Raw genomic sequence first — 113,450 nt, forward strand, 5'->3', positions numbered from 1 at the left:
ACCGGTCGAAGAACTGTAGCCGGCCGCGTTGATGTTGGCCTGGACGGCGTTGTCGGTGGCGTCCGAGGGATATCCGGCGACGATGGCGCCCTCGTAGAAGGTCCCCAGGGACTGGTTCGTGTTGCCGTTGCAGCAGTCGCCGCCGCTGCCGAGTACGATCGCGCCCTGCTTCTTCATCGGGCTGTAGCCGGAAGGCAGGGCGCCGTCCCACAAGGTGGTCAGGCCTCCGGACTGCGCGTCGGCGCCCTTGATCGCGAATCTGGAGGTGCCGTTGTTCTTGAGCATCGCGGTGACGAACTTGCTGGTGAAGGCCCGCTGACTGGTGTTCCAGGACTGGCTGCCGCCCGAGTACAGTCCGTATTCGAGGTCGGCCTGCACCCAGGGGCCACTGCCCGAGCAGCCGCCGAACCAGCAGCTGGTACCGAAGTAGATGGCGTCCATCGCCCCGGCCCCGTCGGCCTTGCGGTCGGTCTCGCTGTTTCCGTAGTCGAAGCAGCAGCCGTTGTTGACGTGGGTACCACTCGTCACCATGTAGGCGCCCTCCGGAGCACTGCCGGTGGGGACGCCGGTGAGATGGCCGTCACGCCAGTAGCTGTTGCCCGGGTTGATGTACAGCGAGTAAGCCTTGCCCCCGCCGACCGTCAGTGACTCGGAGGTGGCGTTCGCCGGGGTGTCCGAGCCGCCCGCCCCGCCCGGGCCCTGGTACTTCAGGTCGTTGCCGTGGCCCGACTGGTCGTAGACGGTCGTGATCACGCATGAGGTGTTCGCGCAGAAGGAGTCCTGGGCGGAGGCGTCGGCGCGTCCTCCGGCGGCGACCACGCCGATGTCCTTGGTCGCGCTGTCCGACGAGCGCCGGACCTGGTAGAGACTGCCGGTATAGGCGGCGTAGAGCGCGCGGACCGTGCTGTGGGCCGCCACGCAGGGCGTGCCTCCGGCCGCGTAGATGTCGCATGACTGTTGTGCCGCGGCGTGCGACGTACCCGCGGCGCCCGTCAGAGCACCGGCGGCCAGCGCTAACGTCGCCCCGGCGCCCAGCAGACCGCGCCGGCAACGGCGCAGCCATGATCGGATCATGACGTTCCTCTCTCGTTCGTGAGGCCGCCGCGGTGGCGACCGTGGCGGGCCGGACCAGCCGGGGTGTTAGCGCTAACACTTTCCACCTCGGAGAATTGCCGCTTTCCGAAGAGGGGCGGCCCCTCGTTGAGGCCGTCGGAGAGCCCTGGCGTGTCCGACACGGGACGGCAGGTCCGACCTGTCGGTGGGGGCCACTTTCCCCCCGGGGTGCGGCATGAGCGGCGATGACGGGCCGCTTCCACGGTCGAACGTCCCATGCACTCCTAGGGATCCCACGAGTCCGGCGGCGTTGTCAAGAAGTGCGGCGCGGTGTGGGTAACGGAAGACGACGGGTGCCGCAGAGGTGGCGAGGAGGTTCCGAAATTTTTCGTACTGATTGCCGCCCTCGCGGCGGCTCGTGCTGAGTCTGCCTGCTCGTCCGGACGCGCCGGGAGTCACCAGTTGTTTGTGTGAGACGTATTGACGCAGTCCGGCGGTCGACCTAGGGTGCCCGAAACGATCGCAACGAGCGCGAAAAAGTTTCGCTCCAGGTGTGTGGGCCAGGGTGTTGAAACCGGACAACTCCGGGTTCACGCACGCGATCTGTCGAGGTGTGAGGGACGGTGCCGTCGCCCTCTCGATTTCCCGGACGCGGGGGAGGGCCCATCGGTGTTACCGCTCACCTGCCCGAGGGGCGTACCGGCCCCCGATGCCAGGGCCCGTGCCCCACGCAGATGCCTCGGCACGACTGCCCAGGCGACCGGGACTGCTGTCCGGTAGCCGCCAGTCCATCGATGCCAGCTCAGGGAGTCTCCAGGATGAGAAGGAACGTACGCGGCGCCACAGCCCTCGCGGTCGGTGTGGGCCTCGCGCTCGCCGTCACCGGATGCGCCGGCGGCAGCGACGACGGCGGCAGCGGCGGCAGCAGCGGTTCGTCGGGTGGCAAGGTGACGGTCACGTTCTGGGAGAACGCATCGCCCGGGCCCGGCGCGGAGTACTGGAAGGTCGCGGCCAAGGCGTTCCAGGCACTCCACCCGAACGTCACGATCAAGATCCAGTACGTCCAGAACGAGGACTTCGACGGCAAGCTGCAGACCGCGCTCAACTCCGGCTCCGCACCGGATGTCTTCCTGCAGCGAGGCGGCGGCAAGATGCAGGCCATGGTCGACGCCGGTCAGCTCCAGGCGCTCGACCTCACCGCCGCCGACAAGGCGAACACCGGCGCGGCGGCGCTCGCAGCCGGGACGGTCGACGGCAAGGTGTACGGGATGCCGATCGACACGGCACCCGAGGGCATCTACTACAGCAAGGACCTCTTCCAGCAGGCCGGCATCACCTCACCCCCGGCGACGATGGACGAACTCCAGGCCGACGTGGCGAAGCTGAAGGCGACCGGTGTCGCGCCGATCGCGGTCGGCGCCAAGGACGCCTGGCCGGCCGCGCACTGGTACTACAACTTCGCACTGCGCGAGTGCAGCCAGGACACGATGACGAAGGCTGCGAAGTCGCTGAAGTTCGACGACCCGTGTTGGACCAAGGCGGGCGAGGACCTGGCCTCGTTCATGAAGGTCGACCCCTTCCAGAAGGGATTCCTGACGGCCTCGGCGCAGCAGGGCGCGGGATCCTCGGCCGGCATGCTGGCGAACCACAAGGCGGCCATGGAGTTGATGGGCAACTGGGACCCCGGGGTGATCGCCGGGCTGACCCCGGACCAGAAGCCGCTTGCCGACCTCGGCTGGTTCCCCTTCCCCGCCGTGTCCGGCGGCCAGGGCGATCCGAGCGCGATCATGGGCAGCGCCGGCGTGTACTCGCTGTCCAAGAAGGCGCCCAAGGAGGCGTTCGAGTTCTTGGAGTTCCTTGTGACGAAGGAACAGCAGGAGGCGTACGCCAAGGCGTTCGTCGCAATCCCGGTGAACAAGCAGGCCCAGGGGGTCGTTACCGACTCCTACAGCATTTCGGCGCTGGAGGCATTCAACAAGGCCGCCTACACGATGCAGTTCCTCGACACCGAGTACGGCCAGAACGTCGGCAACGCCATGAACACCGCCGTGGTGAACATGCTCGCTGGCAAGGGGTCGCCCACCGACATCGTCAAGGACACCAACACCGCCGCCGAGAGGGGCTGAGCGACCAGTCCATGAGCGACACCCTGGGTACCGACGCGGCCGTCGGCCGCCAGTCGCGGGTAACGGCCGGGGCCAGGGGCGCTGCCAAGCTCCCGGCCCCGCCGCGAGCGACTGCGCGCCGCCGCGCCCGCGTCCGCTTGCGACTCGAGATCGCGCTGCTGTCCGCACCGGCGATCCTCATGTTCCTCGCGTTCGTGATCTTCCCGGTCGCGCTCGCCGCGTACTACGGGTTCTACCGGTGGCACGGCTACGGTGCGCCCACCGACTGGGTCGGACTGGGCAACTACCGGCTGATCCTCACCGATCCCGCGTTCCAGCAGGTCCTCAAGCACAGCTTCATGATCATGGGGCTCTCGCTGGTCATCCAGGGCCCGCTGGCGATCGGCCTCGCGCTCCTGCTCAACCAGAAGATCCGCGGCCGGTCCGCCATCCGGGTCCTGATCTTCGTGCCCTACATCATCTCCGAGGTCATCGTCGGCACCGGCTGGAGTCTCATGGCCCAGAGCGACGGAGCGATCAACGACCTGCTGCGGCACATCGGACTGGGCGCGCTGCAGGCGGACTGGCTGTCGGACCCGAAGCTGGCCATCTGGACACTGATGGCCATCATCTCCTGGAAGTACATCGGATTCGCGGTGATCTTGATGCTCGCCGGGCTGCAGTCGATCCCCCAGGAGCTCTTCGAGGCCGCCGCGATCGACGGGGCCTCGTACTGGCAGATCCAGCGCCGGATCACCCTGCCGCTGCTCGGGCCGACGATCCGCATCTGGGCGTTCCTGTCTATCATCGGCTCGCTGCAGTTGTTCGACCTGGTCTACATCATCTGGGGCCAGTACGTCTCCGGGACGGCAGGTACCTCGACCATGGCGATCTACATGGTCGCCCAGGGCCGCAACGCCGGCAACTACGGCTACGGCAGCGCCATCGCCGTCGTGATGTTCCTGATCTCGCTCGTTGTCGCGCTGGTCTACCAGCGCTTCGTCCTGCGCCGCGACCTGCGCGGCGCCGTGGCGGAAGGAGCCGTCCGATGAGCGCGACGACCGCCAGGTCCTGGTTCCCCGCGGGCCCGGGGGCGCCCGCCGGACGGGGCGCGGTCGGTGACAGACCACAGAAGTGGGGCCACCCTGTCACCTACTTCGTCGCCCTGCTCTTCATCGGCGTCTGCATCGCGCCGGTCCTCTACATCGTGCTCGGCGGCTTCCGCACCAACTCGCAGATCACCACGAGCCCGGCGGGCCTGCCGCATCCCTGGGTCATCGGCAACTACGTGGACGTCCTGAAGTCGAACAGGTTCTGGGGCGAGTTCGCAAACTCGCTGATGGTCGCGCTCGCAAGCACGCTCGGCATCGTCGTCCTCGGGCTGATGGTGAGCTACGCCATCGCGCGCTACGACTTCCGGCTCAAGGGCGCGATGTACTCCCTGTTCGCCGCGGGTCTGATGTTCCCGATGGTCATCGCGATCACCCCGCTGTACATCGTCGTCAAGGACCTCGGCCTCGTCGACAACCTGCTGGGTGTGATCGTCCCGCAGATCGCCTTCGGCCTGCCGACGACCGTCATCATCCTGGTGCCGTTCCTGCGGGCCATTCCCGACGAGATCGAGGAGGCCGCCGCGATCGACGGGGCGAGCCGGCTCGGGTTCTTCGTCCGCATGGCGGTTCCGCTGTCGCTGCCCGGCGTGGTGACGGTCGGCATCCTGGCGTTCATCGGCAGCTGGAACAACTACGTCCTGCCCCTCTACATCCTCAACTCGCAGGCCAACTTCACCTTGCCGCTCGGCGTCCAGGCGTTCTCCTCGCAGTACTCCACGGACACCGCGAAGGTCCTGGCGTTCACCTCCCTGGCGATGCTGCCGGCGCTGGTCTTCTTCTCGGTATTCGAAAAGCGGATCGTCGGCGGTCTCACCGGCGCCGTCAAGGGATGAAGCCACCCGGGGGGGCTGTCCGCACGGACCGGGCGGCGCGTCCCCGCCTGCGACGACTACTGCTTCCACCAGGTCTACGACTGCACCGGCCACGCCCCTCATGAGTGGGCCCGCGTCCCTGACCCGTCCGGGCCGGCGCGGTGTACCAGCGGCCTCGGCCGGTGTTGCCAAAGTGCCCGGCGACATGGTCCCGTACTCCTCCGGGTGCCCGGCCGTGTCCGCCCGTCATGTCACGGGCGGACACGGCCACCGCCGGGATCGAGCCGCTCGGCCAGGTGGCGGACGGCGGGCAGCCCGGCGTGCACGCCGGCGCGCTCCCGCGTCGCCGATGCCGGCTCAACCGGCGTAGGTCTCGTACTCCGCGACCTCGGGTGTGCCGTTCGAGCCGGTGATCTCGAAGGTGATCTTGCGGAGCGAGGTGGCGGCGAAGGTGATGGCTCCGGCCCCGGTCCCTGAGGCGAGTACGGCTCCGGTGTCGTGGTCGACGACCCGCCAGGAGCCGATGCGGCCCTCGGTGCCCGATGCCTCGCGGATGCGGATCGCGGACACGGTGACGGGGGAGGGCCACTTGACGGAGAGGGAACCGGTCGACCCGTTCGGCGACCAGTAGGTGCTCATGTCGCTGTCGATAGCGTTGCCGTAGCTCGTGCCGCCGCCCTTGCTCGAGCCGTCCGCGCCGGCGCCGATGCTGAGGTTGGTCCCGCTCGGCTGGGTCGGCGGGGCGGTGGGTCCCGTGGTGGTGGGGGTCGCCGTCGGCGTGGGCGTGGTCGGCTGCGAGGTGGGGACCGAGCAGTTGCCGTCCGAGACCTTCAGACCCTTGCCCGCGCCGGCGGTCCGGCCCACGATGTCCGGCACGCAGCTTGCGGCGTCCAGCGCGTAGGGGTACGGGATGGTGACCGTGGTGTTGGACTGCGGGTCGGGTCCCGCGGGGTGGTTCTCACTACCGGGCGCCGTCCAGGTCACGTTGTCGTAGATGTTGCCGCTGACCTGCCAGTAGCCGAGTTCGTCGGTGTAGAAGGTGCCCAGGACGTCGCGGGAGTCCTTGAAGTAGTTGTTGTCGACTCTGGCGTGGCCGCCCATCCGGGAGTTGATGCCGGACTTCGTCAGGCCCACGTAGTAGTTGTCGTAGCTGTGGGTGGTGCCGCCGCGCAGCAGGGGAGTGCGGGAGTCGATGTCCTGGTAGAGGTTGTGGTGGAAGGTGATGAAGCTGCTGCTGAGGTCGCTGTCGCTGTGCCCGATGAGGCCGCCGCGGCCGGAGTCGCGCAGGATGCTGTACGACAGGGTGACGTACTGGACGTTGTCCTTGAGGTCGAACAGACCGTCGTATCCGTCGTCCTCCCCGCCCGACGCCTCCAGGGTGGCGTGATCGACCCAGACGTTGTGGACGTCGGATTCCATGCCGATGGCGTCCCCGCCGTTGGACGTCGGTGTGCCGGACTTCTTGACGTTCCTGACCGTGACGTTCTGGATGATGATGTTGCTGGACTCGCGGACGTGGATGCCCAGCTGGTCGAACACGGCGCCGCCGCCGACTCCGACGATCGTGACGTTGCTGATCTTCTTCAGGTCGATCTCGTCGTCGGCGGTGTCGCAGCTGCTGCCCGAGACCGAGCTGGTGTTGCCGTGGTTGACGGTTCCCTCGACCTCGATGGTGATCGGGGTGCTGCTGCTGGCCCGGTTGCACAGGGCGGCGTTGATCTCGGTCCCGGTGGTGGCGCGTACCGTCTGGCCGCCCGCGCCGCCGGTGGTGCCGCCGTTCATGGTCGCGTAGCCGGTGGCGCCGGTGGCGGCGGCCGATGCCTGGGGCATCAGCAGGACCACGCCGGTGACGGCCGCCAGGGCTGTCGTGGTCGCCGCCGCACAGAGCCGTATCGCGGTGGGTCGTTTCATGCTCGTCCTCTCGGTCCTCTCGTTCGCCGCGCAAGCGCCGGTCGGTGGGCGCTGCGGGCCGTGGGGGGTGGAGCGGGCGGCCGGGCCAGGCCGGCCGGGGTGCCGGCCGGCCCGGCCGCGGGGGGTTACGGCGTCACCGTCCTGCCGCCCAGGGTGACGACGAGCTTGCCGTCCGAGGCGAAGGACCAGCCGAGGGCTCCGCTGTATGCCGAGCACTGCGAGCCGTTGGTGCCGGACCAGAACTGGTCGGAGCTGTCGGTGTCTCCGACGACCTTGTCGTTGGAGCCGCCCGACGCGAACCGGCACGAGGTGTCGTTGCGGAAGACGGAGGCACCGGTCTCCCAGTGGAAGTTGCGCTCGGAGTTGTCGATGCTGACGTTGTTCGTGACGGTCATGTCACCGGGGTTGCTGTTGTAGGTGAACCCGTCGTGGCCGTTGCCGTAGGCGATGTCGTGGCGGACCGCGTGGTCGACCGCGATCTTGTCGCCGCCGAGCTTGAAGCCGTTGCGGTCACCGGCGTCGTTCTGCTGCCCGTTGCTGAGGGTGCCGTTGCGGTAGGAGAGGGAGTACTCGATGGTGACGGCGCCGATGGGGCCCGTCTCGGTCTTGGTGAACAGGTCCCAGCCGTCGTCGATGTTGTTGTGGGAGACGTCGTAGCGGAAGACGTTTCCGGCACCGGAGGTGAGCTTGGCCGCGAAGCCGTCGGCGTCCTCGCCGTCGGAGTCGGAGTTGTCGTGCGACTCGCAGCTGAGGACGAGGTTGTCCGCCGGCCACTGGCTCTGGGGGGTGGTGGAGGCGATCCGGGAGATCTGCAGCCCGGTGTCGTGGTTGTAGGCCGTGACCGTCCGCTCCACGATGTTGTGGCTGCCGCCGATGAAGATGCCGTTGTCACCGGCGTGCTGGACGACGATGCCGTACACGTGCCAGTAGTCGCCGTCCAGTTCGAGGCCGCGGTTCGCCGAGTCCTCGCTCTGGGCGGAGAAGTCCAGTACGGGCGTCTCGCCGGGGTAGGCGGACAGCAGGGTGCGGGCGGCGGCCGTCCCGTTGTTGCCCTGTGCGACCACGACGGTCTGCGCGTACGCGTACGTGCCGCCGCGCAGGTAGATCGTCCCGCCGGGGCCGACCCGGCTGACCGCCGAGGCGAGCGTGGTGGGGTCCGACTGCGTCCCGGCAGCCGCGGAGGTGCCGCCGGGTGCCACGTAGATCGCGCCGGTGGTGGGCGGAGCCGTGGTGGGCGGAGCGGTGGTCGGTGGGGCAGTGGTCGGGGCGGTGGTCGGCGGTGAGGTGGGACCGGTACCGCCGGTCGCGGTGAGCGTCCAACGCTTCGTGGCGACGCTGTCGCAGGAGTTGGTCTGCACGAGTGCGCCCGCCGAGGTGGAGTTGTCCTTGATGTTCATGCACTTGCCGCCGTTGGCATTGGCGACCCGGTAGCTGCCGCCGTCGGCGGTCAGCGTCCAGGTCTGGCTCGCCGCACCGGTGCAGGTCTCCTGCCGGATCGGTGCGCCCGCGTTGGTCCTGGCGTCCTGGACGCCCACGCACAACCCGCTGGAAACCGAGCTGAGCGTGTACCCGCCGCTGACGGCGGTCAGCGTCCAGCGCTGGTTGCTGCCGTTGGCGCAGGTCTGCTGCTGCAACTGGACGTTCACGGCACCGCTGGAGCCGGGCACGTCCAGGCACAGCGAGCTGCCGGTGTTGGTCAGCGTGTACGTTCCGGCGCCCACGGCTGACGCCGCTCCGGCTGCGTGGGCGGGCACGAAGGCCAGGCAGACGGCGGCGGCTGTCGCGGCCGTCGTGCCACCCGCGATGCCGGCGGCCTTGCGCCGGCGCGACCCGAGGCGCCGGGGGGCGTGCCTGGACGGGGGGTGGTCTGCTGAGTTCATGGAGTGACTCCGTTTCACCGATACGGAAGCGTTCCCCCATGGGGCAGGTGCGACGTCCACCGCCAAGGCGGTGGGGCGTCGCGGAGCCGCGGACGGCAGGGTTCGGTCTGCTCCGCCGGCGCGAGCGCCGGACAGCCGGCGGCAGTGCGGACACGGCTCAGGTCCCCGGCGCGGTGGGGGGACGCGCCGGGTGTGCTCATGGCCGAGACCGGTAGGCGTGGACCACGGAAAAGTGGCGTCACATACATGACATGCTGTATACGACGCACTGGAGCACGGCCGAAGCTACGAGCCCGCTGACGGCATGTCAAGGCACCGGACCGACCTTCCCGCCCGGGCGTAAAGATCGCAGGTCCGCGCCAGGACCGCAAACCTACGCATCGACACACGTTCGACCAGGAGCTCCGCACGAAGTCGTGCGCATGGCATTGACGGCTTCCCGGGGCGCCCCTACGGTGACACCCCATGCAGCCCCTGTCGTACGTGATATATGATCCGTCGCCGATCATGCCGCCGGCAGCGCTTCCCGGAGGCACCACGCGTATGAGAGAGCGGCCCGGCCCACGGAGGAGAGCCCTATGAGCAGCACTCAGGCGCGCCCGTACCCGGCCGAGGCACGATCCGGCAGCGAGCACACGGTCCCCGCAGCGCAGGCGGCTCGTATGCGCAGACGGCGGCGGCGCCGGGAGACGCTCACCGCCTACCTCTTCCTCGCACCCTGGTTCGGCGGGCTGCTGTTCATCACCGTGGGCCCGCTCCTGGCCTCCTTGTACCTGTCGTTCACCGACTACAGCCTCATCGGCGGCTCGCGCTGGGTCGGCCTGGACAACTACACCCGGATGTTCACCGACGACCCGCGGTTTCTGAAGGCGCTGCAGAACACCACCGTCTACGTCTTCGTCTCGGTGCCCCTGCAACTGACCTTCGCCCTGCTGCTGGCCCTGCTGCTGGACCGGGGCGTGCGGGGCCTGGCGATCTACCGCTCGATCTACTACCTGCCCTCGCTGTTCGGCAGCAGCGTGGCCATAGCCGTGCTGTGGCGGAAGGTCTTCGGTGACGACGGCCTCGTCAACCACTTCCTCGGCCTGTTCGGGATCAGCGGCCACAGTTGGATCGGCGACCCCTCCACGGCGCTGTGGACGATCGTCGTCCTGAACGTGTGGACGTTCGGCTCACCGATGGTGATCTTCCTGGCCGGACTCCGGCAGATCCCGGTCAGCTACTACGAGGCCGCCGGCATCGACGGGGCCGGTAAAATGCGCCAGTTCTTCCACATCACACTGCCCCTGCTCACACCCGTCATCTTCTTCAACCTGATCCTGCAACTCATCCACGCCTTCCAGTCCTTCACCCAGGCATTCGTGGTCAGCGGGGGAAACGGAAGCCCGTCGGACTCCACGCTCTTCTACACGATGTACGTCTACATCAAGGGCTTCAACTCCTTCGAAATGGGCTATGCCTCGGCGATGGCCTGGTTCCTGGTGCTGATCGTCGCCTGCCTGACGGCACTGAACTTCCTGATGTCGAAGTACTGGGTGTTCTACGGTGACAACTGAGGAGGCAGTCATAAAAGCCGCACGAGCCGGCCTGAACGACACACTGATGGCGAGAATCCTGCTCTCGCTCCGCGGGAAGAAACTCCTGGTCCATCTCGGCCTCGGCCTCTTCGGGCTGGTAATGCTCTATCCGCTGCTGTGGATGGTCTCCAGTTCCTTCAAACCCGACGGGCTGATCTTCCGCGAGCAGGGACTGATCCCCACCAGCGTCACCGGGCGGAACTACGCCGAGGGCTGGAACGCGCTGAGCAGCCCGTTCAGCCACTACGTGGTCAACTCGCTGATCGTCACGGGCGGCGCGGTCCTGGGGAACCTGACGGCCTGCTCGCTGGCCGCGTACGCGTTCGCCCGCATGGAGTTCCCGCTCAAGCGCCTGTGGTTCGCAGTGATGCTGGGCTCGATCATGCTGCCCGTGCAGGTGGTGATCGTGCCGCAGTACATCCTCTTCAAGCAACTGCACTGGATCAACACGTTCTACCCGCTGATCGTGCCGAAGTTCCTGGCCACGGACGCCTTCTTCGTCTTCCTCATGGTGCAGTTCATCCGGACCCTCCCGCGTGATCTGGACGAGGCCGCACGGATCGACGGGGCCGGCCACTGGCGTGTCTTCAGCCGTATCATCCTGCCGCTGTCGCTCCCGGCGCTGGCCACCACAGCCATCTTCACCTTCATATGGACCTGGAACGACTTCCTCGGCCAGTTGATCTTCCTGACCGAACCCGAGAAGCAGACCGTGCCGGTCGCTCTCCGCACTTTTCTCGACTCCACGGGCCAGTCGTCCTGGGGGCCGATGTTCGCGATGTCGGTGCTCTCTCTCGGCCCCATCTTCGGATTCTTCCTCGCGGGTCAGAAATACCTGGTCCGCGGTGTTGCCGTCACCGGCCTGAAATAGCCGCCGGCCGCCTGGCACCCGCCATCGCCGCCGGACCCGTTCCGGGCGGAACTCATCGAAGGAGAGATGTCCGTGCTTCACCAGCAGAAGAGAACGACAAGACTGTGCGTGGCGCTGGCGGTCGCCGGCGGAATGCTCGCCATCGCCGCCTGCGGAGGCGGCTCGGGGTCCGGCGGCGACGGCAAGGTCACGCTCCGCGTCAGCTGGTGGGGGGACGCCAGCCGCGACAAGATCACCGAGCAGGCCGTCGCCCTGTTCGAGAAGCAGAATCCGAACATCGAGATCAAGTCGTCGTACTCCGACTGGGGTTCGTACTACGACCAGCTCACCACGAAGGTCGCCGCCGGGGACACGCCGGACGTCTTCGCCATCGAGATCCGCAAGCTCGGCGAATTCGCCCGCCGGGACACGCTCGCCGACCTCAAGGGGCTGGTGAACACCGCGGACCTCGACCAGAAGCTGCTCACCAGCGGTGTCGTGGACGGCACCCAGTACGGCATCCCCACCGGTGCCAACGCCTTCGCCGTGATGGCCAACACCTCGGTGTTCAAGAAGGCCGGCGTCCCCATCCCGGACGACTCGTCCTGGACCTGGGAGGACTACCAGAAGGTGAGCGCCGAGCTCGGCGCGGCCGGCGGCAGCGGCATCTACGGTACCCAGCTCAACTTCAACGACGCCTTCCTGAAGGTCTTCGCCGCACAACACGGCGAACCCCTCTACAAGGACGGCAAGTTCGGCGTCTCGGCCGGCACCCTCGCCGACTGGTTCCAGCTCAGCGTGGACATGATCAAGGCCAAGGGCTCCCCGGACGCGAACCTCAGCAACGAGCTCGGCTCCGACAGCATCGAGCAGTCCCTCATCGGCACCAACAAGGGGGGCATGGGCATGTACTGGACGAACCAGCTCAGCGCCGCCAGCACCGCCTCGGGCGGCCAGATCGACCTGCTGCGGATGCCGCGGGACGCCGGGGCGACAACCGGCGGCATGTTCCTCCAGCCCACGATGTTCTGGGCGGTCGGCGCGCACAGCAAGCAGCAGAAAGCGGCCGGCAAGCTCGTCGACTTCCTTGTCAACGACCCGCAGGCGGCGAAGATCCTCGGCAGCGACCGCGGCCTGCCGATGAACAGCAAGGTCCTGGCGGAGATCCGCGACAGCCTTCCCGCGGCCGACCAGGCGTCGCTGGCCTACGTCGACAAGGTCCGCACCACGCTTGCCGACTCACCGACCGCCTATCCGAACGGCGCCGCCGACATCCCGGACATGCTCCAGCGCTACGGGCAGGACGTCATATCGGGCCACAAGACCCCCGAGGCCGCCGCCAAGGCGTTCCTGAAGGAAGCCGACAGCACGCTCAGCTGAGCTGCCGCCCGTCGACGCCCGGCGCGGCGCAGCTGCGCCCGGGCGTCGGCCGTTCGCCGCACCGGCCCGGCCGGCACGTCCGCCCCCGGGGCACCGCCGTCGAGAACCACTGTCGACGACCGCTGTTGAAGACCGCCGTTGAAGACCGCCGTCGAGGAGTTGTCTGTGAAGCCGTACGGGAAACGCCGCTACGCCGTCGTCGGGCTCGGCAACCGGGCGCGCATGTACGTCGACGCCCTGCTGGGCGACTGGAGCGACACCGGGGAGATCGTCGCGCTCTGCGACACCAACCGCACCAGGATGGACTACTACAACCGGCGCATCACGGCGTCGGGCCGCCCGCCGGTGCCGTGCTTTGCCCCATCCGACTTCGCCACGATGCTCGCGGGGGCCGACGCGGTGGTGGTGACCTCGGTGGACGCCACCCACACCCAGTACGTGTGTGCAGCGCTGGAGGCGGGGGTGGACGTCGTCGTGGAAAAGCCGCTCACGACCGACGCGGAGGGGTGCGCGGCCATCGAGACGGCCGCCGAACGCAGCGACGCCCGGGTCATCGTCACCTTCAACTACCGCTACTCGCCGCGCAATTCCGCGCTGCGCAGGCTCCTGGCCGACGGGGCCGTCGGCGAGGTGACCTCCGTGCACTTCGAATGGCTGCTGGACACCATCCACGGCGCCGACTACTTCCGCCGCTGGCACCGGGACAGGACACGCTCGGGCGGGCTGCTCGTGCACAAGTCCACCCATCACTTCGACCTGGTGAACTGGTGGCTGGCGGCGAACCCCGAACTGGTCTTCGCCCAGGCGGACCTGCTCTTCTACGGCGCCGAGAACGCCGCGAGGCGCGGACTGGGCCCGCGGCCGAAGCGGGGGGCCGGCGCGCCGGCGATCGGAAGCGACCCGTTCCTGCTGGACATGTCGCGCGACGAACGCCTCGCGCGGCTCTACCTCGACGCCGAGCACGAGGACGGCTACCACCGGGATCAGGACGTGTTCGGCGACGGGGTGACGATCGACGACACCATGGCCGTCCTGGTCCGCTACGACAACCGCGCGATCCTGACGTACTCGCTGCACGCCCACGCCCCCTTCGAGGGATACCGCGTGGCGGTGAACGGCACCGAGGGCCGGGCGGAACTGGAGGTCTGCGAACGCGCCTGGACGCCCCCGCACGCCGCCATCGACCCGTCGGCGAGGGCGAAGGAGCACGCCGAGGGAGCCTGGGAGCGGCTGTCCCTGCAACGGCACTGGGCCCGGCGGGAGGAGATCCCGCTGGACGGCACGGTGAGCCGCGGCAGGTCGGCGGGCGGGCACGGCGGCGGTGATCGGCTGCTGCTCGACGATGTGTTCCGCGGCCCCGGCGACGACCCGCTGGGCCGGCAGGCGGGATACCGCGACGGCATCCGCAGCGTGCTCGTGGGCGTTGCGGCAAGCGCCTCGGCTCGAACGCATGAGCCGGTAGGACTGGTGGAGAAGGGCACCTGCCTGCGATGACCCCGGCCGGTGTCAGAGCCGGTGAATCGATGCCGCCCTCGTGCTCCCAGCTGTGGCAACACCGCCGTCATATATGATGTGCCAGGATTCATGTCCATCGGAGAAGGAGCGCACGCACTCATCTCCCCCCTCGCACCGTAGGAGTCCCGACAGTGGCCGACATGGTTGTGCCTTTCGGCAGCGCACGTCCGGGGGTGCTACCACCCTCCCGTACCGAGGCAGTCCTGGAAACGATCAAGCACGCGATCCTGATCGGCGAGCTCAAGCCGGGCCAGGCGCTGGTCGAGGCCGAATTGGCGGAGCGGCTGGGCATCTCCAAGACCCCGGTACGCGAGGCGCTCAAGACGCTGGCCGGCTCGGGACTGGTGGAGATGCTCCCCTACCGGGGGGTCACCGTCCGGCGGGTGGACACAGCCCTGGCACGTGCCGTGTACGACATGCGGCTGCTGCTGGAGCCGGTGGCCGCCGCCCGGGCCACGGCGTCCGGGCGCGTGACGGACGAGGCCGCCTCGGCGCTGGACCTCGCCGACGGGGCGGAGGACGCCGCCGACCGGTCACTGGCCAACCGGGCCTTCCACCGTGCCCTGTACGCGGGTTGCGGCAACCCACTGATGGTGAAAGCCCTCGACGACCTGCGGGACCAGACGGCCCTGGTGTCCAGTGCGGCATGGTCCCGGCAGCCGTCCTGGGAGCAGGAGGCCCGTGAACACCGCGAGATCCTGGCTGCCGCCCGGGCCGGGGACTCCGATCTTGTCCGGGCCCTGATGCGCGGCCACATCAGCGCGTTCGTGGCGCGCAACTTCCCTGAGAGCGAAGTGGAGTAGGCCCACATATGACCGTGAAAGCGTATGAAAGCCCGGCACTCCTGGACGGCCTGCGCGCCAGGCTGGCGACAGTGGTGGCCGTCCCGGTGACGCCGTTTCGTCCCGACGGCGGTGTGGACTGGGACACTCATGCCGCGCTGATCCGGCACCTGATGGACAACGGCGTCGAGGTGGTCACTCCCAACGGCAACACCGGTGAGTTCTACACCCTCGACGCCGCCGAGACCCGCCGTGCCGTGGAGTCGACGGTGGCTGCGGCAGCCGGCCGCGCCGACGTGATGGCGGGCGTCGGACTGGACCTGGCCGGTGCCGTCGCCGCGGCCCGGCACGCCCGTGACGCCGGTGTCAGCTCGGTGATGGTGCACCAGCCGGTACACCCCTACCGCTCCGCCGAGGGATGGGTCGCCTACCACCGTGCCATCGCCGACGCCGTGCCCGAACTGGGCGTCGTGCCGTACATCCGCGATCCGCGCGTCGGCGGGGCGCAGGTGCGCATGCTGGCCGACCAGAGCCCGAACGTGATCGCCGTCAAGTACGCGGTCCCCGACCCGGTGCGCTTCGCCTCCGTGGCCCGGGACGCCGGGCTGCACCGCTTCACCTGGATCGCCGGCCTGGCGGAGCTGTCGGCACCCGGTTACTGGGCGGTGGGCGCCACCGGCTTCACGTCCGGCCTGGTCAACGTGGCGCCGCGCCTTTCCGGGGCACTCCTGCGAGCCCTGCGCGAGGGTGACTTCGACCAGGCGATGGCGGTGTGGGAAGCCGTGCGGGTGTTCGAGGAGCTGCGGGCGGCGGATGCCTCCGCGGACAACGTCAGCGTCGTGAAGGAGACGCTGGCCCAGCTGGGCATGTGCGGGCCCGAGGTCCGGCCGCCGTCCCGGGCGCTGCCCGAGGCGGTCCGGCGGCGGATCGCCGAGGTCATAGCCGCATGGCGCGCGGGCGGCTGGCTGTGAGCGGCGGCGGGCCGGTGGTGCTGCGCAGCGCGGCATGGTTCGGCGAGGGCGCCACGGGCGGCGACCTGCGTGCCTTCAGCCACCGCTCGCGGATGCGCCAACTCGGCTACCTGCCCGAGGAGCACCTCGGCAAGCCCGTCATCGCGATCCTCAATCCGTGGTCGGACATCAACCCCTGCCACATGCATCTGCGGGAGCGGGCCGAGCAGGTCAGACGCGGTGTGTGGCAGGCGGGCGGCTTCCCGCTGGAGTTCCCCGTCTCCACCATGTCGGAGACGTTCCAGAAGCCCACGCCGATGCTCTACCGCAACCTCCTCGCCATGGAGGCCGAGGAGCTGCTGCGCTCCTACCCCGTCGACGGCGCCGTGCTGATGGGGGCCTGCGACAAGACGGTCCCCGCGCTGCTGATGGGGGCCACGAGCGCCGGGCTCCCGTCGATCGTCCTGCCGTCCGGGCCGATGCTGCGCGGCCACTACCGCGGCCGTACCCTCGGCAGCGGTACCGACCTGTTCGCGTACTGGGACGAGCACCGCGCCGGCCGGATCGGCGAGTGCGAACTGGCCGAGGTCGAGTGCGGACTGGCACGCTCAGCCGGCCACTGCATGACGATGGGTACCGCGTCCACCATGACGGCGGCGGCCGAGGCGCTGGGGATGGCGCTGCCCGGCTCCTCCTCCGTCCCGGCGGTGGACAGCGCCCATCACCGGATGGCCGCCGCCTGCGGTGCCCGCGCCGTGGCGCTGGTGCGGGAGGGGCTGACCCCGGCGAAGGTGCTCACCCGGGCGGCCTTCGAGGACGCCGCGGCCACCGTACTGGCGTTGGGCGGCTCCACGAACGCGCTGATCCACCTGATCGCGATGGCCGGCCGGGCCGGGGTGGAGCTGTCCCTGGAGGACTTCGACACGATAGGCGCCCGGGTGCCGGTGCTGGCGGACGTACGGCCGGTCGGAGACCACCTGATGGAGGACTTCTACTACGCAGGCGGCCTCCCGGCGCTGCTGGCGCAGCTGGCGCGGGATCCCGGTGTGCTGCATCCCGAGCGGGAGACCGTCTCCGGAAGGCCGTTCGCCTCCTACTACGCCGATGCCGAGATCCGCTTGCCGAAGGTGATCCGCACCCGCGAGGACCCGGTCGCCCCCGAGGGCGGAGTGGCCGTGCTGCGCGGCAACCTGGCCCCCGGCCGGGCGGTCGTCAAGCACCTGGCGGCCGATCCGAAGCTGCTCACCCACACCGGTCCCGCCGTGGTCTTCGACTCCTACCGCGAGCTCAAGGACCGGATCGACGATCCGGCGCTCGGCATCACCGAGGACACCGTCCTGGTGCTCCGCGGCGCGGGACCGCTCGGTGGGCCGGGCATGCCCGAGTACGGGATGCTGCCGATCCCCGCCTACCTGCTCGAACGCGGCGTCAAGGACCTCGTGCGCATCTCCGACGCCCGGATGAGCGGCACCAGTTACGGCACCTGCGTCCTGCACGTCGCCCCCGAGTCGCATGTCGGGGGACCGCTCGCCCTGGTCCGCACCGGTGACCTGATCACCCTGGACGTGCCGAACCGGCTGCTGACCCTTGAGGTGCAGGACGAGGAACTGCGACGCCGCCGCGCCGCCTGGCAGCCGCCCGCCCCGCACTACGAGCGCGGCTACGGAGCGCTGTACGCCGAGCATGTCACGCAGGCCGACACCGGTTGCGACTTCGACTTCCTGTCCCGGCCGGGACGCAACCCGGAACCCGATCCGCGCTGAGCCCGCCGGCGCCGGGCCGCTCCCCGTGCGTCCCCGTCCCGGGGCCCGCGCCCGCGGGTGCCGCGCTCGGCCGACCGTACCGCGTACCCGACGAAGGGCACCCCGACCATGCCTCCAGCAGACGCACACCCCGCCCGGCAGCCGGCGGCCCGCGGACTCGACCGGGACCCGTCGACGGCGGCGTCCACCGGTACAGTCCTGCTGACCGGGGCGGCCGGCGCTGTGGGCACCTTCCTCCGGCGCGGCCTGCCGGCGCTCGGCTGGCACCTGCGCTGTCTCGACCTGGTGCGGCCCGCGCGGGACGACGGCCTGGAGTGGGTGACGGCCGACATCACACGTCCGGCGGAGCTGGCCGCTGCCATGGCGGAAGCCAGCGCGGTGGTGCACCTGGCGGGCATCCCCGGTGAGACCGGTTTCGACCGGCTGCTGCACACCAACATCGACGGCACCTACCGCGTCTTCGAGGCGGCCGTGCGGGCGGGCGTCCGCCGGTTCGTCTACGCCAGCAGCAACCACGCCGTCGGCCGCCACCGGGCCGGTGCGCCGCTGGACGGCGCCGCTCCGGTGCGTCCCGATTCGCTGTACGGGGTGAGCAAGGCGTTCGGGGAGGCGCTGGGAGCCTACGTCGCCGACCGGTTCGGCATGGCCGTGGCCGGCATACGTATCGGCAGCTGCTGCGAGCGCCCGACACGGCTGCGCCACCTGGCCACCTGGCTGAGTCCTGGTGACACCGTCCGGCTCGTCCACGCGATGCTCACCGCGCCGGGCCTGACCTACGCGACGGTGAACGGCGTCTCCGCCAACACCCGCGGCTGGTGGGAACTGGACAGCGCCAGGGCGATGGGCTACCAGCCGCAGGACGACGCCGAGGAGTACGCGCAGGAGCTGCTGGCCGGGTTCGGCGGTCCGCTCGCGGCAGACGACCCGGACGCGATGTACGCCGGCGGTCGCATGGCCGTCCCCGATCCGGCCGTGCCGGGAGGCGAACCGTCCGGCGGGTGTGCGGCGCCGCAGGCGTGACCCGGGCCGCGTCCGCGGCCACTTCGCCCGGCCGGTGCCGGCTCGCGGCTCAGGGCCGCGGGTGCGGCGGCGCGGGTGGGGTCGCGCTCGCGCGGAACAGCTCCCCCGCCTCGGCGGGGCCGAGTTTGCCGTCGGCGATCACCGTCACGACGCGCCGTGTGACGGGCTCGGCGGCGGACACCGTCAGCGGCTGCGCCCACGCCAGGCCGGAGCCGACGCCCGGATACTGCCCGGCTCGGACGAACCACGGGTCGGCCCCGCCGAGGAGCAGGGTCCAACCGTCACCGGCCATGCCCATCCATGCCGCATGGCGTCCGTGCACGGCCCGCTCGCCCTCCGCGCCGTCCGAGGCGTAGACCCGCGGCGGCCGGACGTGCTTGGGCGCACGCCAGAAGAAGCCGCCGTACCCCGCCCCGGGGCGGCCGTTCGCGGCCGGGCTCGCGAGACGCAGCGGCCGGCCCGTGGCGTTCGTGAGCGTGAAGGCCAGCTCCAGCCGCCAGGCGGTCGGGGACACCTCGCGCAGGCCCACCGTGCGCCGCTCCACGAGGAGCAGTTGCCCCTGCGCGGTCCAGGCGAGCTCTTCGTCGAACCCGGTGGCCGACAGCCCGACCCAGCGGGTGTGGCGCTGGACGCCGTGGTTGTCCAGCTCCGTCGGCCCCTGCCCGTGCACGAAGGTCCGCCCGCCCCAGAAGTTGTACCCCCCGAGGTCGGGAACGGCCACGCTCGCCCCCAGGTGGTGCAGGTGGTCGGCCGGCATCAGCTCCGTGACCTGTGTGCCGCCGAGCGTGGTCAGCGGATGGAGGTACGGACGCGGCGACAGCCTCGCGGGCAGATCCGGCTCGTGGACGTACGTCCCCACCGCGCGCGTACCGCAGCGAAGTTCCACGGGGCTCACCGGGAACGCACCCGGCCGGCCGCCGCCACGGCCCAGGGGACGTCGAGTTCGGTGAACAGCTGGAGGGACCCGGCCGCGGCCTCCACCGCGCTGTCGACGCCGTCGATCACCCGGCGAGGTGAGTGCCGGCCGGGGACGCTCTGCCACCACCGGTCGGGGACCGCCGACGGTTCGGGTGCGGTGCGCACCGCCTCGACGACTTTCGTGAACGCCCCGGTGGCGGACAGCGGCGCGATCAGTTCCGCGCGGTCCGCGACATGGTCGAGCAGGTTCTCCAGGAGATCGGTACGGCCGAAGAGCTGTTCGTCCGGACCGTGTCCTGCCCGCTGCACCAGCACCCGGTCCTGCTTGTACCAGAAGGTGATCCGGCCCCGCGTGCCGTGGACGACCACGTAGGGCTCGGCGGCCTGGCGCGCGCACAAGGTCGCGGCAACGGTGATCACCGTGCCGCGGGCGGTGCGGATCCGGACGCAGGAGGTGTCGTCGGCCTCGATGTCGTGCGCACGCAAGAGCTGCGTCTCGATCGCCACGACGTCCTGGGACCGGTCGCTCCTGTCGATCCGCAGCGCGGTGGCGACGGCATGGGCCAGCGGATTGGTGAGGACGCCGTCGACGACGTCGGCGCCTCCCAGCCGCCGACGCCCGGACCAGGCCGACCGGGTGAAGTAGTGCTCCTCACGGACCCAGTTGCCCGCCGCCCCGATGCCGCGCACCTCTCCGATCGCCCCGTCCTCGACGAGGGTGCGCACGGCCGCCACGGCATGCGAGCCGAACGACTGGAAGCCGACCTGGCACGCTCGCCCGGCGGCGTCCATGCCGTCGGCGAGCTCTTCGAACCGCGCCCAGGACGGCGCGGGCGGCTTCTCCAGCAGGACGTGCGCACCGTGCCGCGCGGCGGCCAGCGCCAGGGGGGTGTGGGTGTGTATCGGAGTGCAGACGATCGCCACGCGAGCCGCGGTCCTGTCGATCAGCGCCCCCAGGTCGCGGTCGAAGTCGGGGGCCCCGAGGCCGGCGGTGACCTCGTCCCCAGGAGGTTCGACGTCGCAGACGCCCACGAGCCGTACCGCCCCGCGGGGCACCAGCCTGCGCAAATTCTCCAGGTGCCACCGTCCGTGGCCATTCGCCCCCGCCAGGACCACGGAGATCTCTTCCATGCCGCTTCACTCCTCCACTTGGCTCGTACCGAGGCCGTGACCCGGCCGTATCCGGTCGGGGGCAGGGCGATCGCCACACGCGTTTCGGAGAGCCCGCACGGGCCGGAGGCCGGCCGCGGCTCCGGCAGCGTCCGCTCGGCAGCGGGCGAGCCAAGGACGGTTGCCGGGCGGCATCCGGACGGTGTGGCGGGCAGACCGCGGCCACGCGTGGCAACCGTGAGCGAGAACCCTCCCATGAGCCCAGATCATATATGACGTATGACGCGCCGAAAACAGGAGTGGTCCAACGGCGTGTCAACGGCGCGTTCTTGCGTCGCGTCCGAGCCGCTTCCGAAGGTGGGCGAAGCCGTGACCGACGCGGATGCGTCCGGAGGAAGTGGGCCCAACGTGATGTGCCGGTACCAGCCGACGTAGCGGCGGACCTCGTACTGGTCAGGGCCGCACTCGTTCTTCGCAGCCTGGAAGCAGTCCTCGATGGCCCGACACGCCCACTCGCCTGCGTGGCCGCACGGCATGTGGCGTGAGCCGCCGCCCAGTTGCGAAGCGACCACGGAGTTGGCGCATTCCGGCAGGTACGCCCGCCGGCCCGACTCACAGCGCGGCAAGGAGCATGACCGCCATGCCCAGGGCCATCGCACCGTGGCATCCGGCGTCCGCCGCCCGCAGGAGCACGGCGGTCTCCTGCGGGCGGCGGACCGGCGCGGAGGGCCCGGCGGCAGACGGCAGCTCCTGTAGCGCCGGGGTGAGCCGGGCCGAGCCCAGGGGCAGGGACAGCCACCACAGCCCCATGGCGACGAAGACCGCGAGGAGCACCACGGCCACGCCGAAGGAGGGCCCGTGGAGGCGTACGGACATACCACCGCCGGGGCCGGACATGGCCATCCCGGGCATGCCGTGCATCGATCCGGACCCTTCGGCGCCCGAAGGCGCGCTGCCCATCCCGTCGGACATCGCGAGCAGCATCCACGCCATCCCGCCCATCATCACGGAGTGGAGCACGGCGTGCGTGCCGGGGTGGCCGGCATCCGCCGGACGCCCGCGCCGGCTCCCGCGGGCGCGCCGCACGGCCACTGCCGCGAACCAGCTCGCGGCGAGGGCGAAGAAGACCGCCTGCGGCGTCGCCGGGACGTCCATCCCGGCGGGCCAGGCCATGACCGCCATCGCGACGCCCATCACGGCGTGAAGGGCGTGCGCCGCCCGCTCCGTCGCCGGCAGCCCGTCCGGGCGCAGTGCCCGCATCAGGCTCACGACGGTGACGACGGCGAGCATCGTGGTCAGGACCCAGCGCAGCCCGTGCGCGGCGATCACCGGGTGCCCTCCGCCGCCACGGGGCACGTCGCCGTCGCGCCCGCGGCCGGGCCGGCGCTCCCGAGCCGTCTGCCCCTGAGGAGGGCGGTGTCGCTCGCTGCCATACGGTCTCCTGTCCCTGCTCCTGCTCTGCCGAGCGATGCCGTGCAAGCGGCGAACCGTTCGCCCGCCCTCTTCATTCGTCGTGCCGACCGGGCAGGGAGTTCCGCGGGCGCGGAGCCGTCGCGCCCGTCCCGCTGCGGGTACGCCTTCGGTGGCGTCGGCGGCCCTCGTCACCGCCGGAACCGGCCGGGCACGCCGGCGTACGAGCAGATCGCCGGTGCGGTGCGGGCGGACCCGTCCGGCGGGCGGAACGGACGCGGTGTCATGATGGCCGGACCATGAGGCATTCGGGGCGGGCAGCCGCCGACGTACGACTACTGCGGGCCTCGGTGTTCGCGGTGGTGTGCGTCCTGCTGTCCGCGGCGGGGCACGCGGCGGCCGGCGGCGGCTTCCCGCGGCTGCCCGTCCAAGTGGCCGGATGGCTCGCGGTCATGGCGTTTGCCGCACCGCTGGCCGGGCGGCCACGGCCTGGGCGCGGCATCGCGCTCGGCCTGGGCGCCGGGCAGTTCGGGCTGCACACGCTGTTCTGCCTCGCCGGCGCCATGCCGCCGGCCGCCGCGGCGCCCGCGGCCGGTGGACGGGCCGGAGTTCTCGCGCTGGCCGACCGGCTTCGCTGCGGCGGCCCGACGCATCCCCTGACCTCTGCCCAGGCCGCCGCGCTGATCCGCGACGCGGGACTCGACCCCGCGCAGGCGGCCTCGTATTCCCCGGCTGCGGCCCACCACATGCCGGGCATGCCGATGACCTCCGCACCCGGGAATCTGCTGCACCTGCTGCCGTCGCCGGAGATGGCCGCAGCCCACCTCCTTGCCGCGGCGGTGCTGGGGCTCGTGCTCTGGCGGGGGGACGCGGCCTTGTGGGCGCTGCTGTCCGGGCCGCTCCAGACCCTCGCCCCGGCGCTCTTCGTCCTCGTACCGGCCGCGGTCGTCGCGCACGCCGCGCACGCCGCGACGCGGCTGCTGGCGGCCGTCCGCCGCAGCCTGCGCCGTCACCGGGACGGTGTGCACGCCCGGCCGCCGACCCGCTGGGCGGTGCTCGCAACGGTGGTCCGCCGCGGTCCGCCGACCGCCTTCGCCGCAGCCTGAGCCGGAGCCGTCCCTGGAAGGGCGCGCTGTCGGCTGCTCCTGCGGCCGGACACATCCCCCTTCCCTTCACGTGAGAGCGGCCCAAGCCGCCCGCGTGCGTGCCGGCGTGGCCGCGGACGAGTGCCGCGGGGCAGCTGCCGTGCGCCGCCGGGGCGCCCTGCGCCCTCTCACGGACGTCCTCCTCCGAGGTTTCTCGATGCATCCCCGACCTGCCCTTGCCCTTGCCTGCGCCGGCCTTGCCGCCGCGGGCGCGCTCACCCTCTCCGCGTGCTCCTCCCGCTCCGGCGACTCCGCCGGCCAACCGCTCGCCGTCGTGTCCGCGCCGACCGACCCGTCCGCGCCTCCCGGGGCGATCTCCCTGGACACGCCGCTCGCCAAGCCCGACCTGGTGCTCACCGACCAGACCGGAAAGCCCTACGACCTCCGCAAGCGGACGGCCGGGCGGGCGCTGCTGCTCTACTTCGGCTACACCCACTGCCCGGACGTCTGCCCGACCACCATGGCCGACCTGGCGCTCGCCCTGCGCCGCCTGCCCTCCGGCACGGCGCGGCCCGACGTCGTCTTCGTCAGCACCGACCCGCAACGCGACACCCCCGGCCGCCTCAAGAGCTGGCTCGGCTTGATCGACACCCGCTTCACCGGCCTGACCGGCGACTTCGCCACCATCCAGCACGCCGCGCAGCGGCTCGGCATCAGCGTCCAGGCGCCGCAACGGCAGGACGACGGCAGCGTGACCGTCAGCCACGGCGCGGAGGTGCTGGCCTTCTCGCCCGCCGACGACCGGGCCCATGTGCTCTTCCCCTCGGGCACGCCGGAGGCCACCTACGCCGCCGACCTGCCGAAGGTCGCCGCCGGGCGGAACCGGTGACCGGCCGGAAGCCGGCAGAAGGGGGACGCGCATGCTGACGAAGGCGGTCGCGGCGGTGCTCGACGGGCAGTCCACGCCGGGGATGCCGGGGATGCCGGGGATGCCGGGCATGCCCGGGACGGGGGGACACGGCATGTCCGGGCCCATGTGGATGCCCACCGCCCCGCCGACTCCCGCGCGGCTGCTGGCCTGGCATCCGCAGCCGCTGCCGGTCGAGCCGGCGGTGTGCGCGCTCGCGCTGCTGCTCTACGCGGTCGCGGTCGTCCGGCTGCACCGGCGCGGTGACCCCTGGCCCGCCGGGCGCACCCTCGCCTGGACGGCGGGCGTGCTCAGCGTCGCCGCCGTGACCTGCACCGGCATCGGGGGTTACGCAATGGCCCTGTTCAGCGTGCACATGGTGCAGCACATGGTGCTGTCGATGCTGTCGCCGATCCTGCTGCTGCTCGGGGCGCCGACGACGCTGGCGCTGCGCGCCCTGCCGGCCGCCGCCCGCGGGCGGACCGGCCCGCGCGAGCTGCTGGTGCGGCTGCTGCACAGCAGGTTCACCCGGATCGTGTCGTCGCCGCTGTTCACGCTGCCGCTGTTCGTCGCGAGCCTGTACGGGCTGTACTTCACGCCGCTGTTCGACCGGGCGATGGGGTCGTGGCCGGGCCATGAGTGGATGCTCGCGCACTTCCTCGCCACCGGGCTGCTGTTCTTCTGGCCGATCATGGGCATCGACCCGGCGCCGCGGCGGCCCGCACACCTCATGCGGATGCTGGAGCTGTTCATCGGCATGCCCTTCCACGCCTTCTTCGGCATCGCGCTGATGATGGCGAGCAGCCCGCTCGTCGGCTTCTTCGCCCACCCCCCGGCCGGCTGGCACATCTCGGCGCTGGGCGACCAGGGCACCGGCGGCGGCATCGCCTGGGCGTTCAGCGAAGTGCCCACGCTGCTGGTGCTGTTGGCCCTGCTGGTGCAGTGGGCGCGCTCCGACAGCCGGGCCGCGGCCCGCGGCGACCGGCAGGCCGAACGCGACGACGACGCCGAACTCGCCGCCTACAACGCCTACCTGGCCCGGCTGGCCGGCGGTACGCCCGGATCGCCGTGAGGAGCCGGCGGCACGACCGCGGCACGAGGTCAGGCCGAGGCTTCCGGCTCGCCCGCGCGGCGGTCTTCGCCGCGCTGTGCGTCACGGTCAGCGGCCTCGGGCACTGCCTGATGTCCGGCTCCGGCGTGCCGGGCTGGGCGCTGGGCTACGCCTTCGCCTCCGTCACCGCCGCCGCCTGGTGGCTGACCGGCCGTCAGCGCGGCGGGGTCGCGGTGACGGGCGCGAGCGTGGCCACCCAGGGGCTTGTGCACCTGCTGTTCACGGTCGCCCAGGCGCTCGGGCCCGGCGGCCTGCCGCGCGGCGCGTCGACGGCCGCCGCCCACGGCCCGGGGGCGGCCGGCATGCGGGGCATGCACGAGTGGTCGCCGGGGATGCTGGCCGCGCACGCCGGCGCCGCCGTGCTCTGCGGCCTGTGGCTGTGGCGCGGCGAAGTGGCCGCGTGGCGGCTCGCGCGGCTGGTGGCGGCGCCCGTGGTGGCGCCGCTGCGGCGGGCCTGTTCCGCGTACGCGCTCGGCGCCGCCGTACGCGAACCCCGCAGGGTGGTGCCGGCCGCGCGGCCCCCGGTACGGGCGGGGGCGGGCGCCGTCCTGCGGCACGCGCTGGTACGGCGGGGTCCGCCGGCTGTCGCCGTGACGAGCTCACCGGCGCCCGGACCCCCGGGCAGGCCATTGCGCGGCCGGGCCCCTCGCGGGCCCGGCCGGGTCTGACGGGGCGTGCCGGGCGCGGCGCCGGGCCCCGCCGCGAGCGGGCGCACCCGGACCCTTGTCCCGGCCCCGCGCCGTGGCGCATCCGCGTGCCCGTTACGGGAGTCCCCGTGCCGGCCGCGCCGTCCGCCGCGTGGGCCGCCCCGTCCGCGCGACCGCCGTTCCGGTGGTCGCGCCAGTGGAGGACCCACCATGACCGCATTTCCTGCTCACACCGCCCGCCCGCCGTCGGCGCGCAACGACTCCCAGGTGACCGCCTGGGCCCTCGCCGCCGGTGGCGGCGACGCCGAGGCGGCCCGCCGCTTCATCGAGGCGACGCACGGCGACGTCCGCCGGTTCGTCACCCACCTCACCGCCGACCTGCCCGGCGCCGACGACCTCACCCAGGAGACGTATCTGCGCGCCCTGACCAGCCTGCCGCGTTTCGCCGGGCGGTCGAGTGCGCGCACCTGGCTGCTGTCGATCGCCCGCCGGGTGGTCGTGGACCGCTACCGCCACGACGCCGCCCGGCCGAAACCGTCCGGCCACACCGATTGGCAGGAACTCGCCGAGCGGCGGCAGCCGGCCGGCCTGCCGGGATTCGACGAGGGCGTCGTGCTGCTCGACCTGCTGCGTGCCCTGGAACGCCGGCGGCGCGAGGCCTTCGTGCTCACCCAGCTCCTGGGCCTGCCGTACGCCGACGCCGCCCTGCGGGCCGGCTGCCCCGTCGGGACGGTACGGTCCCGGGTCGCGCGGGCCCGCGAGGACCTCGCGCGGCTGGCCCTGGCCGACGAGGACGACCGGACGCGGAAACTGACGACCGCCGCCTGACGGCCGTTCAGCCCCCGGGGGACGGTCCGCACGACCGCCCCCCGGGGGATCCGCCGCCGGGAGGCCGTGCGCGGCACCTCCTCGGAGGAGTCGTACGGGCGGCCTCCCGGGTTCCCCGACTCGCCCCACCGGCGGAAGCACGCGGGGCACAGGGGCGCGACGGCCGCGGCGACCGTGCTTCCGCGCGGCTGCGGCACGCGGTGGCGGCGCCGCGGGCCCGGGGTATGCCCCAGCCGGGGGACCGCGTGCCGCCCGCACCCGGACCCGACCCGTACGCAGAAAGCAGGCCCGTCATGACCGACCTCAGCAGCCTCGAACCCCTCGCGACCTTCTGCGGGAAGTGCGACTGCGGCTGCCCGCAGCTCTTCCTCGACCCCGACGCGTCCGCGGAGCAGCGCGTCGTCATCACCGACGACTTCGGACACCAGGTGCGCATGAGCGCCGACCAGTTCGGCTCCCTGGTGGAGGACGCCAAGGCCGGACGGTTCGACGCGCTCGGCTGACGGCCGGCGCGCAATCCGCCCGGAGAGGCGGAGAGGCGGGAGCGGCCGGGGGGGGCCGGCCCCCTCGGTCGCCGCCCCGGTTGCCGCCCCGGTTGCCGCCCCGGTCGCCGGCTCGTGCGGCCGGCGGCCCGGGCGGTACGGCGCGGCAGCGTACGGGAACTTCTCCTCCCGCGCGGCCGACTGCTGAGAGGTGACGCACGACAACCGCGCGGCCGAACCCGTCGCGCCGAAGAACCCCCAGCGCCGTCCCGCCGGTCCGTGGCGCGGCGCCCTCGCGCCGCTCGCCGTGGTGGCCGTGGCGCTGTTCTCCCTCACGCTGTACGCCTCGTCCGGCGCCGCCGGTGCCCTGCCGGCCCGGATCAGGGTCACCGCCGGGCAGGTCCTCGCGCCCACCGGCTCCGAGACGACCTCGGCGTACTTCGACCTGGCCAACACCGGGCAGTCCGCCGACACCCTGCTGTCGGTCAGCTCCCCCCGGTTCGGCCGGGTCATGATGGCCCACACGGTGCAGGAGCACGGCGCCGGGCGCATGGAGCCCGTCCGGGCGCTCGCTCTCCCACCGGGCAGCCGCTTGGCGATGTCGCCCTTCGGCACCGACCTCATGCTGCCCGCCGACCCCTCGCAGACGCCGGGCAGCACCGTCGACTTCGACCTGCACTTCGCGGGCAGCGGCACGATCCGCGCCCGCGCGGTGGTCGTGCCGCTCGGCGGCTGACGCCGTACCGGCGTGCGAACGACACCACCCCCGTGCCGCCCGGCCGGCGGCGCCATGCTCTGGAGAGACATGCCCCCCTTGCTTGCCGCCCCGCGCCCCGGTCCCATGACCGGGAGGCCCGCCGGTGCCGCACCCGCCCCGGCCGTCCTCGTCGTGGCTTTCGTCCTCTTCCTCGCCGTCGTCTTCGGCGCCTCCTACGCCGCAGGTGCCGCGGCCGGCCCCGTCAACCCCCGTATGCACCCCGCGCCGACGGGCGCGCCGGCCGACGGGCACGGCGGGACGGGGGACATGGGCGGGATGGGGGGCATGGGATGAGCGCCGCACCCGCGGGAGCGCAGACGGCCGCGGCCCCGGAGAGCGCCGTGACCGACCCGACCGCGACCGACCTGACCGTGACCGACCTGACCGTCACGGGAATGACCTGCGCCGCCTGCGTGGCCAGGGTCGAAAAGCGGCTGGCGCGGCTGGACGGCGTCACCGCCACCGTCAACCTCGCGACCTCGACCGCGCATATCGCCCACCCCGCCTCGCTGACGGCCGCCGATCTCGTCGCCGCGGTCGAGGCCGCCGGGTACGGCGCGCAGCCGCGGCTGCCGGACGCCCCGGCCGACGAGCCCCGCGCCGACCGGGGCGAACTGCTGCGGCTGCTCGCGGTCGCCGTGCTGGCGCTGCCCGTGCTGGCCCTGTCGATGGTGCCGTCGTGGCAGTTCACCTCCTGGCAGTGGGTGTGCTTCGCGCTGGCCCTGCCGGTGGCGACCTGGGGCTCCTGGCCCTTCCACGCCCGTGCCGTAAAAGGGCTGCGGCACGCCACCGCGACCATGGACAGCCTGGTCTCGCTCGGCGTGGCGGCCTCGCTCGGCTGGTCCACGTACGCGCTGCTGCTCGGCGGTGCGGGCGCGGCCGGTTACCGGATGCCGTTCACGCTGCTGCCCTCGACGCACCACGGCGTGCACGTCTACCTCGAAGGCGCGGTGAGCGTCCCGCTCGCGGTGCTCGCCGGGCGGCTGCTGGAGGGCAGGGCCCGCCGCGGCACGGGCGAGGCGCTGCGCGCGCTGGCGGAACTCACCGTCCCCGAGGTGGCCCTGCGCGCCGCGGACGGCACCGAGCGACTGGTGGCACCGGCGCAGCTGCGGGTCGGCGACCACTTCACCGTACGGCCCGGCGAGCGCGTCGCGACGGACGGCACCGTCGCCGAGGGGAATTCGGCGCTGGACCTGTCGCTGGTGACCGGTGAGAGCGAGCCGGCCGAAGTGCGGCCCGGCAGCCCGGTCGTGGGCGGCGCGGTCAACGCCGGCGGGCTGCTGGTGGTGCGTGCCACCGCGCTGGGGGCCGACACCCGGCTCGCCCGTATCACCCGGGCAGTCGCCGACGCGCAGACGCAGAAGGCGCGGGCGCAGCGGCTCGCCGACACCGTCGCCGGGATGTTCGTCCCGTCCGTGCTGGCCCTCGCCGTGGCAGTGCTGGGCTTCTGGCTCGGGGCGGGCGCGGCGGCCGAGGCGGCGGTGACGGCGGCGGTCGCGGTGCTGGTCGTGGCCTGCCCGTGCGCGCTCGGCCTGGCGACCCCGACCGCGCTGCTCGCCGCGACCGGCAGGGGCGCCCGCCTGGGCGTCCTGGTCTCCGGGGCCCGCGCCCTGGAGTCGCTGCGCGACATCGACACCGTGGTGATGGACAAGACCGGCACGCTGACCGCCGGCCAGATGACCGTGACCGCGGTGGCGTGCCGGCCCGGGGGTCTCGGTGAGGAGGCGGTGCTGCGCCTCGCGGGCGCGGTCGAACGCGGCTCGGAGCACCCGCTGGGCCGGGCGTTGGCCGCCTACGCCGCCCGGCGCCGCCCTGCCGGCGGGGCGCTGCCCCCGGTCGAGGACTTCACCGCGATCCCGGGGCGGGGGGTCACCGGCACGGTGGAGGGGCACCGTACGGCGGTCTGCGCCCCGGACGAGGCACTGACCGGCCCCTTGGCCGCCGCCGTCGCCGAGGCCGCGGCGCAGGCCCGTACCTGCGTGCAGGTCACCGTCGACGGGGTCCCCGAGGCCGTGATCACCCTCGGCGACAGCCTGCGCGCCGACGCCTACCGGGCCGTGGACCACCTGCGCAGGCTCGGAGTCCACCCCGTGCTGGCCACCGGCGACAGCGAAGGTCCCGCCTTCGCTGTCGCCGAAGCGCTCGGCATCACCCGCGTCCATGCCCGCCTCACCCCCGAGGACAAGGCCGCGCTGGTACGCGACCTGCGCTCCGAGGGGCGCCGGGTCGCCGTGCTCGGCGACGGCGTCAACGACTCCGCCGCCCTGGCCACGGCCGACCTCGGCATCGCCATGGGCACCGGCACGGACGCCGCCCGCGCGGCCTCGGACGTCACGCTGGTCCGCGGCGACATCCGCGCGGTCGGCGACGCGGTACGGCTCGCCCGCCGGACGATGACCACCATCCGCGCCAACCTCGCCTGGGCGTTCGCCTACAACCTGGTGACCGTCCCGCTGGCCGCGACCGGCTGGCTCGACCCGATGCTCGCCGCGGTCGCGATGTCCCTCAGCTCGCTGCTCGTCGTCGCCAACAGCCTCCGCCTGCGCACCTGGGAGCCCACCTCGCACCGCCGGGCCGGGCGTACGCCACGGGGGTGACATCGGAGGAGGCCGCGCTTTGTCGGAGCGGCAGTGAGACCACCTCGCGACGGCGTACGGGCGGCACCGCCAGCTACTCCCGGCCGTCGGCAGCGGAGCCCAACCACCTGGCCTCGTAGCCGGCGTCTTTGTCCTGCACCGCGACGGGCATCGCCGAACGGGCCGTCATTGCCCTGCGCTCAAGTGCATCCGTTTCCCTGCTGAACGCGTCCTTCACACCGTCGCCCCCGTCGCCATGGTCCTGGGCGAGGGCGTTCAGGCGTCCGCGGAAGGGCTGTGCGGGGGCGGTTAGGGAGACCGGCGCGCTCATGGGCGCGTGCCGAGGACGCGGACGATCGGGGGCGTGCGAGGGTGATGCGGGCGAAGATGATCGCGGGGGCCGTGGTGCTCGCCGCAGTGGCGGTCGCGGGGTGCGGCGGCAGCGGCGGTGTCCACCGGGGCGCCGACGCGGATGACACCCTGCGCGCCGAGCTGGGCCGGATAACGGACACGGCCGAGCACCGCGCCTGGGTCGACTTCGGCGACCTCGAAGCCCAGCGCAAGGCCGGCCTGACGGGCACGGGACGGGCGGCCTCGCAGTTGAGCGCGCACGGGTGGGGCGAGATCGCATCCGCCGCCCAGCTCACCCAGCAGAGCTTCGGCTTCGACGGCCGCACGGCGAACGTCGCCGTCGAGGCCGGCAACCCGCCCGACACCGGCGGCCGGCTCGACGGCGGCATCGACCCGTCCGCGGTGACGCCGAAGCTCCAGGCGCTCGGCGGCACACCGGAGAAGGACGGGCCGACGGGCAAGACCTGGCGCCTCCAGCAGGACCACAAGATCTCCTTGACCGGCAAGCTCGCGGACACGTTCACCGGCGCCGCGGTCGGGCAGTTCAACCTCGTACGGACCGGCGGCTCGTCGCTCGTCCACGCCTCCTCGCTGGCCGCGCTCGACGGCGTCGACGCGGACGGCGGCCACACCCTCGGCAGCGACGCCGCCTTCAGCGCGGTCGCCGAATGCCTCGACCACCCGCTGGCCGCCGAGCTGACGGACCGCGGCACCGGCGACGTCAAAGCGGCGGTGAACGGCACGGTGCTCGGCGTGGGCACGCGCGGCACCTCGGCCGCGGACCTGACGAACGAGCTGTGCCGGACGAACCCTTCCGCGTCCGCCGCGAACGCACTCGCGGCCCGGCTGCGCACCCAGCTTGCCTCGGGCAGCTCGCGCTCGGCCAACGAGCCGTGGTCGCAGCTGCTGACGGACGCGAAGGTCACGGTCGACGGCGGCGCGCAACACGTCGTGCGGCTGACGGCCCACCCCGCGGACGGCCGCGGCGACGTACTGATGCAGGCGCTCCTCACGGGCGACCTCGCACCCCTCCTCGGCACCTGACCCCCACCGGCCCGCGTAACACCGAGTCGCCGGCCCGCCCCCGAGACACTCCGCCCGGCGCCGACGACCCGGGCGGCCACGCCGACTTCGGCTTCCAGATGTCCGACCGGGCGGTGTGGCCGGCCGTCAAGGCCCAGGGCTACCGGACGGGACACCCCCAGGCCGGCGCCTACGCCGACGGCGTGGTAACGAGAAGTGTTCCGGCGGGGCTGCGTATCACCTCCGGCACCTGTGTGGACACCCTCCCCACCGCCACCACGGTTGACAGTGCCACGCAGGTGATACATCCTGCCGCCGTCGGCTCCCGAGATCCCCACCTCTCGCGGCAGACAGCTGAGAAGACGATTGTGAGCGCTAACGTTCCGCGTACGCCGAGAGCCTTGCCCGGTCCCCCACACCGCAAGGAGTATCCGATGCACGTCCGAACGCCGCCCCCGCAGGGGCGTGAGCCGATGAACCCCCCGCGTCGTGCCCCGCTCGTGTGGGCCGCGACCGCCGTTCTCACCCTGCTGGGCGCGAGCCTGGCCGTGAGCCCCGACGCGTCCGCCGCCACGACGGCGGCGGTGACCGTGAACGCCGGGCAGGTGCTGGCGACCGTGCCTGCCACCGGTGTCGGGACCAACGTGGCCGTCTACGACGGCAACATGAACGACGCGGCCGTTCCCGGGCTGCTCAGTGCGGCTGGGATCAAGGCCGTGCGCTATCCCGGCGGCTCGTACTCGGACATCTACCACTGGCAGACCCACACCACCGACGGCGGCTACGTCGCCCCTGGCACGGACTTCGACACGTACATGAGCACGGTGAAGGCCGCGGGCGCCCAGCCGATCGTCACCGCGGACTACGGTTCGGGGACGGCACAGGAAGCGGCCGACTGGGTACGGTACGCCAACGTGACGAAGGGCTACGGTGTCAGGTACTGGGAGATCGGCAACGAGGTCTACGGCAACGGGGAGTACGGCTCCAGTTGGGAGACCGACAAGCACTCCAGCCACAGTGCCACCACCTATGCGACCAACCTGGTGCAGTACGCCTCCGCCATGAAGGCCGTCGACCCGAGCATCAAGATCGGCGCGGTCCTGACCACGCCGGGCAACTGGCCGGACGGCCTCACGGGGCCGGGTGACACCGCCGACTGGAATCACACGGTCATGTCGATCGCCGGACCGAAGATCGACTTCGTGATCGTCCATCATTACCCGACCAGCTCCAGCGAGGCCGACCTGCTGGGCAAGCCGCACGCGGAGATCCCGGGCATGGCGAGCACCCTGCGCTCCCTCATCGACCAGTACGCCGGGAGCAACGCCCCCGACGTCGGGATCGCGGTCACCGAGGCCAACGGCAACATGTACAAGGATGCCGCCTCGAACGGGCTCTTCGCCCCGGACGAATACCTGACCTGGATGGAGAACGGTGCCTTCAACGTCGACTGGTGGGGCCTGCACAACGGGACCGACTGCAGCAAGGTGACCAGCGTCGACGGCGGCACCGACTACGACGACTACGGCGTCCTCTCCAGCGGCGCGTCCTGCGAGCCGCCGCTGGACACCCCCTTCGCGCCGTACTACGGCACGCAGATGATCACGAAGCTCGCCGCGCCGGGCGACTGGCTGGTCCGCGGTTCGAGCTCCAGCTCCCTGCTGGCCGTGCACGCCGCCAAACGGGCCGACGGTGACGTCGATGTGATGCTGATCAACAAGGACCCGTCCAACGCGGTCGCCGTCTCGCTGGACTTCGACGGCTTCAGCCCGTCCGCCACCACCCCGACTGTCTATACATACGCCAAGAACGGCACCTCGATCACCTCCGCGGTCTCCGGCAGTGCCGCCCAGCAGAGCGTGCCGGCCTACTCGATCGTGGTCGTGCAGCTGCACCCGGGGAGCGGTGGCACCGCGACGGGCGGTACGACATCGGGCGGTGCGACGACGTCCGGCGGTACGAGTGGCGGCACCGGCTCGGGCGCGTGCGCGGTCACGTACACCAAGAGCGAGTGGCAGGGCGGTCTGACGGCGGACATCAAGGTCGCCAACACCGGGAGCACGCCCGTCAGCGGCTGGACGCTCGCCTTCAGCTTTCCCGGAGACACGAAGGTGACCAGCGTGTGGAACGCCGCGGTCACCCAGAGCGGCTCTGCGGTGAGCGCGAAGAGCCTCTCCTACAACGGCACCATCGCGCCGGGCGCCGACGTCTCCTTCGGTTTCCAGGGAGCATGGTCGCAGAACGACGCGAGCCCCGCGGTCTTCGCTCTCAACGGCGCCGCCTGCACGGTCGGCTGACTGCACCGGGCGGCCGGGAACCCGAGGGGGGCGTCCCGGCCGCCCGGCCCCCGGCGCGCGTGGCGCCGGGACCGGGCCCCGGTTTCGTACGGAAGCCCGGCGTGCTGCATTCCGGCCACCCGCCCCTCCGGCCGCTCCCTTCCTGGGCCAGCGCCGGCAGCCGGCCGACGCCGCTCACCCGCTCACCCGCTCAGGAGCCTCGGAGGCTGGTCAAAGCCCTTTCGGGGACGGCGGACAAGGCATGGGCGGTCGCCGGGATGCCGAGTCACGCCGTTTCGCGGGCAGGGCCAACAGCGGCGCCAGCTGGGCCGACGACACCCGGCATGGCGACCTGGTGCGCGACAACCACGGGCCGACGGCCGGCGTGGAGGCGCGATGACGCTCTGCGGATCTTGCGATTTCTGCGCCGCCAGGGACGGGCAGGCCATCGGATGCGCGACTTATGTGTGGGGCCCACTCGTGAAGGGCATCGCCGGCTGCCGCGGGGGGTGTGAGGTTTCGGTGTGGGGGAGTGGCTACAGATGTCGACCTGCCCGAACGGGCCGCCGCGTTGGGTCGATATCTCTGTATGACTCATTGACACACCCTGGGTTTGCTTGGATGCTGCTGCCCACGCAGCTGGTGAACATCAGTTCACTCTACGAACAGATGGGGCTCGTATGTTGAATGAGAAGGCGCGCAGAGTCGGGCGCCGAACACCCACCGGCGTCAGCGGCCGGTGGAGAAAGCTGGCCGTCAAGGCCTCGGTCATCGCACTCCTGGCTGGTATGGCGGGGATGTCGCCCGCCTTCGCCGACGACGGTGACGTTCTTGCGTCACAGAACTTCACGAACATCGCGTACAAGGACCCGATCCCTGCCACGACGAAGGGCAACCTGCTCGACATCTACCTGCCCGAACGGGCCAAGGGGGAGAAGCTTCCGCTGGTCATCTTCTCCAACGGCTCGGCCTGGACCGCGGACAGCGGCAAGGGCGGCGCGAACACGTGGGCGGCTGCTCTCGGCTCGGCCGGGTACGCGGTCGCCGGTGTGAGCATCCGGTCGAGTTCGCAGGTGCAGGCGCCCGGTCAGATCCAGGACGTTCACGACGCCATCCGCTACCTGCGTGCTCACGCTGACGAGTACGGGTTCGACCCGAACCGGTTCGCGTTCGCGGGCTTTTCCTCGGGTGCTTGGGCCGCGGCCATCGCCGGCACGACCGGTGGCAGTGACAATCCGCTCTTCTGGGGTACCAACCCCGCCACCGAGGGCGTATCGGACAAAGTCCAGGCTGTCGTCACCTACGCACTTCCGGCGAACTTCCGCACCATGGACTCCCAGTGGGGTGGGGATGCAACGTGGGGCGTGGACGAGAACGGGCTCGCGGTTCCTCCGAGCGGAGTCGGCATCACCGGACTGCAGCACAATCCCACGAACTCCCCGGAGTCGTCGCTCGTGGGATGCAAGGGCGGCAGCATGCCGGCCGGCCTCCAGGACCCGGACTGCGTCTGGGCCGACCCGGCCAGCCCCGTCCAGAACGTGTCGGCGGACGACCCGCCCTTCCTGCTCATGCACGGCGGGAGTGACAACCTTCTCCCCTTCCTCCAGAGCCAGCAGATGTTCGACGCCCTCGCGGCGGCATGCGTGGACGCGACGTTCCAGTGGGTCGCGGGCCAGGGCCACACGGGCAGCTACCCCGCCAGCGTCCAGAACGTGACTCGGAGGGTCCAGCAGGTCGACCCGAGCACGTGCAAGAAGCAACCGGTGCGCCAGTACTTCGGTACCGCGGACGCTCCCATCACTGACGAGTTGCCGAACTTCGGCTACGTACAGGCGTTCCTCGACCGGGTACTCGCCCCGACCCCGCCGACCGCCCCGTCCACCCAGGAACTCCTGGTGAACGTGCCGGACGCACCTCCCGGTGAGTTCGGCTGGACGATCGACGGCGACAACGGCCTGGTGGACCTCGGCACCGCCGAGGACCACGACGGCGACTACTTCGACGCGACCGGGAAGATCAACCCCATCGCCGTGTCGGACAGCCGTCGCTCGCTCGCCCCGTGGTCGATCTCGGCCAGCGTGAGCGACTTCAAGGACGGCGACAAGCAGTTCTCCGGCGCCTACCTCGGCTGGACGCCGCAGGTACTGGAGGCCGGTGCGGGAGCCAAGGCCAGCGGCTCGGTGAGTCCCGGCTACGACGACCACGGCGCCGGCTTGTCCGTCTCTCGCGGCCTCGGCTGGGCCGACCAGAACCACCCCAAGGGCACGGCCAAGCTGGGCGCCGACCTGGAACTGAAGATCCCGGGCAGCGTCGACAAGGGCGCCTACCGCGCCACCCTCACGATCACCGCTCTGAGCAGCTGATCCGACCCGTTCCAACCGGTGGGGTGGGGCACCAGGAGGTGCCCCACCCCGTCTTTCTTTCCAGGAGACCCCTGAGATGCACGTGCCCGTAGGTCGCCGGAAGACCACCGTCGCCGTTCTCCGCCGTATCGTCGCGGCGGCCCTGCTCGCCGCCTTCGCGTTTGCCGCCCTACCCGCCGGCCCCGCCGCCGCGGCGGACGGCGATGTGACCTGGACGGTCAAGACGGCGGCCAACAGCTACGGCGACGACCGGCCCAGTTTCAGCTACGCAGTCAGCCCGGGCGGACAGGTCAAGGACGCCATGGTTGTCGCCAACCGCGGCAAGGTGCCGCTCGACCTCGCCGTCTACGCCGCCGATGGCTTCACGACCGACGCGGGGCAACTTGACCTGCTCGCCAGGGACAAGAAGTCCGTCGGAGTCGGCGCCTGGGTCCACGCCGGCCGCGACAGCGTCGAGATCGAGCCCGGCAAGTCCGTCGAGGTCCCCTTCACCGCCACGGTTCCGGACAACGCCACCCCCGGCGATTACGTGGGCGGCATCCTCACTTCGCTCACACAGCGCGACGATGCCGAGGGCATCAACGTGGACCGGCGCCTCGGTATCCGCGTCAAACTGCGGGTCAGCGGCGAGCTCAAGCCCGGTCTCGCGGTCGAGCACCTCAAGGTGAGCTACGCGGGCTCGCTCAACCCGTTCACCGGGGGCGACGCCACTGTCAGCTACACGATCCACAACACCGGCAACACCACGCTGTCGGCCCGCCAGGCGGTATCGCTGCACGGCCCGTTCGGGTGGCTGCGGGCCGAATCGGACGACATTCCCCCGGCGCCGGACCTGCTGCCCGCGGAGAGCTGGAAGGTGACGGTGCCCGTGCATGACGTGGTACCAGGATTCAGCCTGACCGCGACCGCAGCCGTCACACCGCAGTTCGCCGACCCGTCGGGTTCCACCACCTCGCTCAAGACGGTGCGGGCCTCGACGCACGGCTGGGCGGTCCCATGGACACTGCTGCTGCTGATCGTCCTACTGATCGTGATCTCTGTCGGGGTGCTGCTTCAAGCGCGCCGCCGCCGTACGCGGCGCAAGCTGCGTGAGGACGCCCTCGTACAGGCCGCCGTCGAGCAGGCGCTCAGCGACCGGACGACCCGGTAGCTGTCGTTGTTCCGACCTGGCGACGAGGTTCCGCCAGGTCGGGCAACAGCATCGCGTCGGTGCCACCCCGCGGTGGGGCCGTCACCAGGGGCCGGTGAGTGCGGTCCGCGCCTTGCCACGGCCGCGGCACCGACGCCGTCGGCCCCGTTCGGTCGAGCCGAGCGGGGCCGGGCCGGCCGGGTCAGGCCTTTGCCACCTTGGCGGCCTGGATCTGCTCGTATATCCGGGTCCGGAAGGCTGTGAAGCGGGGGTCGGCGCGGGTGGTCAGCTGATCGCGCTCGTCGGGCAGGTCGATCGTGAGTTGTTCCTGCACCACAGTGGGGGAGTTGGACAGGACCAGTACCCGCTGGCCGAGGTAGACGGCCTCGTCGATGTCGTGGGTGACGAACAGGACGGTCACCCCAAGGTCCTGCCACACGCGCCGGACCAGGTCCTCCAGGTCGGCTCGGGTCTGGGCGTCCACGGCGGCGAAAGGCTCGTCCATGAGGAGCACTTCGGGCTCGTAGGCGATCGCCCGTGCGATGGCGACGCGCTGCTGCATGCCGCCGGAGAGCTGCCAGGGGTAGGCGTCGTGGGCATGCGTGAGCCCGACCTCGGCGAGGGAGCGTTCGACCAGTTCGCGGCGGCGCTGCCGGCTCATCTCCTTCTTCTGCCTCAGCGGTAGTTCCACGTTGTCGCGTACGCGCAGCCAGGGGTACAGGCTGCGGCCGTACTCCTGGAAGACCAGTGCCATGCCCGGCGGCGGTGCGGTGACCTTGTGCCCGCCCAGCAGCACGTCGCCCGCGCTGGGCGCGAGCAGGCCGGCAAGGCACTTCAGCAGCGTGGTCTTGCCGCATCCCGAGGGGCCGACCAGGCAGGCGAGCTCTCCCGGTTCGAGTGTGAACGTGAGGTCGCGGACGGCCTCCACCCGGCGTCCGGCGCCCTCGTACACCTTCTGCAGGCCGCGTACTTCGAGCATGGGTTGTCCGCTTCCGTTCTTGTGAGTCATGAGGCCCGCCGGGACGCCCGCAGACCGTGGTACCAGGCCAGGGCTCGGCGCTCGACCAGTTGGAACAGCATGGAGAGTACGAAGCCGAGCAGGCCGAGGAGGAGGATGCCGCTCCACATCTCGGGGATGGCGAAGCTGCGCTGGAAGTCGACAATGGCGAAGCCGAGGCCGTTGCTGGCCGCGAACATCTCGCTGATGACCATCAGGATGATGCCGATCGACAGCGCCTGGCGCAGGCCCGCGAAGATCTGCGGGCTCGCGGCGGGCAGTACGAGGTGGCGCAGCCGGGCGGGAGCCGGCAGCCGGTAGCTGCGGGCGGTCTCGATCATCACCTGGTCGACGGCACGCACTCCCTCGACCGTGTTGAGCAGAACCGGCCACAGGCAGCCGCTGGCGATGACGATGAGCTTCATGGTGTCGCCGATGCCGGCGAACAGCATGATGATCGGCACCAGAACCGGCGGCGGCAGGGCCCGAAGGAATTCCAGGACGGGTTCGAGCGTGGCCCGCAGCTGCGCGTGCAGACCCACGAGCAGCCCAAGACCGATGCCGGCCACGGCTGCCAGCAGGTAGCCGGCGGTCAGGCGCAGCAGGCTCGGCACCACGTCGTGGGTGAGCCTGTCGCCGTCCCAGGTCGGACCGAACGTGCGCAGAATTGTGCGCAGCGGCGGGGAGTAGATGCTGGTGCTGTCGTCGCTCACCAGCCACCACGCGGCGATCAGCAGTGCCGGCAGTGTCAGGGCCCACATCACGTTGACCAGGATGCGTCTCATTACACGACCCATTAGACGACTGCCTCTCCGCGGACGGACTGGTGCCAGGAGAGCAGCCGGCGCTCCGCGGCCCGTGCGCCCAGGTTGATGCCCAGGCCGAGCAGTCCGGTGACCGCGATGAGCGCGTACATCTGCGGGACGGCCTGCGAGGACTGGGCGACGGCGATCCTGACGCCGAGGCCGGGCGCCCCGATGACCAGTTCGGCGGTGATGGCGAGGATCAACGCGACCGCGGCGGCAAGCCGGATGCCGGTCATCAGATAGGGCAGGCCGGTGGGCCACAGCAGGTAGCGGATCCGGGCCCAGGTCCCGAGCCGGTAGCTGCGAGCAGTTTCCTCCGCTACCGGGTCGATGTCCCCGACGCCGTAGAGCACCTGCACCAGTACTTGCCAGAAGGCCGCGTAGACCACCAGGAGCAGTGTGGAGCCGATCTGCGTGCCGTACAGCAGGACGGCCAGCGGGATCAGCGCCACCGAGGGTATAGGGCGCAGGAACTCGACGGTGGAGGCGGTGAACCGGCGAAGCCAGGGCACGAGGGCAAGCAGCACGCCGGCGACGACACCGCCAGCGACGGCGATCAGCAGCCCCAGACCCCAGGCGATGAGAGTGTCGCCAAGGGCCGACCAGAAGGAGCCCTGGAGCACCTGGTCCCACAGAGCCACCGCGATCCGGCTGGTCGGCGGGAAGTAGGCGGACGGCACCAGGCCGGTCCGTGGGAGCAGTTCGATGAGCACGAGGAATCCGAACAGCCCGCACAGACCCAGCCCGGCACGGCGGGCGGCGCTCACGGAAGCAGCTTGCTCAGGTCGGGAGCCGAGGAGATCAGACCGTCCTGCTGCCCGAGCTTCCCGAGGGTCTCCAGCGATGCCTTGTCAGGCTCCGCCGGCCAACTCGGCAGGATGACCTGGGAGAGCAGGGACGCCGGGATCTGCGTGTAGGTGCTGACCACCTTCCGCACCTCGTCCGGGTGGGCGGTGGCGTAGGCGAGGGACTCGCTCAGAGCGGTCTGGAACTTCTTGACCTCGGCGGGATGCTGCGCGGCGTAGCTCGTCGAGGTGAAGTACAGGGCCACGGTCAGGTCGGGGGAGACGTCCACGAAGTTGGACGCGACCACCCGTCCGCCGCTGGCCTTCACCGAGGCCAGGGCCGGCTCGACCACCCAGGCGGCGTCCACCTGGTGCTTGGTCAGCGCGGCGGGCATCTGGGCGAAGTCCATCTCGACGAACTTGACCTTGCTCGGATCGCCACCGGCCTTGCGCACCGACTCGCGCACGGTGGTGTCTCCGATGTTCTTCAGGGTGTTGACCGCGACGGTCTTGCCCTCAAGATCCTTCGCCGACGTGATCGGACTGTCCTTGGATACCGCGATGCCGCCGAAGTCCGCGCCGTCCTTGCCGGTCGAGTTGTTGCCCTCGGCCACGCCCTTGACGGGAACGTTCTTGTCCTGCGCGACCATCAGCGAGGTCACGTTGGAGAAGCCGAACTGAAACTGGCCACTGACGACGCCGGGGACGATGGCGGCTCCGCCCTGGGCGGTGGAAAGATTGAGCTTGATGCCCTGTTTGTCGAAGAAGCCCTTCTCCTTGCCCAGGTAGATGGGTGCGACATCGACGATGGGCACCAGTCCCACGTTGAGGGTGACCGTGCCTCCGGCCTTGTCGGCGGCGGTGTTGTCGGAACCGGAACCGGAACCGGATCCGCAGGCCGCGGCCGTGAGAAGGACGGCGGTGACACTGAGGCCGGCGAGTATGCGGCGCATGAAGACCCCTGGTGATCGAAGCAGTGGAAGACACAGCAGGGCAGAGCAAATGTGCGCGTGGCGCACAAAGATTCTCATCGAGAACATAGGGCCGCTCGCGGGTGAGGTCAACACTCCCGCTTGAGGCAGATCCGTAACGATGAGTCGGGACAAAACGACCGCTTCCGTCGCCGTCGGCTCGCGCTTTGGACGCTCCCGAACGTTCCCCCTGCGTGGGAACGTTCGCATAGCGCACGGTCCGGAACCGGTCTCAGCTTGTCCGCGGCTGCGCTTTCTATGTGGTGGGCGGTGCGGTGAAGCGGCCGGCGATGCGCAGGTCCGACTCCACCGCCGCCGCGGACTCGCGAAGAGCGGGGAGGACGTCGCTCAGGCACTCGGCGAGCGACAGGCGAGCGCTGTGCATCGAGACGTTGATCGCGCCGACAACCCGGCCGGCGCTGTCGCGGACCGGGACTGCAAGGGAGCGCAGGCCGACTTCCAGTTCGTCGGTGACCACGGCGTATCCCGCGTCGGCGACCTGTTCGAGCACCCCGTCCAGCCGGGTGCGGTCTGTGATGGTGAACCGGGTGAGGGGACGGAGCTCCTCCGTCGCCAGAAGCCTGCGGCGCTCGTCGTGCGGCAGGGCTGAGAGCAGGACGCGGCCCAGGCTCGTGGCGTAAGCGGGGAAACGGGTGCCGACGCTGATGTGGACGCTCATGATGCGGCTCGTCGCGACCCGGGCGGTGTAGCGGATGTCGGTCCCGTCAAGGACGGCCAGTGATGCCGATTCGTGGACCCTGGCGACCAGGCTGGCCAGATGGGGCTCGGCCAGACCCGGCAGGGCCACTCGGGACAGCGGGGCGTAGCCCAGCTCCAGCAGGGCTGGAGTCAGTCGGAAGGAGTACCCCTCCGTAGTCACGTAGCCGAGATGCTGCAGGGTGATCAGTGCGCGCCGGGCCGTCGCACGGGCCAGGCAGACGCCTTCCGCGACCGCGGACAGGCGCAGTTCCGCGCGTCCCGCGTCGAAGGCTGTCGGCACGAGCAGCCCTCGGGCGAGGGATTCGATGAAATCCGCGCCCAGTTCGTCCTTCGAGGCGGAGATCCACTCCGCGGTGCGGGCGGGTACCTGCTCGGCGGGCGCGGGTGGCTCCCGTAGCACCTGTTCCATCGCGTCACGGGCGCGCGTCAGCGCGGGAAGCAGGGCCGTGCGGAGGTCGCGCGCACTGTGGCGGCTGGTGTGGCTGACCACGCTCAGCGCGCAGACCAGGGCGCCCTCGGGGTCGTGCACAGGAACGGCCATGGCCACCAGGCCGGGTTCGATCAGCTGGTCGTCCAGGGCCGAGCCGTCCACCTTCGCCCGTGCGGCGCGCTGCCGGAAGTCGGGGAGACCGCGCCTGCCGGGTGGCGCTGCGGGGAACGCGAGCTGGTCGGGATCGGCGGCGCGTCGGGTCTGCCAGTCCGCCCACTGCGCCGGACTCCACAGCGCGGCGAACAGTGCTCCGGGAGCCGTGCGTTCGGCCGGGAGCAGGTCGCCGATACGGAAGCTGAGCGAGAGGCTGCGGCGGCGGGTTGCCTGGTGGACAAAGCGGATGCCGTCGCGATCGGGGACGGCGAGAGAGACGGACTCGTCGAGCGTGTCGGCGAGGCGGTCGGCGATCGGGCCGAGCAGCTCCGGCAGGCGGGTGGCGGCGAGGTAGGCGTTGCCGAGTTCCATCAGCGGTGGCGCCAGCGACGCGCTTCGGCCGTCCAGGCGCACGTAGCCGGTGCGGGCGAGGGTCGCCGTGATCCGGTCGACGGTGGAACGGGCCAGGCCGGTGGTGCGGACCAGTTCGCCGAGCGTCAGCCGGTGCTCGGGAGCTGTGGCGAGGGTGCGCAGTATGGCGACGCCGCGCAGTAGCGGCCCGACGGCCTCCGCAGGGACGTCCGGCGAGGCCGATGTATCCGTGTGGATCGACTCGCGCATCAGGCGGTTCTCCTGCCGGGAGGGTGTTGACAGCCGTGGCCGCAGTACGCAGACTGCACACCATGAGGGAACTGAACAATAGTTCGTCTAGTGAACGTTGGGCAAGTGGCCGGGGTGGGGCCGCCTAATGGACAAGGTCCACCCCAGTGCCGCCGCTGCGGTGCGGGACATACCCGACGGCGCGTCACTCGCCGTCGGCGGCTTTGGTCTCAGCGGTGTGCCGAACACGTTGATCAAGGCCCTGTACGAGCATGCCGCCAAAGACCTGCAGGTAGTGTCCAACAACTGCGGTGTGGACGGGGGCGGCCTCGGCATCCTGCTCGCGGCGGGCCGGATCGCCCGGGTCACCGGCTCCTACATCGGTGACAACAGGGAGTTCGCCCGCCGTTATCTGGGCGGCGAACTGGAGGTGGAGCTCGTCCCGCAGGGGACGCTCGCGGAGCGGCTGCGAGCCGGTGGCTGCGGTATACCCGCCTTCTACACTCCGGCCGGAGTCGGCACCCAGGTCGCCGACGGCGGCCTGCCCTGGCGCTACGACACCCAGGGCGGTGTTGCGCTGGCCTCTCCGCCGAAAGAGGTCCGCAGCTGGGACGGCCGTGCCTACGTGCTTGAGCGTGGCATCATCACCGACTACGCGCTGGTGCGTGCCGCCAAGGGCGACCGGCACGGGAACCTGGTCTTCAACAAGGCGTCCCGCAACTTCAACCCGCTGGCGGGGATGGCCGGGCGGATCACCGTCGCCGAGGTCGAGCAACTGGTCGAGCCCGGTGGTCTGGACCCCGACGAGATCCACCTCCCCGGCGTGTTCGTGCAGCGTGTGGTCGAGCTGACTCCCGCCCAGGCCGGGGACAAGGGCATAGAACGGCGCACGACCTCCGGGCCTCCTGGACGAGGGACGGTGCGCGCCTGATGGCATGGACCCGCAACGAAATGGCGGCCCGAGCGGCCTTGGAGCTCAAGGACGGCTCCTATGTCAACCTCGGCATCGGGCTGCCCACGCTGGTGCCGAGCTTCCTGCCCGCCGGCGTGGACGTCGTGCTGCACTCCGAGAACGGCCTGCTCGGCGTCGGCTCCTACCCGACCGAGGACGCGGTCGACCCCGACCTGATCAACGCGGGCAAGGAGACGGTCACCGTCGTGCCGGGGGCGTCGTTCTTCGACTCCTCGCTCTCCTTCGGCATGATCCGCGGTGGGCACATCGACGCCGCGGTCCTGGGCGCGATGCAGGTCTCGGCCTGCGGTGACCTGGCCAACTGGATGGTCCCAGGGAAAATGATCAAGGGCATGGGCGGTGCCATGGACCTGGTCCACGGCGCCCGCCGGGTCATCGTCGTCATGGAGCACACCGCCAAGGACGGCAGCCCGAAGATCGTGGACACCTGTACGCTCCCGCTGACCGGCCGCGGCTGCGTGCACCGCGTCATCACCGACCTCGGCGTGCTCGACGTGACCGAGGACGGGCTCGTTCTGGTCGAGACCGCGCCCGGCGTCACCGCCGAGGAGATCCAGGCGGCCACGGCCGCGCCGGTGCGCGCCGCTGCCGGCCCGGCCGAGAGCTGACCCCCGTACCCGCAGACCCGATCCGGCTTCGCCCGACGCAGCGCCGGGTCCGCCGGCGCCCCACCCGCACGCAGGAGTTGCACCCGTGACCGACCGTCCCCGTGACGTCTATGTCGTCGATGCCGTCCGCACCCCGGTCGGCAAGTACGGCGGCGCGCTCGCCCCCGTACGACCGGACGACCTCGCCGCCCACGTGCTCCAGGCACTGCTGGACCGCACGCCGCAACTCGACCCCACCCTCATCGGTGACGTGTATCTCGGCAACGCCAACGGAGCCGGCGAGGAGAACCGCGATGTCGCCCGGATGGCCGTACTGCTGGCGGGCCTGCCGGTCAGCGTGCCCGGGGTCACCGTCAACCGTCTGTGCGCCTCCGGGCTTGAGGCGGTCATCCAGGGCGCGCGGGCCATCGCGCTCGGTGACGCTTCCCTCGTCCTGGCCGGCGGGGTCGAGTCGATGACCCGCGCACCCTATGTGCTGCCGAAGAGCGATCGCCCCTTCCCCGCGAGCCACACCGAATTGCACTCCACCACCTTGGGCTGGCGCATGGTGAACCCGCGCATGGCGCCCCAGTGGACCGTCCCGCTCGGCGAGTCGGCGGAGCTGATCGCGGACAAGCACGGGATCACCCGCGAGCAGCAGGACGCCTACGCCCTCGCCAGCCACCGCAAGGCCGCCGCGGCATGGCGGAACGGAGACTTCGACGCCGAGATCGTCCCCGTCGCCGTTCCGCAGCGCAGGGGCGAACCGGTGATCGTCGACCGCGACGAATGCGTCCGCCCGGACGCCTCCCTGGAAGCAATGGCCAAGCTCAAGCCCTCCTTCCGCACGGACCACGGTACCGTCACGGCCGGCAACGCCTCCCCGCTCAACGACGGCGCGGCAGCAATCCTGCTGGCAGACGAGGAGGGCCTCAAGGCCACCGGCCGTGAGCCCCTCGCCCGCGTCTCGGCCTCGGCCGTCACCGCCATCGAGCCGCACTACTTCGGCCTCGCACCCGTGGAAGCCGTCCGCCGGGCCCTCTCCAAAGCCGGCCGGACCTTCGCCGACCTGGCAACGCTCGAACTGAACGAGGCCTTCGCGGCCCAGGTGCTCGGTTGCGTGGCCGAATGGGAGGACCTCGACCCGCAGGTCCTCAACCCGCTCGGCGGAGCCATCGCCCTCGGCCACCCGCTCGGCGCCTCCGGCGCCCGGCTGGTCGCCACCGTCGCCCACCAGCTCAAAGCCCGGGGCGGCGGAACCGGCGTCGCGAGCCTGTGCATCGGCGTCGGCCAAGGCCTCGCCCTCGTCCTCGAAAGGTGAACCCCGTGCCTCCGACCCAGAGCCGACCTCTCACCCAGCAGGAGATCTCGCGCGAGATCGCCGAACAGGCCAGGGCCCACGCGGACAGCGGTGTCGTCAGCTCACACCCCGACCGTGACTACGCCCCCTACCGCAGCAGCCTGCTCCGCCACCCGAAACAGCCGCTGGTCGTCCTGGACGACCCGGAGGCGGCGGAGCTGAGCGGCCCGGTCTTCGGCGTCACCGACGTCACCGACCTCGACCACGACCTGACACGGCAGCACCTCGCCGAGCCGCTCGGCGAGCGGATCACCGTCACCGGCCGTGTCCTGGACCGGGCCGGACGGCCCGTGGCCGGCCAGCTCGTCGAGATCTGGCAGGCCAACGCCTCAGGCCGTTACGCCCACCAGCGCGACCAGCACCCCGCCCCGCTCGATCCCAACTTCAGCGGTGTCGGCCGCTGCCTGACCGGTGGAGACGGAGAATACTCCTTCACCACGATCAAGCCGGGCGCTTACCCGTGGCGCAACCACGAGAACGCGTGGCGGCCCGCGCACATCCACTTCTCGCTCTTCGGCACCGCGTTCAGCCAGCGGCTCGTCACCCAGATGTACTTCCCCGGCGACCCGCTCTTCGCCTACGACCCCATACTGCAGTCCGTCACCGACAACGCGGCACGCGAGCGCCTGGTCGCGGCATACGACCACGAACTCTCCCGGTCGGAGTGGTCACTCGGCTACCGCTGGGACATCGTCCTGGACGGCCCGGGCGCGACACTGACGGAAGACCGGCTCGGCACGGAGGCCGCACGATGACACGATCAGTACCGGTGGAGCCCACTCCGTCGCAGACGGTCGGGCCGTTCTACGGCTACGCACTCCCCTTCGCCGGCGGCGGTCAGGTCGCCCCGGCGGACTGCCCGGACGCGATCACACTTCACGGGATCGTCCGCGACGGTGCCGGACAACCCGTCCCCGACGCGCTGATCGAGACCTGGCAGCCGGCGCCGGCCGGGGCGTCCGCGCCGTCCGGCTCCATGCGCCGCGATCCGGTGACCGGCCGCCACCTGGGCCGCAACGGCGTGGACTTCACAGGCTTCGGCCGTGTCGCCACGGACGCGGACGGCCGCTTCTGCGTGCGCACGCTGCCGCCGCCGGCGGCGAAGCCGTACGTGTCGCTGTGCGTTTTCGCCCGCGGCCTGCTGCACCATCTCTTCACCCGCGCCTACCTTGCGGCGCCGGAGGGCGAGCCACTGCTGGCCGCACTGGAGCCCGAGCGGAGCGCGACGTTGCTCGCGCGCCAGGAGCGCGCGGGGGTGTTCCGCTTCGACATCACACTCCAGGGGGAGAAGGAGACGGTCTTCCTTGACTTCCAGTCCTGAGGGCCCGTCGAGCCAGGACCTGGACGTCGGCCTGCTGGCGCCCGTCTCGGTCGGCAGCGCGGCGGAGGCGCAGACCTCCGACCGGGCCTTTGTGCAGGCGATGCTTGACGCGGAGGCCGCGCTCACCCGTGCCCAGGCGCGGCTGGGCCTCGTGCCGCGCGCCGCCGCGAAGGCGGTGACCGGCGCCGCAAGGGCGGACGCCTTCGACCTGCGCGCGCTCGCGGTGGCCGCGAGGGCGGGCGGCAACCCCGTCATCCCGCTGGTCCCGGCGCTGACCGCGGCGGTCCCCGCGTCGGCGGCACCGTACGTGCACCAGGGGGCCACCAGCCAGGACATCATCGATACCGCCACCATGCTGGTTGCGGCCCGTACCCTCGACCCGCTGCTCGCCGACCTCCGCCGCGCGGCTCTTTTCCTCGCGGCGCTGGCGGCGCGCCACCGCGACACCCCGATGCCTGGCCGCACCCTGACCCAGCACGCGGTCCCCACGACCTTCGGCCTCAAAGCCGCCGGCTGGCGCGCCCTCCTCCTCGACGCCCACGACCGCCTCGCCGCCGTCCGCGCCGCGCTCCCCGCCCAACTGGGCGGCGCGGCGGGCACGCTCGCGGCCTTCACCGCGGCGGCCGGAACCACGGGGGCGGAACCCGTTGCGACTCCCGCGACGGCTTCGGCCTCCGGGCCCACAACCGCAGGTGGCGACCTCGGCCTGCGGCTCGTCGCCGCGTACAGCGCCGAGCTCGGGCTCGCGGAGCCGGCTCTGCCATGGCACGTACTGCGGACGCCCGTCGCGGATCTCGGGGCCGCACTCGGCTTCACGACCGCCGCCCTCGGGAAGCTCGCCGCTGACGTCCTCACGCTCTCGCGGACCGAGATCGGGGAGTTGTCCGAAGGCCACGGCGGCGGTTCCTCGGCCATGCCGCACAAGAGGAACCCCGTCCGGGCCACGCTCATCGCCGCTGCGGCCCGCCAGGTACCCGCGCTCGCGACCGTCCTGATCGGGGCTCTCGCAGCAGGCGACGAGCGGGCGGCGGGAACGTGGCATGCCGAGTGGCAGCCGCTGCGCGAGGCGCTGCGGCTGACCGGCGGGGCCGCGCGCGACGCCGTGGAACTGGCCGAGGGCCTCGCCGTCCACACCGACCGGATGCGCGCCGGCCTCGACCTGACACAGGGGCTCATCGTCTCCGAGCGGCTGGGCATCACGCTCGCCGCCGTCCTCGGCCGCGACGCCGCCAGAACCGCCCTGACGGAGGCTTCCCGCCGCAGTGCGCAGGAGGGGACCCCGCTGGCCGACACCCTCCGCGACGTGCTCGGCGACCGGTTCCCCCCGCGGACACCGGCCGTCTGCACCGACCCCACGACCTACCTCGGCTCCGCGCCTGCCCTCACCGACCGAGCCCTGCTGAGGCAGCCCGATGCCGGACATCACCCGGCTCCGACCGACGACTCGCGGAGAGCCGACAGATGACCACCCCTCGCCGCCTCCTCCACCACCGCATCGAAGGTCCGGCCGAAGCGCCCGTCGTCGTGCTCGGCCCGTCCCTCGGCACCTCGCTGCACGTCTGGGACGGCATCGTCCCCGCGATTGCCCGTGCATACCGGCTGGTCCGCTTCGATCTGCCAGGACACGGCGCCTCCGCACCCGAACTGGTCAAGGCCGGCGCGAGCGTCGACGATCTCGCCGCGCTCGTACTCGAACTCGCCGACCACCTCGGTATCGGGACCTTCGCCTACGCGGGTGTCTCCCTCGGCGGCGCGATCGGAGGCCACCTCGCCGTGCACCATCCACAGCGGCTCTCCGCTCTGGCACTGATCTGCTCCAGCGCCCGCTTCGGCGAGCCCGAGGCATGGCAGGCCCGCGCGGCACTCGTCCGCGGGGAGGGTACGAAGCAGCTCGCCGACAGCGCGCACGCGCGCTGGTTCACCCCCGGCTTCGACGGACCCGAGGCAGCCGAGCTGACCGCGGACCAGCGCAATACCGACCCCGCCGCTTACGCTGCCTGCTGCGACGCCCTCGCCACATTCGACCTGCGCGACCAACTGCCCCGTATCACCGCGCCCACCCTCGTCGTCGCCGGGCGCGAGGACAAGGCCACCCCGCCGCCCCACGCCCGTGCCCTCGCGGACGGCATCCGGAGCGCGACGCTCCTCGAACTGCCGGGCGCCGCCCACCTCGCGCCCGTCGAGCAGCCGGACGCCGTCGCCGAGGCCGTCCTGCGGCTTCTCCCGCCCACCCTCTCACCGGGGATGCGGGCCCGCCGGGCCGTCCTCGGAGACGCCCACGTCGACCGCGCCATCGCCAGGACCACCGACTTCACCGTAACCTTCCAGGACTTCATCACCCGCTACGCCTGGGGTGAGATCTGGACCCGCCAAAGCCTGGACCGGGCGACCCGCAGCTGCATCACGCTCACCGCACTCGTCGCGGGCGGACACCACGACGAGCTCGCCATGCACGTACGCGCCGCGCTGCGCAACGGGCTCACCGCCCAGCAGATCGGCGAGGTCCTGCTCCAGACCGCTGTCTACTGCGGCGTCCCCGCCGCGAACAGCGCCTTCGCCATCGCTCAACAAGTCCTGGACCAGGACGACTCTCAAGGAGTTGACACGTGAACCCCACCACCGCCCGTACCACTGTGGGCATCATCGGCGGCGGGCCGGCCGGGCTGCTGCTCGCCCGTCTGCTGCACCGCGCGGGTGTGGACAGTGTCGTGCTGGAGAGATGCGACCGTGCTTACGTGGAGCAGCGTCAACGCGCCGGGATACTGGAGCAGGCCACCGTCGACGTACTGCGCGAAGTCGGTGCCGGTGAGCGGATGGACCATGAGGGCCTGGTTCACCACGGCATCGAGCTCCGCTTCGACGGCCGCGCGCACCGTATCGACTTCCCTGGCCTGGCCTGCGGACGGTCCGTCATGGTCTACGCGCAGACGGAGGTGGTCAAGGACCTGATAGCCCTCCAGCTCGCCCAGGGGGGGCCGCTGCTGTTCGAGGCGGAGGTCAGCCGGGTGACGGGCACGGACACCGACAGCCCGGTCATCCACTACCGCCACGAGGGCCAGGACCGCACACTCGCCTGTGACGCCGTCGTCGGCTGCGACGGCTTTCACGGGGTCGCCCGCAACGTCTTCGACGGCCCCCGCGTCTTCGAGCGCACCTACCCGTACTCCTGGCTCGGCATCCTCGCCGACGCGCCGCCCTCCTACGACGAGCTGATCTACGCCCACTCCGAGCGCGGTTTCGCGCTCGCCAGTATGCGCACCCCAACCGTCAGCCGCCTCTACCTCCAGGTGCCCAACGGCACCGACCCCGCCTCGTGGTCGGACGGGCAGATCTGGGACGAGCTTGACTTCCGGGTGGCCACGAAGATGAACCGCGGGGCGATCATGCAGAAGTCGGTGCTGCCGATGCGCAGCTTCGTCAGCGAACCGATGCGCTCCGGCAGCCTCTACCTCGCGGGCGACGCCGCCCATATCGTCCCGCCGACCGGCGCCAAGGGACTCAACCTGGCCATCACCGACGTCGTCGTGCTCGCCCGCGCGCTCGCGCACCGGCAGGCGACCGGCGAGACAGCGCTTCTCGATTCCTACTCGGCTGACTCGCTGCGGCGGGTCTGGCGGGCAGAGCACTTCTCGTACTTCATGACCAGCACCCTGCACACCGCCCCGGACCAGTCCCCCTTCGAGACCCGCCTCCAGCTCGCACAGCTGGACCGGATCGCCAGCTCACCGCATGCGGCGGCCGAGCTCGCGGAGAACTACACCGGACTGCCGTTGCGGCCGTAGCGGAGGCCGTGGCCCGCACGCGCGGCCACCTCGCCGTCCACAACGCCGAACTCGGCCGTGCGTACCGGGACGGCTGAGGGCGGCGGGAGTGGTCTGCCGTTCCTGCAGCAAGGAGATCTTGCGGTGCGGTGCGCTTACGCGTGCGAGGAAGTCCGTCTTCGTCAGCCCGGCTTCGGCGAGCGCATCTTCACTGCGCCGGCGAACAGGCCCCCGCTTCCGCGCGAGGTCGCTGGTCACGTGGTCTGGGCCCGGGCGGGCAGGTGGGGCAGGTCGGGCGTGACGTCGGGGCCACCCGGCGTTCTCCCAGGAGCGGCGAGGTCGGGGAAGCCGCGATGCGGCGCCGGGGGGTGTCGCTTGCGCGTGGATACTGAGGGTCATGCGCATTGACTTCGATCCTGAGCAGCTTGACCGCAATGCCTTCTACCGGCTTTTGACGGCGACGGTCGTGCCGCGGCCCATCGCGTGGGTGTCGACGACATCCGCCGCGGGGACGGACAACCTGGCGCCGCACAGCTTCTTTTCGGTGGCCTGCGTCAGCCCGCCCGTCGTGCAGTTCACGTCGGTGGGGCGGAAGGACTCGGTGCGGAACGTCGAGGAGACGGGGCAGTTCGTGGTGAACCTCGCGCCGGAGCATCTGTTCGAGGAGGTCAACGCGACCGCCACGGCGTTCCCGCACGGGGTGAGCGAGTTCGACGAGGTCGGCATCGCGCGGGAGCCGAGTGCGCGGGTCAAGCCGCCGCGGGTGGCGGCGTCGCCGGTGGCGCTGGAGTGCGAGCTGCACAGCACCGTCAGGCTGGGGGACTCCACCGTGGTCTTCGGGCGGGTCGTGCACGCGGCGGTGTCGGAGGCCGTGCTGGTCGACGGGCACCCCGATATCCACAAGCTGCGTCCGCTGACCCGTATGGGCAAGGACGAGTGGGGGACGCTCGGGGATGTGCTGGAGATCCAGCGCATCCCGCTGCAGGAGTGGGAGGAGGGCCGGCGACGCTGATCCGTCGCCCCCCGGCTCGGCGCGGTCCGGTGCGGCGGTCGGCCGCCGGGGCTAGCGGTCGGCGGGCGTCACGCCGCCGGCCGCGACTCCGCCCGCGGGTTCGGCGTCCCCGGCCGCGACCCCGCCCGCCGCTTCGGCGTCCCCGGTCGCCCGGCCGCGGCGGGTGCGGCGGGTGCGGGTGACGGCCAGTGCGCCGAGGGCCGTCACCGCGAGGAAGCCCAGTGCCAGCAGGAACACCGGCGAGGTGGGGGAGGCCGCACGGCTGCCGGCTGCCACGTAGGCGGCGGTGTTCGCCGTGCAGCCGGCTGCCGTCGCCGTGAGGAAGGGCAGCAGCCTCGCCCGCGACACGGCTGCGGCGTAGTTCGCGGCGGCGAAGGGCACGCCGGGGAAGAGCCGCATCGCCAGCGTGCTGCGGAAGTCGTGCGTGGACAGCTGCCGTTCGAGGGAGAGGGCGACCCGCCCCCGCAGCAGCGGGCGCAGTGCGTCGCGGCCCAGGAACCGTCCGAGGACGAAGGCCAGGCCCGCGCCCAGCACCGTGCCGCCGACCGCCGCCGGCAGGCCCGCGTGGATGCCGTAGAGCGCCCCGGCCGCCGCGTTGAGCAGCGGGCGCGGCACGAAAGCGACGGTGCACAGCCCGTACGCGAGGGCGAACAGCAGCACCGCCGCGAGCCCCGACGCGTGGGGCTGCCAGCCGTGCGCGGTCATCAGCCGCTGCGGTCGCCACGCCACCACCACCGCACCGGCGGCTGCGAGTACGGCGACGAGCACGGCGAACCGCCCCCACGGCGAGACCAGCACGCGGGAGACCCGAAGCACACCTGACGGCACCTCGGGAGCGTAACCCCTCCGCGGGGCCGCGCCCACGCGGTGGAGCCGGAAAACCCTTCGACGGCACGCCCGTCCACCCGGCATGATCGACCGTATGTTCCGGCTCGCCTTCCTCGCAGACGCCACCGCAGCAGCGGTCGCGGCGTCGAAGGCAGCCCTGCCCTCCGACGCGGCGAGCGGCGCGAAGCCCGCGCCCGCCGGCCGGAGCGCGCTCTTCGGCGGCGCCCGACGCTGACCCTCCCCGGACCGACGTCCGGTGGGACCCCGCACGGGGAGGGTCGGCCCGACCCAGGGGTCCTCGACTCACCCGGCGTCCCAGGAGGAGACACCGTCATGTCCAAGCAGGCGTACGTGCGCACCAAGCCGCACCTGAACATCGGCACCATGGGCCATGTCGACCACGGCAAGACCACGCTGACCGCCGCCATCACCAAGGTCCTGGCCGACCGCGGCACCGGCACCTTCGTGCCGTTCGACCGCATCGACCGGGCCCCGGAGGAGGCGGCCCGCGGCATCACCATCAGCATCGCGCACGTCGAGTACGAGACCGCGACCAGGCACTACGCCCACGTCGACATGCCCGGCCACGCCGACTACGTCAAGAACATGATCACCGGCGCGGCCCAGCTGGACGGCGCGATCCTGGTCGTCTCCGCGCTCGACGGCGTCATGCCGCAGACCGCGGAGCACGTACTGCTGGCCCGGCAGATCGGGGTCTCGCACATCGTCGTCGCGCTCAACAAGGCCGACGCCGGCGACCCGGAGCTGACCGACCTGGTCGAGCTGGAGGTGCGCGAGCTGCTGTCCGCACACGGCTACCCCGGCGAGGAGCTGCCGGTGGTACGGGTGTCGGGGCTGCGGGCGCTGGAGGGCGAGCCGCGCTGGACGGCCGCGATCGGCGAGCTGCTGGACGCGGTCGACGGGTACGTGCCCGTCCCCGTGCGGTACACGCAGGCGCCGTTCCTGCTGTCGGTGGAGAACGTGCTGACCATCACCGGCCGCGGGACGGTCGTGACCGGCGCGGTCGAGCGCGGCGGTATCGCGCCCGGCGACCGGGTCGAGCTGCACACGGCCGCGGGGGAGGCGCTGGCCAGCGTCGTCACCGGCCTGGAGACCTTCGGCAAGCCGATGGAGCACGCCGAGGCCGGCGACAACGTCGCGCTGCTGCTGCGCGGGGTGCAGCGCGGCCAGGTGCGGCGCGGCGACATCGTCGCGGCGCAGGGCAGCGTCACCCCGCACCGCCGCTTCACCGCGCGCGTCTACATCGTGCCCGCGGCAGAGGGCGGCCGGCACACGCCGGTCACCACCGGCTACCGGCCGCAGTTCTACATCCGCACCGCGGACGTGGTCGGCGACGTCGACCTCGGCCCCGCCGCCATGGCCCTGCCCGGCGACACCGCCGACGTCACCGTCGACCTCGGCCGCGCCCTGCCGCTGGAGCCGGGCCTCGGCTTCGCCATCCGCGAGGGCGGCCGTACGGTCGGCGCGGGCACGGTGACCGCGCTGCTCTGAGGCTGCTCCGGGGCTGCTCCGGGGCTGGTCCGAGGCCGCCCGGGCGCTGCTCGGGGGTCGCTCGGGGCGGGCGCGCGGCCCCGCCGGCCCGGTGGTCCGGCCCCCGCCGCTGCCCGGTACGGTGACACGTACCGGGCAGCGGCGGGCCGTCCGCACCGGCACGGGACAATGACCCCGTGCCCGACAGCGACGACCCCCGCAACGCCCCCGCCCCCGCCCCCGCCTCCGGCGACAGCCGCGCCGCCCGCAACCCTCATGGCGACAGCCACGCCGACGGGCACGCCCGCGGCGTCAGTGCCGCGCGCAGCCTCTATGGCTCACGCGACGCCGACTGGAAGGCCCCCGGCGACCGCGACGGCCGCAACACCCACGATGACGCCGCCGGCCGGGACCGCGGGGCCGGACCCCGCGACGCCGCCGCCGGCCCGGACCGCAGGGGCCGCGACCGCGACGACGACGCCGAGCCGGACGCCCGCGAGCCCGTCCCCGTCCTCCGTGAGGTCGACTTCGGCACCGCCCGGCTGCTCCCCGACATCGACCGCGACCGCGCATGGCTGCTCACCGTCGACGGGGCGCCGCAGTCGTACGTCGACCTCGACGACCCCGGCCACCTGGAGTTCGAGTACGTACGCCGGATCGCCTACGCCGTCGAGGCCGCCTTCCCCGGCGGCGAGCCGCTGGACGCCGTCCACCTCGGCGGCGGCGCGATGACGCTGCCGCGCTGGCTGGCGCACGTACGCCCCGGGTCGCGGCAGCAGGTCGTCGAGGCCGACCGGCGGCTCGCCGCGCTGGTCGCCGAGGCGCTGCCGCTGCCCGAAGCCCAAGCAGCGCCCGCGGCGCCGGAAGCCCCGGAAGCGCCCGCGGCGCCGCATGCGCCGGAAGCCCAGAAAGCAGCGCTCAGCGTCCACACCCAGGACGCCCGCGCCTGGCTGCGGCACGCCCCGCCCGGCTCCGCCGACCTCCTCGTCGCCGACGTCTTCGGCGGCTCCCGCGTGCCCGCCGCCCTCACCTCCGTGGAGTTCGTCCGCGCCGCCGCCCGCGTACTGCGCCCCGAGGGGCTCTACGTCGCCAACCTCGCCGACTCCGCCCCCTTCGCCTTCCTGCGCTCCCAACTCGCCACGGTACGCGCCGCGTTCGCAGCCGAAGGCGGCGCCGACCTGTGCGTATTGGCCGAACCCGCGGTGCTGCGCGGACGCCGCTACGGCAACGCCGTGCTCGCCGCGAGCCGCCGTCCGCTGCCGCTGGCCGCCCTCACCCGGCTGTGCGCCGCCGACGCCTTCCCGGCCCGCGCCGTCCACGGCCCCGACCTCGACCGCCTCACCGGCGCCGCCCGCCCGGTCACCGACGCCTCCGCGACCGCCTCGCCCGAGCCGCCGGCGGGCGCCTTCAGCGTCGGCTGACCCCGCCTCACGCCGCCGCCCCCTGCTCCAGCCCCGCCGCCCCCTCCGCGTCCCGCCCGGCAGCGGCCCGGCCGCCCGCCGAGGCAGGCGCCAGCTCAAGCCGCCGGACGTCGCGCAGCACCAGCACCGCCGCCGTCAGCAGCACCACCAGCGCCGACGAACCCCACAGCGCCGCCCGCAACCCGAAAGCCGCCGCCACAGGCCCGGCCAGCGCCACCGCGAGCGGCGTCATCGCGACCGAGCCCAGCCAGTCGTACGCGGCCACCCGCGACATCAGGTCCGCCGGGATCTCCTGGTGCATCGCCAGCATCCAGCCCACCGCGAAGACCTCCACCGCGAGCCCGCCGGCGAACATCACCAGCGCCAGCGACCACGCCGGCAGCAGCAGGGCCAGCGCCGCACCCGGCAGGGCCAGCGGGAAGACGCACAGCGTCCCGACCAGCAGCGCCCTGCGCGGCTTCCAGCGCACCATCAGCACCGCGCCGCACGCCGTGCCGAGCCCGCCCGCCGCCAGCGCCAGGCCCCAGGGGCCCGCGCCGCCGAGGTGGTCGCGCGAGACGAGCGGCCCGTACACCGACTCGACGGCGGTGACCATGCCGTTCACGACGGAGAACTGCACCACGATGCCCCACAGCCACGGCCGCGACACCACCTCCCGCCAGCCCTCGCGCAAATCGCCCAGCACCCCGCCCGCCGGCGCCGCCCGCGCGGCGCCCGCGGTGTCGATACGGGCCCGCATCACCGCCGACACCGCGAAGCCCGCGGCGTCCGCCGCCAGCACCCATCCGGCGCCGACCGCCGCGACCAGGGCGCCGCCGAGAGCCGCGCCGCCCACCACGGCGGCGTTGGTGGCCAGCCGGTAGACGGAGATGGCCGGGCCCGCGTGCCCGGCCTCGACGGTGGCCAGCACCAGGCCCTGGGCCGCCGGCGCGAAGAACGCGTGCGCGCCGCCGCCGACCGCGGTCAGCACCGCCATCTGCCACAGCGCGGCGTGCCCGGTGAGCACCAGGGCGGCGAAGAGCGCCTGCGAGCAGGCGTTGACGACATTGGCGAGGGCCATCACCCGCTGCCGCGGCAGCCGGTCGGCGACCGCGCCGCCGACGAGCAGCAGCACCACCATCGCCGCGGTGCGCGCCGCCGCGACCACGCCCACGTCGGTGGCGTCGCCGCCGGACTCGATGACGGCGAAGGCCGCGGCGATCGTGGCGCCCGAGTTGCCCGCGCCGGTGACGAACGACGCGCCCACCAGGAGCCGGTAGTTCCGTCCCGCCCAGGGCGGGATGCCGAAGCGCTGCGCGTCTGCCGTCATCCGGGGACTATCGCGGACCGCCCGCCGCGCTGCCAAACGATTAAGCGGCCGTCCGGGGGCCGGGCGCCGGCGCCCGCCGGGAACGGGGAAGCGCACGTCCGGGGCCTGGCGCCGCCCGGCGAAGGCGCAAAAAGGCGGCGGCCGGACCCCCGGCCGCCGCCCCGCTCACCCGTCACCCGCGCGCTTCACCCTTCACCCGCGCGGGTGCGCGCTCACTGCTTGATCGGCCGGATCGTGCTCTCGATCCGGTCGACGACCGACTGCGCGAGCTGGTCCGGCACGCCCTGCCGGGCCCACAGCACCCACACCACCGGCGTCGGCGTCTTCTGCGCCGGGTCCAGCCACGCGACGGCGTACGCGATGCCGTTCGACGAGCACTTGTTGGCCTTCGGCACGGCCGTCGTCGTGGCCTGCGCCTGCCAGCCGGTGATGCCGTAGGCGTTGTGGAAGGCCTTGCTGTTCTGCGCGGCCGAGACGGTGCCCTTGCCGTTCTCCTGGAAGGCGTACTTCGCCCACGCCCGGGCCTCGTTCTCGGCGGCCTCCTTCATGCTGGACGCGCCCGCGGCGCCCTTCGTGCCGGCGGTGGCGTTGGCGACGGTGTTCTTGCCGTTCTTGCAGGCGTCCTCCATGTAGTAGGCGGGCGCGCCCACCACGACCTGCGGCTTGCCGGCGTCGTCCTCGTAGCCGATGCTCAGGCTCTCGCTGCCGACCGTCCAGTTCGGCGGCACGTCGAAGGCCGAGTTGCGCTCCTCGCGCTTGACCGCGTGCCAGCCGGGGACGACCGGGTCGACCTGGCCGGTGCCCGCCGGGCCGCGCGCGCCGTCGTCGTCACCGCCGTCGTCGGCCGGCGGCTCCGTGGTGCCGGTGCCGGACGGCGTGGGCGCGGCGGTGGAGGTGGCGGCCGTCACCGAGGGCGAGGCCGAGTCGTGCGCGTCCGTCTTCTTGTCGTCGCCGGTGACGAAGACCACCGTCACCACGACCGCCGCGATCACCGCGAGCGCGGCCCCGATGGCGACCGCGACCGTGGTCTTGTTACGGCCGCCGGGCCCGCCGCCGCCCGGAACGCCGGGCACGGGCGGGCCGAAAGCCTGCGGCGTCGGGTAGCCGCCGGGCCCGCCGGGCTTCTGGTAGCCGGGCTGCGCGTACGGGGAGGCCGTGCCGTACGGCTGCGTCGGCTGCTGGTACGGCGGCGGCTGGACCGGGGGTCCGGGCGGGCTTGGCGGCTGCGCCGGGGGCTGCTGGCCCTGCTGCGGGTACGCCGGCTGCTGCGGCGGATAGCCGGGCTGCCCGTACGGGCTCGGCGGCTGCCCGTACGGTCCCTGGGGCTGCTGCGGCGGGGTATTGCCGGATGGGTACTGCTGTCCGCCGGATTGTCCCCCGGCCTGCTGGTCTCCTGGCCACATGGCTGGAAACACTAGGGGAGCGGCGCCGCCGGTTCCACGCCGGATCGGCCTACTGGCTGGTAACATCCAGGCATGCCCGAGACCTTGCCCGAAGAGCCCGCCGCACCCGCCTCTTCTGCGCCTTCCGCACCCGACGCCCCGGCCGCCCCCGCCGCACCCGCCGCGCAGTCCGCCCCGCCCTCCATAGGCGACCTGCTCACCGCGACCGTGCCGATGGTCCGCACCCTGAAGCTGCGGTACCTGGAGACCACCGCCGAGCGCGCGGTGCTCGCGCTGCCCGACGACCCCGAGTACCACAACCACGTCGCGGGCCCGCACGCCGGCGCGATGTTCACCCTCGCCGAGTCCGCGAGCGGCGCCGTCGTGCTCGGCGCGTTCGGCGACCAGCTCGGGCGGGCCGTGCCGCTGCCGGTGCGCGCCGAGATCGGCTGGACGAAGCTGGCCCGCGGCCCGCTCACCGCGACCGCCGTGCTCGGCCGCCCCGCCGCCGAGGTCCTGGCAGAACTGGACGCGGGCACCCGGCCGGAATTCCCCGTCGAGGTGTCGGTCCGCCGCGAGGACGGCGCCGAGACCTCGCACATGACGATCGTCTGGACGCTGCGCCCCAACGGCTGACCGGCCGGAACGCCCCGGCGGCCGGCCGCCGCCCGCCGCGGTTCGGTTAGGCTTCCTGTGAGTGCGCAGGGAGCGCGTTCGACCGTCGTCGCGGGGAGGGACACGCCTGTGCACGTCCAGGACTGGCTCGACGGCATCCCGCCGGTCGCCGTCTACCTGATGGTGGGTCTGGTGGTCGGCCTGGAGAGCCTGGGCATCCCGCTGCCCGGCGAGATCGTGCTCATGACGGCGGCCCTGATGTCGTCGCAGGGCCACGCCAACCCCTGGCTGGTCGCGACGGCGGCGATCATCGGCGCGGTCGGCGGCGACTCGGTCGGCTACGCCATAGGCCACCGCGGCGGGAAACCGCTGCTGGACCGGCTCGGCAGACGCTTCCCCTCCCACTTCTCGCCGGGCCACGTGGCCACCGCGGAGCGCTCCTTCCAGCGCTGGGGCATGTGGGCGGTCTTCTTCGGCCGCTTCGTCGCCCTGCTGCGGATCTTCGCCGGCCCGCTCGCCGGCGTCCTGAAGATGCCCTACGGCCGCTTCCTGACCGCCAACGCGCTCGGCGGCATCGTCTGGGCCGGCGGCATCACCGCGGTGATCTATTACGTGGGCCAGGTCGCCGAGCCCTGGCTCAAGCGGTTCGGCTACGTCGGGCTCGGCGTCGCGGTGCTCTTCGGCATCGGCTCGCTGGTGCTCGTCAAGCGGCGGGCGGCCAAGGTCCAGGCCGAGATGACCGCCCCCGCGGAAGAGGTCGAGGTCGCGGCGGCCCAGCCCGGCGACTAGCCCGGCCCGCCGTCCCGCTCCTCAGTCCCGCCGACCGCCGGGCGGCCCTCAGCCCCGACCGCCCCCCGGAGCCGCCGCCCGCGGAGCCCTCAGCTCCGCCCGTCCCCGACCGCGTCCCGGTGCACCGCCGCCAGCGCCACGTAATGCTCCGCGTTGAGCCGCACCACCTCGCGCTCCTCCCGCGTCAGCTCCCGCCGCACCTTCGCCGGCACACCGGCCACCAGTGAGCCGGGCGGCACCTGCATGCCCTGCGGCACCAGCGCCTGCGCGGCCACCAGCGAACCCGCGCCGATCCGCGCGCCGTTCAGTACCGTCGCGCCCATCCCGACCAGCACGCCGTCCTCGACGACGCAGCCGTGCAGCACCGCGTTGTGGCCGACCGAGACGTTCCCGCCGACGACCACCGGGAAGCCGAGGTCGGCGTGGACGGAGCAGTTGTCCTGCACATTGGAGCCGGCGCCGATCGTGATCGACTCGCAGTCGCCGCGCAGCACCGCGTGGTACCAGACGCTCGCCCCGGGCCCGAGGGACACCCGCCCCAGCACCACCGAGGTCGGCGCGGTGTACGCGGCCGGGTCGATCTCGGGCCGCACGCCGAGGATCGCCGCGACCAGCGCCCCGGCCACCCCGCCGGCCACCCGCCCCGCCGCCCCGCCCGCCGGCTCCCCGGCGCCCTCCGCCGGTGCCGCTTCCCCCGCCCGCGCCTGCTCCGCCATCCGTCCGCGTCCTCCGTGCCGGTCCGCCGCTTCCCCCGGCACCGTATACGGTGGCTGCGTGCGCAGGAACGAGAACGTGTTCTTCTCCGCGACCGGCAAGGCGCCCGCGGCCACGCCCGCCGGCCGGCCCGCCGGCGCCGTCGCCGCGGTCGCCGGATGGCGCCGGCGTGCCGCCTCGCGGCTGGTGCACCGCGTCTGGCGCTGGGCGCACGAGGCCGGCGCGATCACCGCCGAGCGCCCGGGGCCGCTGCGCTTCCGCCGGATCGGGCCCGGCACCCGGCTCGCGCACCCGCAGGGCACCGTCTTCGGCGAGCACTGGATCCACCTCGGCGACCACTGCGTCATCGGCGAGCAGGTCACCCTCACCGTCGGCCTGCTCCCGCCCGAGGCCGCGCCCCCCGGCACCCCCGCCCCCGACTTCGGCCCGGAACCGGTGCTGCGGCTCGGCGACGGCGTGGTCCTGGGCCGCGACAGCCATGTCGTGGCGCTCGCCCCGATCACGATCGGCGACAACGTCTTCTGCGGCCCCAACGTCTACCTGACGAGCATCAACCACTCCTACGACGACATCACCCGGCCGATCGGCGAGCAGTGGCCGCGCACCGCGCCGGTCGAGGTCGGCGCCGGCAGCTGGCTCGGCGCCAACTGCGTCATCCTGCCCGGCGCCCGCCTCGGGCGGAACGTGGTGGTCGCCGCGGGCTCCGTCGTACGCGGCGAGGTGCCGGACTACGCGGTCGTCGCGGGCGCGCCGGCCCGGATCGTACGGCGCTGGGACGCCGGCGCGCAGGGCTGGGAGCCGCCGCTGCGCACCCCGGCGCCGGCCGTCCCCGTGGCGCCGGCCGAGGAGGCCACCGGGGCGGACCTGGGCGGCAAGGATGCCCCGGGTGGGGAACTGCTCCCGGCAGCAGGGGAGTTGGAGCAGCAGCCCTGAGCCTGCGGGGAGCCCGCGGTTTGTTAGATTCGCCGCATGCGCGCCCCCATCGGAGACTTCGACGACGCCCAGCCCGCCACCGAACGCCGCGACCTGCTGCCGCCCCCGGTGGCCGCGGCCGTCACCGCCGAGATGGTCCACGTCGACAGCGACCCGGAGAAGGCGGACACCGCCGTCTTCGCCGCCACCTACGGCGAGTCGCTGCTGCGCCAGTCGGCGAACTGCGTGGTCGTCGCCGGCAAGCGCGGCCAGGACGTCACCCTCGCGGCCTGCGTGGTGCTCTCCCACACACGTGTCGACGTCAACGGCGCGGTGCGCCGCCGGCTCGGCGCGCGCAAGGCGTCCTTCGCGCCGATGGAGACCGCGGTCGGCGCGACCGGCATGGAGTACGGCGGCATCACCCCGGTGGGCCTGCCCGCCGGCTGGCCGCTGCTGATCGACCCGGCCGTGGTGGAGACCCCGTGGGTGCTGCTCGGCAGCGGCTTGCGCCGCGGCAAGCTCATCGTGCCCGGCAAGCTGCTCGCCGACCTGCCGAACGCCGAGGTCGTCGACGGCCTCGGCATCTGACCGCCCCGCCGGACCACCCCCGGCCCGCCGGCCGACGAGCTCAACGGCGCAGGCGGTCCCCCACCCAGCGGCTCGGGGCCGCGAGGGCGATCGCCAGCGGGTTGAAGAAGAACGTACGCACGTCCAGCGGGCGACGAGGGCCGCTGTGCACGGTCACGAATCCGCCGCCGGGGTGAGGAGTCGCCTTCGCCCGCGCACGGCGTTCCACGGCCGTCGCCAGCGGGTCGCCGACGAGCAGGAGAACCGGAGAGGCCGCGATGACGGCGGCATAGGTGAGGACGCTCACGCGCTTGGAGGGCATGACCGTCCAACGTCCCGCGCCCGCAGCACGGTTCCCGCGACGCGGACCGCTCCGACCCCCGGGGCGTAGAAGGACAAGCTCAGCCCAGCCGGGGGATCTCGATCGCGGGGCAGCGGTCCATCACCATCTCCAGGCCCGCCGCCCTCGTCCGCTCGTACGCGGCCTCGTCGATCACCCCGAGCTGGAACCACACCGCCTTCGCGCCGGCCGCGACCGCCTCGTCGGCGACCGCGCCGGCCAGGTCGGAGTTGACGAAGACGTCCACCACGTCCACCGGGAAGGGCACGTCGGCGAGCGAGGCGTACCCCTGCTCGCCGTGCACCGTCTCCGCCTTGGGGTGGACGGGCACGACGCGCTTGCCGAAGCGCTGGAGCACCGAGGCGACGCCGTACGCCGCCCGGGACCGGTTGTTCGACAGGCCCACCACGGCCCAGGTGTCGCCGGACTCCCGCAGGATCCGCCGCACCGCCGCCGCGTCGCCGTACCCGCCGCCTTGCGTGGCCATCGCCGCCCACCGCCCTTTCCGCCTCGTCGTGCACGATCCTGCCCGGTCCCGCACGATCCTGCCTGCTCCTGCCCGGTCAACCGGGACCCGGCCGCCGCCATTCCCCGGACGGCCACGCTCTAGGGTGGGGGAATGGCGGACTCGTACCTGACCGTGGCGCGCCGGGGCGTCCACGAGAGCGAGATCAAGCGCTCCCGCTTCCTGTGCACGCTCGCCCCCGCCGCCGACGAGGGCGCCGCGCAGGCCGTGATCCGCGAGGTCCGCACGGCGCACCCGGCCGCGACGCACAACTGCTTCGCGTACGTCATCGGCCCCGACGGACGGCTGCACCGGGCCAGTGACGACGGCGAGCCGGGCGGCACCGCCGGTACGCCGATGCTCCAGGTGCTGCTCGGCCGCCAGGTGCGCGACACCGTCGCCGTCGTCACCCGCTACTACGGCGGTGTCCAGCTCGGTGCCGGCGGGCTCGCCCGCGCCTACGGCGGCGCGGTGTCGGCCGCGCTGGACGAGATCGGCACGGTCGAGCGGCGCCGGCTGGTGCTGCTCACGGTCGTCGTGGACCACGCGCGGGCCGGCCGGCTGGAGAACGACCTGCGCGCCGCCGGCCGCGCCCTGCGGGACGTCGCGTACGGCGCCGCGGTGACCTTCACCGTCGGGGTGCCGGAGGCGGACGTGCCCGCCTTCACGTCCTGGCTCGCCGACGTGACCGCGGGCGCCGCCGCCTGCACGGCGGGCGGCAGCGCCTACGTCGACGGGTGAGGAGCCCTCACCAGCGCGGCGACCTGCCCTCGTACGACGGGTCGATGGAGCGCATGTAGCCGGTGTCGTCCCGGTTGCGCAGCCCGCAGCGCACATACGCCTCGTGCAGTCGCGCCAGCGCGTCCCGGTCCAGCTCCACCCCCAGCCCCGGTGTGCGCGGCACCCGTACCGAACCGCCGGCGAACTCCAGCGCGCCGGGGACGACGACCTCCTCGGTCTTCCACGGCCAGTGGGTGTCGCAGGCGTACGTGAGGTTGGGCGTCGCGGCGGCCAGATGCGTCATCGCGGCCAGGCTGATGCCCAGGTGCGAGTTGGAGTGCATGGACAGGCCCAGGCTGAAGGTGCGGCAGATGCCGGCCAGCAGCAGGGAGCGCTGCATGCCGCCCCAGTAGTGGTGGTCGGACAGCACGACCTGCACCGCGTCGCGCGCGACCGCCGAGGACAGCTCGTCGAAGGCGACCACGCACATGTTGGTGGCCAGCGGCATCGGCGCCTGCCGGGCGACCTCCGCCATGCCCTGCTGGCCGGGCGTCGGGTCCTCCAGGTACTCCAGGACGCCGTCCAGCTCCCGCGCGACCCGTACGGACGTCTCCACCGTCCAGGCCGCGTTGGGGTCCAGCCGCAGCGGCACCCCGGGGAAGGCCTTGTGCAGCGCCCGGACCGCCTCGATCTCCTCCCCGGGCGGCATCACGCCGCCCTTGAGCTTGATCGCGCCGAAGCCGTACTCCTCGGTCATCCGCCGCGCCTGCGCGACGATGCCGTCCGGGTCGAGCGCCTCGCCCCAGCCGTCGGGCTCGGCGCCGGGGTGGCCGGCCCACTTGTAGAACAGGTACGCGCTGAAGGGCACCTCCTCGCGCACCGCGCCGCCCAGCAGGTCGCTGACCGGCAGCCCGGCAGCCTTGCCCTGGATGTCCAGGCACGCGACCTCGAACGGCGCGAAGACCCGGTCGGCGGTGCTGCTGCTGGTGATCATGCCGGTCAGGCCGTGGCCGTCGGAGCCGGCGTCGCCGGCCAGCGCCTCGGAGATCCGGCGGTGCATGCCGCCGAGGGTGTGCACGTCCATGCCGGTGATGACGTCGACGGCGGTGCGCAGCCGCCGCAGATGGCCCTCGTCGGCGTACGTCTCGCCGAGCCCGGTGATGCCCTGGTCGGTGTGCACCTCGACGATCGCCCGCAGCGCGTACGGCTCGTGCACGCCGACCGCGTTCAGCAGCGCCGGGTCGCGGAAGGCGACCGGGGTGATGTCGACGCCGGTGATCCTGATGCCGCCGCTCACCGGGACGCCTCCGGCGCGACCAGGGCCCGGCCGGCCGCGACGATCCGGGCGAGCTCGGCGAGATCGGCCGGCGACGGCTCGGTCAGCGGTGGCCGCACCCCGCCGACGTCCAGGCCGCCGAGCCGCACCGCGGCCTTGACCAGGGACACCGCGTAGCCGGGAGTACGTTCGCGCAGCGCGATCAGCGGATGGAAGAAGCCGGCCAGCAGCGCCTGCACGGTCTTGTCGTCGCCGGAGGTGACCGCGCGGTGGAAGGCCAGCGAGATCTCCGGGGCGAAGCAGAAGACGGCCGAGGAGTAGAGGTCCACGCCGATGCCGCGGTAGGCGGGCACGGTGCCCTCGGCGGTCGGCATGCCGTTGAAGAACCGGAAGTCCTTGGTGCCCGCGACGGCGTCGGCGCGGACCGCGGTGACGATCCGGGAGAGCAGGTCGAGGTCGCCCAGGCCGTCCTTGAAGCCGGCCACCCGCGGCATCCTGACCACCGCCACGGCCGAGGCGACGTCGAAGCGGGCGTTGCCGCGCTGGTAGACGACGACCGGCAGCTCGGTGGCCGCGGTCACCTCGCGCACATAGGCCACCAGGCCGGCCGGCGGGGCCTGCACCAGATACGGCGGCATCAGCAGCAGCCCGTCGGCGCCCGCCTGCGCCGCGGCCCGGGCGAAGGCCCGCGCGAGCGGCAGCGAACCGCCGGCCCCGGCGAACACCGGGACCCGGCCGCCGGTCGCCTGCACGGCGGTGCGGACCACGTCGGCGTACTCGCCCGGTTCGAGGGCGTGGAACTCACCGGTGCCGCACGCGACGAACACACCGCCGGCGCCGGACTCGACCCCCCGCCGTACATGCTCCGAAAGTATCGGAAGATCGACCGAATCTTCTGAGGTGAACGGTGTCACCGGGAAGAACAGCACGCCGTCGAGCATCGATGCCTCTCATTGTCCACACATATGAACGCTCATCATGAATGCGAATCCTTAAGGACTGTAGGCGCCCCCTTCCGACCGGTCAATGGCCAGCGGAAATCGTGACCCGCGGCCACCGCGGGGGCGGGTGCCGGGCGTGCGGGCCCACCGGCCGTGCCGGGTGCGGGACATCGGACCGGGGCGGGCCGCCGGCCCTGCCGGGCGGGCGGATTGGCCGGGTATGCGGACCGGGTCGTCGAAGATTCGACACGGAAGTTTTCGAATCGTCGGACGAAAGCTTCGAAAGCCGGGGCCGGTCGCGCAAGCGGCGAGCGCGGCACCCACGGGCCGCCCGCGCGCCCTAGAATCCTGTGATCACCCCGGGCACCCGGCGGAGGGCGAGGAACGGCGAGCGTGGGCGGGCACATCGAGGCGGCCGAGTGAGGCTGCTGCACACATCGGACTGGCACCTGGGCCGGTCCTTCCACCGGGTGAGCCTGCTGGAGGCGCAACGGGCCTTCCTCGACCACCTCGTGGACGTCGTCCGCGCCGAGGACGTCGACGCCGTCCTCGTCGCCGGCGACATCTACGACCGGGCCGTGCCGCCCCTGTCCGCCGTCGAGCTGTACGACCGGGCGCTGCACGCGCTCGCCGCGGCCGGCGTGCCCACCGTGATGATCTCCGGCAACCACGACTCCGCGCGCCGGCTCGGCGTCGGCGCGGGACTGCTCGGCCGGGCCGGCGTCCACCTGCGCACCGTCCCGGCCGGCTGCGACCGCCCCGTCCTGCTGCGCGACGAGCACGGCGACGTCGCCGTCTACGGCATCCCCTACCTCGAACCCGCCCTGGTCCGCGACACCTTGGGCACCGACCGGGCCGACCACCCCGCCGTGCTCGGCGCCGCCATCGACCTGATCCGCGCGGATCTCGCCACCCGCCCTGCCGGCACCCGCAGCGTCGTGCTCGCCCACGCCTTCGTCACCGGCGCCGCGCCCAGCGACAGCGAACGCGACATCACCACCGGCGGCGTCGACTCCGTGCCCGCCGCGCTCTTCGACGGCTTCCACTACACCGCGCTCGGCCACCTGCACGGCTGCCAGACCGTCGGCGAGCGCCTCCGCTACAGCGGCTCGCCGCTGGCCTACTCCTTCTCCGAGGAGCACCACCGCAAGAGCATGTGGCTGGTCGACCTCGGACCCGGCGGCGCGATCGACGCCCGCCGGCTCGACACGCCCGTGCCGCGCCGGCTGGCCCGGCTGCGCGGCACGCTCGCCGAACTGCTCGCCGACCCCGCGCACGAGGCGCACACCGACTCCTGGGTCGAGGCCGTCCTCACCGACGCCGACCGCCCCTACGAGCCGATGGCCGCGCTCGCCAAGCGCTTCCCGCACATCCTCAGCCTCGGCTTTGACCCCGGGAACCGGCCCGAGGACCCCGACGCCTCCTACGCCCGCCGCCTGGCCGGCCGCAGCGACCAGCAGATCGCCGAGGACTTCGTCGCGCACGTGCGCGGCAGCGCGCCCGACGACCACGAACGCGCGGTGCTGCGCGACGCGTTCGACGCGGTGCGGGCCGCCGCGGCGGGAACGGAGCGCGACTGATGCGCCTGCACCGGCTGCGGCTCACCGCCTTCGGCCCCTTCGCGGGCGAGCAGAGCGTCGACTTCGACGAGCTGTCCACCGCGGGCCTGTTCCTGCTGCACGGCCCCACCGGCGGCGGCAAGACCTCCGTCCTCGACGCGGTGTGCTTCGCGCTGTACGGCCAGGTCCCCGGCGACCGGCCGGCCACCCGGCTGCGCAGCGACCACGCCGCGCCCGGCACCGCCACCGAGGTCGTGCTCGAACTCACCCTCGCCGGGCGCCGGCTGGAGATCACCCGGCGCCCCGAGCAGCCGCGCGCCAAGAAACGCGGCACCGGCGTGACGATGGAACGCGCGGTCACGCATCTGCGCGAGCGGACGGCCGGCCGGTGGCACGGCCTGACCCGCTCCCACCAGGAGGCCGGCGAGGAGATCCGGCAACTGGTCGGCATGAGCTGCGAGCAGTTCTGCCAGGTGGTGCTGCTGCCCCAGGGCGAGTTCGCGACCTTCCTGCGCGCGAGCGCCACGGAGCGGGCCGCGCTGCTCGGCAAGCTCTTCGACACCAGGCGCTTCCGCTCGGTGGAGCAGCGGCTGCGCGACCGCAAGCAGGAAGCTGCGCAGCTCCTGGCGGCGGGCGACCGCCGCACCGCCGAACTGGCCGCCCGCATGCGGCAGGCAGCGGGCGAGGAACCCGCCCCCATCCCCGGCCAGACCACCGGCGAGCCCGCCCACCTCGCCGCGGCTGCCGCGAAGACCCGCGGGGGCGTCGCCGGCCCCGCTCCGGCCGCGCCCGGCGCGGGGTCCCGTGCGGGGGGAGCCCCGGGGGTGGCGTCGGAGGGGGGCCGTGGCGTGGGCACTTCCGCGGAGCAGCTCGGGCTCGACCCCGCCGAGCCCGCGGGGCTGCTCGCGTATGCCGCCGTGTTGCGCAGCAACGCCCGGGAGCGGCACGACATCGCCCGGATCGCGCTCGCTCACGCCGAAGCCGAGCACGCCGCAGCCGCCCTCGCCGCCGAGCAGGCGCGGGACGCCCATGCCGCCCGGCGGCGCGTCGAGGACGCCTGGCGCCGGGTCGCCGAACTCGGGGAGCTGCGCCCGCAGCGCACCGCTGCCCGGGAGACGCTGGCCCGCGCCCAGCGGGCCACCACGGTGGACCCGGCCCTCACGCACCGGGACAAGGTCGCCGCCCAGCACGAAGAAGCCCTCGGCCTCGAACGCGCCGCCGCGAGCGCACTCGCGCAGGAAGCACTCCTCGACCTCCCGGCGCCGGCTCGCACGCAGGGCGTGGACGGCGCGGACGGGGCGGTGGCCGCGCGTGCCCTTGACCCGGGCGGGCCGGGCGTCGGCGGGGACGGCGAGCCGGCGTCCCCGCGTGGCGCGGGTCGCGGTGGCGTCCCCGCGCTGGACCCCGGTGCGCTCGTGCGCCGCGCCGGCGACGTGCGGGAAGCGCTCGGCGGGCTCGCCGCCGCCGTGGACGTCGAGGCGCGGGTGCGGGAGATCGCCGGGCGGCGGGCGCAGGCGGAGCGGGAGGAGCGCGAGGACGAGGAGGCCGTACGGGACGCCGGGGGGTGGCTCGGCGGGTGGCCCGAGGAGCGGGCCCGGTTGCAGGCCCGGCTCGACGCCGCGCTGGAGGCCGCCGCGCGGGCCGGCGACCTCGCGGGGCAGCGCGACGCCGCCCGGCGGCGCAAGGACGCCGCCGCGCAGCGCGACGCCCTCGCCGCCGACCTCGGCCGCGCCGAGCAGACCGCCCGGGAGGCGCGCGACCGGGCCGCGGACGCCCGGGAGACCTGGCAGGACCTGCGGGAGAGCCGTATCGACGGCATCGCCGCCGAACTCGCCGCCCAGCTCGCCGCCGGCGAGCCCTGCCGGGTGTGCGGCTCCGCCGACCACCCCGCGCCTGCCCGGCCCACCGCCCGGCACGTCACCCGCGCCGACGAGGACGCCGCCTACGCCCGCTTCCAGCAGCGCGCCGCGGACCACGACGCGGCCCGCGAGACCGCCACCCGGCTGCGTACCGCCCTGGAGGCCGCCACCGCCACCGCGGGCGACGCCCCCCAGGCCGAACTCGCCGCCGCCCACGCCGATCTGGTCGCCCGGCATGACGCCGCCACCCGCGCCGCGGCCACCGTCCCCGAGGCCAGGGCGGCCCTCGCCCGCGCCGAGGAGGAGCGCGACCGGCGCACCGCCCAGCAGCAGGACGCCCTCCACCGCGCCGCCGCCCGCACCTCCCGCCGCGAGGAACTGGACGAGCAGTACGAGCGGTTGAGCGGCGAGCTGGCCAAGGCCCGGGCCGGCCACCCGACCGTCGCCGCCCGCCGCGACCACCTGACCCGTACCCTCGCCCTGCTGGAACGCGCCGCCCACGCCGCCCGCGAGCGCGCCGACAGCCGGCAGCGCCTCGCCGAAGCCGAGTCGGCCCTCGCCGACGCCGCCGCCCGAGCCGGCTTCGCCACCCCCGCCGAAGCCGCCGCCGCGCTGCTGCCCCCGCCCCGCCTGTGGGCCGCCGAACGCGAGGCGGAGACCTGGTCGAAGGAGGAGGCCGCGGCAGAAGCCGAACTCACCACCGCCCTCTCCACCCTCCCCCCAGACCTCTCCGCCCCCGAGGCGGCGGGCTCGGCCCCTGACAACGCCCCCGCCACCGCAGCCGACTCCGCCGCCGGCCCGGACGCGGCCCCCGACCTCGGGGCGCTCGCCCGGCTCACCCACCTCGCCGGTGAGGTCGCCGCCCGGGCGCAGGGGGCGCTCGACGGCGCCAACCTGCGGCTGCGGTGGGCCTCCGCCGCCGAGGCCGGCGCGGCGGCGCGGTGTGCGGACCTCGACCGGCTCGGCGCCGAGGCCGATGCCGTCGTGCGGGAGCTCGCGCCGGCGCGGGCGGCGCACGACCGGATCGCCCGGCTGTCGGACCTCGCGTCGGCCACCTCCGCGGAGAACCGCTACCGCATGGAGCTGGAGACCTATGTGCTGGCCGCGCGGCTCGAACAGGTCGCCGCCGCGGCCGGGTTGCGGCTGCGGCGGATGTCCGGGGGCCGGTACACCCTCGCCCACAGCGACGCCCGCGGCGGCGGCCGTACGAAGTCCGGCCTCGGACTGGTCGTCGTCGACGCCTGGACCGGCACCGAGCGCGACACCGCGACGCTCTCCGGCGGCGAGACCTTCTACGCCTCGCTCGCCCTCGCCCTGGGCCTGGCCGACGTCGTCACCGACGAGGCGGGCGGCATGCGCCTGGACACCCTCTTCATCGACGAGGGCTTCGGCAGCCTCGACGAGCAGGCCCTCGACGAGGTCCTGGACGTCCTCGACGGGCTGCGCGAACGCGACCGCGCGGTCGGCATCGTCAGCCACGTCGCCGACCTGCGCGACCGCATCCCCGCCCAACTGCGGGTCGGCAAGGGCCGCGACGGCTCCACCCTCCACCAGAGCGCCCGCTGAGCGCGAGCGTCACAGCACCAGCGGGCGCCGCTCCAGCGGCGAGGAGTAGACGACGCTCGTCGTCACCGCGCCGAGCCCGGAGATCCGCCCCGCGGTCTCCTCCAGGTGCCGCATCGAGCGCGCCGCGACCTTCAGCACGAAGCAGTCCTCACCGGTGACGTGGTGCGCCTCCAGGATCTCCGGGGTGGCCGCGACCAGGTCGTGGAAGGGCTTGTAGTTGCCGTGCGGATAGCGCAACCGCACCATCGCCAGGATGGGCAGCCCGATCCGCTCATGGTCGATCACCGCCGAATACCCGGTGATCACCCCGGCCTCCTCAAGGCGCCGCACCCGCTCGGTCACCGCGCTCGGCGACATCGACACGGCCCGGGCCAGCTCGGCGTAACTGGCCCGGCCGTCGCGTTGCAGGGCCTCCAGCAGCCGCCAGTCGGTGGCGTCCAGGGAATGAGCGGTCATTCCGCAGGAATACCAGCACAATCCCCGGCCGATCAAGCCGTACGCCGGGGAACGATCCTTCCGGCAGCCCGCCCCGCGACCGTAGATTTCCGGTCATGACGACCGACACCAGCATCACCGCCCCCGCCGTGACCAGCACGAACGCCGTCCTGCGGGTGCCGCCCGCCGCGCCCGCGGAAGCCGCCGCGCACTTCGCGGCGAGCCTTGCTTTCCACACCGACGTCTCCGACGTCGCCGCCGCCCTGACCGCCGCCGCCGAGTCCGGGACCGGCCCCGGCTTTGTCCTGGTGGACAGCCGCAGCACCCGGGCATGGGAGCAGGGGCACATCCCCGGCGCCGTCCACCTGCCCACCGACCGGGTTGCGCAGCTCGCCGACACCTTCCTCGACCGCGCCGTCCCGGTCGTCGTCCACTGCTGGGGCCCCGGCTGCAACGGCGCCACCCGCGCCGCCCACGCGCTCGCCTCACGCGGCTTCCAGGTCAAGGAGATGCTCGGCGGCATCGAGTACTGGATCCGCGAGGGCTTCGGCTACGAGAGCGCCGACGGCCCCGCGCACCGCGCCGCCGACCCCCTCACCGCCCCCGCCGGCGCCGACGACTGCGGCTGCTGAGCCGTCACCGCGGCAGCGCGCGCAGCTCGTACGACCACAGCTCGCCGCGGTCGGCCACCCGCGCGAAGCCGACCCGGCGCAGCACCGCCTGCGAGGCGGCGTTGCCCGGCTCGGTCGTGGCCAGCACCCGGTCCACCTCGGGCTGGCCGAGCGCCCACTGGCACAGCGCCCGCGCCGCGTCGGTCGCCCAGCCCTCGCCGCGGCCGGACGCCGACAGGTCGTAGCCGATCTCCACCGCCCCGCCGTCCGGCGGCCCGTGGAAGCCCGCGCCGCCCAGCGCCGTGCCGTCGGCGGTGCGCTGGATCGCGAAGACGCCCCAGCCGGGACGGTAGGCCCCGGCCGCGGCGGCGGCCACCGTCATCGAGGCCGCGCCTATCGTGCCCTCGCCCGGCCCGCCGTCGATCCACGTCAGGCCGGCCGGCTTGCCGTCGGCGAGCTGCGCGGCGTCCTTCGGGAGCTGCTCGCGCAGCGTCAGACGGCCTTGGGTCAGCACCAGCCGGCCGCCGTCGAGGGAAGCATGCAGGGTCATCGGGCGGTACCGCCTTGTCCTGGGTCGCCGGGCGACAGGGGAGGGGACGTGCGAGGCGAGGCGAGGGGGCCGTGGTGGCGCCGGCCCGGTGCCACCACGGCCCGCAACGCTACAGCGCCGAGATCTCGGCGAGCAGGTCGTCGAGCCCGAGCGAGCCCTGCGACAGCGCCGCCATGTGCCACGCCTTGGGGTCGAAGGCGTCGCCGTGCGCGGCACGCGCCGCCTCGCGGCCCTGGAGCCAGGCCCGCTCGCCCAGCTTGTAGCCGATCGCCTGGGCCGGCATGCCCAGGTAGCGCACGATCTCGCTGTCGACGAACTCCGGCTGCCGCCCGCTGTGCCGGCCGAAGAACTCCCGGGCCAGCTCCGGCGTCCAGCGCTCACCGGGGTGGAAGGGCGAGTCCGCCGGGATGTCCAGGCCGGTGTGCATGCCGATGTCGATGATGACCCGGACCGCCCGCATCATCTGCGCGTCCAGGTAGCCCAGCCGGCGCTCCGGGTCGCCGAGGAAGCCCAGCTCGTCCATCAGCCGCTCCGCGTAGAGGGCCCAGCCCTCGGCGTTCGCGCTGACCAGGCCCGCCGACGCCTGGTAGCGCGACAGGTCGCCCGCCACATGCGCCCACTGCGCCAGTTGCAGATGGTGGCCGGGCACACCCTCGTGGTACCAGGTGGAGACCAGGTCGTAGACGGGGAAGCGGGTGCGCCCCATCGTGGGCAGCCAGGTCCGGCCGGGACGGGAGAAGTCCTCCGACGGCGCGGTGTAGTACGGCGCCGCCGCGCCACCGGGCGGCGCGATGCGCGCCTCGACGACCTTGACCCGGTCGGCCAGGTCGAAGTGCGTGCCGTCCAGCGCCGCGACGGCCTCGTCCATCAGCGCCTGGAGCCAGTCGCGGACCTCGTCGACGCCCTCGACGGCCTGGCCGTGCTCGGCCAGGTACCCCAGCACCTCCCACGGGTCCTTGCCCGGCAGGATCTTCTCGGCCTCGCCGGCCATCTCGGCGCGCAGCCGGTGGTATTCCGACCAGCCGTACGCGTACGCCTCCTCCACGTCCAGGTCGGTGCCGTTCCACATCCGCGCCCACGTCAGGTAGCGCTCGCGGCCCACCGCGTCCGGCGTGCCCGCGACGGCGGGGCCGTAGGTGTCGCGCAGCCAGTCGCGCAGGGCCGCGTAGGCGGCGGTGGCCTCGGCGGCGGCGGCGTCCAGCTCCGCGCGCATGTCCTGCGGGCCGTCCGCGACGAGCGCGGCGAACCAGCTGCCGGCCGGGTCGTCGCCGCCGGTCCACTCGCCGAACTGGGCGACCATCGTCTCGACCTGCCGCGGCCCGCCCGGCAGGCCCTTGGCCAGCCCCTCGGCCAGCGAGGCCCGGTAGCCGTCCAGCGCCGCCGGCACCGCCCGCATCCGGGCGGCCAGGTCCGCGTAGTGCTCGGGCGTCTCGGCCGGCATCAGCGTGAAGCCCTCGCGCATCTGGTGCGCGGGGGAGTTGAGGTTGCTGACCGCCCGCAGGTGCTCGCCGGCCTCGTGCACCGCCAGGCCCGCCGTCAGCCGCTCGCGCAGCAGCCGCGCGCACCGCCGCTCCACGTCGCTGTCCGCCCCGGGCACCGCCTCGGCGGCGGCCAGCCGGTCGAGCGTCCGGCGGGCGAGCGCCGCGTGCTCGTCGGCGCCGGCGGGCGAGAAGTCCGGCAGCAGCCGGGCGGAGGAGGGCACACCGAGGTAGGTGCCGAGCAGCGGGTCGAGGGCGATGAGGTCGTCGACATAGGCGTCGGCGACCTCCCGGGGAAGCGAGGTGCTGGTCAGATTGGACATGCGGCCATCCTCGTACGAAACACCCCGCGAAAGCCACCGGGATCGCCCCCCGGGGGGGAGCACTCCAGGCCGCAAGGTCGGGCCCCAAGACGGCGCCGCGCCGAAGATGTTACGGCCCCGGGGCCCGCCCGCCCCCGCGTGTTACGCCCGGCGCGCGGCCACCCACGGCAGGCTCGCGGCCGACGCGGGGGCCGCCGGCAGGGTCGCGGTGAGGACCAGCGTGCCGTCCTCGACGTGGTAGTCCAGCGGGAGGCCGAGGCCCCGCATCAGCGCGGCCACGCCGCTGTTGGACGCGCGGGTCACCGCGTACACGCTGGAGCGGCCCGCCTCCGCGGCGAGTTCGACGAGCCGGCGCAGCAGCACCGCGCCGATGCCGCGGTGCTGCCAGGCGTCCTCGACGAGCAGCGCGACCTCGTTCTCCTCGCCGTCCCACAGCAGGTGGCCGAGCGCGACCAGGCGGCCGGCCGCGGTCTCGACGGCCAGCGAATGGCCGAAGCGCGGGCTCAGCAGGTGGTCGAGGTAGCGGTCGGCGTCCTCGGCGGGGCCGTGGTAGCGGCGGGCCAGCGTCGCCGGCGAGCAGCGGTCGTGCATCGCCAGTGCCGCCTCGCGGTCCTGCGGGCCGACCCGGCGCACCGTCAGCTCCTCACCCGCGGGCAGCCGTACCGCCTGCCGGGCCGCCGGCACCCGCACGCCGAGCCGGGCGTCCAGCTCCACCAGGGCGCGGGCCCGGGCGAACTCGGTGGGCGTGAAGGGCAGATGGTCGCGCCGTACGGTGATCGTGCCGCCCGAGGGGTCGCGCAGCCGCATCACGGTGGGCTCCCACACCTCGCTCGCCGGCTTGCCGGCCGGGTCCGAGGTGACCGTGCAGCGGCCGAACAACTGCCGCAGCGCCAGGGGCAGTTCCGCCGGGTCCAGGGCGGTGCGGGTGGCCAGGGCCAGCATCCGGGTCGGGGTGTCGACCAGGTCGTGCGCGTCGGCCCGCTCCAGCCACACGTCCGCGCCGCCCGCGCCCGCGACGGCCCGCGTGACCTCGGCGGCGGTGAGCGCGGGCGGGGTGCGCAGCAGGAACTCGTCGACGGTGCCCTCGGCCAGCGGGTGCGTCTGCAACGTCACGATGTCCACGCCGTGCAGCGCCAGCGCCGCGCACACCGCGGCGAGGCTGCCGGGGGTGTCCCGCACAGTGGTGCGCAGCCGCCACAACGCGGGCTCGGCGGCGCCGGCGGGATGTCCCCCCGCGGGGGCGGCCACGGCCGCTCCTGAGGCCCGCGCCGGGCCGGACGTACGGGACAACCACCGCAGACGGAACCGGGTCACGGCCCCGCCCGGAGGCTCGGGAGTCGTATGAGGCATACGCCTACAATGGCGAACCGGTGTTGCGTGATCACGAACATGCCGTGACCGGACGGTAAAGGACGGATCTTCTCGGTTAACTGACCTTTTCCCCGCCTTTGGCGGCCGTTGCCGGTACGAAACCGACCGCCCCGGCCGCCGGTGGCCGGTCAGCCCGCCGCGCCGTCCCCGCCGCCGAAGACATGCGGGTGCCCGGCGGTCGGGAGCCGCGGCGGACACGGGTCCGGTGCGGCGTGCGGCACGCCGACCCCCTGCCCGCGGCGCGACGCCGCGCCCGGCCCGCGCGCCCCGCGCGCCCCCGCGGAAGACGCCGCGGGGGAAATGTCCCGCGCCGGGAACTCCGGTCCGATGGCGGGAGTTGTCTCGGTACGGGCCGGTGCGCGGCACCGGCTCGGCCAGCCGCCCCGACCGGGCGCCCCCGTCCCGGTCGGGGCGCCGCGGTCGCCCCGCGCCTGCCTGTCCCCTCCTCGGGCAGGCGCGGCGGCGACCGGCACCCCGCCGGTGCGCCGCCGGCGCCTGACGGCCCGTGGGATACGCTGGCGCGATGCGGGACACGCGACTGCGCGGTCGCCCCGGCGGCGGCCCCGGCGCGGCGCCCGCCGAGGTGTTCGAGCAGCACCGGGCGGTGCTCACCGGCGTCGCCTACCGCATGCTCGGCCGCTTCGCCGACGCCGAGGACGTCGTCCAGGAGGCGTGGCTGCGCTGGGCAGGCGCCGACCACGGCGCGGTGCGCGAGCCGCGCGCGTACCTGGTGCGTACCACCACCCGGCTCGCCCTCGACCGGCTGCGGCAGGTCCAGTCCCGCCGCGAGACCTACGTCGGCGAATGGCTGCCGGAACCGCGCGCCACCGACACCCCGCCGCCGCCGGACGCCGAAGCGCACGTCCTGCGCGCCGAGTCGGTCTCCCTCGCGCTGCTGGTCGTCCTGGAGACCCTCTCCCCGCTGGAGCGCGCGGTCTTCGTCCTGCGCGAGGCGTTCGGCTACCCGTACGCCGACATCGCCGCGATCCTGGGCCGCGCAGAACCCGCCGTACGGCAGCTCGCCGGCCGGGCCCGCCGGCACGTCGAGGCCCGCGAGCAGCGCTTCGACGCCGACCCCGCGCTCGGCGCCGACATCGCGCAGCGCTTCCTGGCCGCATGCGCCACCGGCGACCTCGCCGGGCTGCTGGCGCTGCTCGCCCCCGACGTCCGGCTCATCGGCGACGGCGGGGGAGTGCAGAAGGCGCCGCGCCGCGTGCTGCGCACCGCCGACCACGTCGGCCGCTTCCTGCACGCGGTCTCCACCGACACCCCGCCCGCCATGGGCGTCGCCATACGCGAGGTCAACGGCGCGCCCGCGATCGTCATCACCTCGCACGGCGCCCCGCACACCGTGATCGTGCTGGAGACCACCGGGGGCCTGGTCTCCTGCGTCTTCCTGCTCACCAACCCCGGCAAGCTCACCGGCGTGGCCTGACGCCGCCCGCGCCCGGGCTCACAGCCCGCCGGAGATCCGCAGCACCGCGCCCGTGGTGTACGACGCGTCCGGCGACAGCAGCCACGCCACCGCGCCCGCGATCTCCTCCGGCTGCCCCGGCCGCCGCATCGGCACCCGCTCGGGGTTGCGCCACGGCCGCTGCGGGTCGCCCATCGCCGCGTGGATGTCGGTGACGATCATGCCGGGCTGCACCGAGTTGACCCGCACCCCGTCCGGCCCCAGCTCCTTCGACAGGCCCACCGTCAGCGCGTCCACCGCCGACTTGCTCGCCGCGTAGTGCACGTACTCCCCAGGGCTGCCGAGCGTCGCGCCGCCCGAGGAGATGTTGACGATCGCCCCGCCGTTGCCGCCGTACCGGGTGGACATCTCCAGCGCCGCCCGCCGCGCGCACAGCAGCGCGCCCATCAGGTTGACGTCCACCACCCGGCGCATGACCTCCACCGGCGTCTCGGTGAAGCGGCCGAGCGGACCGGTGATGCCCGCGTTGTTGACCAGGCCGGTCACCGCGCCCAGCTGCTCCTTGACCACGTCGAAGAAGCCGTCCACCTGCTCGGCGTCACTGGTGTCCACCTGGTGCAGCACGCACGTGCCGCCCTGCTCGCGGATCCGCCGCGCCACATCCTCGGCCGCGTCCTTGGAGCGCTCGTAGCCGATGCCGACCCGGTGCCCCGCGGCGGCCAGCCGCACCGCCACCGCCGCCCCGATGCCGCGGCTGCCCCCGGTGACCAGCGTGACCTCGTCCATCGGCCCTCCGCTCCTTCGTGCCGCCGTACGGCCCAGACGCCGCTCGATGATCACGAACACTATCGCAGCGCACCGTCAACATCGCATGAACACTGGACATATCGCCTTCCGGCGGCGGGGGTGCCGGTTCGAGGATTGGTCTTGACCAAGCCTGACGGGCGGCTCTATCGTCCTTAGTAGTGCAAGAACCTTTAATAAACACTGGTTAGGAAACAAGGCTGAACAAGCCTTGGGCGGATTGCGAGGACAGGGTGGGGACCACGCAGCTCGAATCGGTGCCGGAGCCGAAGTACTGGCACCTCAAGACGGTGCTGAACGACGCCCTCGACTCGGAGTTCGAGGTCGGTGAGATCCTGCCGAACGAGCGCGACCTCGCCGCCCGCTTCGGCGTCGCCCGGGCCACGCTCCGCCAGGCGCTGGAACAGCTGGAGCTCGAAGGCCGGCTGCAGCGCCGCCGCGGTGTCGGCACCACCGTCGCCCCGCCGCGCATGGGCGTGTCCGTCGGCCCGGCCGCGCACGCCTGGCCGGGCGCCGGGCGGGACGCGTGGGAGACCGCCGGCTGCGTCGAGGCCGTACCCGCCGCCGCGATCGCCGCGCTGCTGGGCACCGGCGCCGACGAGGCGGTGCACACCATCCGCCGGGCCCGCGTGATGCGCGGCCAGCCGGTCGCCGCCGAGCTGCTGTACGTACCGCGCTCCTCGGTCCCGGGCCTGTCCGCGGACCTCACGCCCGCCGCGCACGCGCCCGCCGTGCTGCGCGAGCTGCACGCACTGCCGCTGGAGGGCGAGGACCGCGCGGTGGAGCTCGGCTCGGCCCGCGCCGAGGACGCCAAGCAGCTCGACCGGCTGCCCGGCGCCCCGGTGCTCGTGGTCACCTCGCGCTACTACTCCGCCGGCCGGGTCGCCGCGGTCTCGGTCGCCACCTACCGCGCCGACACCTGCAAGCTCACCTTCGGCGACGCGGGGGCCTTTGAAGTCACCCACCACCAGGAGGACCGCGCGCAGGCCTCCTGACCCGCCGCCGGTTCGATCCGTACGGCCGAGGGCCCGCTCCCGCCGAGGGCGCGGGCCTTCCGCACGCCGGGGGTCAGCGCAGCGCCATCGACGTCTGCTGCACGGTGAACAGCTGCTCCTCGACGTGGTCCAGCGCCAGCCGCAGCGCGCCGGTGGCGATCGCCTCCTGGCCCAGCGCCGACAGCGTCACCCGCGGGGTGCGCAGGCAGTAGCGTTCGAGCTCGGCCCGCAGCGGCTCCAGGATGCCGTCCAGGCCCGCCGCCCAGCCGCCGATCACGACCAGCTCGGGGTCGATCGCCAGCACCAGCGCCGCCACGTCGTGCACCAGCCGCTGCAGGAAGCGCCGCACCGCGTCGTTGGCCTGCGCGTCGCCCTGCCGGGCCAGCGTGAACACCCGCTCCACCGCCGGCTCGTCCAGCGGGTGCAGCGGCTCCCCGGTGGTCGACAGCAGATGCTCCGGCGTCACGTCCCGCCCCAGCAGATGCAGGGCGCCGATCTCGCCCGCGGCGCCGCCGGAACCGCGGTGCAGCCGCCCGCCGATGAGCGAGCCCGCCCCGGGGCTGAGCCCCGCGAGCACGAAGACCACGTCGTCCGTGCCGATCGCCGAGCCCTTCCAGTGCTCGGCCACCGCGGCGACGTTCGCGTCGTTCTCCACCAGGACCGGACATCGGAACGACCGGCGCAGCCGCTCGCCCAGCGGCAGCCCGGTCCAGCCCGGCAGCGCGGTGCTCAGCCGCACCTCGCCGTCCGCGCCCACGATGCCGGGGCTGCCCACCCCGACCGCCCACAGCGTGCTGCGCGCCACCCCGGCCTTGCGCAGCAGCTCCGCGACCGTGCCGCGGACCCGCTCCAGCCGGTCGTCGGCCGAGGCCGCCTCGTCGACGTCCCGCCAGTGCGAGCCCAGCAGCTCCCCGCCCAGGTCCGACAGCACGACCCGCACCTGGTGCGCGCCGATCTCGATGCCCAGCAGATGCCCGGCCTCGGCGTGGAAGCGGAACCGCCGGGCCGGCCGGCCCTGCTTGCGGGCGTCGCCGGCCTCCGGGCCGACCTCCACCACCAGGTCGGACTCGGTCAGCCCCTCGATGACGCCCTCGACGGTCGGGCGGGACAGCCCCGTGCTCTGGACCAGCTCGGTGAGGGTGGGGGTCTGCGCCCCGCGCAGGGCGTGCAGGACGACCGCGGAGTTGATCCGCCTGAGCAGGGACGGGTCCCCGCCGGTGAGTCGCCCCACGTATGTCCTCCCAGCCTGTGCCTGTGTGTGGCGGATCGTACCGGGCCGCAGGGCGCGCGGCGAGTGCGGTCCCGTTACGTTTGTGCGGCAGCGCCGCGACGGTACGTCACCGCCGCCGCGCGGCCCCGCTGACGTACCGTCAGGACGTGCGCACCGGTGGGCCGGGCGCCGCCTCGCGCAGCCGGCCGAACTCCGCGGCGAGCGCGGCGGGCGTCCAGTGCGCGTTCAGGCCGCTCGGGCTCGGCAGCGCCCAGATCCTGGTGGCGCCGATCGTCCGCTGCTGCGGGCCGACCTGCGCGTGCCGCTCGCCGAAGGCCACCCGGTAGGCGGTCACGCCGAGCACCGCCAGCCACGCCGGCTGGTGCTCGATGACCTTCGCGGTCAGTATCCGCCCGCCCTCGACCAGCTCCCGCGTGCTCAGCTCGTCGGCCCGCGCGCTCGCCCGCGCCGCCACGTTGGTGACGCCGAGCCCCAGGTCCAGCAGCCCGGCCTGCTCGGCGGGCGCGAAACGCCGCGGGGTGAAGCCCGAGGCGTGCAGCGCCGGCCAGAAGCGGTTGCCGGGCCGCGCGAAGTGGTGGCCCACGTACGCCGACATCAGGCCCGGGTTGATGCCGCAGAACAGCACCCGCAGGCCCGGCGCGAGCAGGTCGTCGAGAGTACGGTCGCGGGCCGCGGCCAGCTGCTCCGGCGTCATGCCGGCCGCCCCGGCGCCCGCCGTGCCCGGCTCAGAGGATCGCCCCCGGGCGGTACGCGGCGGCCTGCGGGCGGGCCTTGACGACCTCCTCCACCCGGCGGACGACCTCGGCGACCTGCCCGGCCGCGGCGCCGGTGAACGACAGCCGGTCGGCCATCAGCGCGTCCAGCTGCGTGCGGTCCAGCGGGATCCGCTCGTCGGCCGCGAGCCGGTCCAGCAGCTCGTTGCGCTCGGTGCCCTGCTCGCGCATCGCCAGCGCCGAGGCCACCGCGTTCTCCTTGATCGCCTCGTGCGCGAGCTCCCGCCCGACGCCCGCCCGCACCGCGCCCATCAGCACCTTGGTGGTGGCCAGGAACGGCAGGTAGCGGTCCAGCTCGCGGGCGACCACCGCGGGGAAGGCACCGAACTCGTCCAGCACCGTCAGGAAGGTCTCCAGCAGCCCGTCGAAGGCGAAGAAGGCGTCCGGCAGCGCGACCCGGCGCACCACCGAGCACGACACGTCGCCCTCGTTCCACTGGTCGCCCGACAGCTCGCCGGTCATCGAGGCGTAGCCGCGCAGGATCACCATCAGGCCGTTGACCCGCTCGCACGAGCGGGTGTTCATCTTGTGCGGCATGGCCGACGAGCCGACCTGCCCCGGCTTGAAGCCCTCGGTGACCAGCTCAAGGCCCGCCATCAGCCGGATCGTCTTGGCCAGCGACGAGGGCGCCGCGGCCAGCTGCACCAGCGCGCTCACCACGTCGTAGTCCAGCGAGCGCGGGTAGACCTGCCCGACGGAGGTGAACGCGCGGCCGAAGCCCAGGTGCCCGGCGACGCGCTGCTCCAGCTCGGCGAGCTTGCCCTGGTCGCCGCCCAGCAGGTCCAGCATGTCCTGCGCGGTGCCGACCGGGCCCTTGATGCCGCGCAGCGGGTAGCGGGCGATCAGGTCCTCAACCCGCTCGTAGGCCACCAGCAGCTCGTCGGCCGCGGTCGCGAAGCGCTTGCCCAGCGTGGTGGCCTGCGCGGCGACGTTGTGCGAGCGGCCGGCCATCACCAGCTCCGCGTACTGCCCGGCGAGCTGCCCCAGCCGGGCGAGCACCGCGACCGTACGGTCGCGCACCAGCTCCAGCGACAGCCGGATCTGCAACTGCTCGACGTTCTCCGTCAGGTCCCGGGACGTCATGCCCTTGTGGATCTGCTCGTGCCCGGCGAGCGCGTTGAACTCCTCGATCCTGGCCTTCACGTCGTGCCGGGTGACCTTCTCGCGCTCCGCGATCGAGCCCAGGTCCACCTGCTCCAGCACCCGCTCGTAGTCGGCGACCGCCTGCGCGGGCACCTCGATCCCGAGGTCGCCCTGCGCGCGCAGCACGGCGAGCCACAGCCGGCGCTCCAGCACCACCTTCTGCTCGGGGGACCACAGGGCGGCCAGCTCCGTGGAGGCATAGCGGCCGGCGAGGACGTTGGGGATACGCGGCTTGGCTGTCACGTGTGGAGATTCTACTGGTCGCGGCGCCGCCGCCGGCTCCGCGCGATCACGGCGACGGTACGGCCGGCCCCCCGGCCTGCGGCCCCGGCACCGCCCGCGCGGCGGGCACCGGCGCGGGGTCGGCCGGCGGGTAGGGCAGCAGCTGCGGGCGCTTGGGCGGGCGGCCGTCGCCGGAGGAGCGGCCGGTCAGCCGGCGGCCGATCCACGGCAGCAGATGCTGCCGGGTGAAGCGCAGGTCGGCGGTGCGCCGGGCGGTCCAGCCGAGCCGCACCCCGGGCGGCAGCGGGGTGCGCCAGTCCGCCTCGGCGGGCAGGCCGAGCGCCTGCCACACCGCCTCGGCGACCCGCCGGTGGCCCTCCGCCGTCAGGTGCAGCCGGTCCTCGCCCCACATCCGCGGGTCGCCGAGCACATCGGCGCCGTAGAGGTCCACCACGACCGCGCCGTGCCGGGCGGCCAGGTCGTCGATGAAGCAGAACAGCTGGTCCATCCGCGGCAGGAACCGGGTCGCGACCGGGCCGCGGCGGGCGGGACTGCGCATCAGCACCAGCCGCCCGCACGACGGGGCGAGCCGGCGCACCGCGTCCTCCAGGTGCCCGCACACCACCTCGACGTCGCAGCCGGGGCGCAGCACATCGTTGAGCCCGCCGACCAGGGTCACCAGGTCCGCGCGCATCGCCGCCGCGGTGTCGACCTGGTCGTCGACGATCTGCCGGATCAGCTTGCCGCGCACCGCCAGGTTGGCGTACCGGAAGCCGGCGCCGTCCGGGCGCGGCAGCGCCGCGAGCCGCGCGGCGAGCAGGTCCGCCCAGCCGCGGTAACTGCCGTCGGGCAGCAGGTCGGACATGCCCTCGGTGAAGCTGTCGCCGAGGGCGACGAAACTGGCGTAGCTGGGGTCATCGGCACGGGTCTCCATCGCGCCGCGATCCTATCCGCCCGCCCACCGCCGCCCGGGCACGACCCGCACCGCCGCGCACCCGGGCCCGCCGCGCACCCGGGCCGCGACCGCCCCGGGGCCGCGCCGGCCGCCGTACGGGCGGAAGCCTGACGTGGTCAGCCCACCATCGACTGCGTGCCCAGCACCGACAGCAGCGCCAGGCGTTCGGCGTCCTGGGAGCCGGGCTCGGCGGTGTAGACCATGACGCGCAGGTCGCTGCTCTCGACGCTCAGCACGTCGCAGTCCAGCGTCAGCACTCCCAGCTGCGGGTGGTCGACGGTCTTGCGGGAGCCGTCGTGCTCGCCGACCGCCCGGGCGTCCCACAGCTGTGCGAAGCGCTCGCTGCCGGTCCGCAGCTCCGCGATCAGCGCGCGCAGCCGGCGGTCGGCGGGGTAGCGGGCGGCGGTCGCGCGCAGCCGGGCGACCTGTGCGACCTCCAGCGTGGCCTTCGTACGCGAGGTGTGCCGGACCCGGCCGGTGTCCGCGCCGAGGAAGGTGCGCCACACCGCGTTGCGCTCCTTGCCGTGGCATTCGCCCATCAGCGCCGTGTAGAGCGGATTGGCCAGCAGCAGCGTCCACGCCGCGTCGAAGACCGCCACCGGCGTGCCCGACAGCCGGTCCAGCATCCGCTGCACGCTCGCCGGGACGAACGCCGGGACCGTGCCGCGGCCCGGCGGCACCAGCCCGGCGGCGTGGAAGAGCTGCTCGCGCTCCGGGCCCGACAGGCGCAGCGCCCGGCCCAGCGCCTCGACGACCTGCTCCGAGGGCTTCGCCGAGCGGCCCTGTTCGAGCCGGGTGATGTAGTCCACCGAGATCCCGGCGAGCATCGCCAGCTCCTCGCGGCGCAGCCCTGCCGCGCGCCGCTGCCCGCCGGCGGTCAGCCCCGCCGCCTCCGGCGGCACCCGGTCCCGCCAGCGCCGCAGCATGTGCCCGAACTCCGTGGTCGCCATGCCTCCACTGTCGCACCGGGCCCGGCCGGCCGTCCTGGTACTGGCGTTCCCAGGAAGCGCGGGGCCCGGTCCGGGGTCGCGGTAGCGCGGCAGGTCACTCGGCGAGGGGCAGGCACTCGGCGAGCAGGCCGACGAGGTCGCGCCAGGCGCGCTGCGCGTGCCGGGGGTGGTGGCCGACGCCGGGGACCGTGGGGTGGTCGACCGGTGGGTGGTAAAAGGCGTGCAGGGCGCCGCCGTAGACCACGAGGCGCCAGTCGACGCCCGCGGCCTGCATCTCGGCGGTGAATTCGTCCCGTTGTGCGGGCCCCATGATCGGGTCCTCCGACCCGACGCCGGCCCACACCGGGCAGCGGATGCGCGCCGCCTCGCCCGGCCGGCCCGTGGTCAGCGCGTTGAGCGTCCCGATCGCGCGCAGGCCGGCGCCGTCGCGGCCGAGTTCCAGCGCGATGGCGCCGCCGGTGCCGAAGCCGACGGCGGCGATCCGGTCGGGGTCGGTCCGCGGCTCGGCGCGGAGCACGTCGAGCGCCGCGTGGCCGATGCCGCGCATCCGGCCGGGGTCGGCGAGCAGCGGCATGCAGCGGGCCAGCATCTCCTCGGGGTCGCCCAGATAGCGCCCGCCGTGGAGGTCGAAGGCCAGCGCCACGTATCCCCGTTCGGCGAGCGCGTCGGCCCGGCGCCGCTCGACGTCGCTGAGCCCCACCCCCTCGGGGCCGATCAGGACCGCGGGCCGGCGGCCGGCACCGGCCGGCAGCGCGAGGTGGCCGACCATCGTCAGGCCGTCGGCCGGGTATTCGACCACGCGCGTGGTCACCGTCGTCATGAGCCCGGACTGTAGTGAGCGCCGGGCCCGGTGGGGCCGGTGTTCTGCGGCCGGCAGAAGCCCGTGTCCCCGGCGGCTCGGGTACGCCGCGGCGCTGCCCGGCCCGGCCGGGTCACCGGCCGCCTCTTACGCGGACGGCCCGCCGGCCCGCAGGAACGGTCCGTCAGCCGCGGGCCGGGCCGACCAGCTGCTTGAGCACGTCCTCCATGGTGACCAGCCCCACCCCGCGCCCCTCGGCGTCCACCACCGCCGCCAGGTGCGCGCTGGCCGCCCGCATCGCGGTCAGCACGTCGTCCAGCGGGGTCGCCGCGTCCACCCGGGTGATCGGCCGCAGCGCCGAGCGCGGGAAGGCGGCGTCCCGCGGCTCGGCGTCCAGCGCGTCCTTGACGTGCAGATAGCCCAGCACCCGCCCGCCGCCGTCGGCGACCGGGAAGCGCGAGAAGCCCGAGCGCGCGGCCAGCCGCTCCAGCTCGTCCGGGGTGATGCCGAGCGGCGCGCGCACCACCTCCTCGGCCGGCAGCACCACCTCGCCGACCGGCCGCCGCCCCAGCTCCAGCGCCTCCCGCAGCCGCTGCGTGGCCCGGCCGCCCAGCAGCCCGGCCGCGCCCGCGTCGGCCACCATCCGCGCCAGCTCGTCGTCGGAGAAGACCGATACGACCTGCGCGCGCGGCTCCACCCGCAGCAGCCGCAGGCAGCCGTTGGCCAGCGCGTTGATCCCGAAGATCAGCGGACGCAGCGCCCGGGTGAAGACCACCAGCGGCGGCCCCAGCAGCAGCGCCGAGCGCACCGGGTCGGCCAGCGCGATGTTCTTCGGCACCATCTCGCCGAACAGCATGTGCAGATACGTCGCGAGCGCCAGCGCCACCACGAAGGCGATGACGTGGATCGTCCCGTCCGGCACGCCCACCGCGTGCAGCACCGGCTCCAGCAGGTGCGCGATCGCCGGCTCCGCGACGATGCCGAGCACCAGCGTGCAGGCCGTGACGCCCAGTTGCGCCGCGGCCAGCAGCGGCGCCAGGTGCTCAAGACCCCACACCACCCGTACCGCCCGCCGGTCGCCGTCCTCCGCGGCGCCGGCGACCTGGTCGCGCCGCACCGAGATCATCGCGAACTCCGCCCCGACGAAGAAGGCGTTCACCACCAGGGTGAGCAGCCCCACCAGCACCTGCACGACCGTCATGCCGGCGGCCCCTGCCACCCGTCCGGCGGCGACACCAGCCGCACCCGGGCCGCCCGGTGCCCCGAGGCGTCCAGCACCTCCAGCAGCCAGCCGTCCAGCCGCACGGTGTCGCCGCGCACCGGGATCCGGCCCAGCCGGTCGGCGACCAGCCCGGCCAGCGTCTCGTACGGGCCCTCCGGCACCCGCAGCCCGATCCGCTCCACCTCGTCGCCGGTCCGCGTCGCGCCGTCCGCCTCGTACGTGCGCCGGCCGTCCGGGTGCTCGCCGACGACCAGCAGGTCGGGCCGCTGCCGCGGGTCGTGCTCGTCCCACACCTCGCCGACGACCTCCTCGACGATGTCCTCCAGCGTCGCCACCCCGGCGGTGCCGCCGTACTCGTCGATGACCACCGCCATCGCCCGCGAGCCCGACAGCCGGTCCAGCAGCCGGTCGACGGCGAGCGACTCGGGCACCAGCAGCGCGTCCTTGAGCAGCTCGGTGACCGGTGTGCGGATCCGCTGGGCGGCGGGCACGGCGAGCACGTCCTTGATGTGGACGGTGCCGATCACCGCGTCCAGGCTGCCGCGGTAGACCGGGAAGCGGGACAGGCCCGTCGCCCGGGTGGCGTTGGCGACGTCCGCGGCGGTCGCCGCCGCCTCCAGCGCGGTGACCTGCACCCGAGGCGTCATCACGTTCTGCGCGGTGAGGTCGGCCAGGCCGAGGGTGCGGACGAACAGCTCGGCGGCGTCCGGCTCCAGCGCGCCCTCCTGCGCCGAGTGCCGCGCGAGCGCCTTGAGCTCCTGCGGGCCGCGCGCCGACGCCAGCTCCTCGGCCGGCTCCAGGCCGATCCGGCGCAGCACCCGGTTGGCGGTGTTGTTCAGATGCCGGATCAGCGGCCCGAAAGCGGCGGTGAAGGCCCGCTGCGGGCCCGCGACGGCCTTGACGACCGGCAGCGGACGGGCGATCGCCCAGTTCTTCGGCACCAGCTCGCCCACCACCATCAGCACCACCGTCGAGGCCGCCGTGCCCAGCACCAGCGCGAGCGAGGCCGCCGCCCCGGCCCCGAGCCCGGCGGCCCGCAGCGGCCCGCGCAGCAGCTCGGCGATCGAGCCGCGGGAGAGCATGCCGATGATCAGACCGGTCACCGTGATGCCGAGCTGCGCGCCGGACAGCTGGACGGTCAGCGACCGCACCCCGGCCAGCGCCGCCGCCGTGCCCCGCTCACCGTCGCGCGCGGCCCGCTCCAGCTCCCCGCGCTCGATCGTGGTCAGCGAGAACTCCGCCGCGACGAAGACGCCGCAGGCCAGCGCGAGAAGCAGGGCCAGCAGCAGGAGCAGCGCTTCGGTCATCGGACACCTCCGTCCCATGATCGGCCACCGGCCCGCCGCCCGCGCGCAGCACGCGCCGGACCGCGCGTGTCCGGCGCGTATCCAGCCCGTACACGGCGCGCGTCCGGCGCGCATCCGGCGTGCCTCAGGCCGGCCGCAGCGGCTTCGACCAGCGCCGCCACTGCTCCTGCGGCGCGTAGCCGACGGCCCGCCACATGTGGTGGGCCCGCACATTGGTCTCCAGCACGATCGCGTCGCACCGCGGCGCGCCCAGCGCCGTGAAGCGCGCCTCGGCCGCGTCCAGCAGCGCCCGCCCGATTCCCCGGCGGCGCGCGTCCGGGTGCACGGCCAGCCGGTAGAGGTGGCAGCGCCAGCCGTCGAAGCCGGCGATCACCGTGCCCACCAGCTTCCCGTCGAGCTCGGCGAGCAGCAGCGCGCCCGGGTCGGTGGCGAGCAGCCGGCGTACGCCGTCCTCGTGGTCGCTGACGCTGATGCCCTCGGCGGCGACCGTCCAGAAGGCCAGTACACCGGTCACGTCGGCGGGCCCGGCGGCCCTGATCTGCGGTTCGTCCATACCCGGCATCCCACCAGCGGCGCGCGGGCCCCCGCCGGGGATTCCGCCATACGAGACGGGCCCCCCGGCCTTGCCGCTACTAGCGCCACGGCGCTAGCGTAGAGGGATGCCGAAGACCCAGTTGAACGTACGGGTGGACGTGGCCACCGCCGAGACCGCGCGGGAACGCGCCTCGCAGCGCGGCATCAGCGTCAACCGCTACATCGAGGAACTGGTCCAGCGGGACGAGGGCGAGAGCGGCCGGGCGTTCGTGCAGGCCGCGGCCGACTTCATGCGCGACTACGAGGAGATCTTCGCCGAGGAGTTCGGCGGGAAGGATGCGGGCGCGCGTTGAGCCTGAGCATCGACCTGGCCTGGCTGCTCATGGTCGCCGAGCACAACACCCCCGGCGACCCCCAGGTCACCGACTGGGGCGCGCTCGTCGCCGCGGTCGGCCGGCACGACGCCGAGATATTCGGCGTGCCCGTCTACCCCGACGACCACACCCGCGCCGCCGCCCTGCTCCAGCTGCTGCTGCACATCCCCGCCCTGGAGCGCTCCAACGCGCTGTTCGCGTCCGCCGTCGCCTACGCCTATCTGGTGGCCGGCGGCCGGCGGGTCGCGACCACCCCGGAGCAGGTCCGCGACCTGGCCCGGCTGATCAAGGACGGCTCGATCAGCGTCGGCCGGATCGCCGACGAACTGCGCGCCTGGACCGTCACGGCCTGACCGGCGTACGGTCCCGGGCCGCCGCACGCCCGGGACCCGTACCGTGTGCCTGCGGGGGGCTACGCCTTGAACGGCGGCGGCGTGTACACCTGCGCGAAGGCCTCGCCGTCCCATGTCCCGCCCAGCTGCGGCGCCAGCCACTCCGGCGCGGCGGCGCGGAAGGCCGCGGGGGAGAGGGCGCCCACCGCCTGCGGCAGCGCCCCGAGCAGCGGCGCGCCCGCGATCTGCGGCACGTCCGCGACATTGCAGCACTCGGCGAGGTCCGGGTCGCCGCGCCAGGAGCCGAAGACGACCCCCGAGCAGTGGACACCGCGGGACTTGAGCGCCTCGGCGGTCAGCGCCGTCGCGTTGAGGGTGCCCAGGCCCGGCTGCGCCACCAGCAGCACCCGGGCCCGCAGCAGCGCGGCGGCGTCGGCGAGCGTGGACCCCTTCGCGTCGAAGCGCACCAGCAGCCCGCCGGCGCCCTCGACCAGCACCACGTCGTGCACCGCGGCCAGCTTCGCCGCGGCCTCCGCGATCTCCTCGGGCCCCACCGTCGGCAGCCCCGACCTGGCGGCGGCGGTCGCCGGGGCCAGCGGCTCGGGATAGCGGGCCAGCTCCACCGCCGTCACCGGGCCCGCGAGCCGCGCCACCTCCGCCGCGTCACCCGGCTCGCCCTCGGCGACGCCGGTCTGCGCGGGCTTGAGCACCGCCACGCTCAGCCCCTGCGCCAGCGACGCGGCGGCCACCGCGGCGGTCGTCATCGTCTTGCCGACCTCGGTACCCGTACCGGTGATGACCACGATGGCCATGGGAATCGCTCCGTTCCTCGTGTCGTGCCCGCCCGGGCCCGCGCCGGGCGGGCGCCGCCTGGTGGCATCTGCCCCAGGACGCCCCGTTCACCGCGCTCATCCGGCGAGCGCCGCGTCCCGCACGCCCGCGCAGATCCGCGCCACGTCCTCGTCGCCCGTCACATACGGCGGCATCGTGTAGACCAGGTCGCGGAAGGGACGCAGCCACACCCCGGCGCGCACCGCCGCCCGGGTCGCCGCCGCCATGTCCACCGGATGGTCCAGCTGCACCACGCCGATCGCGCCGAGCACCCGGACGTCCCGCACCCCGGGCAGCCCCGCGACCTCCGCGAGCCCGTCGCGCAGCCCCGCCTCGATCCGCTTGACCTCGCCGGCCCAGTCCTGGCCGAGCAGCAGGTCCAGGCTGGCGCCCGCGACGGCCGCGGCCAGCGGGTTGCCCATGAACGTCGGCCCGTGCGCCAGCACCGGCACCTCGCCGCCCGAGATGCCCTCGGCGACGGCCGTGCTGCACAGCGCCGCCGCCATCGACAGATACCCGCCGGTCAGCGCCTTGCCGACGCACATCACGTCGGGGCTGACCCCGGCGTGGCCGGCGGCGAACAGCGCCCCGGTACGCCCGAAGCCGGTGGCGATCTCGTCGAGGACCAGCAGCACCCCGTGCTCGTCGCACGCCTCCCGCAGCACCCGCAGGTACCCCGGGTCGTGGAAGGACATGCCGCCCGCGCCCTGCACCACCGGCTCCACGATCACCGCGGCGAGCTCGTCGGCGTGCCGGGCGACCAGCTCCCGCAGGTGCGCGGCGTAGGCCGGGTCCACGCCGGCGTCCACGCCGGGCGGCGGCGCGTCGGCGAAGACCTGCTCGGGCAGCACACCGGACCACAGGTGGTGCATGCCGCCGTCCGGGTCGCACACCGACATCGGCTGCCAGGTGTCGCCGTGGTAGCCGCCGCGCCAGGTCAGCAGCCACCGCTTGGCCGGCCGGCCGCGCGAGCGCCAGAACTGCAGGCACATCTTGACCGCGACCTCGACCGACACCGAACCGGAGTCGGCGAGGAAGACATGGCGCAGCGGCTCCGGCGTGATCTCCACCAGCCGCGCCGCGAGCCGCACCGCCGGCTCATGGGTGAGACCGCCGAACATCACATGGCTCATCCGCCCCAGCTGGTCGCGGACCGCGGCGTCCAGCACCGGGTGCCGGTAGCCGTGGATCGCCGACCACCACGACGACATGCCGTCGACGAGTTCGCGGCGCCCCTCGGCCGGCGCCGCCAGGTGCAGCCGAACCCCCTCGGCCGACGCCACGACCAGCGGCTCCTGGCGGCCGGGCATCGGCCCGTACGGGTGCCAGACGTGCTCGCGGTCCAGGTCCAGCAGCACCCGCGGCGGCAGCGGGCCGCCCGCGGCGCCGTACCCGGCCGTCGGCGCGGGCTCAGGCATTGGGCGGCAGGTCCGTCCCCGCGCCGCGCCGGCGCACCGCGACCAGGTCGGTCCGCGCCCCGGGCACCGCCGGCGCCTCCTGCGCCCGCGCGGCCCCGGCGGTGTGCCCGCCGGCGCACGCGGTGTCGGCGCAGCCGCCGCAGCCCCCGTCGTGCGCCCCGCACACCCCGGGCGCCGCGTCCGTGCGGTGGGCGGGCAGCGTCGTCGTACCGGCGCCCTCCACCTCGAAGCCGGCGTCGGCGATCATGTCGAGGTCGGCCTGCCCGGCCTGGCCCTCACTGGTCAGGTAGTCGCCCAGGAAGATGGAGTTGGCCAGGTGCAGCGCCAGCGGCTGCAGCGCGCGCAGATGCACCTCGCGCCCGCCGGCGAGCCGCACCTCCACGTCCGGGCACACGAAGCGGACCATCGCCAGGATCCGCAGGCACCGCTGCGGGGTGAGGTTCCACTGCTCGGCCAGCGGTGTCCCCTCGAAGGGGATCAGGAAGTTCACCGGCACCGAGTCCGGGTCCAGCGCCCGCAGCCCGAAGACCACGTCCACCAGGTCCTCGTCGCTCTCGCCCATCCCCGCGATGAGCCCCGAGCACGCCGACATCCCCGCCGCCTGCGCCCGCTGCACGGTGTCCACCCGGTCGGCGTACGTGTGGGTCGTGGTGATCGACCCGTACGTGCCCTCGGAGGTGTTGAGGTTGTGGTTGTACGCGTCCGCGCCGGCCTCCTTCAGCCGCTCGGCCTGACCGCCGGTCAGCAGGCCCAGGCACGCGCAGACCTCGACGTCCTCATTGCCCTCCTTGATCGCGGCGATGGTCCGCGAGACCCGCTCCACGTCCCGGTCGGTGGGCCCGCGCCCGCTCGCGACCAGGCACACCCGCTTGGCGCCGCCCGCCACCCCGGCGCTCGCCGCCGCGGCGGCCTCCTCGGGCTTGAGCCAGGTGTACTTGAGGATGTCGGCCTTCGAGCCGAGCCGCTGCGAGCAGTACGAGCAGTCCTCGGGGCACAGCCCCGACTTGAGGTTCACCAGGTAGTTGAGCTTCACCCGGCGGCCGAACCACTGGCGGCGCACCCGGCCCGCGGCGGCCACCACGTCCAGCAGGTCGTCGTCGGCGCTCGCCAGCACGGCCAGCGCCTCCTCGCGGGTGGGCTGCTCGCGGCGCAGCCCCTTGTCCACCAGAGTGGTCAGCACAGTGGTCAGCAGGTCCATGAGGGGATACTCGCGCACCCGCACTCCCCGGGCCAATGACGGACCGCACAACACCGGTGGCCCGGGGTGTGTGCATCACCACACCCTGTGCACGATTGCGGGCCAGTACGTTGCAGGGGGACGCCCCGCGAGGAGCCCGCCGTAGCCTCCCACCTGGAGCCGTACCGACCGAACGCGCCGCCGTACCGAAGACCCGCCGACCCCTGGGGGACCGACCGCCGTGACCAGCACACCGCCCGACGCGCCGCACGGCCCCTTCGGCTGGATCGCGGAGCAGGCCGCCGCCCGCGCCGCCGCCGGGCTGCACCGCGAACTGCGCCCGCGCCCGGCGGAGTCCGACCTGCTCGACCTGGCCGGCAACGACTACCTGGGCCTGACCCGGCACCCCGAGGTCACCGAGGCCGGCGCGCGGGCGTGCCGCCGGTGGGGCGCCGGGGCCACCGGTTCCCGGCTGGTCACCGGCAGCACCGCGCTGCACGCCGGACTCGAAGCGGAACTGGCCGATTTCACCGGCTTCGAGGCCGCCCTCGTGCTCGCCTCCGGCTACGCCGCCAACCTCGCCGCGGTCACCGCGCTCACCGGGCCCGGCACCCTGCTGGTGTCCGACGCGGCCAACCACGCCTCGCTCATCGACGGCTGCCGGCTGTCCAGGGCCCGCACCGAGGTCACCGCGCACGCCGACCCGGCCGCCGTCCGCAAGGTGCTCGCCGGGCACAGCGGGCGGGCGGTCGTCGTGAGCGACACCGTCTTCTCGGTCGACGGCGACGCGGCGCCGCTCGCGGGCCTGGCCGCCGCGGCCCGCGCGTCCGGCGCCGCGCTGCTGCTCGACGACGCCCACGGCCTCGGCGTCCTCGGCCCCGGCGGGCGCGGCGCCCCCAACGGCGCGGGGCTGGCCGGCGCGCCGGACGTGGTGTGCACGGCGACGCTGTCGAAGTCGCTCGGCGCACAGGGCGGAGTGGTCCTCGGCCCCGCCGCCGTGATCGACCATCTGGTCAACGCCGCACGGACGTTCATCTTCGACACCGGCCTCGCCCCGGCCGCCGCCGGCGCCGCCCTCGGCGCGCTGCGGCTGCTGCGCCGCGAGCCGGAGCGCCCCGGCCGGGCGCTCGCCGCCGCCCGCGCCTTCCACCGCGGGCTGACCGCCGAGGGCCTGGACGCGACCGCCCCGGACGCCTGCGTGGTCTCGGTCCGTGCCCCCTCGCCCGCCGCGGCCGTGCGGTGGGCGGCGGACTGCCGCGCCGCGGGCCTGGCCGTGGGGTGCTTCCGCCCGCCGTCCGTCCCGGACGGCGTCTCCCGGCTGCGGATCACCGCCAACGCGGCCCTCACGCAGGGGCAGATCGCCTCGGCGATCGCGACCGTCGCGGCCACCGCCCCCGCCGGCGCCCGCTGAACACACGTGTGCCGGGCCCGCGGTGGACCGCGGACCCGGCACACATGCGGTGCCGGCGCGCTACCGCGCCGCGAGCGTGCCCGTGGCGAGCGCCTGGACGAAGGAGCCCCACGCCCCCTCGGGGAAGAGCAGCGCGGGGCCGGTGACGTCCTTCGAGTCCCGTACCGCCACCTGCCCGGAGGGCAGCCCCGCCGTCTCGACGCAGTTGTTCGCCGCCGTGCTGTGGCTGCTGCGCCGCCAGGCCACGGCGCCCAGCTCAAGGCTGGACCTCACGTGGGCAATGGACGGGGACGGTGCAGTCATGGTGCCTCCTTGTCACGCCGCGGGCAGTCGCGAGAACTCCTCCCCGATTCCCGCGATCAGCGCAGCGGATTCCGCACACGGAAGCGCGCGATCGCACAATCGGGCGAACGCGGCTGTGTAAGCGGCGATGTCCTCTTTCCGATCGACGCAGAGACTACCCGTCAGATGGTCGAGAACCACAACGTCCAGATCCGCAATGCGCGGAAAGGAGAAGATGACGAAAGAACCCGTCACCCCTATGTGCCCGCCCGCGGCAAATGGCAGCACCTGAAGGGAAACCTGCGGCAGTTCGGCCGCCTGTGCGAGCCACCGCAGTTGACCGGCCATCACCTCGGGCCCGCCCACGCAGCGCCGCAGCACCGCCTCGTCCAGCACCGCCGCCAGCTCCAGCGGCGGGTCCTGGTGCAGCACCGCCTGCCGCGCGATCCGTACGTCGACGAGCGCGGCCACCTCGCGCGGGGACAGCTGCGGCATGACGTCCCGGGTCAGCGCGAGCGCGTAACCGGGCGTCTGGAGCAGGCCAGGCACGACGCTGGTCTCCAGCGACCTGGCCCGGCTCGCACCGGTCTCCAGGCTGATGAAGTCCCGGTACTCCACCGGCAGCACCTCGCGGAAGTCGTGCCACCAGCCGCGCTGGTGGCCGTGGCCGGCGAGGGTGCACAGCAGGTCGCGCACATCGCGGTCGCGCACCGCGTAGATGTCCAGCAGCAGGTTGACGTCCTCGGCCCGTACGCTGCTGTGGCCGGTCTCGATCCGGCTGACCTTCGACTGGTGCCAGCCGGCCCGCGCGGCGGCCTCGCCGCTGGTGAGTCCTGCGAGATCGCGCAACCGGCGCAATTCCGCGCCGAGTCTGCGCCGGCGTACGGCGGGCACTCGTTCCATCGTCTTCGCGCCTCCTCGGTGTGCGGCCCGCCCTCCGCGCGTGCCGCCCTATTCACCCGATACGACAGTCTGCCGACCAAGTGCGTTCTCACGTAGCAGAGTTCACCGATTCGAGCGACAGATATATGCAAGGCCCTGCGCAGCAGCCGCATTGGCGGCACGATGAGTGTCATTCTGGCGCGAACCCGGCGCAGGCGAGGCGGCCCAATTCCGCCCCGTGCGGGCGCGATCGCGTGCCGGAGCCAGGTCACGGCGGGAAAGGGAAGCGTCGCCATGGCAGATCTTCAGGAAGCATCCGTCACTCTGCCGAGCGAACCCGCGTCGGTGACCACAGCCAGGCGGTACGTGTGCGGGGTGCTCGCCGAATGGGGCCTGCCCCTCGCGGCGACCGCGCTCGACACCGTCCGCCTCATCGTCTCGGAACTGGCCACCAACGCCGTCCTGCACACCTCCGGCATGTCCCCGACGTTCACCGTCGACGTACGCCTGGAGCACGGCGAGCATCTGCACATCGGCGTCACCGACAGCCATCCGCGCTGGCCCCGGCAGTCCACCGTCCCCGCCCAGCAGGACAACGGGCGGGGCATGGTGATCGTCGGGCACCTCACCGCCGAGTCGGGCGGCTCGCTGCGTGTCGCCCCGACCCCCGACGGCGGCAAGACCGTCTGGATCACCCTCCCGTGGGCGGTACCGGTCGTCAGTTGACCGGACGTCGCCGGGAGGGCGCGGGGGCGGCGCCGGGTCAGACCCGGCCGTACCACACGCTGCGGGTCCAGATGCGCTCCAGGCGCACCCGCGCGCCGGTCTTCGGGGCGTGCCAGATCTTGCCGCCGCCGGCGTAGATGCCGACGTGGTAGACGGACGACGCGGACGAGCCGCTGTGGAAGAAGACCAGGTCGCCGACCCGGCGTGTGGCGGCGCTGACATGGCGGGTGCTGCCGTACTGCGCGGCGGCGGTGCGCGGCAGCTTGCGGCCGGCCTGCTTGAAGGAGTAGAGCGTCAGCCCCGAGCAGTCGAAGCGGTTGGGGCCGGTGGCGCCCCACTGGTAGGGGGAGCCCTTCTTGGACGCCGCGACGCCGAGGGCCTTCGCGGCCAGCGTGGCGGCCTCGGCCTGCTGGGCGGCGCCCGGGAGCAGCGAGGGCACGGCCACCGCCGCGGCGGTCAGGACGGAGGCGGCCCCGAGACGGGACAGACGGGCGGACAGAGCGACAGGCGCGGTCATGCGCAACCCTTCGTCGTCGGCCTGCGAAGGATGACCTGTCGGGTTCGAGCAGGCGAAGATGCCCGGCCGCGTGTCGCGGCTTCACCCCAAGGGGCGGCCCGAAGTGCTCGGTGCCCGCCCCGCCGTGCCTGGGTCCTCCGCTCCCGCCGTTGCACTCGAGTCGACCTGGCATCCGCACGCCGGCGGGACTCGGCGTCCGTGCGGACCGCCCCGCCACGGCGGCGGGGGCTTGTCGTCACCACGGATCGTGACCCACCCGGCACGCCCGCGCCCGGCGAGAAACGCCCTATGTGAGGCTCATCACGTTTGCTCCGTCCGGGTGGCGGTGTTAGGCCGGCCGGGTTGATTTTCTCCGGGGCGAACCCTGTGACCTGCGCGGTTGGCGCCCGGCGGGCGCAGTCCCGCGCAACCGCACCGCCGGCCCGCGCCGGCCGGGCGCTCCTCCAATGGGCTGAGCCGGCGTTCGGCCGAACCGGGGGCCGGGCGCGCCGCCGCCGGGCACCGCGGGCGCACGGGCCGGCTGACGGCCCGTCACCCGGAACGTCCGGGTCAACGCCGGGTCAACACCGGTGTGAAATCACGCTTTGATGAAGAATCACCCGCGTGGCCTGTTCACCGCACATGCGCAAGGGAAAGGATTCGCATCTGGTCACAGTGATCACCGTGGTCACAAAACCACGGGAGAGAGGGGGAGTTTCGACGTGAGACGCACCATCGTGCTCGTCTCCACCGGCGCCCTTGTCGCCGGAGCCATCGCCGCCGCCCCGGCCGCGACCGCCCACACCACGCGCCCTAGCCGCCCGGCCGCCGTGTCCGTCCCCGAGCAGGTCGGCGAGGCCGTCGCCGCCGCCGCGGCCTGGCGCACCGGAGTGGCATGGGCGGACTGCCCGGCCGACTGGGGCCTGGCCGCCCCGGTGCAGTGCGGCTGGGTGACCGTCCCGGTCGACTACCGCAAGCCGTTCGGCGCGACCATCGAGCTCGCCGTCGACCGCGCCGTCAGCACCGGCACCAAGGCCGAGCACCAGGGCGCCCTCCTCTACAACCCCGGCGGCCCCGGCGGCTCCGGCCTGCGCTTCCCGGTGCGCAGCACCACCTCCGCGGCGCTGTGGACGAAGACCGCCAAGGCGTACGACTTCGTCGGCTTCGACCCGCGCGGCGTCGGCCACTCCGCCCCGATCTCCTGCCAGGACCCGGCCGAGTACGCCAAGGCGCCCAAGGCCGACCCGGTGCCGGACAGCGACGCCGACAAGCAGGCCCAGCGCAAGCTCGCCGCCGAGTACGCGGCCGGCTGCCTGGAGCGCACCGGCGCCGCGATGCTCTCCCAGATGACCACCCCCAACACCGCGCGCGACCTGGACGTCATCCGCGCCGCCCTGCGCCAGGACCGGCTCAACTACCTGGGCGTGTCCTACGGCACCTACCTCGGCTCGGTCTACGCCACCCTCTTCCCGGCGCACGTCCGCCGGATGATCATCGACAGCGTCGTGAACCCCGCGCGCGACCAGATCTGGTACCAGAACAACCTCGACCAGGACATCGCCTTCCAGAACCGCTGGGCCGACTGGCAGGCATGGGTCGCGAAGTACGACTCCGTCTACCACCTCGGCACGACGGTCGCCCAGGTCGAGGCCCGGTGGGAGGCGCTGCGCGCGAGCGCCAAGGCGCACCCGATCGGCGGTGTCGTCGGCCCCAACGAGCTGCTGGGCTTCTTCCAGAACGCCCCGTACTACGACTCCACCTGGGCCACCGTGGCCGGCGTGTGGAGCCAGTACGAGGCCGGTGACACCCAGGCGCTGCTGGACGCCGCGGCCCCCGACCCGTCGGACACCGCGGGCAACACCACCGGGGAGAACGGCAACGCCGTCTACTCCGCGGTGGAGTGCACGGACGCCAAGTGGCCGACCAGCTGGCAGAAGTGGGACCGGGACAACACCGCGCTCAACGCGAAGTACCCGTTCCTGACCTGGTCCAACGCCTGGTTCAACCTGCCGTGCGCCACCTGGCCGGTGCGCCAGCAGACCCCGGTCGACGTGCGCTCGCACCGCGGGCTGCCCGGTGTGCTCATCGTGCAGAGCACCAACGACGCGGCCACCCCGTACTCCGGTGCGGTGGAGACCCACCGCCGGCTGGCCGGCTCGCGGCTGATCACCGAGCAGGGCGCCGGCTCGCACGGCGTGACCAACCTCGTCAACGCCTGCATCAACTCACGGGTCGACGACTACCTGCTGCACGGCACGCTCGACCGGCACGACGTGGTGTGCGGACCGCACGCCGCCCCCGTGCCGTAACCGGCACCGCCGCACCAGCGCCGCGTTGAAGGCCGCCGGCCCGCACCCCGCCACCGGGTGCGGGCCGGCGCCGTGTCAGCGCAGCGTCCAGACCTGGTTGGGCCGGGTGCCGCCCCCGCCGTAGCAGTCCCAGATCTGCAGCAGCGCGCCGTTGCCGGAGCCGGCCGCGTCCAGGCACTTGCCGGACTGCGGGTTGGTCACCGTGCCGTTGGCGTTGACCTGCCACTGCTGGGCGCCGGTGCCGTTGCACGACCACAGCTGGACCTTGGCCCCGTCCGCCGTGCTGCCGCCGGAGACGTCCAGGCACTTGCCCGACTGCGGGTTGACCAGCGTGCCGCCGCCGCGGGTCCACTGCTGGTTGCCGCTGCCGGAGCAGTCCCACAGCTGCACGGGCGTCCCGTCGGCCGGGCCGCCGCCCTGCACGTCCACGCACCGCCCGCTCTGCTGCCCGACGACCGTGCCGGGCGTGCCGCCCGTGCCGCCGGTCGACCCGCCGGTGCCGCCGCCGCTGGTGCCGCTGCCGTTCGCGTCGTACGAGAAGGAGTTGACGGCCAGCCCCGGGCCGCCGACCCACGGCTCGAAGCCGAACTGGACGCTGGTCATGTACCAGGCCCGCTGCATGTAGCCGCGGTTCACCGAGTCGTTGGTGAAGTCCTTGAGGTTCACCGTGAGGGCGTTGACCGGCTGCTGGCGCACGTACGACACGGTGTTCCATGCCGGGCTGCTGCCCTGCCTGCCGTACCAGACGTCCCAGGCGGCGCCCTCGATCGAGACGGTGCCGACCCGGCTGCCGAACGGCTGCGGCGGGCCGGAGTGGTTGGCCCAGATCATCATCTCCTCACCGTTGTTCTGCCCTGCCGGGTTGGGGCTGGAGTCGAACCAGATGTCGTAGCTGGCGTCCCAGTTGCCGGCCGCGGTGCTGAAGTTGACGCTGGAGGTGGGGTTGGCGAAGGCCGACACCTGGAGCGGCAGGCCGTTGCCGCTGGAGCAGTTGCCGTAGTGGCAGCCGGCGTAGATCGCCGGATACGCCGCCGGCGCACCGCCGTTGACGTTGTGGTTGCCCGTCGTGACGGCGAAGCCGTCGTCGCTGACGTTGATGCACTGCTGGATCGAGTCGCCCCACTCGTTGTTCATGACGACGTACTTGCCGCCGGAGACCTTCGTGCTGCCGAACGGGTCGCAGAGGGTGGTCGCGGCCGACGCGGACGGCGCGCCGCTCAGGGAGAGGGCGGCCAGCAGCAGCGCGGCCACCAGCGCCGCCGCCGCGCCGATGACGCGGTGCGGTCGCGGCAGGGAACGGGGTCGGAATCGGGATCTGGGCACGGTGATCCTTTCGATCGCCGGGCAGGGCTGTCCGCCACGCCCGGACGGTGGGGGGACGCGCCCCCGCAGGACTGCCGTGGGAGCGCTCCCGGTGCTGAGGTCGCCGACGGCACAAGACGCCGGGGACCGGACGCCGCGGCGGGCCCCATCCGCCGGGCGTCGGCAACTCATGAAGGCAGACGGCGTTTTGGCGCGTCAAGCGGCGCGTCGGCGTTCATGAGTCGAACGCACCCGGAGCGAAGCTCCCACGTGCGGGAACGCCGCCGCGGCCGGTCGAAAATTTTCGGAGCCGCGGCCCGGGGGAGCCCGGCGGCCGTACCGCCGAGCCGGCGCGGGGGAGCGCCGCAGGTGGGCCGCGGGGGTGCGGATCGCCGCCGCAGGGGCGGCCGTCCGGGGCCGCGGCGGCGGACGGCCGGCGGCGGACGGCGGCGGCCGGGACCGGCCCGGGGCGGGGCCGCGAGGGTGGCCGGGCCGGCGTTCCGGTCGTGAACGGGCGCCGCGGAGCTGCGGCTGCGGTGCCGAACCGTCAGAAGCCTTGCCGGGGGCCGGAGTCGGGGCTAGGGTTCCGTCGCGTCAGCCATCAGCTAGTAGCTGCTAACCAAGCGTCCCGCGGCGGCCCCACGCCGCGGGACGCCCCACCGGCCCGGCGCACCCCCCTCGCACCGGAACCTGCGCGCCGGACCGGTCGTCCCCCCGTGCCGTCATGGCGCTCGCCCGAACGCGCCACCGTACGGCGCGCGTTGCTGCGTTCGTTGCGGCGCACATGACAATTGTCCGGACCATTGCGGCGCCCGCGATGCTGCGCCACCCTCACCCTGTCCGCACCTCATCGATCCCCCCACCGCCTCCTTGCCCGAAAGGAGCACAGCGATGAGAACCCCCCTCCGCACGGGCCGCCGGCCCCGAGGTACCCGCCCGCGCCTGTCGCTGACCCTCGGCAGCGTCCTGGTCACCCTCCTCGGCACGCTCCTCGGCCTCGCCGGCACCGGCGGCACCGCCGCGGCGGCCGTGCCCGCCCCGCCGGCCGGCTGGACCACCGTCTTCAGCGACGACTTCACCGGCGCGTCCGGCACCGGCCTGAACCGTACGAACTGGCTCTACGACCTCGGTACCGGCTACAACTACCCGGGCGCCGCGGGCAACTGGGGCACCGGCGAGGTCGAGTCGGCCACCGACTCGACGCAGAACGTCTACCAGGACGGCCAGGGCCATCTGGTCATCAAGGCCATCAGGGACGGCGCCGGCCGCTGGACGTCCGGCCGCATCGAGACACAGCGCACCGACTTCGCCGCCCCGGCCGGCGGCCAGCTCCAGATGAGCGCCTCCATCCGGCAGCCCGACCCGGCCAGCGGCCTCGGCTACTGGCCGGCCTTCTGGGCGATGGGCGGCGCGGCACGGCCGGTCGGCGCGACGAACTGGCCCGGCATCGGCGAGCTGGACATCATGGAGGACGTCAACGCGCTCAGCCGGCACTCCACGACCTTCCACTGCGACGTGTGGGCCGGCCAGTGCCACGACCCCGACGGCATCACCAGCGACCTCCAGCCGTGCGCCGGCTGCCAGACCGCCTTCCACACCTACTCCGTCGTCATCGACCGCACCAACACCGCCGCCGAGCAGCTGCGCTTCTCCCTCGACGGCACGACGACCTTCACCGTCAACGAGAACCAGGTCTCGGCCGGCGTCTGGCAGGCCGCCGTCGACCACGGCTTCATGGCGATCTTCGACCTGGCGATCGCCGGCTCCTACCCCGACAAGGTCTGCGGCTGCTCGTCGGCCGCGCAGGCCGGCAGCATCACCTCGGGCGCGTCGATGAGCGTCGACTGGTTCGCGGTCTACCAGAAGGCCGGCTCCGGCTCGACGGCCGGCGGCACGTCCACCGGTACGTCCACGGGCACGTCCACGGGTACCTCGTCCGGCACGTCCAGCGGCACCAGCAGCGGCACCTCGTCCGGTACGTCCTCCGGTACGACGAGCGGCACCACGGCCGGCGGCTCCACCGGCGGCAGCACCACGACGCCGGACTACACCGCCGGCGTGGACCGGGTGAGCAGCACCCAGGCGCGCATCACCTTCCGCCCGACGACCCCCGCCGCCTACGTCGACGTCCACTACCTCGTCAACGGCGCCGGCCAGCAGAACTTCCGGATGGCGAACAACGCCGGCACCTGGACCCAGGACGTCACCCTCAATCCGGGCACGACCCTCACCTACTGGTTCACCTACGAGAAGAACGGCCCGCAGTACGACTCCCCGCACTACACCTACACGCAGAGCTGACCCGGCGGGCCGGCCGCCGGGCGTGCTCAGCCCGCGGCCGGCCCCACCCGCGGCCCGCCGGCCCCGTGGCGGCCGGCGAACGCGGCGTCGAAGGCCGCGCGGGCGGGCCCGCCCGGCTGCCGCTCCAGCACGGCGAAGACCACCTCGTCGACCGCCGCCGCGAACCGCCCGCCCGGCCGCAGCAGTACGGCGAAGGCCGCGGCCACCCGCGCCGGGTCGTTGCGGAAGACACCGCAGCCCCACGCGCCCAGCACCAGCCGCCGGTAGCCCTGCGCGACCGCCACCTCCAGCACCCGTTCGGCCCGGGCGTCGAGCGCCGGGCCCACCTCCGGCAGGCGCTCCGGCGCCGTCCGCGCGACCACCCCGGCGTTGGGCGCGGGCGAGGTCAGGAAGCCCGCCGTCCACGGGGTGTCGAGCAGGGCGCCGCGCGGGTCGCGGAAGACCGGCACGGCGGGGGAGTGGATCACCCGGTGCGTGTAGAGCGGGTCGCGGTGCTCGCGGTGGTGGGCGTAGAAGCCGGGGGCGCGCAGCAGGCACGTGTGGAGCGCCGACGCCCGGCACAGCGCCTCTTCCTGCGCCTGCGCCCCGTTGAGGTAGCCGCCGCCGGGGTTGCGGGCGGAGGCGAAGTTCAGCACCGCGACGGGCCCGCCGCCCGCCGCGGCCAGCCGGCGGGCCGCGCCCAGGCTGTCCTCGCCGGTGACGGTGCAGGCGGCCCCGGGGCCGGGCGCCGCCGCGGGCACCGGCACCGGCTCGGGGCCGAACAGTGCGGTGCCGCCGGCGGCGGCCGTGACGCCCGCGGCCAGGTCGACCCACTGGCCGCCGGGCCCCCGGTAGCCGCCCTCGGCGACGTAACGCTCGTTCTCCTGGGCGATGTTGCGCAGTCGTGCACTCACGGGCCCTCACGCTACGGGCCGCCCGCCCCGCCCCGCGACCGGTTATCCTCCGGCCGGGCGCCCCCGTGACCCCGGCCCCCGCCGGGCACGGCTCAGGGCTGCGCGCCGCGCCGCAGCCGCGAGGCCACGCCCTTGCGCCCCTCCTGCTCGGCCTTCACCTCGGCCGCGTACCGGTCCACGTACTCCTGGCCCGACAGCGCCATCACCGCGTACATGATCTCGTCGGTGACCGCCCGCACCACCGCGCGCTGGCCCTCAAGGCCCTGGAAGCGGCGGAAGTCCAGCGGCTCGCCGAAGCGGATGGTGACCCGGCCCAGGCGCGGGAACTTCCGGCCGGGCGGCTGGAGCTCGAAGGTGCCGAGCATCGCGCACGGGATCACCGGCGCGTTCCCGCGCAGCGCCATCACCGCGACGCCGGTCCGGCCGCGGTAGAGCCGGCCGTCGTGCGAGCGGGTGCCCTCGGGGTAGATGCCGAGCAGTTCGCCGCGGCCCAGCACCCCGAGCGCCGCGTCGATCGCCGACTGCGAGGCCGACCCGCCCGAGCGGTCGACCGGGATCTGCCCGATGCCGCGGAAGAAGGCCGCCGTCAGCCGGCCCTTGAGCCCGGGCCCGGTGAAATACTCCGCCTTGGCCAGGAAGGTGATGCGGCGCGGCAGGATCGCCGGCATCACGAAGTGGTCGGAGAAGGACAGGTGGTTGCCCGCGATGATGGCGGCCCCCGTCTCCGGGACGTTCTCCAGGCCCTCGATGCGCGGCCGGAAGAACAGCCGCAGCAAAGGCCCGAGAAAGACGTACTTGAGTACCGTGTAGAACACGGGCCCGCTCCCCCTCCACCACCGGTCCCGGTACGCCCGGGCCGCGCCGCCGGTCGCACCGGCGTCCCGGCAGAGTAGTGCCCGCCCCGCCCCGCCGACCAGCGCGGGCGCCGCCGGCCGGCGCCCGCTGCCGCGTCCCGCCGGCCGGATGCCGGGTCCCCCCGGCCGTACGGCTCAGTGCGCGGCCCGGCGCGGCATCAGGAAGGCCACCGCGGCGGCGACCACGAGCCCGCCGCCGGCCATCAGCAGCGTCGACTCCACCGCCGCGTTCATCCCGTGCCCGGCGCGGGAGAAGAAGGCCGTGCCCAGCACCGCGACGCCCACCGAACCGCTGAGCTGCTGCACCGCGTTGAGCACCCCGGACGCCGACCCGGCCTCCTCGTCCGACACCCCGGCCAGCGCGATGTCGAAGAACGGCGCCATCACCATGCCGAGCCCGATCCCGCTGACCAGCAGCCCCGGGACGAGCTGCCACACGCCCGGCGTGCCCGCCGCGTGCACCGTCAGCGCGACCACCCCGATGCCCACGGCCGCCAGCAGCAGCCCGCCCTGGAGCACCACCCGGCCGAACTTCCGCCCCAGCCAGGCACCCGACAGCGTCGCGCCGATCGCCGACCCGAGCGCCCACGGCACCATCGCCAGCCCCGCGCGCTGGGCGCTGTAGCCGAGCCCGAACTGCAGGTACAGCGGCACGATCAGCATCAGCCCGGTCAGCGCGGCGAAGAAGACCAGCCCGGCCGCGAGCGACCCGGTGAAGCCGCGGTGCCGGAAGAGCCCCGGCTCCAGCAGCGGTGAGCCGCCGCGCCGCCGCACCCACCCCTGGTGCCGGGCGAAGACCGCGTAGACCGGCAGCGAGGCGGCCATCAGCAGGTACGACCACAGCGGCCACCCGAGGTCGCGGCCCTGCACCAGCGGATAGACCAGCGCCAGCACCGCGGTGCTCAGCAGCAGCACGCCCACCGGGTCCAGCTTCGGCCTGTGCGGGGCCCGGCTCTCCGGCAGCACCCGCAGGGCCACGGCGAAGGCGGCCAGCGCGATCGGCACATTGATCAGGAAGACCGCCCGCCAGCCGGTGCCCAGCAGGTCCGCGTCGGTCAGGTAGCCGCCGAGCACCGGCCCGGCGACCGCCCCGAGGCCCATGACCGGGCCGAACACCCCGAAGGCCGCGCCGAGGTCCTCCGGCGGGAACAGCTCGCGGACCAGGCCCAGGCCCTGCGGCACCATCATCGCGGCGAAGCCGCCCTGCGCGGCCCGCATCCCGATGAGCATGCCCGGCGAGGTCGCGCAGGCGCACAGCAGCGAGCACAGGCCGAAGCCCGCGACGCCGATCAGGAACATCCGGCGGCGGCCCACGATGTCGCCGAGCCGGGCGCCGGTGATCATCAGCACCGCGAAGGCCAGCGTGTAGCCGGCCGCGATCCACTGGATCTGCGTGGAACTGCCGCCGAAGTCGGCCTGGATGGCGGGGGAGGCGACCCCGACGATCGTCGCGTCGAGCAGGTCCATCACCTCCACGGCGAGGACCACGGCGAGGCCGAGCCGGCGCAGCGCCCGCCCGCGGTCCGCCTCCGGCCCGGCGGCCGGAGCCTTCGCGGGCCCGGTCCCGCCGCGCGCCGGGGCGTCCCCGGCGGTGCGGACCCCGACGGCGGTGTCCCGGCCGGGCGGGTCGGAGTGCGGTGCGGTCATGGTGGGGCCCTTCGCTTGGGGCGCCGGGGCGGAGCGCGGCGCGAACGCTGTTCGTGTGATGACGAACACCGTTCTAGGTGGCGAACGCCGTTCGTGTCAAGAACGCTGTTCGTTCCCGCACGAACGGCGTTCGTATCGAGTACGGTGAGCGTGTCCGTCCCCGTGAGGAGGTGCCGCCATGGCCCAGCCGTCCGAGCAGGCCGCACCGGCTGAGCCGTCCGGGCAGGCCGCGCCCGTCCCGCCCTGGGAGCGCCCGCGCCGCGCCGCCCCCCGGCGGGTCTTCACCCGGGAGGCGATCGTCACCGCGGCGCTGCACATCATCGACACCGAGGGCGTCGACGCGATGACCATGCGCCGCATCGCGCAGGAACTGGGCACCGGCCCGGCGTCGCTCTACGCGCATGTCTCGGGCCGCGAGGACCTGATCCACCTCGTCCTGGACCGTGCGCTGACCGAGGTGCGCTGCCCGCCGCCGGATCCGCAGCGCTGGCAGGAGCAGATCAAGGACGTGCTCCGCCTGGTGCGCCGGGTGCTGGTCTCGCACGGCGACCTCGCCCGGCTGCTGCCCGAGATCGGCTTCCCCACCGGGGAGAGCGTCACCGTCACCTCCGAGGCGATCCTGGCCATCCTCGCCTCGGCCGGCCTGCCCAAGCAGGCGTGCGCGTACGGCGTGGACGCGCTGAGCCTCTACGTCAGCGGCATCGCCGCCGAGGAGGCGGTACGGGCCAGGTCCGCCGACGCCGGCCGGCCGGCCGGCGAGGCCCTGGCAGGGCGGGCCGACCGCTACATCGCGGCGCTGCCGCCCGACCGCTTCCCGATGCTCACCGGCATGGCGGCCGAGCTGACCCGCGACGTCGGCGACGAGCGCTTCGAGTTCGGCCTGGACCTGCTGCTCACCGGACTCGCCGCCCTGGCCCCGGTCCGCGCCTGACCCCGGCCCCCGCGAAGGCCGGGGAGCGGCCCAGGACCGGCCCCGGGGGAAGCCGGCTCAGCCCCGCCCGCGCCCCTGGAGCGAGGCCAGATACGCGTTGTACGCCACGAGCTCGGCGTCGCCGTCCCGGTCGGCCGCGCGGTCCGTGCGCCGTGCCTGCCGCTGCTCCGAGGTGTACCACTGCATCAGCAGCGCGATCAGCACCACCACCGAGGGGATCTCGCTGAAGGCCCACGCGATGCCGCCGGCCGCCGTCTGGTCGCTCAGCGCATCCACGCCCAGCGACGCCGCCGGGTGCTTGAACGTGGTGACCAGCGGCTCGCTCGCCATCATCACCGCGATACCGAAGAACGCGTGGAAGGGCATCCCCGCGAAGAGCTCCAGCATCCGCATCACATAGCCCGGCCGGTGCGGGCCCGGGTCCACGCCCATGATCGGCCAGAAGAACAGCAGCCCCACCGCCAGGAAGTGCACCATCATCGCGATGTGCCCGGCGTCGCTGCGCATCAGCGTGTCGAACAGCGGCGAGAAGTACAGCGCGTACAGGCTCGCCACGAACAGCGGCAGGGTGAACGCCGGATGCGAGATCACCGCGACGTACCGGCTGTGCAGCAGCTTCACCAGCAGCTCGCGCGGCCCGGTCCGCCCGCGGCCGGCCGTCGGCAGCGCCCGCAGCGCCAGCGTCACCGGCGCGCCCAGCAGCAGCAGGATCGGCGAGAGCATGCTCAGGATCATGTGCTGCACCATGTGCACGCTGAACATGACCATGCCGTAGTCGTTGAGCCGGGTGCACATCGTCAGGCCCACCGTCAGCACGCCCAGCACGAAGGCGGCCGTCCGCCCCGGCGACCAGCTGTCGCCGCGCCGGCGCAGCCGCAGCACTCCCCAGCCGTACAGCGCGAGCCCCAGCAGGCAGCCGGTCAGGAAGAAGGGCTCACCGCTGAAGGCCAGGCCCCGGGCGAGGGTGAACGGCGGCAGGTCCATGTGCATACCGTGTCCGCCGTGGTCCATCCGTCACTCCTCCGTCGCGCCGACCGGGCAGCGGGCCGATTCGACCGTTCTGCCCGCACCAGAGTAGAACCGCCCCCGTCCCGGACTCCGGGCGGGGGCGGCCTCGCCGCGCACGTGGCGGTACGACCAGGTCAGCGGCGCGCGGACCTCACAGCACGCACTCGGCCTCGGTGTAGCGCTCGGCGGGCACGGTCTTGAGCTGCTCGACGGCCTCGGCCAGCGGCACCAGCGTGATGTCGGTGCCGCGCAGCGCGGTCATCATCCCGAACCGCCCGCCGTGCACGGCCTCCACCGCGTGCCAGCCGAACCGGGTCGCGAGCACCCTGTCGTACGCGGTGGGCGTGCCGCCGCGCTGCACATGGCCGAGGATGACCGGGCGGGCCTCCTTGCCGAGCCGCTCCTCCAGCTCCACCGAGAGCTGGTTGGCGACCCCGCTGAAGCGCTCGTGCCCGTAGACGTCGGTGGCGCCGGCGGTGAAGTCCATCGTGCCCTCGCGGGGCTTGGCGCCCTCCGAGACGACCACGATCGCGAACTTCTTGCCCGCCTCGAACCGCTTGCCGACGACCGCCGTCAGCTCCGCGACGTCGAAGGGCCGCTCCGGCACCACGATCGCGTGCGCGCCGGCCGCCATGCCCGAGTGCAGCGCGATCCACCCGGTGTGCCGGCCCATGACCTCCACGATCAGCACCCGCTGGTGCGACTCGGCGGTGGTCTTCAGCCGGTCCAGCGCCTCGGTCGCCACCGTCACGGCGGTGTCGAAGCCGAAGGTGACGTCGGTCGAGGCGATGTCGTTGTCGATGGTCTTGGGCACGCCCACGATCGGCAGGCCCGCGTCGGACAGCAGCCGGGCCGCCTTGAGGGTGCCCTCGCCGCCGATCGGGATGATCGCGTCCAGGCCCAGGTCCGCCACATGGCCCCGGGCCTGCTCCACGCCGCCGCGCAGGTGTGCCGGCTGCACGCGCGAGGAGCCGAGTATCGTGCCGCCGCGCGCCAGGATGCCGCTCACGGCGTCCAGGTCGAGCTTGCGGTAGTCGCACTCGAGCAGGCCCTTCCACCCGTCGTGGAAGCCGATGACCTCGTCACTGTGGTCCACGACGGCGCGGTGCACGACGGACCGGATGACGGCGTTCAGCCCGGGGCAGTCGCCGCCGCTGGTCAGCACACCAATACGCATTGCTCTCGATACTCCCGCAGCTCGTCCGGGCGGCCGGACCCCGTCGTCCGGATGGATCACGGCAAGCTTACCGAGCCTTGCGCCCGCGCCTCCACGCCGACCGAACTGCGGACACCTGACGATTGCCCGAACTCCGGGCGAAGGCCGCGCGGCGGCTTGCCCGCGGCCCGCCCCCGCCCCGCGTCAGGCCGGCTGGGTGGCCGCCGCGATCCGCTCGGCGCGCAGCGCGTCGTACCAGCGGTCGTCGGTGGGCGGCAGCGCGTTGACGTCCAGGGCGAGCTTGATGAGCATGTCGGCGATGTGCGGGTTGCGCGCCATCACCGGGCCGTGCATGTAGGTGCCGAAGACGGTGTCGTTGAACGCGCCCTCGGTGCCGTCCCCGGTGCCGTTGCCGCGGCCGATCCGCAGCCGGGCGAACGGCCGGGCGGTACGGCCCAGGTGCGTGATGCCCTGGTGGTTCTCGAAGCCGGTCAGCGGCGGCAGGCCCAGCTGCGGGTCGATGTCGGCCAGCACGTCGCCGACGCAGCGGGCGCCCTCGCCGCGGGTGCTGACCACGTCCAGCAGCCCCAGGCCCGGCTCGGGGCGGCCGAGGTCGTTGACGAACTCGTGGCCGAGGATCTGGTAGCCGGCGCACACCGAGAAGACGATCGCGCCGTTGGCGACCGCCCGGTTCAGCCCGCCGTCGCGGCGCAGCCGCTCGGCCGCGAGCCGCTGCGGGCGGTCCTCGCCGCCGCCGATCAGGTAGATGTCGCCGGAGGTCGGGACGGGCTGGTCGGAGCGCACGTCCACCCGGGTCACCGGGACCCGGCGCTGGAGCGCCCGGCGCTCCACCACCAGCGCGTTGCCCTGGTCGCCGTAGGTGCTCAGCAGGTCGGGGTAGACCCACACCAGGCGCAGGCTGGACTCACTCATAGGGGCTTCTCCTCGGTCGGCGGGCGGCGCGGGGTCAGTTGCCGACGCGGCGGCGCAGGTCCTGGAAGGCGGTGTAGTTGGCGATGGTCTCGATACGGCCGGGGGGCGCGGTCCTGACGGCCTCGTCGAGGTCGGCGCACACCGTGAACTGCAGCCCGGCCACCTCCAGGCGCACCGCGAGGTCCAGCTTGCGGTCGCCGATGACCATGATGGGGTGGCCGGCCAGCCGGGTGTAGTCCACGTCCCACAGCCAGGAGGTGTCGGTGCCGTCCGCGCCGCGGGCGTTGACCGACAGCACCACCGGCGTCGGCGGGCCGTCGATGAGCGAGAACGTCTCCAGCCAGCCCGCCGGGTTCTTCGCCAGCAGCAGCCGCAGCTCGCGCTGCTGGAAGGTCACCACGTCGTAGCGCCCGGCGACCGCCTGCACCTTGTACATCCGCTCCAGCGCGACCTTGGGGTCGATGCCGAAGGCCGCCGCGGCGGCGGCCGACACCGCGGCGTTGGACTTGTTGGCGCGGCCCGGCAGCTGCAGGTGGATCGGCCAGGCGACGCCGTACGGGTCCACGACGTGGTCGCCGGACAGCGCCCAGGTCGGGGTGGGGCGGCGGAAGCCGCACTCGGCGCAGTACCAGTCGTCGCCGGGGCGCTGGAGCACGCCGCCGCACGACGGGCACGACCAGGCGTCGTCCTTCCAGGACTGGCCGGCCGCGACCCACACCACGGTGGGGCTGGAGGACGCCGCCCAGGTGATCAGCGGGTCGTCGGCGTTGGCGATGATGATGGCCTCGACCCCGGCCAGCCCCTCGCGCCACTTCTCGGCGAGCATCCGGGTCTCGGCGGCGCGGTCGAGCTGGTCGCGCGAGAGGTTGAGCAGCGCGATGGCCTTGGGCGCGACATCCCGGGCCACCCCCGCCAGGTACTTCTCGTCGACCTCGATGACGCCGAAGCGGGCGTCGGAGCCGCCGGCGAGCGCGGAGGTGATGCCGGCCGGCATGTTGGCGCCCAGCGCGTTGGAGACGACCGGGCCGCCGGCCCGCAGCGCCTCGGCGAGCAGCCGGGTCGTGGTGGTCTTGCCGTTGGTGGCCGACACCAGCACCACGTCCAGGTGCCGGGCGAGCCGCGCCAGCAGGTCGGGGTCCAGGCGCAGGGCGACCTTGCCGCCGATCACCGACCCGCTGCCCTTGCCCGCCGCGCGCGACACCGCCGCGGCTGCCTTGCCCGCCGTCACGGCCAGCTTCGCCCGCGGCGTCAGCGGCTCCGATTTGCCTGCCATCGTCGTCTTCCCTCCAGCATCCGGCTCGGCTGCGGGCCGCGGTGGAGGCCCGCGGGCGGCCGGTGTCCGGTCCCCCCGGGGCGACCGCCGGGGCGGCCGGCAAGTTCCGGTCGAGGTCAGCCTATCGACTCCGCGGCCCGGACCCGCACTTCGGCGCCCGCAGGCAATCCGCCGGTCACCGTACGCGCGGCGCCACGCGCCGGCGCCGCGCTCACAGCCCGGGGCTGCCCGCCCGGTCGCCGGCCTCGGCGAGCCGGCCCCACAGCAGATCGGCCAGGTGGCGTACCAGGAGGTCGCGGGACAGCGGGCGCTCGCCCAGCCACCAGTCGCCGGCGGCGTACATCATCCCGACGATGCCGTGCCCCCAGACCCGGGCGACCTGCCGGGTGTCGGGGCCGAGGTCGAGCCGCTCGGCTATCACCTCGCCCAGGTCCTCGCCCATCCGGCGCAGCAGCGGGACCGAGTGCCGCCCGACGTCGAAGCCGCGCTCGTCGGAGGGGGTCTCGGCGGGGTGCATCAGGAAGCGGTAGACCTGCGGCCGGGTCTCGATCGCCGACAGGTACGCGTGCAAGGTGGCCTCGACGCGGTCGCGGCGGTCGCCGGGGGAGTCCAGCGCGGCGCGCAGCGTCGCCAGCAGCGCGTCGGTGTGCCGCTTGGCCAGTGCCCGGTACAGCCCGCTCTTGTCGCCGAAGTGCCGGTAGAGGATCGGCTTGGTGATGCCGGCCTCGGCCGCGATGGCGTTCATCGACGCCTCGGGGCCGTCCCGCAGGACGACCCGTTCGGCGGCCTCCAGCAGTTCGGTGCGCCGCCGCTGCGTGGCCGTCTGCTGCTCGTGCCGCTGGCCGGTCTCCACCTGGCCTCCCGTCGTCCGCTTGCCGGTGGTCTGCGCGCAACGTAACACCCCTGGACCGCTAGCCCCGATGCGTCGTGGCGAGTTGACACCGCTTACCCGACGGTAACAGACTGCTGTTACCGCAAGTAACTAGCATGTGGAGGGGACGATGGGCGGCTTCACGCTCGACCTCGATGACGACCAGCGGTCGGTCCGCGACTGGATCCACGGCTTCGCCGCGGACGTGATGCGCCCGGCCGCCGCCGAGTGGGACGAGCGTGAGGAGACGCCCTGGCCCATCATCCAGGAAGCGGCGAAAATCGGCTTGTACTCGCTGGATTTCTACGCCCAGCAGTTCTTCGACCCCACCGGACTCGGCATCCCGATGACGATGGAGGAGCTCTTCTGGGGCGACGCCGGCATAGCCCTGTCCATCGTCGGCACCGGCCTGGCCGCGGTCGGCGTGCTCGCCAACGGCACCGAGGAGCAGATCGGCACCTGGGTCCCGCAGATGTACGGCGACGCCGACGACGTCAAGGTCGCCGCCTTCTGCTCCTCCGAGCCCGACGCCGGCTCCGACGTCGGCGCGATGCGCACCCGTGCCACCTACGACGAGGCCACCGGCGAGTGGGTGCTCAACGGCACCAAGACCTGGGCCACCAACGGCGGCATCGCCAACGTCCACGTCGTCGTCGCGGTCGTCGACCCCGACCTCGGTACCCGCGGCCACGCCTCCTTCATCGTGCCGCCCGGCACCCCCGGCCTGTCGCAGGGGCAGAAGTTCAAGAAGCACGGCATCCGCGCCTCCCACACCGCCGAGGTCGTCCTGGACGGCGTACGCGTCCCCGGCGACTGCCTGCTCGGCGGCAAGGACAAGCTCGACGAGCGGCTGGCCCGGGCCCGCGAGCGGGTCAGGACCGGCGGCGCGGAGCGGATCAAGAACGCCGCGATGGCCACCTTCGAGGCCTCCCGCCCCGCCGTCGGCGCGATGGCGGTCGGCACCGCGCGGGCCGCGTACGAATACGCGCTGGAGTACGCCAAGGAGCGCACCCAGTTCGGCCGGCCCATCATCGACAACCAGGGCGTCGCCTTCCAGCTCGCCGACATGCGGACCCGGATAGACGCCGCCCGGCTGCTGGTGTGGCGGGCCTCCTGGATGGCCGCCACCGGGAAGCAGTTCACCTCGGCCGAGGGCTCGATGTCCAAGCTCTTCGCGAGCGAGACCGCCAAGAAGGTCACCGCCCAGGCCGTCCAGATCCTCGGCGGCAACGGCTTCACCCGCGAGTACCCGGTGGAGCGGATGCACCGCGACAGCGCGATCTACACCATCTTCGAGGGCACCAGCGAGATCCAGCGCCTGGTCATCGCCCGCACCCTGTCGGGCCTGCCGATCCGCTGAGGCACCCGGGGCGCACCCCGGGCAGGGGTGCGCTCAGCGCCTCACTTGCCGTAGCCGCGCAGCAGGAACCACGCCATCAGCGCCACGCCGACCACCGACACCACCAGGACGGTGCGCATGACCGGACCGGGCCCCGGGGAGTTCGACACCGCGAGGGTCGTCATGTCGTGGATCGCGCCGATGTGCATGGAAGGCTCCTTCTGCTCCGGCCCCCCAGACTAGACCCGGCCCCCGCCGCTACCGCGCCGCGGGTCGCCCGGGTCCCTCGGCCGGATGCCGGCGGCCCGCGGACCTGGGGCGCAGCGCCTCGGTGAGCTCGTCGAGCGTGTCGGCCAGCAGCTCCGCGCCGCGCCGCACCACCCGGTCGCCGGCCGGGTCGGACGGCCAGCGCGCCAGCTCCGCGTGCAGCGCCGACCAGTCCGGCGCCCGCCGCCGCCGTACGTCCGCCGCCGCGGCCCCGGTCGCCTCGCGCAGCACCGCGGCGAACCGGGCGGCCTCCGGCACCGGCGGGGCGTCCTTGGCCGGCTGGTGCGCCTCCATCAGCAGCCCGACCCGCCCCACCGCCGACAGCGCCGCGTCCGCGTCCCGCACCGCGCTGCGCGACACCCCCCGG

At 73.4% G+C, this 113,450-nt stretch carries 105 protein-coding genes and 1 pseudogene (1 of these 106 running past the window's edge); 55 read left to right on the forward strand and 51 right to left on the reverse strand.

All coding sequences use genetic code 11. The features are described from left to right. The coding region (locus tag HCN08_RS23370; protein WP_167985186.1) for an arabinofuranosidase catalytic domain-containing protein at positions 1-1,074 on the reverse strand (1,074 nt) is incomplete at its 3' end. A gap of 797 nt (positions 1,075-1,871) precedes the next feature. On the opposite strand from HCN08_RS23370, the gene HCN08_RS23375 reads away from it, so the two are divergent. The 3 genes from HCN08_RS23375 to HCN08_RS23385 all read left to right on the forward strand — a co-directional run bounded on the left by HCN08_RS23375 (position 1,872) and on the right by HCN08_RS23385 (position 5,103). Next, on the forward strand, positions 1,872-3,179 hold the full coding sequence (locus tag HCN08_RS23375; protein ID WP_167985187.1) for an ABC transporter substrate-binding protein: 1,308 nt from the start codon (positions 1,872-1,874) through the stop codon (positions 3,177-3,179). 137 nt (positions 3,180-3,316) lie between these two features. After that, positions 3,317-4,210 carry a carbohydrate ABC transporter permease gene (locus HCN08_RS23380; RefSeq protein ID WP_240970369.1) on the forward strand — a complete coding sequence of 298 codons (894 nt, stop codon included), beginning with the start codon at positions 3,317-3,319 and terminating at the stop codon, positions 4,208-4,210. Continuing rightward, positions 4,207-5,103: a carbohydrate ABC transporter permease gene (locus HCN08_RS23385; RefSeq protein ID WP_167985189.1), complete on the forward strand. Its 897-nt coding sequence runs from the start codon at positions 4,207-4,209 to the stop codon at positions 5,101-5,103. The genes HCN08_RS23380 and HCN08_RS23385 overlap by 4 nt, the downstream gene beginning before the upstream one ends. 336 nt (positions 5,104-5,439) lie before the next feature. Here HCN08_RS23385 and HCN08_RS23390 read toward each other — a convergent pair whose 3' ends face one another. Together HCN08_RS23390 and HCN08_RS23395 are read right to left on the reverse strand one after the other, a co-directional pair. Further along, entirely contained in the window at positions 5,440-6,993 is a 1,554-nt protein-coding gene (locus tag HCN08_RS23390; protein ID WP_167985190.1) for a pectate lyase family protein, read from the reverse strand. Positions 6,994-7,118: 125 nt separating this feature from the next. Next, positions 7,119-8,873: an RICIN domain-containing protein gene (locus tag HCN08_RS23395; protein ID WP_167985191.1), complete on the reverse strand. Its 1,755-nt coding sequence runs from the start codon at positions 8,871-8,873 to the stop codon at positions 7,119-7,121. 578 nt (positions 8,874-9,451) lie between these two features. On the opposite strand from HCN08_RS23395, the gene HCN08_RS23400 reads away from it, so the two are divergent. The 8 genes from HCN08_RS23400 to HCN08_RS23435 all read left to right on the forward strand — a co-directional run bounded on the left by HCN08_RS23400 (position 9,452) and on the right by HCN08_RS23435 (position 18,710). Then, complete coding sequence (locus HCN08_RS23400; protein WP_167985192.1) at positions 9,452-10,429, forward strand: carbohydrate ABC transporter permease; 978 nt, start codon at positions 9,452-9,454, stop codon at positions 10,427-10,429. 46 nt (positions 10,430-10,475) lie between these two features. Then, the gene (locus HCN08_RS23405; protein WP_167985319.1) at positions 10,476-11,321 is read left to right on the forward strand and encodes a carbohydrate ABC transporter permease; all 846 of its coding nucleotides are present in this window, start codon (positions 10,476-10,478) and stop codon (positions 11,319-11,321) included. A gap of 66 nt (positions 11,322-11,387) precedes the next feature. Continuing rightward, positions 11,388-12,680: an ABC transporter substrate-binding protein gene (locus tag HCN08_RS23410; protein ID WP_167985193.1), complete on the forward strand. Its 1,293-nt coding sequence runs from the start codon at positions 11,388-11,390 to the stop codon at positions 12,678-12,680. Between the two features lie 165 nt (positions 12,681-12,845). Continuing rightward, positions 12,846-14,174 carry a Gfo/Idh/MocA family protein gene (locus HCN08_RS23415; RefSeq protein ID WP_322974632.1) on the forward strand — a complete coding sequence of 443 codons (1,329 nt, stop codon included), beginning with the start codon at positions 12,846-12,848 and terminating at the stop codon, positions 14,172-14,174. Positions 14,175-14,335: 161 nt separating this feature from the next. Further along, complete coding sequence (locus HCN08_RS23420; protein WP_167985194.1) at positions 14,336-14,998, forward strand: GntR family transcriptional regulator; 663 nt, start codon at positions 14,336-14,338, stop codon at positions 14,996-14,998. Positions 14,999-15,006: 8 nt separating this feature from the next. Then, a complete protein-coding gene (locus tag HCN08_RS23425; protein WP_167985195.1) occupies positions 15,007-15,948 on the forward strand; it encodes a dihydrodipicolinate synthase family protein in 942 nt (313 codons plus the stop codon). Next, positions 15,924-17,690 carry an L-arabinonate dehydratase gene (gene araD, locus HCN08_RS23430; protein WP_167985196.1) on the forward strand — a complete coding sequence of 589 codons (1,767 nt, stop codon included), beginning with the start codon at positions 15,924-15,926 and terminating at the stop codon, positions 17,688-17,690. Before HCN08_RS23425 ends, araD begins: the two co-directional genes overlap by 25 nt. Before the next feature lie 108 nt (positions 17,691-17,798). Then, positions 17,799-18,710, forward strand: coding sequence for an NAD-dependent epimerase/dehydratase family protein (locus tag HCN08_RS23435; protein WP_167985197.1), 912 nt, complete (start codon positions 17,799-17,801; stop codon positions 18,708-18,710). Between the two features lie 49 nt (positions 18,711-18,759). Here HCN08_RS23435 and HCN08_RS23440 read toward each other — a convergent pair whose 3' ends face one another. The 4 genes and pseudogenes from HCN08_RS23440 to HCN08_RS23450 form a co-directional block, all read right to left on the reverse strand. Next, positions 18,760-19,605: a DUF6807 domain-containing protein gene (locus HCN08_RS23440; protein WP_322974633.1), complete on the reverse strand. Its 846-nt coding sequence runs from the start codon at positions 19,603-19,605 to the stop codon at positions 18,760-18,762. Further along, entirely contained in the window at positions 19,602-20,759 is a 1,158-nt protein-coding gene (locus HCN08_RS23445; protein ID WP_167985198.1) for a Gfo/Idh/MocA family protein, read from the reverse strand. The genes HCN08_RS23440 and HCN08_RS23445 overlap by 4 nt, the downstream gene beginning before the upstream one ends. Before the next feature lie 245 nt (positions 20,760-21,004). Continuing rightward, positions 21,005-21,238, reverse strand: a pseudogene (locus HCN08_RS37075) (hypothetical protein); the annotation flags it as partial. 112 nt (positions 21,239-21,350) lie between these two features. Then, complete coding sequence (locus HCN08_RS23450; RefSeq protein ID WP_167985199.1) at positions 21,351-22,067, reverse strand: DUF5134 domain-containing protein; 717 nt, start codon at positions 22,065-22,067, stop codon at positions 21,351-21,353. A 380-nt stretch (positions 22,068-22,447) separates the two neighbouring features. On the opposite strand from HCN08_RS23450, the gene HCN08_RS23455 reads away from it, so the two are divergent. The 14 genes from HCN08_RS23455 to HCN08_RS23520 all read left to right on the forward strand — a co-directional run bounded on the left by HCN08_RS23455 (position 22,448) and on the right by HCN08_RS23520 (position 37,704). Beyond that, positions 22,448-23,254, forward strand: coding sequence for a hypothetical protein (locus tag HCN08_RS23455; protein ID WP_167985200.1), 807 nt, complete (start codon positions 22,448-22,450; stop codon positions 23,252-23,254). A 196-nt stretch (positions 23,255-23,450) separates the two neighbouring features. Continuing rightward, positions 23,451-24,122, forward strand: a complete 672-nt coding sequence (locus HCN08_RS23460; RefSeq protein ID WP_167985201.1) for an SCO family protein — start codon at positions 23,451-23,453, stop codon at positions 24,120-24,122. Positions 24,123-24,231: 109 nt separating this feature from the next. Next, positions 24,232-25,212, forward strand: coding sequence for a cytochrome c oxidase assembly protein (locus tag HCN08_RS23465; RefSeq protein WP_407648874.1), 981 nt, complete (start codon positions 24,232-24,234; stop codon positions 25,210-25,212). After that, positions 25,209-25,919 (forward strand): hypothetical protein, encoded by a 711-nt coding sequence (locus HCN08_RS23470; protein WP_167985202.1) that lies wholly within the window; start codon positions 25,209-25,211, stop codon positions 25,917-25,919. The genes HCN08_RS23465 and HCN08_RS23470 overlap by 4 nt, the downstream gene beginning before the upstream one ends. Before the next feature lie 189 nt (positions 25,920-26,108). Then, on the forward strand, positions 26,109-26,726 hold the full coding sequence (locus HCN08_RS23475) for a sigma-70 family RNA polymerase sigma factor (protein ID WP_167985203.1): 618 nt from the start codon (positions 26,109-26,111) through the stop codon (positions 26,724-26,726). Between the two features lie 293 nt (positions 26,727-27,019). Further along, positions 27,020-27,229, forward strand: coding sequence for a hypothetical protein (locus HCN08_RS23480; protein WP_167985204.1), 210 nt, complete (start codon positions 27,020-27,022; stop codon positions 27,227-27,229). Between the two features lie 190 nt (positions 27,230-27,419). Continuing rightward, complete coding sequence (locus HCN08_RS35660) at positions 27,420-27,944, forward strand: copper chaperone PCu(A)C (RefSeq protein ID WP_167985205.1); 525 nt, start codon at positions 27,420-27,422, stop codon at positions 27,942-27,944. A gap of 105 nt (positions 27,945-28,049) precedes the next feature. Continuing rightward, positions 28,050-28,259, forward strand: a complete 210-nt coding sequence (locus HCN08_RS23490; protein WP_167985206.1) for a hypothetical protein — start codon at positions 28,050-28,052, stop codon at positions 28,257-28,259. Continuing rightward, complete coding sequence (locus HCN08_RS23495; RefSeq protein ID WP_167985207.1) at positions 28,256-30,562, forward strand: heavy metal translocating P-type ATPase; 2,307 nt, start codon at positions 28,256-28,258, stop codon at positions 30,560-30,562. Before HCN08_RS23490 ends, HCN08_RS23495 begins: the two co-directional genes overlap by 4 nt. A 366-nt stretch (positions 30,563-30,928) precedes the next feature. Further along, positions 30,929-31,936 (forward strand): hypothetical protein, encoded by a 1,008-nt coding sequence (locus HCN08_RS23500; protein WP_167985208.1) that lies wholly within the window; start codon positions 30,929-30,931, stop codon positions 31,934-31,936. 413 nt (positions 31,937-32,349) lie between these two features. Continuing rightward, entirely contained in the window at positions 32,350-34,212 is a 1,863-nt protein-coding gene (locus HCN08_RS23505) for a cellulose binding domain-containing protein (RefSeq protein ID WP_167985209.1), read from the forward strand. A 241-nt stretch (positions 34,213-34,453) separates the two neighbouring features. Then, positions 34,454-34,591, forward strand: coding sequence for a non-reducing end alpha-L-arabinofuranosidase family hydrolase (locus tag HCN08_RS23510; RefSeq protein WP_167985210.1), 138 nt, complete (start codon positions 34,454-34,456; stop codon positions 34,589-34,591). A 397-nt stretch (positions 34,592-34,988) separates the two neighbouring features. Beyond that, entirely contained in the window at positions 34,989-36,554 is a 1,566-nt protein-coding gene (locus HCN08_RS23515; protein ID WP_167985211.1) for a prolyl oligopeptidase family serine peptidase, read from the forward strand. 76 nt (positions 36,555-36,630) lie between these two features. Further along, the gene (locus HCN08_RS23520; protein ID WP_167985212.1) at positions 36,631-37,704 is read left to right on the forward strand and encodes a COG1470 family protein; all 1,074 of its coding nucleotides are present in this window, start codon (positions 36,631-36,633) and stop codon (positions 37,702-37,704) included. A gap of 181 nt (positions 37,705-37,885) precedes the next feature. Here the strand turns inward: HCN08_RS23520 and HCN08_RS23525 are convergent, their stop codons facing one another. From HCN08_RS23525 to HCN08_RS23545, 5 genes are all read right to left on the reverse strand, one after another. Then, complete coding sequence (locus HCN08_RS23525) at positions 37,886-38,662, reverse strand: ABC transporter ATP-binding protein (protein ID WP_167985213.1); 777 nt, start codon at positions 38,660-38,662, stop codon at positions 37,886-37,888. 26 nt (positions 38,663-38,688) lie between these two features. Next, the gene (locus HCN08_RS23530) at positions 38,689-39,465 is read right to left on the reverse strand and encodes an ABC transporter permease (RefSeq protein WP_167985214.1); all 777 of its coding nucleotides are present in this window, start codon (positions 39,463-39,465) and stop codon (positions 38,689-38,691) included. Between the two features lie 11 nt (positions 39,466-39,476). Further along, positions 39,477-40,253, reverse strand: a complete 777-nt coding sequence (locus HCN08_RS23535) for an ABC transporter permease (protein ID WP_167985215.1) — start codon at positions 40,251-40,253, stop codon at positions 39,477-39,479. Continuing rightward, positions 40,250-41,224 (reverse strand): ABC transporter substrate-binding protein, encoded by a 975-nt coding sequence (locus tag HCN08_RS23540; RefSeq protein WP_167985216.1) that lies wholly within the window; start codon positions 41,222-41,224, stop codon positions 40,250-40,252. The genes HCN08_RS23535 and HCN08_RS23540 overlap by 4 nt, the downstream gene beginning before the upstream one ends. Positions 41,225-41,498: 274 nt before the next feature. Then, positions 41,499-43,166, reverse strand: coding sequence for an IclR family transcriptional regulator domain-containing protein (locus HCN08_RS23545; RefSeq protein ID WP_167985217.1), 1,668 nt, complete (start codon positions 43,164-43,166; stop codon positions 41,499-41,501). 127 nt (positions 43,167-43,293) lie between these two features. Between HCN08_RS23545 and HCN08_RS23550 the strand changes: the two genes are divergently transcribed. From HCN08_RS23550 to HCN08_RS23590, 9 genes are all read left to right on the forward strand, one after another. Further along, a complete protein-coding gene (locus HCN08_RS23550) occupies positions 43,294-44,076 on the forward strand; it encodes a CoA transferase subunit A (RefSeq protein ID WP_167985218.1) in 783 nt (260 codons plus the stop codon). Then, the gene (locus HCN08_RS23555) at positions 44,076-44,726 is read left to right on the forward strand and encodes a CoA transferase subunit B (protein WP_167985219.1); all 651 of its coding nucleotides are present in this window, start codon (positions 44,076-44,078) and stop codon (positions 44,724-44,726) included. Before HCN08_RS23550 ends, HCN08_RS23555 begins: the two co-directional genes overlap by 1 nt. A gap of 85 nt (positions 44,727-44,811) precedes the next feature. Further along, on the forward strand, positions 44,812-46,026 hold the full coding sequence (locus HCN08_RS23560) for a thiolase family protein (protein WP_167985220.1): 1,215 nt from the start codon (positions 44,812-44,814) through the stop codon (positions 46,024-46,026). A gap of 5 nt (positions 46,027-46,031) precedes the next feature. After that, a complete protein-coding gene (gene pcaH / locus HCN08_RS23565) occupies positions 46,032-46,820 on the forward strand; it encodes a protocatechuate 3,4-dioxygenase subunit beta (RefSeq protein WP_167985221.1) in 789 nt (262 codons plus the stop codon). Further along, positions 46,817-47,386 (forward strand): protocatechuate 3,4-dioxygenase subunit alpha, encoded by a 570-nt coding sequence (gene pcaG / locus HCN08_RS23570; RefSeq protein WP_167985222.1) that lies wholly within the window; start codon positions 46,817-46,819, stop codon positions 47,384-47,386. Before pcaH ends, pcaG begins: the two co-directional genes overlap by 4 nt. Before the next feature lie 100 nt (positions 47,387-47,486). Beyond that, positions 47,487-48,851 (forward strand): 3-carboxy-cis,cis-muconate cycloisomerase, encoded by a 1,365-nt coding sequence (gene pcaB / locus HCN08_RS23575; RefSeq protein ID WP_240970378.1) that lies wholly within the window; start codon positions 47,487-47,489, stop codon positions 48,849-48,851. After that, the gene (gene pcaDC / locus HCN08_RS23580) at positions 48,848-49,996 is read left to right on the forward strand and encodes a bifunctional 3-oxoadipate enol-lactonase/4-carboxymuconolactone decarboxylase PcaDC (protein ID WP_167985224.1); all 1,149 of its coding nucleotides are present in this window, start codon (positions 48,848-48,850) and stop codon (positions 49,994-49,996) included. The genes pcaB and pcaDC overlap by 4 nt, the downstream gene beginning before the upstream one ends. Next, positions 49,993-51,168, forward strand: coding sequence for a 4-hydroxybenzoate 3-monooxygenase (locus tag HCN08_RS23585; RefSeq protein ID WP_167985225.1), 1,176 nt, complete (start codon positions 49,993-49,995; stop codon positions 51,166-51,168). Before pcaDC ends, HCN08_RS23585 begins: the two co-directional genes overlap by 4 nt. 376 nt (positions 51,169-51,544) lie before the next feature. After that, positions 51,545-52,159, forward strand: a complete 615-nt coding sequence (locus HCN08_RS23590; protein WP_167985226.1) for a flavin reductase family protein — start codon at positions 51,545-51,547, stop codon at positions 52,157-52,159. 51 nt (positions 52,160-52,210) lie between these two features. Here HCN08_RS23590 and HCN08_RS23595 read toward each other — a convergent pair whose 3' ends face one another. Further along, on the reverse strand, positions 52,211-53,071 hold the full coding sequence (locus tag HCN08_RS23595) for a TVP38/TMEM64 family protein (protein WP_167985227.1): 861 nt from the start codon (positions 53,069-53,071) through the stop codon (positions 52,211-52,213). On the opposite strand from HCN08_RS23595, the gene HCN08_RS23600 reads away from it, so the two are divergent. The 3 genes from HCN08_RS23600 (at position 53,070) to HCN08_RS23610 (ending at position 55,899) form a co-directional block, all read left to right on the forward strand. Continuing rightward, a complete protein-coding gene (locus HCN08_RS23600) occupies positions 53,070-53,222 on the forward strand; it encodes a hypothetical protein (protein WP_167985228.1) in 153 nt (50 codons plus the stop codon). The genes HCN08_RS23595 and HCN08_RS23600 overlap by 2 nt on opposite strands. A 98-nt stretch (positions 53,223-53,320) precedes the next feature. Continuing rightward, a complete protein-coding gene (tuf, locus tag HCN08_RS23605; protein WP_167985229.1) occupies positions 53,321-54,499 on the forward strand; it encodes an elongation factor Tu in 1,179 nt (392 codons plus the stop codon). Positions 54,500-55,020: 521 nt separating this feature from the next. Beyond that, entirely contained in the window at positions 55,021-55,899 is an 879-nt protein-coding gene (locus HCN08_RS23610; RefSeq protein WP_206319161.1) for a spermidine synthase, read from the forward strand. Between the two features lie 7 nt (positions 55,900-55,906). Here the strand turns inward: HCN08_RS23610 and HCN08_RS23615 are convergent, their stop codons facing one another. Next, positions 55,907-57,208 carry an MFS transporter gene (locus HCN08_RS23615; protein ID WP_167985231.1) on the reverse strand — a complete coding sequence of 434 codons (1,302 nt, stop codon included), beginning with the start codon at positions 57,206-57,208 and terminating at the stop codon, positions 55,907-55,909. Positions 57,209-57,420: 212 nt separating this feature from the next. After that, a complete protein-coding gene (locus HCN08_RS23620) occupies positions 57,421-58,611 on the reverse strand; it encodes a hypothetical protein (RefSeq protein ID WP_167985232.1) in 1,191 nt (396 codons plus the stop codon). A gap of 72 nt (positions 58,612-58,683) precedes the next feature. On the opposite strand from HCN08_RS23620, the gene HCN08_RS23625 reads away from it, so the two are divergent. Together HCN08_RS23625 and HCN08_RS23630 are read left to right on the forward strand one after the other, a co-directional pair. Beyond that, complete coding sequence (locus HCN08_RS23625) at positions 58,684-59,226, forward strand: DUF4442 domain-containing protein (RefSeq protein ID WP_167985233.1); 543 nt, start codon at positions 58,684-58,686, stop codon at positions 59,224-59,226. Positions 59,227-59,334: 108 nt separating this feature from the next. Next, a complete protein-coding gene (locus tag HCN08_RS23630) occupies positions 59,335-59,994 on the forward strand; it encodes a DedA family protein (protein ID WP_167985234.1) in 660 nt (219 codons plus the stop codon). 89 nt (positions 59,995-60,083) lie between these two features. Here the strand turns inward: HCN08_RS23630 and HCN08_RS23635 are convergent, their stop codons facing one another. Next, positions 60,084-60,620, reverse strand: a complete 537-nt coding sequence (locus tag HCN08_RS23635; protein WP_167985323.1) for a gamma carbonic anhydrase family protein — start codon at positions 60,618-60,620, stop codon at positions 60,084-60,086. A 271-nt stretch (positions 60,621-60,891) separates the two neighbouring features. Here HCN08_RS23635 and HCN08_RS23640 point away from each other — a divergent pair, with 271 nt between their 5' ends. Both HCN08_RS23640 and HCN08_RS23645 read left to right on the forward strand, forming a co-directional pair. Then, entirely contained in the window at positions 60,892-61,641 is a 750-nt protein-coding gene (locus HCN08_RS23640; RefSeq protein ID WP_206319163.1) for an acyltransferase, read from the forward strand. A 36-nt stretch (positions 61,642-61,677) separates the two neighbouring features. Continuing rightward, positions 61,678-62,208, forward strand: a complete 531-nt coding sequence (locus HCN08_RS23645; protein WP_167985235.1) for a YbaK/EbsC family protein — start codon at positions 61,678-61,680, stop codon at positions 62,206-62,208. A gap of 40 nt (positions 62,209-62,248) precedes the next feature. Here the strand turns inward: HCN08_RS23645 and HCN08_RS23650 are convergent, their stop codons facing one another. Next, positions 62,249-62,509: a hypothetical protein gene (locus HCN08_RS23650; protein WP_167985236.1), complete on the reverse strand. Its 261-nt coding sequence runs from the start codon at positions 62,507-62,509 to the stop codon at positions 62,249-62,251. Between the two features lie 79 nt (positions 62,510-62,588). Continuing rightward, on the reverse strand, positions 62,589-63,014 hold the full coding sequence (locus tag HCN08_RS23655; protein ID WP_167985237.1) for a CoA-binding protein: 426 nt from the start codon (positions 63,012-63,014) through the stop codon (positions 62,589-62,591). 132 nt (positions 63,015-63,146) lie between these two features. Between HCN08_RS23655 and HCN08_RS23660 the strand changes: the two genes are divergently transcribed. Continuing rightward, entirely contained in the window at positions 63,147-63,773 is a 627-nt protein-coding gene (locus HCN08_RS23660; RefSeq protein ID WP_167985238.1) for a YigZ family protein, read from the forward strand. Positions 63,774-63,780: 7 nt separating this feature from the next. Here the strand turns inward: HCN08_RS23660 and HCN08_RS23665 are convergent, their stop codons facing one another. Both HCN08_RS23665 and HCN08_RS23670 read right to left on the reverse strand, forming a co-directional pair. Then, entirely contained in the window at positions 63,781-65,049 is a 1,269-nt protein-coding gene (locus HCN08_RS23665; RefSeq protein WP_167985239.1) for a glucarate dehydratase family protein, read from the reverse strand. Then, positions 65,046-65,969, reverse strand: coding sequence for a 5-dehydro-4-deoxyglucarate dehydratase (locus HCN08_RS23670; protein WP_167985240.1), 924 nt, complete (start codon positions 65,967-65,969; stop codon positions 65,046-65,048). The genes HCN08_RS23665 and HCN08_RS23670 overlap by 4 nt, the downstream gene beginning before the upstream one ends. 419 nt (positions 65,970-66,388) lie before the next feature. On the opposite strand from HCN08_RS23670, the gene HCN08_RS23675 reads away from it, so the two are divergent. Continuing rightward, a complete protein-coding gene (locus HCN08_RS23675) occupies positions 66,389-67,549 on the forward strand; it encodes an exonuclease SbcCD subunit D (protein WP_167985241.1) in 1,161 nt (386 codons plus the stop codon). After that, positions 67,549-70,953, forward strand: coding sequence for an AAA family ATPase (locus tag HCN08_RS23680; protein ID WP_167985242.1), 3,405 nt, complete (start codon positions 67,549-67,551; stop codon positions 70,951-70,953). The genes HCN08_RS23675 and HCN08_RS23680 overlap by 1 nt, the downstream gene beginning before the upstream one ends. A gap of 9 nt (positions 70,954-70,962) precedes the next feature. Here the strand turns inward: HCN08_RS23680 and HCN08_RS23685 are convergent, their stop codons facing one another. Continuing rightward, complete coding sequence (locus HCN08_RS23685; protein ID WP_167985243.1) at positions 70,963-71,409, reverse strand: Lrp/AsnC family transcriptional regulator; 447 nt, start codon at positions 71,407-71,409, stop codon at positions 70,963-70,965. A gap of 95 nt (positions 71,410-71,504) precedes the next feature. On the opposite strand from HCN08_RS23685, the gene HCN08_RS23690 reads away from it, so the two are divergent. Beyond that, positions 71,505-72,020, forward strand: coding sequence for a rhodanese-like domain-containing protein (locus HCN08_RS23690; RefSeq protein WP_167985244.1), 516 nt, complete (start codon positions 71,505-71,507; stop codon positions 72,018-72,020). A 4-nt stretch (positions 72,021-72,024) separates the two neighbouring features. Here HCN08_RS23690 and HCN08_RS23695 read toward each other — a convergent pair whose 3' ends face one another. The 3 genes from HCN08_RS23695 to HCN08_RS23705 form a co-directional block, all read right to left on the reverse strand. Continuing rightward, positions 72,025-72,549 (reverse strand): GNAT family N-acetyltransferase, encoded by a 525-nt coding sequence (locus HCN08_RS23695; protein ID WP_167985245.1) that lies wholly within the window; start codon positions 72,547-72,549, stop codon positions 72,025-72,027. 109 nt (positions 72,550-72,658) lie between these two features. Beyond that, positions 72,659-74,350, reverse strand: coding sequence for a DUF885 domain-containing protein (locus tag HCN08_RS23700; protein ID WP_167985246.1), 1,692 nt, complete (start codon positions 74,348-74,350; stop codon positions 72,659-72,661). A gap of 141 nt (positions 74,351-74,491) precedes the next feature. After that, entirely contained in the window at positions 74,492-75,700 is a 1,209-nt protein-coding gene (locus HCN08_RS23705) for a GNAT family N-acetyltransferase (protein WP_167985247.1), read from the reverse strand. Positions 75,701-76,244: 544 nt separating this feature from the next. Between HCN08_RS23705 and sigJ the strand changes: the two genes are divergently transcribed. Continuing rightward, positions 76,245-77,156 carry an RNA polymerase sigma factor SigJ gene (gene sigJ / locus HCN08_RS23710; protein WP_167985248.1) on the forward strand — a complete coding sequence of 304 codons (912 nt, stop codon included), beginning with the start codon at positions 76,245-76,247 and terminating at the stop codon, positions 77,154-77,156. A gap of 18 nt (positions 77,157-77,174) precedes the next feature. Here sigJ and HCN08_RS23715 read toward each other — a convergent pair whose 3' ends face one another. After that, positions 77,175-77,921 (reverse strand): SDR family oxidoreductase, encoded by a 747-nt coding sequence (locus tag HCN08_RS23715; RefSeq protein WP_167985249.1) that lies wholly within the window; start codon positions 77,919-77,921, stop codon positions 77,175-77,177. A 251-nt stretch (positions 77,922-78,172) separates the two neighbouring features. Here HCN08_RS23715 and HCN08_RS23720 point away from each other — a divergent pair, with 251 nt between their 5' ends. Then, entirely contained in the window at positions 78,173-78,934 is a 762-nt protein-coding gene (locus HCN08_RS23720) for a GntR family transcriptional regulator (RefSeq protein WP_167985250.1), read from the forward strand. Positions 78,935-79,007: 73 nt separating this feature from the next. On the opposite strand, the gene HCN08_RS23725 is transcribed toward HCN08_RS23720, so the two are convergent. The 9 genes from HCN08_RS23725 to HCN08_RS23765 all read right to left on the reverse strand — a co-directional run bounded on the left by HCN08_RS23725 (position 79,008) and on the right by HCN08_RS23765 (position 88,089). Further along, positions 79,008-80,165: an ROK family protein gene (locus tag HCN08_RS23725; RefSeq protein ID WP_167985251.1), complete on the reverse strand. Its 1,158-nt coding sequence runs from the start codon at positions 80,163-80,165 to the stop codon at positions 79,008-79,010. Positions 80,166-80,304: 139 nt separating this feature from the next. Beyond that, a complete protein-coding gene (gene mug, locus HCN08_RS23730) occupies positions 80,305-80,859 on the reverse strand; it encodes a G/U mismatch-specific DNA glycosylase (protein ID WP_167985252.1) in 555 nt (184 codons plus the stop codon). A gap of 31 nt (positions 80,860-80,890) precedes the next feature. After that, the gene (purB, locus tag HCN08_RS23735; RefSeq protein WP_167985253.1) at positions 80,891-82,324 is read right to left on the reverse strand and encodes an adenylosuccinate lyase; all 1,434 of its coding nucleotides are present in this window, start codon (positions 82,322-82,324) and stop codon (positions 80,891-80,893) included. 46 nt (positions 82,325-82,370) lie between these two features. Further along, positions 82,371-83,237, reverse strand: a complete 867-nt coding sequence (locus HCN08_RS23740) for an SGNH/GDSL hydrolase family protein (protein WP_167985254.1) — start codon at positions 83,235-83,237, stop codon at positions 82,371-82,373. A gap of 137 nt (positions 83,238-83,374) precedes the next feature. Then, the gene (locus HCN08_RS23745; protein ID WP_167985255.1) at positions 83,375-84,208 is read right to left on the reverse strand and encodes a helix-turn-helix transcriptional regulator; all 834 of its coding nucleotides are present in this window, start codon (positions 84,206-84,208) and stop codon (positions 83,375-83,377) included. A gap of 94 nt (positions 84,209-84,302) precedes the next feature. Beyond that, positions 84,303-85,028 carry a dienelactone hydrolase family protein gene (locus HCN08_RS23750; protein ID WP_167985256.1) on the reverse strand — a complete coding sequence of 242 codons (726 nt, stop codon included), beginning with the start codon at positions 85,026-85,028 and terminating at the stop codon, positions 84,303-84,305. A 163-nt stretch (positions 85,029-85,191) separates the two neighbouring features. After that, positions 85,192-86,208 carry a hemolysin family protein gene (locus tag HCN08_RS23755; protein ID WP_167985257.1) on the reverse strand — a complete coding sequence of 339 codons (1,017 nt, stop codon included), beginning with the start codon at positions 86,206-86,208 and terminating at the stop codon, positions 85,192-85,194. Beyond that, positions 86,205-87,536, reverse strand: a complete 1,332-nt coding sequence (locus HCN08_RS23760) for a hemolysin family protein (protein WP_167985258.1) — start codon at positions 87,534-87,536, stop codon at positions 86,205-86,207. The genes HCN08_RS23755 and HCN08_RS23760 overlap by 4 nt, the downstream gene beginning before the upstream one ends. 124 nt (positions 87,537-87,660) lie before the next feature. Next, a complete protein-coding gene (locus HCN08_RS23765; protein ID WP_206319153.1) occupies positions 87,661-88,089 on the reverse strand; it encodes a GNAT family N-acetyltransferase in 429 nt (142 codons plus the stop codon). Positions 88,090-88,195: 106 nt separating this feature from the next. Between HCN08_RS23765 and HCN08_RS23770 the strand changes: the two genes are divergently transcribed. Then, entirely contained in the window at positions 88,196-88,423 is a 228-nt protein-coding gene (locus HCN08_RS23770; protein ID WP_167985260.1) for an antitoxin, read from the forward strand. Next, positions 88,420-88,797: a fic family toxin-antitoxin system, toxin component gene (locus HCN08_RS23775; protein WP_167985261.1), complete on the forward strand. Its 378-nt coding sequence runs from the start codon at positions 88,420-88,422 to the stop codon at positions 88,795-88,797. Before HCN08_RS23770 ends, HCN08_RS23775 begins: the two co-directional genes overlap by 4 nt. 59 nt (positions 88,798-88,856) lie before the next feature. On the opposite strand, the gene bioD is transcribed toward HCN08_RS23775, so the two are convergent. The 3 genes from bioD to bioB form a co-directional block, all read right to left on the reverse strand. Beyond that, positions 88,857-89,588, reverse strand: a complete 732-nt coding sequence (gene bioD, locus HCN08_RS23780; protein WP_167985262.1) for a dethiobiotin synthase — start codon at positions 89,586-89,588, stop codon at positions 88,857-88,859. 96 nt (positions 89,589-89,684) lie between these two features. Further along, positions 89,685-91,025: an adenosylmethionine--8-amino-7-oxononanoate transaminase gene (locus HCN08_RS23785; RefSeq protein WP_167985263.1), complete on the reverse strand. Its 1,341-nt coding sequence runs from the start codon at positions 91,023-91,025 to the stop codon at positions 89,685-89,687. Further along, a complete protein-coding gene (gene bioB / locus HCN08_RS23790) occupies positions 91,018-92,223 on the reverse strand; it encodes a biotin synthase BioB (protein ID WP_167985325.1) in 1,206 nt (401 codons plus the stop codon). Before bioB ends, HCN08_RS23785 begins: the two co-directional genes overlap by 8 nt. 220 nt (positions 92,224-92,443) lie before the next feature. Between bioB and HCN08_RS23795 the strand changes: the two genes are divergently transcribed. Beyond that, positions 92,444-93,613 (forward strand): 8-amino-7-oxononanoate synthase, encoded by a 1,170-nt coding sequence (locus HCN08_RS23795; RefSeq protein ID WP_167985264.1) that lies wholly within the window; start codon positions 92,444-92,446, stop codon positions 93,611-93,613. A 60-nt stretch (positions 93,614-93,673) separates the two neighbouring features. Here the strand turns inward: HCN08_RS23795 and HCN08_RS23800 are convergent, their stop codons facing one another. Further along, positions 93,674-93,916 (reverse strand): DUF397 domain-containing protein, encoded by a 243-nt coding sequence (locus HCN08_RS23800; RefSeq protein WP_167985265.1) that lies wholly within the window; start codon positions 93,914-93,916, stop codon positions 93,674-93,676. A gap of 12 nt (positions 93,917-93,928) precedes the next feature. Then, positions 93,929-94,798: a helix-turn-helix domain-containing protein gene (locus HCN08_RS23805; RefSeq protein ID WP_167985266.1), complete on the reverse strand. Its 870-nt coding sequence runs from the start codon at positions 94,796-94,798 to the stop codon at positions 93,929-93,931. A gap of 273 nt (positions 94,799-95,071) precedes the next feature. Here HCN08_RS23805 and HCN08_RS23810 point away from each other — a divergent pair, with 273 nt between their 5' ends. Continuing rightward, positions 95,072-95,503 carry an ATP-binding protein gene (locus HCN08_RS23810; RefSeq protein ID WP_167985267.1) on the forward strand — a complete coding sequence of 144 codons (432 nt, stop codon included), beginning with the start codon at positions 95,072-95,074 and terminating at the stop codon, positions 95,501-95,503. 37 nt (positions 95,504-95,540) lie between these two features. Here the strand turns inward: HCN08_RS23810 and HCN08_RS23815 are convergent, their stop codons facing one another. Continuing rightward, the gene (locus tag HCN08_RS23815) at positions 95,541-96,020 is read right to left on the reverse strand and encodes a C40 family peptidase (RefSeq protein WP_167985268.1); all 480 of its coding nucleotides are present in this window, start codon (positions 96,018-96,020) and stop codon (positions 95,541-95,543) included. Positions 96,021-96,721: 701 nt separating this feature from the next. On the opposite strand from HCN08_RS23815, the gene HCN08_RS23820 reads away from it, so the two are divergent. Further along, the gene (locus tag HCN08_RS23820) at positions 96,722-98,308 is read left to right on the forward strand and encodes an alpha/beta hydrolase (protein WP_322974636.1); all 1,587 of its coding nucleotides are present in this window, start codon (positions 96,722-96,724) and stop codon (positions 98,306-98,308) included. 75 nt (positions 98,309-98,383) lie between these two features. On the opposite strand, the gene HCN08_RS35665 is transcribed toward HCN08_RS23820, so the two are convergent. Beyond that, entirely contained in the window at positions 98,384-99,631 is a 1,248-nt protein-coding gene (locus HCN08_RS35665) for a GH12 family glycosyl hydrolase domain-containing protein (RefSeq protein ID WP_322974637.1), read from the reverse strand. A gap of 870 nt (positions 99,632-100,501) precedes the next feature. Between HCN08_RS35665 and HCN08_RS23830 the strand changes: the two genes are divergently transcribed. Further along, positions 100,502-101,911: a glycoside hydrolase family 16 protein gene (locus tag HCN08_RS23830; protein ID WP_240970371.1), complete on the forward strand. Its 1,410-nt coding sequence runs from the start codon at positions 100,502-100,504 to the stop codon at positions 101,909-101,911. A 26-nt stretch (positions 101,912-101,937) separates the two neighbouring features. On the opposite strand, the gene HCN08_RS23835 is transcribed toward HCN08_RS23830, so the two are convergent. The 3 genes from HCN08_RS23835 to HCN08_RS23845 form a co-directional block, all read right to left on the reverse strand. Further along, on the reverse strand, positions 101,938-102,804 hold the full coding sequence (locus HCN08_RS23835) for a TIGR02452 family protein (RefSeq protein ID WP_167985271.1): 867 nt from the start codon (positions 102,802-102,804) through the stop codon (positions 101,938-101,940). 92 nt (positions 102,805-102,896) lie between these two features. Then, complete coding sequence (locus tag HCN08_RS23840; RefSeq protein WP_167985272.1) at positions 102,897-103,619, reverse strand: lysophospholipid acyltransferase family protein; 723 nt, start codon at positions 103,617-103,619, stop codon at positions 102,897-102,899. Between the two features lie 174 nt (positions 103,620-103,793). Beyond that, positions 103,794-105,305, reverse strand: coding sequence for an MFS transporter (locus HCN08_RS23845; RefSeq protein ID WP_167985273.1), 1,512 nt, complete (start codon positions 105,303-105,305; stop codon positions 103,794-103,796). Positions 105,306-105,483: 178 nt separating this feature from the next. On the opposite strand from HCN08_RS23845, the gene HCN08_RS23850 reads away from it, so the two are divergent. Beyond that, entirely contained in the window at positions 105,484-106,236 is a 753-nt protein-coding gene (locus HCN08_RS23850; protein ID WP_167985274.1) for a TetR/AcrR family transcriptional regulator, read from the forward strand. A 57-nt stretch (positions 106,237-106,293) separates the two neighbouring features. On the opposite strand, the gene HCN08_RS23855 is transcribed toward HCN08_RS23850, so the two are convergent. The 5 genes from HCN08_RS23855 to HCN08_RS23875 all read right to left on the reverse strand — a co-directional run bounded on the left by HCN08_RS23855 (position 106,294) and on the right by HCN08_RS23875 (position 111,459). Then, positions 106,294-107,247: a cytochrome c oxidase assembly protein gene (locus HCN08_RS23855; protein WP_167985275.1), complete on the reverse strand. Its 954-nt coding sequence runs from the start codon at positions 107,245-107,247 to the stop codon at positions 106,294-106,296. Between the two features lie 148 nt (positions 107,248-107,395). Continuing rightward, positions 107,396-108,421: a 6-phosphofructokinase gene (locus HCN08_RS23860; RefSeq protein WP_167985276.1), complete on the reverse strand. Its 1,026-nt coding sequence runs from the start codon at positions 108,419-108,421 to the stop codon at positions 107,396-107,398. Between the two features lie 183 nt (positions 108,422-108,604). Then, positions 108,605-109,333 (reverse strand): type 1 glutamine amidotransferase, encoded by a 729-nt coding sequence (locus HCN08_RS23865; protein WP_167985277.1) that lies wholly within the window; start codon positions 109,331-109,333, stop codon positions 108,605-108,607. Positions 109,334-109,367: 34 nt separating this feature from the next. Further along, positions 109,368-110,606, reverse strand: a complete 1,239-nt coding sequence (locus HCN08_RS23870; RefSeq protein WP_167985278.1) for a MurT ligase domain-containing protein — start codon at positions 110,604-110,606, stop codon at positions 109,368-109,370. Positions 110,607-110,817: 211 nt separating this feature from the next. Further along, positions 110,818-111,459, reverse strand: coding sequence for a TetR family transcriptional regulator (locus tag HCN08_RS23875; protein WP_167985279.1), 642 nt, complete (start codon positions 111,457-111,459; stop codon positions 110,818-110,820). A gap of 148 nt (positions 111,460-111,607) precedes the next feature. On the opposite strand from HCN08_RS23875, the gene HCN08_RS23880 reads away from it, so the two are divergent. After that, a complete protein-coding gene (locus HCN08_RS23880; RefSeq protein ID WP_167985280.1) occupies positions 111,608-112,837 on the forward strand; it encodes an acyl-CoA dehydrogenase family protein in 1,230 nt (409 codons plus the stop codon). A gap of 41 nt (positions 112,838-112,878) precedes the next feature. Here the strand turns inward: HCN08_RS23880 and HCN08_RS23885 are convergent, their stop codons facing one another. Then, a complete protein-coding gene (locus HCN08_RS23885) occupies positions 112,879-113,025 on the reverse strand; it encodes a hypothetical protein (protein ID WP_167985185.1) in 147 nt (48 codons plus the stop codon). A gap of 49 nt (positions 113,026-113,074) precedes the next feature. After that, positions 113,075-113,450 carry the 3' end of an FUSC family protein gene (locus tag HCN08_RS23890; protein ID WP_167985281.1) on the reverse strand. Its footprint extends 1,727 nt past the window's final position, so 376 of the gene's 2,103 nt are visible here — the last part of the coding sequence; the start codon falls outside the window, past its right edge — the gene reads right to left on this strand; it ends in the stop codon at positions 113,075-113,077.

Origin of the sequence: Actinacidiphila epipremni, from assembly GCF_012034175.1 — a bacterium.
Classification (GTDB): Bacteria; Actinomycetota; Actinomycetes; order Streptomycetales; family Streptomycetaceae; genus Actinacidiphila; species Actinacidiphila epipremni.

Excerpts from the sequence above, each read along its gene's own strand:
- HCN08_RS23375 (WP_167985187.1), top strand. The coding sequence starts at position 1,872 with ATGAGAAGGAACGTACGCGGCGCCACAGCCCTCGCGGTCGGTGTGGGC.
- HCN08_RS23385 (WP_167985189.1), top strand. The coding sequence starts at position 4,207 with ATGAGCGCGACGACCGCCAGGTCCTGGTTCCCCGCGGGCCCGGGGGCG.
- HCN08_RS23390 (WP_167985190.1), bottom strand. The coding sequence starts at position 6,993 with ATGAAACGACCCACCGCGATACGGCTCTGTGCGGCGGCGACCACGACA.
- HCN08_RS23395 (WP_167985191.1), bottom strand. The coding sequence starts at position 8,873 with ATGAACTCAGCAGACCACCCCCCGTCCAGGCACGCCCCCCGGCGCCTC.
- HCN08_RS23400 (WP_167985192.1), top strand. The coding sequence starts at position 9,452 with ATGAGCAGCACTCAGGCGCGCCCGTACCCGGCCGAGGCACGATCCGGC.
- HCN08_RS23405 (WP_167985319.1), top strand. The coding sequence starts at position 10,476 with ATGGCGAGAATCCTGCTCTCGCTCCGCGGGAAGAAACTCCTGGTCCAT.
- HCN08_RS23410 (WP_167985193.1), top strand. The coding sequence starts at position 11,388 with ATGTCCGTGCTTCACCAGCAGAAGAGAACGACAAGACTGTGCGTGGCG.
- HCN08_RS23420 (WP_167985194.1), top strand. The coding sequence starts at position 14,336 with ATGGTTGTGCCTTTCGGCAGCGCACGTCCGGGGGTGCTACCACCCTCC.
- HCN08_RS23425 (WP_167985195.1), top strand. The coding sequence starts at position 15,007 with ATGACCGTGAAAGCGTATGAAAGCCCGGCACTCCTGGACGGCCTGCGC.
- araD (WP_167985196.1), top strand. The coding sequence starts at position 15,924 with ATGGCGCGCGGGCGGCTGGCTGTGAGCGGCGGCGGGCCGGTGGTGCTG.
- HCN08_RS23435 (WP_167985197.1), top strand. The coding sequence starts at position 17,799 with ATGCCTCCAGCAGACGCACACCCCGCCCGGCAGCCGGCGGCCCGCGGA.
- HCN08_RS23445 (WP_167985198.1), bottom strand. The coding sequence starts at position 20,759 with ATGGAAGAGATCTCCGTGGTCCTGGCGGGGGCGAATGGCCACGGACGG.
- HCN08_RS23455 (WP_167985200.1), top strand. The coding sequence starts at position 22,448 with ATGAGGCATTCGGGGCGGGCAGCCGCCGACGTACGACTACTGCGGGCC.
- HCN08_RS23460 (WP_167985201.1), top strand. The coding sequence starts at position 23,451 with ATGCATCCCCGACCTGCCCTTGCCCTTGCCTGCGCCGGCCTTGCCGCC.
- HCN08_RS23465 (WP_407648874.1), top strand. The coding sequence starts at position 24,232 with ATGCCCGGGACGGGGGGACACGGCATGTCCGGGCCCATGTGGATGCCC.
- HCN08_RS23475 (WP_167985203.1), top strand. The coding sequence starts at position 26,109 with ATGACCGCATTTCCTGCTCACACCGCCCGCCCGCCGTCGGCGCGCAAC.
- HCN08_RS23480 (WP_167985204.1), top strand. The coding sequence starts at position 27,020 with ATGACCGACCTCAGCAGCCTCGAACCCCTCGCGACCTTCTGCGGGAAG.
- HCN08_RS23490 (WP_167985206.1), top strand. The coding sequence starts at position 28,050 with ATGACCGGGAGGCCCGCCGGTGCCGCACCCGCCCCGGCCGTCCTCGTC.
- HCN08_RS23495 (WP_167985207.1), top strand. The coding sequence starts at position 28,256 with ATGAGCGCCGCACCCGCGGGAGCGCAGACGGCCGCGGCCCCGGAGAGC.
- HCN08_RS23500 (WP_167985208.1), top strand. The coding sequence starts at position 30,929 with ATGATCGCGGGGGCCGTGGTGCTCGCCGCAGTGGCGGTCGCGGGGTGC.
- HCN08_RS23505 (WP_167985209.1), top strand. The coding sequence starts at position 32,350 with ATGCACGTCCGAACGCCGCCCCCGCAGGGGCGTGAGCCGATGAACCCC.
- HCN08_RS23510 (WP_167985210.1), top strand. The coding sequence starts at position 34,454 with ATGGGCGGTCGCCGGGATGCCGAGTCACGCCGTTTCGCGGGCAGGGCC.
- HCN08_RS23515 (WP_167985211.1), top strand. The coding sequence starts at position 34,989 with ATGTCGCCCGCCTTCGCCGACGACGGTGACGTTCTTGCGTCACAGAAC.
- HCN08_RS23520 (WP_167985212.1), top strand. The coding sequence starts at position 36,631 with ATGCACGTGCCCGTAGGTCGCCGGAAGACCACCGTCGCCGTTCTCCGC.
- HCN08_RS23525 (WP_167985213.1), bottom strand. The coding sequence starts at position 38,662 with ATGCTCGAAGTACGCGGCCTGCAGAAGGTGTACGAGGGCGCCGGACGC.
- HCN08_RS23530 (WP_167985214.1), bottom strand. The coding sequence starts at position 39,465 with ATGAGACGCATCCTGGTCAACGTGATGTGGGCCCTGACACTGCCGGCA.
- HCN08_RS23540 (WP_167985216.1), bottom strand. The coding sequence starts at position 41,224 with ATGCGCCGCATACTCGCCGGCCTCAGTGTCACCGCCGTCCTTCTCACG.
- HCN08_RS23545 (WP_167985217.1), bottom strand. The coding sequence starts at position 43,166 with ATGCGCGAGTCGATCCACACGGATACATCGGCCTCGCCGGACGTCCCT.
- HCN08_RS23550 (WP_167985218.1), top strand. The coding sequence starts at position 43,294 with ATGGACAAGGTCCACCCCAGTGCCGCCGCTGCGGTGCGGGACATACCC.
- HCN08_RS23555 (WP_167985219.1), top strand. The coding sequence starts at position 44,076 with ATGGCATGGACCCGCAACGAAATGGCGGCCCGAGCGGCCTTGGAGCTC.
- pcaG (WP_167985222.1), top strand. The coding sequence starts at position 46,817 with ATGACACGATCAGTACCGGTGGAGCCCACTCCGTCGCAGACGGTCGGG.
- pcaB (WP_240970378.1), top strand. The coding sequence starts at position 47,487 with ATGCTTGACGCGGAGGCCGCGCTCACCCGTGCCCAGGCGCGGCTGGGC.
- pcaDC (WP_167985224.1), top strand. The coding sequence starts at position 48,848 with ATGACCACCCCTCGCCGCCTCCTCCACCACCGCATCGAAGGTCCGGCC.
- HCN08_RS23590 (WP_167985226.1), top strand. The coding sequence starts at position 51,545 with ATGCGCATTGACTTCGATCCTGAGCAGCTTGACCGCAATGCCTTCTAC.
- HCN08_RS23600 (WP_167985228.1), top strand. The coding sequence starts at position 53,070 with ATGATCGACCGTATGTTCCGGCTCGCCTTCCTCGCAGACGCCACCGCA.
- HCN08_RS23595 (WP_167985227.1), bottom strand. The coding sequence starts at position 53,071 with ATGCCGGGTGGACGGGCGTGCCGTCGAAGGGTTTTCCGGCTCCACCGC.
- tuf (WP_167985229.1), top strand. The coding sequence starts at position 53,321 with ATGTCCAAGCAGGCGTACGTGCGCACCAAGCCGCACCTGAACATCGGC.
- HCN08_RS23615 (WP_167985231.1), bottom strand. The coding sequence starts at position 57,208 with ATGACGGCAGACGCGCAGCGCTTCGGCATCCCGCCCTGGGCGGGACGG.
- HCN08_RS23620 (WP_167985232.1), bottom strand. The coding sequence starts at position 58,611 with ATGTGGCCAGGAGACCAGCAGGCCGGGGGACAATCCGGCGGACAGCAG.
- HCN08_RS23625 (WP_167985233.1), top strand. The coding sequence starts at position 58,684 with ATGCCCGAGACCTTGCCCGAAGAGCCCGCCGCACCCGCCTCTTCTGCG.
- HCN08_RS23645 (WP_167985235.1), top strand. The coding sequence starts at position 61,678 with ATGCGCGCCCCCATCGGAGACTTCGACGACGCCCAGCCCGCCACCGAA.
- HCN08_RS23650 (WP_167985236.1), bottom strand. The coding sequence starts at position 62,509 with ATGCCCTCCAAGCGCGTGAGCGTCCTCACCTATGCCGCCGTCATCGCG.
- HCN08_RS23655 (WP_167985237.1), bottom strand. The coding sequence starts at position 63,014 with ATGGCCACGCAAGGCGGCGGGTACGGCGACGCGGCGGCGGTGCGGCGG.
- HCN08_RS23660 (WP_167985238.1), top strand. The coding sequence starts at position 63,147 with ATGGCGGACTCGTACCTGACCGTGGCGCGCCGGGGCGTCCACGAGAGC.
- HCN08_RS23670 (WP_167985240.1), bottom strand. The coding sequence starts at position 65,969 with ATGCTCGACGGCGTGCTGTTCTTCCCGGTGACACCGTTCACCTCAGAA.
- HCN08_RS23680 (WP_167985242.1), top strand. The coding sequence starts at position 67,549 with ATGCGCCTGCACCGGCTGCGGCTCACCGCCTTCGGCCCCTTCGCGGGC.
- HCN08_RS23685 (WP_167985243.1), bottom strand. The coding sequence starts at position 71,409 with ATGACCGCTCATTCCCTGGACGCCACCGACTGGCGGCTGCTGGAGGCC.
- HCN08_RS23690 (WP_167985244.1), top strand. The coding sequence starts at position 71,505 with ATGACGACCGACACCAGCATCACCGCCCCCGCCGTGACCAGCACGAAC.
- HCN08_RS23695 (WP_167985245.1), bottom strand. The coding sequence starts at position 72,549 with ATGACCCTGCATGCTTCCCTCGACGGCGGCCGGCTGGTGCTGACCCAA.
- HCN08_RS23700 (WP_167985246.1), bottom strand. The coding sequence starts at position 74,350 with ATGTCCAATCTGACCAGCACCTCGCTTCCCCGGGAGGTCGCCGACGCC.
- HCN08_RS23705 (WP_167985247.1), bottom strand. The coding sequence starts at position 75,700 with ATGCCTCATACGACTCCCGAGCCTCCGGGCGGGGCCGTGACCCGGTTC.
- sigJ (WP_167985248.1), top strand. The coding sequence starts at position 76,245 with ATGCGGGACACGCGACTGCGCGGTCGCCCCGGCGGCGGCCCCGGCGCG.
- HCN08_RS23715 (WP_167985249.1), bottom strand. The coding sequence starts at position 77,921 with ATGGACGAGGTCACGCTGGTCACCGGGGGCAGCCGCGGCATCGGGGCG.
- mug (WP_167985252.1), bottom strand. The coding sequence starts at position 80,859 with ATGACGCCGGAGCAGCTGGCCGCGGCCCGCGACCGTACTCTCGACGAC.
- HCN08_RS23740 (WP_167985254.1), bottom strand. The coding sequence starts at position 83,237 with ATGGAGACCCGTGCCGATGACCCCAGCTACGCCAGTTTCGTCGCCCTC.
- HCN08_RS23745 (WP_167985255.1), bottom strand. The coding sequence starts at position 84,208 with ATGGCGACCACGGAGTTCGGGCACATGCTGCGGCGCTGGCGGGACCGG.
- HCN08_RS23750 (WP_167985256.1), bottom strand. The coding sequence starts at position 85,028 with ATGACGACGGTGACCACGCGCGTGGTCGAATACCCGGCCGACGGCCTG.
- HCN08_RS23755 (WP_167985257.1), bottom strand. The coding sequence starts at position 86,208 with ATGACGGTCGTGCAGGTGCTGGTGGGGCTGCTCACCCTGGTGGTGAAC.
- HCN08_RS23760 (WP_167985258.1), bottom strand. The coding sequence starts at position 87,536 with ATGACCGAAGCGCTGCTCCTGCTGCTGGCCCTGCTTCTCGCGCTGGCC.
- HCN08_RS23765 (WP_206319153.1), bottom strand. The coding sequence starts at position 88,089 with ATGGACGAACCGCAGATCAGGGCCGCCGGGCCCGCCGACGTGACCGGT.
- HCN08_RS23770 (WP_167985260.1), top strand. The coding sequence starts at position 88,196 with ATGCCGAAGACCCAGTTGAACGTACGGGTGGACGTGGCCACCGCCGAG.
- bioD (WP_167985262.1), bottom strand. The coding sequence starts at position 89,588 with ATGGCCATCGTGGTCATCACCGGTACGGGTACCGAGGTCGGCAAGACG.
- HCN08_RS23785 (WP_167985263.1), bottom strand. The coding sequence starts at position 91,025 with ATGCCTGAGCCCGCGCCGACGGCCGGGTACGGCGCCGCGGGCGGCCCG.
- bioB (WP_167985325.1), bottom strand. The coding sequence starts at position 92,223 with ATGGACCTGCTGACCACTGTGCTGACCACTCTGGTGGACAAGGGGCTG.
- HCN08_RS23800 (WP_167985265.1), bottom strand. The coding sequence starts at position 93,916 with ATGACTGCACCGTCCCCGTCCATTGCCCACGTGAGGTCCAGCCTTGAG.
- HCN08_RS23805 (WP_167985266.1), bottom strand. The coding sequence starts at position 94,798 with ATGGAACGAGTGCCCGCCGTACGCCGGCGCAGACTCGGCGCGGAATTG.
- HCN08_RS23810 (WP_167985267.1), top strand. The coding sequence starts at position 95,072 with ATGGCAGATCTTCAGGAAGCATCCGTCACTCTGCCGAGCGAACCCGCG.
- HCN08_RS23815 (WP_167985268.1), bottom strand. The coding sequence starts at position 96,020 with ATGACCGCGCCTGTCGCTCTGTCCGCCCGTCTGTCCCGTCTCGGGGCC.
- HCN08_RS23830 (WP_240970371.1), top strand. The coding sequence starts at position 100,502 with ATGAGAACCCCCCTCCGCACGGGCCGCCGGCCCCGAGGTACCCGCCCG.
- HCN08_RS23845 (WP_167985273.1), bottom strand. The coding sequence starts at position 105,305 with ATGACCGCACCGCACTCCGACCCGCCCGGCCGGGACACCGCCGTCGGG.
- HCN08_RS23850 (WP_167985274.1), top strand. The coding sequence starts at position 105,484 with ATGGCCCAGCCGTCCGAGCAGGCCGCACCGGCTGAGCCGTCCGGGCAG.
- HCN08_RS23855 (WP_167985275.1), bottom strand. The coding sequence starts at position 107,247 with ATGGACCACGGCGGACACGGTATGCACATGGACCTGCCGCCGTTCACC.
- HCN08_RS23860 (WP_167985276.1), bottom strand. The coding sequence starts at position 108,421 with ATGCGTATTGGTGTGCTGACCAGCGGCGGCGACTGCCCCGGGCTGAAC.
- HCN08_RS23865 (WP_167985277.1), bottom strand. The coding sequence starts at position 109,333 with ATGAGTGAGTCCAGCCTGCGCCTGGTGTGGGTCTACCCCGACCTGCTG.
- HCN08_RS23870 (WP_167985278.1), bottom strand. The coding sequence starts at position 110,606 with ATGGCAGGCAAATCGGAGCCGCTGACGCCGCGGGCGAAGCTGGCCGTG.
- HCN08_RS23880 (WP_167985280.1), top strand. The coding sequence starts at position 111,608 with ATGGGCGGCTTCACGCTCGACCTCGATGACGACCAGCGGTCGGTCCGC.
- HCN08_RS23885 (WP_167985185.1), bottom strand. The coding sequence starts at position 113,025 with ATGCACATCGGCGCGATCCACGACATGACGACCCTCGCGGTGTCGAAC.